Source organism: Halomonas sp. CKK8, assembly GCF_029625235.1.
GTDB lineage: Bacteria > Pseudomonadota > Gammaproteobacteria > Pseudomonadales > Halomonadaceae > Halomonas > Halomonas ventosae.
The window spans coordinates 3,833,394-3,948,736 of sequence record NZ_CP121193.1 but is presented as its reverse complement, the minus strand read 5'-3'; the positions used below and the strand labels follow the sequence as shown (position 1 = coordinate 3,948,736).

Annotated in this window: 92 protein-coding genes and 1 tRNA gene (2 of these 93 cut by a window edge); 62 read left to right on the top strand and 31 right to left on the bottom strand. The window is 68.5% G+C overall.

The features are described 5' to 3' along the window. The 3 genes from hexR to P8934_RS18570 form a co-directional block, all read left to right on the top strand. Positions 1-233, top strand: the 3' end of a protein-coding gene (gene hexR, locus P8934_RS18580; RefSeq protein ID WP_278032326.1) for a transcriptional regulator HexR. It extends 631 nt beyond the left edge of the window; 233 of the gene's 864 nt are visible here — the last part of the coding sequence; its start codon lies off the left edge, out of view; its stop codon occupies positions 231-233. Between the two features lie 154 nt (positions 234-387). After that, positions 388-2,595: a DNA helicase II gene (gene uvrD, locus P8934_RS18575; protein WP_278032325.1), complete on the top strand. Its 2,208-nt coding sequence runs from the start codon at positions 388-390 to the stop codon at positions 2,593-2,595. A 128-nt stretch (positions 2,596-2,723) separates the two neighbouring features. Further along, entirely contained in the window at positions 2,724-3,824 is a 1,101-nt protein-coding gene (locus P8934_RS18570; protein WP_278032324.1) for a TRAP transporter substrate-binding protein, read from the top strand. 87 nt (positions 3,825-3,911) lie between these two features. Here the strand turns inward: P8934_RS18570 and P8934_RS18565 are convergent, their stop codons facing one another. Further along, entirely contained in the window at positions 3,912-4,319 is a 408-nt protein-coding gene (locus P8934_RS18565) for an acyl-CoA thioesterase (protein ID WP_106229642.1), read from the bottom strand. A gap of 136 nt (positions 4,320-4,455) precedes the next feature. Between P8934_RS18565 and P8934_RS18560 the strand changes: the two genes are divergently transcribed. The 7 genes from P8934_RS18560 (at position 4,456) to P8934_RS18530 (ending at position 11,758) form a co-directional block, all read left to right on the top strand. After that, on the top strand, positions 4,456-5,400 hold the full coding sequence (locus P8934_RS18560; protein ID WP_278032323.1) for a phosphate ABC transporter substrate-binding protein: 945 nt from the start codon (positions 4,456-4,458) through the stop codon (positions 5,398-5,400). 68 nt (positions 5,401-5,468) lie between these two features. Next, positions 5,469-6,692: an ABC transporter permease subunit gene (locus tag P8934_RS18555; protein ID WP_278032322.1), complete on the top strand. Its 1,224-nt coding sequence runs from the start codon at positions 5,469-5,471 to the stop codon at positions 6,690-6,692. Further along, positions 6,689-8,236 carry a phosphate ABC transporter permease PstA gene (gene pstA / locus P8934_RS18550; protein ID WP_278032321.1) on the top strand — a complete coding sequence of 516 codons (1,548 nt, stop codon included), beginning with the start codon at positions 6,689-6,691 and terminating at the stop codon, positions 8,234-8,236. Before P8934_RS18555 ends, pstA begins: the two co-directional genes overlap by 4 nt. Before the next feature lie 32 nt (positions 8,237-8,268). Continuing rightward, positions 8,269-9,087: a phosphate ABC transporter ATP-binding protein PstB gene (gene pstB / locus P8934_RS18545; protein ID WP_278032320.1), complete on the top strand. Its 819-nt coding sequence runs from the start codon at positions 8,269-8,271 to the stop codon at positions 9,085-9,087. A gap of 24 nt (positions 9,088-9,111) precedes the next feature. After that, entirely contained in the window at positions 9,112-9,840 is a 729-nt protein-coding gene (phoU, locus tag P8934_RS18540) for a phosphate signaling complex protein PhoU (protein ID WP_250062413.1), read from the top strand. A gap of 198 nt (positions 9,841-10,038) precedes the next feature. Beyond that, positions 10,039-10,791 (top strand): sulfate transporter CysZ, encoded by a 753-nt coding sequence (cysZ, locus tag P8934_RS18535; RefSeq protein WP_278032319.1) that lies wholly within the window; start codon positions 10,039-10,041, stop codon positions 10,789-10,791. Between the two features lie 217 nt (positions 10,792-11,008). Further along, positions 11,009-11,758, top strand: a complete 750-nt coding sequence (locus tag P8934_RS18530) for an outer membrane beta-barrel protein (RefSeq protein WP_278032318.1) — start codon at positions 11,009-11,011, stop codon at positions 11,756-11,758. 77 nt (positions 11,759-11,835) lie between these two features. Here the strand turns inward: P8934_RS18530 and phoR are convergent, their stop codons facing one another. From phoR to P8934_RS18510, 4 genes are all read right to left on the bottom strand, one after another. Then, positions 11,836-13,149, bottom strand: a complete 1,314-nt coding sequence (gene phoR, locus P8934_RS18525; RefSeq protein ID WP_278032317.1) for a phosphate regulon sensor histidine kinase PhoR — start codon at positions 13,147-13,149, stop codon at positions 11,836-11,838. 1 nt (position 13,150) lies between these two features. Next, complete coding sequence (gene phoB, locus P8934_RS18520; RefSeq protein ID WP_133637175.1) at positions 13,151-13,840, bottom strand: phosphate regulon transcriptional regulator PhoB; 690 nt, start codon at positions 13,838-13,840, stop codon at positions 13,151-13,153. Between the two features lie 87 nt (positions 13,841-13,927). Beyond that, positions 13,928-14,824 carry a 4-hydroxybenzoate octaprenyltransferase gene (gene ubiA / locus P8934_RS18515; RefSeq protein WP_278032316.1) on the bottom strand — a complete coding sequence of 299 codons (897 nt, stop codon included), beginning with the start codon at positions 14,822-14,824 and terminating at the stop codon, positions 13,928-13,930. A 41-nt stretch (positions 14,825-14,865) separates the two neighbouring features. Further along, positions 14,866-15,342 (bottom strand): chorismate lyase, encoded by a 477-nt coding sequence (locus P8934_RS18510; protein ID WP_278034064.1) that lies wholly within the window; start codon positions 15,340-15,342, stop codon positions 14,866-14,868. Positions 15,343-15,479: 137 nt separating this feature from the next. Here P8934_RS18510 and P8934_RS18505 point away from each other — a divergent pair, with 137 nt between their 5' ends. The 3 genes from P8934_RS18505 to P8934_RS18495 all read left to right on the top strand — a co-directional run bounded on the left by P8934_RS18505 (position 15,480) and on the right by P8934_RS18495 (position 17,553). Then, positions 15,480-16,640: an FAD-dependent oxidoreductase gene (locus P8934_RS18505; protein WP_278032315.1), complete on the top strand. Its 1,161-nt coding sequence runs from the start codon at positions 15,480-15,482 to the stop codon at positions 16,638-16,640. A 221-nt stretch (positions 16,641-16,861) separates the two neighbouring features. Next, positions 16,862-17,137 (top strand): HU family DNA-binding protein, encoded by a 276-nt coding sequence (locus tag P8934_RS18500; protein ID WP_040183570.1) that lies wholly within the window; start codon positions 16,862-16,864, stop codon positions 17,135-17,137. Between the two features lie 59 nt (positions 17,138-17,196). After that, the gene (locus tag P8934_RS18495; protein WP_278032314.1) at positions 17,197-17,553 is read left to right on the top strand and encodes a hypothetical protein; all 357 of its coding nucleotides are present in this window, start codon (positions 17,197-17,199) and stop codon (positions 17,551-17,553) included. 96 nt (positions 17,554-17,649) lie between these two features. Here P8934_RS18495 and recG read toward each other — a convergent pair whose 3' ends face one another. Next, positions 17,650-19,743: an ATP-dependent DNA helicase RecG gene (recG, locus tag P8934_RS18490; RefSeq protein WP_278032313.1), complete on the bottom strand. Its 2,094-nt coding sequence runs from the start codon at positions 19,741-19,743 to the stop codon at positions 17,650-17,652. Further along, complete coding sequence (locus tag P8934_RS18485) at positions 19,740-20,660, bottom strand: hydrogen peroxide-inducible genes activator (RefSeq protein WP_278032312.1); 921 nt, start codon at positions 20,658-20,660, stop codon at positions 19,740-19,742. The genes recG and P8934_RS18485 overlap by 4 nt, the downstream gene beginning before the upstream one ends. Before the next feature lie 113 nt (positions 20,661-20,773). Here P8934_RS18485 and P8934_RS18480 point away from each other — a divergent pair, with 113 nt between their 5' ends. Further along, the gene (locus tag P8934_RS18480; RefSeq protein WP_278032311.1) at positions 20,774-21,646 is read left to right on the top strand and encodes an SDR family oxidoreductase; all 873 of its coding nucleotides are present in this window, start codon (positions 20,774-20,776) and stop codon (positions 21,644-21,646) included. 16 nt (positions 21,647-21,662) lie between these two features. Here P8934_RS18480 and thpR read toward each other — a convergent pair whose 3' ends face one another. The 6 genes from thpR to P8934_RS18450 all read right to left on the bottom strand — a co-directional run bounded on the left by thpR (position 21,663) and on the right by P8934_RS18450 (position 27,027). Continuing rightward, positions 21,663-22,178, bottom strand: coding sequence for an RNA 2',3'-cyclic phosphodiesterase (gene thpR, locus P8934_RS18475; RefSeq protein ID WP_278032310.1), 516 nt, complete (start codon positions 22,176-22,178; stop codon positions 21,663-21,665). 162 nt (positions 22,179-22,340) lie between these two features. After that, positions 22,341-22,730 (bottom strand): RidA family protein, encoded by a 390-nt coding sequence (locus P8934_RS18470; protein ID WP_133637183.1) that lies wholly within the window; start codon positions 22,728-22,730, stop codon positions 22,341-22,343. An 84-nt stretch (positions 22,731-22,814) separates the two neighbouring features. Continuing rightward, a complete protein-coding gene (locus tag P8934_RS18465) occupies positions 22,815-24,950 on the bottom strand; it encodes a RelA/SpoT family protein (RefSeq protein ID WP_278032309.1) in 2,136 nt (711 codons plus the stop codon). A 66-nt stretch (positions 24,951-25,016) separates the two neighbouring features. Continuing rightward, a complete protein-coding gene (rpoZ, locus tag P8934_RS18460) occupies positions 25,017-25,280 on the bottom strand; it encodes a DNA-directed RNA polymerase subunit omega (protein WP_278032308.1) in 264 nt (87 codons plus the stop codon). A 177-nt stretch (positions 25,281-25,457) separates the two neighbouring features. Then, the gene (gmk, locus tag P8934_RS18455; protein ID WP_278032307.1) at positions 25,458-26,072 is read right to left on the bottom strand and encodes a guanylate kinase; all 615 of its coding nucleotides are present in this window, start codon (positions 26,070-26,072) and stop codon (positions 25,458-25,460) included. A gap of 91 nt (positions 26,073-26,163) precedes the next feature. After that, positions 26,164-27,027 carry a YicC/YloC family endoribonuclease gene (locus P8934_RS18450; protein WP_278032306.1) on the bottom strand — a complete coding sequence of 288 codons (864 nt, stop codon included), beginning with the start codon at positions 27,025-27,027 and terminating at the stop codon, positions 26,164-26,166. 126 nt (positions 27,028-27,153) lie between these two features. Here P8934_RS18450 and rph point away from each other — a divergent pair, with 126 nt between their 5' ends. Further along, on the top strand, positions 27,154-27,891 hold the full coding sequence (gene rph / locus P8934_RS18445; protein ID WP_278032305.1) for a ribonuclease PH: 738 nt from the start codon (positions 27,154-27,156) through the stop codon (positions 27,889-27,891). Positions 27,892-28,007: 116 nt separating this feature from the next. Here rph and P8934_RS18440 read toward each other — a convergent pair whose 3' ends face one another. Further along, on the bottom strand, positions 28,008-28,775 hold the full coding sequence (locus P8934_RS18440; RefSeq protein WP_278032304.1) for an exodeoxyribonuclease III: 768 nt from the start codon (positions 28,773-28,775) through the stop codon (positions 28,008-28,010). Between the two features lie 140 nt (positions 28,776-28,915). On the opposite strand from P8934_RS18440, the gene pyrE reads away from it, so the two are divergent. The 3 genes from pyrE to rep all read left to right on the top strand — a co-directional run bounded on the left by pyrE (position 28,916) and on the right by rep (position 32,240). After that, complete coding sequence (gene pyrE / locus P8934_RS18435) at positions 28,916-29,572, top strand: orotate phosphoribosyltransferase (RefSeq protein WP_278034063.1); 657 nt, start codon at positions 28,916-28,918, stop codon at positions 29,570-29,572. 95 nt (positions 29,573-29,667) lie between these two features. Further along, a complete protein-coding gene (trmL, locus tag P8934_RS18430; protein ID WP_278032303.1) occupies positions 29,668-30,186 on the top strand; it encodes a tRNA (uridine(34)/cytosine(34)/5-carboxymethylaminomethyluridine(34)-2'-O)-methyltransferase TrmL in 519 nt (172 codons plus the stop codon). Further along, on the top strand, positions 30,186-32,240 hold the full coding sequence (gene rep, locus P8934_RS18425) for a DNA helicase Rep (RefSeq protein ID WP_278032302.1): 2,055 nt from the start codon (positions 30,186-30,188) through the stop codon (positions 32,238-32,240). Before trmL ends, rep begins: the two co-directional genes overlap by 1 nt. Positions 32,241-32,342: 102 nt before the next feature. On the opposite strand, the gene P8934_RS18420 is transcribed toward rep, so the two are convergent. Beyond that, positions 32,343-33,191, bottom strand: coding sequence for a c-type cytochrome (locus P8934_RS18420; RefSeq protein ID WP_278032301.1), 849 nt, complete (start codon positions 33,189-33,191; stop codon positions 32,343-32,345). A 222-nt stretch (positions 33,192-33,413) separates the two neighbouring features. Here P8934_RS18420 and P8934_RS18415 point away from each other — a divergent pair. The 5 genes from P8934_RS18415 to P8934_RS18395 all read left to right on the top strand — a co-directional run bounded on the left by P8934_RS18415 (position 33,414) and on the right by P8934_RS18395 (position 40,108). Continuing rightward, a tRNA-Arg gene (locus tag P8934_RS18415) sits at positions 33,414-33,490 on the top strand. 174 nt (positions 33,491-33,664) lie between these two features. Next, positions 33,665-37,342 carry an ATP-binding protein gene (locus P8934_RS18410; RefSeq protein WP_278032300.1) on the top strand — a complete coding sequence of 1,226 codons (3,678 nt, stop codon included), beginning with the start codon at positions 33,665-33,667 and terminating at the stop codon, positions 37,340-37,342. A gap of 11 nt (positions 37,343-37,353) precedes the next feature. Next, positions 37,354-37,980: a hypothetical protein gene (locus tag P8934_RS18405; RefSeq protein WP_347403464.1), complete on the top strand. Its 627-nt coding sequence runs from the start codon at positions 37,354-37,356 to the stop codon at positions 37,978-37,980. After that, positions 37,977-39,224: a hypothetical protein gene (locus P8934_RS18400; protein WP_278032298.1), complete on the top strand. Its 1,248-nt coding sequence runs from the start codon at positions 37,977-37,979 to the stop codon at positions 39,222-39,224. The genes P8934_RS18405 and P8934_RS18400 overlap by 4 nt, the downstream gene beginning before the upstream one ends. Beyond that, positions 39,221-40,108 carry a hypothetical protein gene (locus tag P8934_RS18395; protein ID WP_278032297.1) on the top strand — a complete coding sequence of 296 codons (888 nt, stop codon included), beginning with the start codon at positions 39,221-39,223 and terminating at the stop codon, positions 40,106-40,108. The genes P8934_RS18400 and P8934_RS18395 overlap by 4 nt, the downstream gene beginning before the upstream one ends. 146 nt (positions 40,109-40,254) lie before the next feature. Here P8934_RS18395 and P8934_RS18390 read toward each other — a convergent pair whose 3' ends face one another. From P8934_RS18390 to P8934_RS18360, 7 genes are all read right to left on the bottom strand, one after another. Beyond that, the gene (locus P8934_RS18390; protein ID WP_278032296.1) at positions 40,255-41,235 is read right to left on the bottom strand and encodes a D-glycerate dehydrogenase; all 981 of its coding nucleotides are present in this window, start codon (positions 41,233-41,235) and stop codon (positions 40,255-40,257) included. Positions 41,236-41,502: 267 nt separating this feature from the next. Further along, positions 41,503-42,852: an MFS transporter gene (locus tag P8934_RS18385; RefSeq protein ID WP_278032295.1), complete on the bottom strand. Its 1,350-nt coding sequence runs from the start codon at positions 42,850-42,852 to the stop codon at positions 41,503-41,505. Positions 42,853-43,040: 188 nt separating this feature from the next. After that, positions 43,041-43,436 carry a nitrite reductase small subunit NirD gene (gene nirD / locus P8934_RS18380; RefSeq protein WP_278032294.1) on the bottom strand — a complete coding sequence of 132 codons (396 nt, stop codon included), beginning with the start codon at positions 43,434-43,436 and terminating at the stop codon, positions 43,041-43,043. Between the two features lie 11 nt (positions 43,437-43,447). Beyond that, entirely contained in the window at positions 43,448-45,958 is a 2,511-nt protein-coding gene (gene nirB / locus P8934_RS18375; protein WP_278032293.1) for a nitrite reductase large subunit NirB, read from the bottom strand. Then, positions 45,955-47,289, bottom strand: coding sequence for an FAD-dependent oxidoreductase (locus P8934_RS18370; protein ID WP_278032292.1), 1,335 nt, complete (start codon positions 47,287-47,289; stop codon positions 45,955-45,957). Before P8934_RS18370 ends, nirB begins: the two co-directional genes overlap by 4 nt. Positions 47,290-47,523: 234 nt before the next feature. Further along, positions 47,524-48,567 (bottom strand): CmpA/NrtA family ABC transporter substrate-binding protein, encoded by a 1,044-nt coding sequence (locus P8934_RS18365; protein WP_278032291.1) that lies wholly within the window; start codon positions 48,565-48,567, stop codon positions 47,524-47,526. Next, positions 48,564-49,163, bottom strand: coding sequence for an ANTAR domain-containing protein (locus P8934_RS18360; RefSeq protein ID WP_278032290.1), 600 nt, complete (start codon positions 49,161-49,163; stop codon positions 48,564-48,566). Before P8934_RS18360 ends, P8934_RS18365 begins: the two co-directional genes overlap by 4 nt. Before the next feature lie 408 nt (positions 49,164-49,571). On the opposite strand from P8934_RS18360, the gene P8934_RS18355 reads away from it, so the two are divergent. The 3 genes from P8934_RS18355 (at position 49,572) to P8934_RS18345 (ending at position 54,561) form a co-directional block, all read left to right on the top strand. Continuing rightward, positions 49,572-52,301, top strand: a complete 2,730-nt coding sequence (locus P8934_RS18355; protein ID WP_278032289.1) for a nitrate reductase — start codon at positions 49,572-49,574, stop codon at positions 52,299-52,301. Continuing rightward, positions 52,258-53,202: a uroporphyrinogen-III C-methyltransferase gene (gene cobA, locus P8934_RS18350; protein ID WP_278032288.1), complete on the top strand. Its 945-nt coding sequence runs from the start codon at positions 52,258-52,260 to the stop codon at positions 53,200-53,202. The genes P8934_RS18355 and cobA overlap by 44 nt, the downstream gene beginning before the upstream one ends. Positions 53,203-53,535: 333 nt before the next feature. Beyond that, positions 53,536-54,561, top strand: a complete 1,026-nt coding sequence (locus P8934_RS18345) for a hypothetical protein (protein WP_278032287.1) — start codon at positions 53,536-53,538, stop codon at positions 54,559-54,561. Between the two features lie 6 nt (positions 54,562-54,567). Here the strand turns inward: P8934_RS18345 and P8934_RS18340 are convergent, their stop codons facing one another. After that, positions 54,568-56,601, bottom strand: a complete 2,034-nt coding sequence (locus tag P8934_RS18340) for a CocE/NonD family hydrolase (RefSeq protein ID WP_278032286.1) — start codon at positions 56,599-56,601, stop codon at positions 54,568-54,570. Between the two features lie 206 nt (positions 56,602-56,807). Here P8934_RS18340 and P8934_RS18335 point away from each other — a divergent pair, with 206 nt between their 5' ends. The 3 genes from P8934_RS18335 to P8934_RS18325 all read left to right on the top strand — a co-directional run bounded on the left by P8934_RS18335 (position 56,808) and on the right by P8934_RS18325 (position 60,810). Next, the gene (locus P8934_RS18335; RefSeq protein WP_278032285.1) at positions 56,808-58,814 is read left to right on the top strand and encodes a CocE/NonD family hydrolase; all 2,007 of its coding nucleotides are present in this window, start codon (positions 56,808-56,810) and stop codon (positions 58,812-58,814) included. Between the two features lie 168 nt (positions 58,815-58,982). Further along, a complete protein-coding gene (locus tag P8934_RS18330) occupies positions 58,983-59,405 on the top strand; it encodes a phasin family protein (protein WP_278032284.1) in 423 nt (140 codons plus the stop codon). 235 nt (positions 59,406-59,640) lie between these two features. Next, positions 59,641-60,810 (top strand): cation diffusion facilitator family transporter, encoded by a 1,170-nt coding sequence (locus P8934_RS18325; protein WP_278032283.1) that lies wholly within the window; start codon positions 59,641-59,643, stop codon positions 60,808-60,810. 28 nt (positions 60,811-60,838) lie between these two features. Here P8934_RS18325 and P8934_RS18320 read toward each other — a convergent pair whose 3' ends face one another. After that, positions 60,839-62,257: a sigma 54-interacting transcriptional regulator gene (locus P8934_RS18320; RefSeq protein ID WP_278032282.1), complete on the bottom strand. Its 1,419-nt coding sequence runs from the start codon at positions 62,255-62,257 to the stop codon at positions 60,839-60,841. Between the two features lie 196 nt (positions 62,258-62,453). Here P8934_RS18320 and speB point away from each other — a divergent pair, with 196 nt between their 5' ends. The 4 genes from speB to P8934_RS18300 all read left to right on the top strand — a co-directional run bounded on the left by speB (position 62,454) and on the right by P8934_RS18300 (position 67,987). Next, entirely contained in the window at positions 62,454-63,404 is a 951-nt protein-coding gene (gene speB / locus P8934_RS18315) for an agmatinase (protein WP_278032281.1), read from the top strand. Positions 63,405-63,469: 65 nt separating this feature from the next. Next, positions 63,470-64,855 carry a YjiH family protein gene (locus P8934_RS18310; protein ID WP_278032280.1) on the top strand — a complete coding sequence of 462 codons (1,386 nt, stop codon included), beginning with the start codon at positions 63,470-63,472 and terminating at the stop codon, positions 64,853-64,855. Positions 64,856-64,866: 11 nt separating this feature from the next. Beyond that, positions 64,867-66,486 carry a 5-guanidino-2-oxopentanoate decarboxylase gene (locus P8934_RS18305; protein ID WP_278032279.1) on the top strand — a complete coding sequence of 540 codons (1,620 nt, stop codon included), beginning with the start codon at positions 64,867-64,869 and terminating at the stop codon, positions 66,484-66,486. Between the two features lie 40 nt (positions 66,487-66,526). After that, on the top strand, positions 66,527-67,987 hold the full coding sequence (locus P8934_RS18300; protein WP_278032278.1) for an aldehyde dehydrogenase family protein: 1,461 nt from the start codon (positions 66,527-66,529) through the stop codon (positions 67,985-67,987). 199 nt (positions 67,988-68,186) lie between these two features. Here the strand turns inward: P8934_RS18300 and putA are convergent, their stop codons facing one another. Further along, positions 68,187-71,852, bottom strand: coding sequence for a bifunctional proline dehydrogenase/L-glutamate gamma-semialdehyde dehydrogenase PutA (putA, locus tag P8934_RS18295; protein ID WP_278032277.1), 3,666 nt, complete (start codon positions 71,850-71,852; stop codon positions 68,187-68,189). Between the two features lie 538 nt (positions 71,853-72,390). Between putA and P8934_RS18290 the strand changes: the two genes are divergently transcribed. From P8934_RS18290 to purU, 12 genes are all read left to right on the top strand, one after another. Further along, positions 72,391-73,302 (top strand): 3-keto-5-aminohexanoate cleavage protein, encoded by a 912-nt coding sequence (locus P8934_RS18290; RefSeq protein ID WP_278032276.1) that lies wholly within the window; start codon positions 72,391-72,393, stop codon positions 73,300-73,302. Next, complete coding sequence (locus P8934_RS18285) at positions 73,299-74,255, top strand: L-carnitine dehydrogenase (RefSeq protein ID WP_278032275.1); 957 nt, start codon at positions 73,299-73,301, stop codon at positions 74,253-74,255. The genes P8934_RS18290 and P8934_RS18285 overlap by 4 nt, the downstream gene beginning before the upstream one ends. Next, positions 74,255-74,710, top strand: a complete 456-nt coding sequence (locus P8934_RS18280) for a thioesterase family protein (RefSeq protein ID WP_278032274.1) — start codon at positions 74,255-74,257, stop codon at positions 74,708-74,710. The genes P8934_RS18285 and P8934_RS18280 overlap by 1 nt, the downstream gene beginning before the upstream one ends. 176 nt (positions 74,711-74,886) lie before the next feature. Then, positions 74,887-76,530: a BCCT family transporter gene (locus tag P8934_RS18275; protein WP_278032273.1), complete on the top strand. Its 1,644-nt coding sequence runs from the start codon at positions 74,887-74,889 to the stop codon at positions 76,528-76,530. After that, a complete protein-coding gene (locus P8934_RS18270; RefSeq protein WP_278032272.1) occupies positions 76,520-77,743 on the top strand; it encodes a TauD/TfdA family dioxygenase in 1,224 nt (407 codons plus the stop codon). Before P8934_RS18275 ends, P8934_RS18270 begins: the two co-directional genes overlap by 11 nt. 292 nt (positions 77,744-78,035) lie before the next feature. Continuing rightward, the gene (locus tag P8934_RS18265; protein ID WP_278032271.1) at positions 78,036-79,091 is read left to right on the top strand and encodes a GlxA family transcriptional regulator; all 1,056 of its coding nucleotides are present in this window, start codon (positions 78,036-78,038) and stop codon (positions 79,089-79,091) included. 285 nt (positions 79,092-79,376) lie between these two features. Then, complete coding sequence (glyA, locus tag P8934_RS18260) at positions 79,377-80,678, top strand: serine hydroxymethyltransferase (protein ID WP_278032270.1); 1,302 nt, start codon at positions 79,377-79,379, stop codon at positions 80,676-80,678. Between the two features lie 50 nt (positions 80,679-80,728). Next, the gene (locus P8934_RS18255; RefSeq protein WP_278032269.1) at positions 80,729-81,979 is read left to right on the top strand and encodes a sarcosine oxidase subunit beta family protein; all 1,251 of its coding nucleotides are present in this window, start codon (positions 80,729-80,731) and stop codon (positions 81,977-81,979) included. A 12-nt stretch (positions 81,980-81,991) separates the two neighbouring features. Continuing rightward, entirely contained in the window at positions 81,992-82,351 is a 360-nt protein-coding gene (locus P8934_RS18250; protein ID WP_278032268.1) for a sarcosine oxidase subunit delta, read from the top strand. Further along, a complete protein-coding gene (locus P8934_RS18245; RefSeq protein ID WP_278032267.1) occupies positions 82,348-85,410 on the top strand; it encodes a sarcosine oxidase subunit alpha family protein in 3,063 nt (1,020 codons plus the stop codon). The genes P8934_RS18250 and P8934_RS18245 overlap by 4 nt, the downstream gene beginning before the upstream one ends. Beyond that, entirely contained in the window at positions 85,403-86,053 is a 651-nt protein-coding gene (gene soxG / locus P8934_RS18240) for a sarcosine oxidase subunit gamma family protein (protein WP_278032266.1), read from the top strand. The genes P8934_RS18245 and soxG overlap by 8 nt, the downstream gene beginning before the upstream one ends. Before the next feature lie 47 nt (positions 86,054-86,100). Continuing rightward, complete coding sequence (gene purU / locus P8934_RS18235) at positions 86,101-86,967, top strand: formyltetrahydrofolate deformylase (RefSeq protein WP_278032265.1); 867 nt, start codon at positions 86,101-86,103, stop codon at positions 86,965-86,967. Positions 86,968-87,046: 79 nt separating this feature from the next. Here the strand turns inward: purU and P8934_RS18230 are convergent, their stop codons facing one another. The 4 genes from P8934_RS18230 to P8934_RS18215 all read right to left on the bottom strand — a co-directional run bounded on the left by P8934_RS18230 (position 87,047) and on the right by P8934_RS18215 (position 88,912). Further along, positions 87,047-87,487, bottom strand: coding sequence for a DUF411 domain-containing protein (locus tag P8934_RS18230; RefSeq protein ID WP_278032264.1), 441 nt, complete (start codon positions 87,485-87,487; stop codon positions 87,047-87,049). Further along, positions 87,484-87,636 (bottom strand): hypothetical protein, encoded by a 153-nt coding sequence (locus tag P8934_RS18225; protein ID WP_181243518.1) that lies wholly within the window; start codon positions 87,634-87,636, stop codon positions 87,484-87,486. The genes P8934_RS18230 and P8934_RS18225 overlap by 4 nt, the downstream gene beginning before the upstream one ends. An 80-nt stretch (positions 87,637-87,716) precedes the next feature. Next, positions 87,717-88,019: a hypothetical protein gene (locus tag P8934_RS18220; RefSeq protein WP_278032263.1), complete on the bottom strand. Its 303-nt coding sequence runs from the start codon at positions 88,017-88,019 to the stop codon at positions 87,717-87,719. Positions 88,020-88,138: 119 nt separating this feature from the next. After that, positions 88,139-88,912 (bottom strand): periplasmic heavy metal sensor, encoded by a 774-nt coding sequence (locus P8934_RS18215; protein ID WP_278032262.1) that lies wholly within the window; start codon positions 88,910-88,912, stop codon positions 88,139-88,141. A 209-nt stretch (positions 88,913-89,121) separates the two neighbouring features. Here P8934_RS18215 and P8934_RS18210 point away from each other — a divergent pair, with 209 nt between their 5' ends. From P8934_RS18210 to P8934_RS18155, 12 genes are all read left to right on the top strand, one after another. Next, on the top strand, positions 89,122-89,616 hold the full coding sequence (locus P8934_RS18210) for a plastocyanin/azurin family copper-binding protein (RefSeq protein ID WP_278032261.1): 495 nt from the start codon (positions 89,122-89,124) through the stop codon (positions 89,614-89,616). Positions 89,617-89,885: 269 nt separating this feature from the next. Continuing rightward, positions 89,886-90,602, top strand: a complete 717-nt coding sequence (locus tag P8934_RS18205) for a glutaredoxin (RefSeq protein WP_278032260.1) — start codon at positions 89,886-89,888, stop codon at positions 90,600-90,602. A gap of 16 nt (positions 90,603-90,618) precedes the next feature. Beyond that, positions 90,619-91,959 (top strand): APC family permease, encoded by a 1,341-nt coding sequence (locus tag P8934_RS18200; RefSeq protein WP_278032259.1) that lies wholly within the window; start codon positions 90,619-90,621, stop codon positions 91,957-91,959. Between the two features lie 104 nt (positions 91,960-92,063). Then, positions 92,064-94,379 (top strand): heavy metal translocating P-type ATPase, encoded by a 2,316-nt coding sequence (locus P8934_RS18195; RefSeq protein WP_278032258.1) that lies wholly within the window; start codon positions 92,064-92,066, stop codon positions 94,377-94,379. A 207-nt stretch (positions 94,380-94,586) separates the two neighbouring features. Then, the gene (locus P8934_RS18190; protein WP_278032257.1) at positions 94,587-97,271 is read left to right on the top strand and encodes an EAL domain-containing protein; all 2,685 of its coding nucleotides are present in this window, start codon (positions 94,587-94,589) and stop codon (positions 97,269-97,271) included. A gap of 299 nt (positions 97,272-97,570) precedes the next feature. Beyond that, positions 97,571-98,710, top strand: coding sequence for a GlxA family transcriptional regulator (locus tag P8934_RS18185; RefSeq protein ID WP_106229554.1), 1,140 nt, complete (start codon positions 97,571-97,573; stop codon positions 98,708-98,710). Between the two features lie 192 nt (positions 98,711-98,902). Then, positions 98,903-99,880: a dipeptidase gene (locus P8934_RS18180; protein WP_278032256.1), complete on the top strand. Its 978-nt coding sequence runs from the start codon at positions 98,903-98,905 to the stop codon at positions 99,878-99,880. An 86-nt stretch (positions 99,881-99,966) separates the two neighbouring features. Then, entirely contained in the window at positions 99,967-100,512 is a 546-nt protein-coding gene (locus tag P8934_RS18175) for a 4-vinyl reductase (RefSeq protein WP_278032255.1), read from the top strand. A gap of 12 nt (positions 100,513-100,524) precedes the next feature. Then, the gene (gene dgcA / locus P8934_RS18170) at positions 100,525-102,597 is read left to right on the top strand and encodes a dimethylglycine demethylation protein DgcA (protein WP_278032254.1); all 2,073 of its coding nucleotides are present in this window, start codon (positions 100,525-100,527) and stop codon (positions 102,595-102,597) included. 108 nt (positions 102,598-102,705) lie between these two features. After that, a complete protein-coding gene (locus P8934_RS18165) occupies positions 102,706-104,685 on the top strand; it encodes a (Fe-S)-binding protein (protein ID WP_278032253.1) in 1,980 nt (659 codons plus the stop codon). Next, entirely contained in the window at positions 104,685-105,968 is a 1,284-nt protein-coding gene (locus P8934_RS18160; protein ID WP_278032252.1) for an electron transfer flavoprotein subunit alpha/FixB family protein, read from the top strand. Before P8934_RS18165 ends, P8934_RS18160 begins: the two co-directional genes overlap by 1 nt. Beyond that, entirely contained in the window at positions 105,958-106,764 is an 807-nt protein-coding gene (locus P8934_RS18155) for an electron transfer flavoprotein subunit beta (protein WP_278032251.1), read from the top strand. The genes P8934_RS18160 and P8934_RS18155 overlap by 11 nt, the downstream gene beginning before the upstream one ends. Before the next feature lie 74 nt (positions 106,765-106,838). Here P8934_RS18155 and P8934_RS18150 read toward each other — a convergent pair whose 3' ends face one another. Continuing rightward, entirely contained in the window at positions 106,839-107,363 is a 525-nt protein-coding gene (locus P8934_RS18150; RefSeq protein ID WP_278032250.1) for an invasion associated locus B family protein, read from the bottom strand. Between the two features lie 316 nt (positions 107,364-107,679). Here P8934_RS18150 and fdhA point away from each other — a divergent pair, with 316 nt between their 5' ends. The 5 genes from fdhA to P8934_RS18125 all read left to right on the top strand — a co-directional run bounded on the left by fdhA (position 107,680) and on the right by P8934_RS18125 (position 114,364). Next, positions 107,680-108,873, top strand: a complete 1,194-nt coding sequence (gene fdhA / locus P8934_RS18145) for a formaldehyde dehydrogenase, glutathione-independent (protein WP_278032249.1) — start codon at positions 107,680-107,682, stop codon at positions 108,871-108,873. A gap of 83 nt (positions 108,874-108,956) precedes the next feature. After that, the gene (locus tag P8934_RS18140) at positions 108,957-109,355 is read left to right on the top strand and encodes a RidA family protein (protein WP_278032248.1); all 399 of its coding nucleotides are present in this window, start codon (positions 108,957-108,959) and stop codon (positions 109,353-109,355) included. A gap of 159 nt (positions 109,356-109,514) precedes the next feature. Then, a complete protein-coding gene (locus P8934_RS18135; RefSeq protein ID WP_278032247.1) occupies positions 109,515-111,233 on the top strand; it encodes an NADH-ubiquinone oxidoreductase-F iron-sulfur binding region domain-containing protein in 1,719 nt (572 codons plus the stop codon). 11 nt (positions 111,234-111,244) lie between these two features. Continuing rightward, entirely contained in the window at positions 111,245-114,094 is a 2,850-nt protein-coding gene (gene fdhF, locus P8934_RS18130; RefSeq protein WP_278032246.1) for a formate dehydrogenase subunit alpha, read from the top strand. Positions 114,095-114,112: 18 nt separating this feature from the next. Continuing rightward, complete coding sequence (locus P8934_RS18125) at positions 114,113-114,364, top strand: hypothetical protein (protein ID WP_278032245.1); 252 nt, start codon at positions 114,113-114,115, stop codon at positions 114,362-114,364. Between the two features lie 106 nt (positions 114,365-114,470). Here the strand turns inward: P8934_RS18125 and P8934_RS18120 are convergent, their stop codons facing one another. After that, positions 114,471-115,343, bottom strand: the 3' portion of a protein-coding gene (locus tag P8934_RS18120; RefSeq protein ID WP_278032244.1) for an aromatic ring-hydroxylating dioxygenase subunit alpha. It continues 414 nt past the right edge of the window; 873 of the gene's 1,287 nt are visible here — the last part of the coding sequence; its start codon lies off the right edge, out of view; it ends in the stop codon at positions 114,471-114,473.

Genomic DNA, 115,343 nt, shown 5'->3' with positions numbered 1-115,343 from the left:
GCCCCAGCGGCTCGCCGCTGGCCGAGGAGGTCACGCTGCCGCTCTACATCGATGTCCACGAGGACACCGAGATCTATACCCCGATGAGCTCGCGCATCGCCCACCTGGTGCTCATCGACGTGCTGGCGGTGGGCGTGGCCAAGACCCGTGGCCCGAAGCTCGCCGAGCAGCTCCGCGAAGTAAAGAAGAGCCTCAACCCGCTGCGCTTCCCTGAGCAGGAGGGCAAGCCCTAGGCCTGCGGCCAGCTACCAGCATCAAGGAGAAAGTGACAAGGAAACCCCTTGGCTGACCCTTGAGCTTCAGGGGTACCCTGCTCGGCGCGTCCGGCTCCGCCGGGCGCGATATGCTAAGCTATCGGCCCATTTTCCGAGCAGCGATGCCTTCCCCATGGACGACGTCACGGCGATTCTCGATCACATGAACCCGGCCCAGCGCGAGGCTGTCAGTGCGCCTCAGGGCAACATGCTGGTGCTGGCCGGGGCCGGGTCCGGCAAGACCCGGGTGCTGGTGCATCGCATCGCCTGGCTGATGCAGGCCGAGGGGCTCTCGCCCTACGCCGTGCTCGCCGTGACCTTCACCAACAAGGCGGCCCGCGAGATGCGCACCCGCCTGGAGGCGCTGCTGGGCATCTCCTTGCGCAATGTCTGGGTGGGCACCTTCCACTCCATCGCCCATCGCTTGCTGCGCACCCACTGGCAGGATGCCCGGCTGCCCCAGCACTTCCAGATCATCGACAGCGACGACCAGCTGCGGCTGGTCAAGCGGCTGCTCAAGGACCACCGCATCGATGACGAGCGCTTCCCGCCGCGCCAGGTGCAGTCGTTCATCTCCGGCTGCAAGGAGGAGGGGCTGCGCCCCCACCAGGTCGATGCCCATGGCGATGCCTACCTGGCCCAGATGGTCGAGCTCTACGAGCGCTACCAGCTGACCTGCGAGCGAGGTGGCCTGGTGGACTTCGGCGAGCTCCTGCTCCGCAGTCTCGAGCTGCTGCGGGACAACCCGGCGCTGCTGGCCCACTACCAGGCGCGCTTCGGCCATGTGCTGGTCGATGAGTTCCAGGACACCAATACCCTGCAGTACGCCTGGCTCAAGCTGCTCACCGGCATGAAGACCCCGATGACCGTGGTGGGCGACGACGACCAGTCGATCTACGGCTGGCGCGGGGCGCGCATCGAGAACATCCGGCGCTTCGAGCAGGAGTTCCCCGGCACGAAGACCGTACGACTGGAGCAGAACTACCGCTCTACCAGCGCCATCCTCGAGGCCGCCAATGCCCTGATCCGCCACAACAGCGAGCGCATGGGCAAGGAGCTGTGGACCGAGGGCGCCAGGGGCGAGCCGATCTCCGTCTACTCGGGCTTCAACGACCTGGATGAGGCGCGCTTCATCGTCGACACCATCCGCGAGAAGGTCGAGGAGGGCTTCAACCGGCGCGAGATCGCCATCCTCTACCGCTCCAACGCCCAGTCCCGGGTGCTGGAGGAGACCCTGATCCGCCAGGGCGTGCCCTACCGCATCTACGGCGGCCAGCGCTTCTACGAGCGCCTGGAGATCAAGAACGCCCTGGCCTACCTGCGGCTGCTGCTCAACCGCGATGACGATGCCTCCCTGGAGCGGGTGATCAACGTCCCGGCTCGGGGCATCGGCACCCGCACCGTGGAGGTGCTGCGCCACCGCGCCCGGCAGAGCGAGGTCTCGCTGTGGCAGGCGCTGCACGACAGCCTGCTGGATGCCTCGCTCAAGGGGCGGGCCGCCACGGCGGTGCGTGCCTTCGCCGACCTGATCGAACGCCTCGACAACGACACCGCCGGCCTGGCGCTCCACGAGATCATCGATCACGTGATCGAGCGCAGCGGCCTGATCGAGCACCATCGCAGCGAGAAGGGCGAGAAGGGGCAGGCCCGGGTCGAGAACCTGGAGGAACTGGTCACCGCCGCCAAGGCCTTCACCCAGGGCGAGAGCTTCGATCCCCCCGAGGCCGGCGAGGGTACCGCGGCCCTGGAGGCCTTCCTCTCCGAGGCCGCGCTGAACGCCGGCGACCACGAGGCCGACGAGTTCGAGGACTGCGTGCAGCTGATGACCCTGCACTCGGCCAAGGGCCTGGAGTTCCCGGTGGTGTTCATCGCCGGCGTCGAGGAGGGCCTGTTCCCGCACAAGATGTCCATGGAGGAGCCGGGGCGCCTGGAGGAGGAGCGGCGGCTCTGCTACGTGGGCCTGACCCGTGCCATGCGCAAGCTCTACCTGACCCACGCCGAGCTGCGCCGCCTGCACGGCAAGGAGACCTTCCAGCGCGCCTCGCGCTTCCTGCGCGAACTGCCCGAAGAGTATCTCGAGGAGGTGCGGCTGCGCGGCCAGATCTCCCGGCCCGTGACCGCCGGCCGCCCGGCCATGGGGCTCTCGCGGCAGACTTCGGTGGACGGGGGCGATGAGTTGCCGTCGCTCTCGCTGGGCCAGCGGGTCAGCCATCCAGTGTTCGGCGAGGGGGTGATCCTCAACGCCGAGGGGGAGGGCGAGCGTGCCCGGGTCCAGGTCAGCTTCGAGGGCGAGGGCGACAAGTGGCTGGTGCTGGGGTTCGCCAAGCTGACGCCGCTCTGATTTTCGTTGACGTTGACGTCAGGTGCGGGCACTTGCCGGGCAATTCGGCCTTGACGCATACTCGTGAGCGGACACGCCTTAGCCCGCATCCACTGCGGGAACAATAATCCTCCTGGAGTCACGCTCGCATGCAACGTCGCCTCTTCCTCAAGAACAGCCTCAAGACCATCGGCGCCGGTGCCGCCGCCGGCGCCGCCGCCCCCTTCATCTCCACGGCCAGCGCCCAGGAGACCATCACCTGGGACATGGTGACCTCCTGGCCCAAGAACTTCCCGGCGCTGGGCACCGGCGCCAACGATTTCGCCGCGCGCATCGAGCGCCTCTCCGGTGGCCGCATGAAGGTCCGCGTGCATGGCGCGGGCGAGCTGGTGCCGGCCATGGAGGTGTTCGACGCGGTGGGCGAGGGCACCGCCCAGATGGGCCACTCCGCCTCCTATTACTGGCGCGGCAAGACCCTGGCCTCCCAGTTCTTCACCGCCGTGCCCTTCGGCATGAACACCACCGAGACCAACGCCTGGCTCTACCATGGGGGCGGTCTTGAACTCTGGGACGAGATTTACGCCAAGCACAACCTCAAGCCCTTCCCGGTGGGCAATACCGGCACCCAGATGGCCGGCTGGTTCAAGAAGGAGATCAACTCGCTGGAGGACATGCAGGGGCTCAAGCTGCGCCTGCCGGGACTGGCCGGCGAGGCCATGAACGGCATCGGCGTGACCACCGTGAACACCCCGGGCTCCGAGATCTTCACCTCCCTGCAGACCGGCGTTCTGGATGCCGCCGACTGGGTCGGTCCCTACAATGACCTGGCCTTCGGCCTGCACCAGGTAGCCAAGTACTACTACACCTCGGCCTGGAACGAGCCCAGCGCCATCCTCGAGGGCACGGTCAACCTGGAAGCCTGGAACGCCTTGCCCGACGACCTCAAGGCGGTGGTCAGCGAGGCGGCCATGGCCTCCAACCTGGCGATGATCAGCGAGTTCGCGGTGCGCAACGCCGAGGCGCTCGATACCCTGGTCAGCGAGCATGGCGTGGAACTGCGCACCTTCCCGGAGGAGGTACTGGAAGCGCTCTACGCCTCCTCCCAGGAGGTGCTCCAGAAGCAGGTGGAAGCCGACGAGGAGTCGCGGAAGGTCTACGACTCCTACACCGCCTTCCAGCAGAAGGTGCAGCGCTTCACCGACGTGGGCGAGTTCGCCTACCTGAAGACCCGGGAGAAGGTCGGCGCCTGAGGCGCGGCCTCGCCCGCCATCCCGCCATGGGCGCCCCTGCGGGCGCCCATTCTCGCTACGGGGATGGTGATGGGGAGGGCGACGGCATCAGTCGCCCTGGCGCGCGGCCCGGATCCGCCCGTTGTCGTCCAGGGCGACCATCACGAAGCGGGCCTCGGTGACCTTGTGCAACTCGTCGGGGTCGCGTTCATGGGGGGCACGGATCCACACTTCCACGTCGATCTTGATCGAGCTGTGGCCGATCTCGCTGACCCGGGTGAAGATGTTGACCATCGAGCCCACCCGCACCGGGCAGAGGAAGTCCATGGCCTCGATGGCCACGGTGGCCGTGCGGCCCCGGGCCTCGCGGCCGGCGGCCACCTCGGCGGCCTGGTCCATCCGGGCGACCAGCCAGCCGCCGGGGATGTCGCCGTGAAGGTTGGTATCCTGGCGACTGGCCAGCTGCTTGAGGGTCAGTCGGCCCTGGGGGGCGGGAATATCGTCGATGTCTGTCATGGAAGCCTGAGCGACTCGGGTTGTTGTTGTGGGGCGTTCATCAGCTCGCCATGGTATACGGCGAGGCCATCGGTTCACCACCATTGCGACAAGATGCCCCGTTTCAGGCCCGGTTCACCCTATCGAGGAAGCTGAGATGTCTGCCGTGCTGCGTCGTTGCCTCGCCCCCTGGCTGCTGCTGGTCATGCTCGGCGCGCCCCAGGCCCAGGCCCAGCAGATCGCCGGGACCCTGGGCACCGTGGGCTCCGATACCATGGCGGGGCTGATGCTGCGCTGGGGCGAGGCGCTGACCCGCCAGCATCCCGGCATCCGCCTGCAACTTCAGGCCAGCGGGTCGGCCAGCGCGCCACCGGCCCTGGTGGCCGGCACCACCCGGCTGGGGCCCATGTCCCGCCCCATGAACGAGGCCGAACGTCGGGCCTTCATCGAGCGCCATGGCTATCCACCGCGGGAAGTGGCGGTGGCGCGGGATGCCCTGGTGGTCGTGGTCCATCGCCATAACCCCCTCGAGAGCCTGGGGGCGCGCGAGCTGGATGCCATCTTTTCCGACTCACGGCGCTGCGGGGCGCGCGAGGGGATCCAGCGTTGGCAACAGCTGGGGCTCGACGAGCCCGAGGGGCCCATCCGTCTGCATGGCCGCAATGCGGCCTCCGGCACCCAGGCGCTGTTCCGGCGTGTCGCGCTGTGCGGCGGCCACTTCCGCCCCGAGATCAACGAGCACCCGGGCTCCGCCGCGGTGGTGGCGGCGGTGGCGGGGGACCCGCGTGCCATCGGCTATGCCGGGCTCAACCACCTGACGCCGGGCGTGAAGGCCCTGGCACGCCGCGATGCCGAGGGGGCGCGCCACTTTCCCGACCCCGAGGCGGTACGGCGCGGCGACTATGCGCTGTCCCGCGACCTCTACCTCTATCTCAACCTGCCCCCCGGCGAGTCGCTGCCGGCCGCCGAGCGGGCCTTCCTCGACCTGGTGCTCTCGCCGGCCGGGCAGGCGATCGTCGAGGAACTGGGCTTCGTGGCCCTGCCCGAGGCGAGGCGCCTTCGCCAGCGACAGGGGCTGGTGCTGGACGAGGCCGGCCGCTGATGCTGTCATCTCCCTGTCATCACACTGTCGTACGATTCCGCTAGCCCCCGTTTCGCGCAGGCCCGGTCATGCCCGACTCCCATCACCCGTCTCCCGTTCGACGCCGCCTGCGTCAGGGGCGCGATCGCCTGGCCACCGTGCTGGTCACCGCGGGCGGCATCGGCGTGATCGCCGCGCTGCTGGCCATCGGTGTCTTCCTGGCGGTCGAGGTGGTGCCGCTGTTCTGGCCAACCGGCGCGACAGAGACGGTCAGCCAGCAGGCCCTCTGGCTGCCCCTGGAGGGAGCGGATGACCCGGCTCGCTATCGCTGGGACCCCACCGCCACCCTGGGGACGGACGAGGCGGCCCGGGTCAGCCTGGTGCCCCTGGCATGGGGCACCCTGGAGGCGGCGGCCTGGGCCCTGCTGATCGCCGTGCCCCTGGCCCTGGGCGCGGCCGCCCACTCGGCCCTGTTCATGGCGCCGCGCCTGCGCAGCCGCCTCAAGCCGACGCTGGAGCTCATGGAGGCGCTGCCCGGCGTGGTCATCGGCTTCGTCGCCGGCCTGGTGCTCGCCCCCTGGGTCGAGCGTCACCTGGCGGACGTGCTGGCCATGCTGGTGCTGCTGGTGCCCGGCCTGCTGCTGGCGGGGGGCCTCTGGTCGCGCCTGCCCCCGCGCCTGCAGCAGGCGATGCCGCTCGGCTGGGCGGGCCTGTGGCTGCTGCCCTGGCTGCTGCTGCTGCTGGCCGCCGCCCACGCGCTCTCTCCCTGGCTCGAGGCCTGGGCGTTCGGTGGTGACCTGCGCCACTGGCTGGAGGTGCGCCTGGGGCTCGATATCGCCGTGCGTAACGCCATGATCGTCGGCATGGCCATGGGCTTTGCGGTGATGCCCAGCGTCTACGCGCTGGCCGAGGACGCACTCTCGGGGGTGCCGCGCAGCCTCGCGGAGGGCGCCCAGGCGCTGGGGGCAACCCGCTGGCAGACCCTGTGGCGGGTGGTGCTGCCGGCGGCATCCCCCGGGATCTTCTCGGCGGTGATGATCGGTGCCGGGCGGGCCGTGGGCGAGACCATGATCGTGCTGATGGCCAGCGGCAATGCGGCCCTGATGACCTGGAACCCCCTGGACGGGCTGCGTTCCCTGGCAGCCACCATCGCCATCGAGCTGCCGGAGGCGGGGCCCGGGGGCCAGCACTATCGGCTGCTGCTGCTGGCGGCCCTGCTGCTGTTCGCCTTCACCTTCCTGGTCAATACCCTGGCCGAGCTGGTGCGCACCCGCCTGCGCCGGCGCTACCGGCGCCTGGGAGGCGGGGCGTGAGGCCAGTATCCGGCTCACGGGCGCGCCTGCCCCGGGGCGAGGGGCCCGGGGCCTGGCTGGCGGCGGGCAGCGTGGCGCTCTCGCTGCTGGCGCTGCTGGCGCTGCTGGCCTTGCTGGCGGTCCGCGGCCTGGGGCACTTCTGGCCCGCGCCCGTCGCCCTGGTGGTGCTCGAGGACGGCCGACAGCTCGCCGGCGAGCGGGTACGGGAGGTCCCGCTGCCGGAGGGGACGGGGCGTGAACGGCTCTACCGGACCGGCAACCGTGACCTGGATGGCGCCCGCTGGGCGTGGGTTCCGGTGTCGGCCATCACCGCGGTCAGCCATCCGCGCGACCTGGTGGTGCTGGAGCGCCGCCGCTGGGGAGAGGCAATCGGCCGGCTCACGGCGCTGGAGACTGTGACGGGAGAGCGCCTCGAGGGGGAGGCCGCCTGGGCGGCCCTCGAGGGGCGGCTGGTCGAGCTGGCAGCGCTGCGCCGGGCCCGCGATACCCTGCGTGACGAGGTCATCCTGCCGCGTGTCCGCGCCCTCGAGGCGGGGGGCGACGTGGCCCGCGAGCTGGCCATCGCCAAAGCCCGGCTGCGCGAGCTGCAGGCGGACATGGAAGGCGGCCGCCTGACCCTCGCGACCGCCGACGGCGGGCGGCTGACGGTGCCGCTGGAAGAGGTGCTGCGGGCGCGGCGCCCCAACGCCATGTCGCCGCCCGACAAGTTGGCCGCCTGGGGCGAGGGCGTCTGGCGCTTCCTCTCGGAGGGCCCGCGGGCGGCCAATACCGCCGGCGGTGTCTGGCCGGCGATCTTCGGCACCGTGCTGATGGTGATGCTGATGTCGGTCCTGGTGACGCCCTTCGGGGTCCTGGCGGCCATCTACCTCAACGAGGTGGCCCACCAGGGCCGGCTGACGCGGCTGGTGCGGATCGCCGTGCGCAACCTCGCCGGGGTGCCGTCCATCGTCTATGGCGTCTTCGGCCTGGGCGTGTTCGTCTACGGCATCGGCGGCACCCTGGACGAGTGGTTCTTCGACGCGACCCTGCCCTCGCCGACCTTCGGTACCGGCGGGCTGCTGTGGGCCTCGCTGACCCTGGCCCTGCTGACCCTGCCGGTGGTGATCGTGGCCACCGAGGAGGGGCTGGCGCGGATCCCCGACCAGCAGCGCGAGGGCGCCCTGGCGCTGGGGGCCACCCGGCTGGAGATGCTCACCCGGGTGGTGCTGCCCATGGCCACGCCGGCCATGCTCACGGGGGTGATCCTGGCCGTGGCCCGCGCCGCCGGCGAGGTGGCGCCGCTGATGCTGGTGGGCGTGGCCAAGCTGGCGCCGCAGGTGCCGGTGGACGGCGACTTCCCCTTCCTGCATCTTGACAGGAAGTTCATGCACCTCGGCTACCACATCTTCGATGCGGCCTTCCACGGCGGCGATGTCCAGGCGGCGATGCCGCTGGTCTATGCCACGGCGCTGCTGCTGGTGCTGGTGATCCTGGTGCTTAACCTGACTGCAATATTTCTGCGTCATCATCTCAGTACGCGTCACGGGGCGCTCACCCGTCGATGAGCCCAGAACCGTCTCGCCACCCGGGAGCCTCGATGCCATTCGCCCAGGACCTGCGCCCGCCGCCCGACCCGGCGGCGGTCATCGACTTTTCCCCCGAGGTCAGCAGCCTGGCCATTCGGGGGCTGAGTCTCGCCTACGGGGACAAGCCGGCGTTGCGGGATCTCACCCTGAGAATTCCCCGGCACCGCGTTACGGCCTTCATCGGGCCCTCCGGCTGCGGCAAGTCGACCCTGCTGCGGGTGCTCAACCGTCTCCACGACCTCAACGACGAGGTGGAGCGCACCGGCGAGGTGTATCTCGAGGGCGAGGAGATCCATGGGCCCGGAGTGGCAGTGGCGGAACTGCGTCGGCGGGTGGGGATGGTCTTCCAGGCGCCCAATCCCTTCCCCATGTCGATCCACGACAACGTGGCCTTCGGCCTGCGCCTGCAGGGGGGGCTGAGCAAGCGCAAGCGCGATGACATCATCGAGTGGGCGCTGCGCTCGGCGGCGCTGTGGGACGAGGTGAAGGACCGGCTGCGCGCCTCGGCCTGGTCGCTCTCCGGGGGCCAGCAGCAGCGCCTGGTGATCGCCCGCACCCTGGCGGTGGGGCCCGAGGTGCTGCTGCTCGACGAGCCGGCCTCGGCGCTCGATCCCATCTCCACGCTGAAGATCGAGGAGCTGATCCGCAACCTGAAGTCACACCTGACCCTGGTGCTGGTCACCCACAACATGCAGCAGGCGGCCCGGGTCTCCGACTACACCGCCTTCCTGCAGGACGGCAAACTGGTGGAGTATGGTCCCACCGATACCCTGTTCACCAACCCGCGCCTGCGGCGTACCGAGAACTACATCACCGGGCGCATGGCCTGACGGCCGGCCCCAAGGAGAGGTCCCATGGACATTACCAGCGATATCCACAGCCAGCATATCTCCCGGCAGTTCAACCAGGAGCTCGAGGAGCTCAAGACCCACCTGATGGCGATGGGCGGGCTGGTCGAAAAGCAGGTCCAGGATGCCGTGGCGGCCCTGCTCGAGAGCGACTCCGAACTGGGTCAGCGCGTGGTCGACAACGACCGCGCGGTCAACGACATGCAGATCAAGATCGACGAGGAGAGCACCCAGGTGCTGGCAAGGCGCCAGCCCACCGCCTCCGACCTGCGCCTGGTTCTGGCGGTGATCCGTGCCGCCTCCGACCTGGAGCGGATCGGCGACGAGGCGAGCAAGATCGCCCGCAACGCCATCGAGCTGATCGACGCCAACAACGGCAACCGCGGCTTCGTCGAGGTTCGGGTGATCAGCGAGCACGTGCGGCGCATGGTGCGCGATGCCCTCACCTCCTTCGCCCGCCTCGACACCGAGCTGGCGCTCAAGCTGGTGCACGAGGACGAGGAGGTGGACAACGAGTACCGCAGCGCCATGCGCTCGCTGATGACCTTCATGATGGAGGACGCGCGCTCGATCTCCCCCATCCTCAGCCTGATGTGGATCCTGCGCGCGCTGGAGCGCATCGGCGACCATGCCAACAACCTGGCCGAGTACGTGGTCTACCTGGTCAAGGGGCTCGATATCCGCCACACCGACCCGGACGACCTCGACGAGCAGGCGATCACTCGCAAGGGTTGACCGCGAACGCCGCTTGGCCGTCAATATCGCAGGCCGCCGCCCCTAGGTAAGGGGCGCCGGGGACAGCTCGAAGAGGAGGTCCTACGCCAGGGATGGCGTCGGTAGCGCCCAGGGAAGGGTTTACAGCGCCTCCTCGCAGAGCTGTCACCGGATCAGCCCCGAACGATGCCTTTTACTGCGATATCAAGAGACGTTGAGATGCTCGATGCCCTGACGGCGCTGACCCGCGGGACCCGCCTGGTCTACACCCGCGGCCTGCGGCGCTACGTGTTCCTGCCGATAGTCGTCAACCTGCTGGTCTACACGGCCATGCTCTGGTACGTGCTTGGCCACTTCGGCGGCTGGCTGGAAGGCTGGATGGCCATGGTCCCGGGCTGGCTGGAGTGGCTCTCCTGGCTGATCTGGCCGCTGTTCGTGGTCAGCCTGGTGCTGATCGTCTTCTTCACCTTCACCCTGGTGACCCACCTGATCGCCGCGCCCTTCTACGGCTTCCTGGCCGCCCGGGTGGAGGTGGAGGCGACCGGGCGGCCCCCGCTGGACGACCGTGGCCTGGCGAAGACGGCGGTTGACGCCATGGGGCGCGAGCTGGTCAAGCTGGGCTACATCCTGCCGCGCATGGCGGCGCTCTTCGTGCTGAGCTGGATCCCGGTGCTCAACCTGGTCGCGCCCTTGCTGTGGGCGGCCTTCTCGGCCTGGATCATGGCGATCACCTACCTGGACTACCCGATGGACAACAACAAGGTCAGCTTCGCCGACATGCGGCGCCGGCTGAAGGCGCGCTGGTGGCCCACCCTCACCTATGGCGGCTGGGTAACCCTGATCACCTGGATCCCCCTGGCCAACCTCTTCCTGCTGCCCGGGGCCGTGGCCGCGGCGGTGCTGATGTGGGAGCGCCACTACCGCGGCATCGAAGCCGGCGCGGCGCCTGGCGGGCCGCCTCAGGCGCGCTGACACGCTCCTTTATCCTCGCCGTTCCAATGGCTCGCGCTTTCTGGCGGAAGCGCGAGCTTGTCGGCATGGCTGAACGGGTAGGGGCGCTTGTTAGCTGGCGTGTAGGAAATCGCTTACATCTATGTAGCATATATTCTTATTTACTTAAATATAATGTTTAAGTATGCTTCGCTTCGCCACAATAGGCATATAATTAGCAAGTAAAGGGAACTGAAGAATGAAGGCGATCTACACCATCCCTGCGGCCATGCTGCTGGCGGGCTCTTCCACTGCTGTGCTGGCGGCTCCGCAATTCTATCTGGGTGCCCAAGCAGGCTATCAGGATACGGCCGTGGAAGTGTCCGGGTCCGACACGTATTCAGACGATGTCGAAACTAACTCCTTTAGTTTCAAGCAAGACTCCTATGATGCCAGCGGTATAGCAGGAAGCGCGCTGGCGGGTGTGAAGTTCGATGTTGGCTCCAATGCGTTCGTTTCTCTGGAAGCCAATATCGGTACCAGCAATGCCGAGGCCGAGTTCTCCGACTCCTCCTCCTATAGCTATGACGAAGGCGAATTTTCCGGCAGTGGCTCGCGCTCGTCCTTTCAAAGGTTTGAGTCCGGCAAGACGTACGGTATCGCCGCTCTGGCCGGTCTGGAAGTGACCCCTAGCACCAGCGTGTATGCGCGTCTGGGCTACCAGCGCACCGAGTTCGAGTATTCTCGGGGCTGGAGCAGTAGCTCCGAGTACAGTGATCCTTGGGGCAGTGGCAGCAGTAGCGATGGCGACTCCTATTCCGAGGACGAGAGCTTCGGCGGCATCCGCTACGGCGTCGGCATGGAAACGGCAATCGGTGAGCGGGTTGCCGTGAGGCTCGATTGGTCACAGACCGATTACTCCAGTGAAGATTTCGATGTCTATGATCAAACCATCGAAATCGATCCCACCGAGAGCCTCTTCCAGGCTGGCGTGGTCTACAAGTTCTAAGGCTGCCTGCTGTATCGATCGTTGACTTTCCCGGCGATGGCTCCATCGCCGGGATTTTCGATTCTGGAGGGGACTTTTCAGGCGCGCTGAGCCTTCTCCATCGTGTCGCGGAGTCGTTCGGCGGGGAAGAGGCAGCGGAAGGTGGCGCCGCGGCCGGGGCGAGAGACGATCTCCAGCCGGGCGTCGTGGCGCAGCAGCACGTGCTTGACGATGGCGAGCCCCAGCCCGGTGCCGCCGGTGGCGGTGCTGCGCCCCTTGTCGACCCGGTAGAAGCGCTCTGTCAGCCGCGGGATATGCACTGGGTCGATGCCCTCGCCGTCATCCTCCACCTCCAGGCAGGCGCCCTCGCCATGGGGGCGCCAGCGCAGCACGATATGGCGCCCCTCCCCGGCATAGCGCACGGCATTGAAGGCCAGGTTGGAGAGCGCACTGCGGATCTCCTGCTCGCTGCCGACCAGCGCGCGGGATTCCTCGACCTCCACCTCGATCGACTGGCGACCGGCGGAGAGCGCCGTGGCGTCGCTCTGCACGGCCTCGAGCAGCGCGCCCATCGCCAAGGGGGCGTCATCGCGCCCGCCCTGGTCGATCTCCAGCCGTGACAGCAGCAGGAGGTCGTTGACCAGGTTCTGCATGCGGTCGGTCTGGGCCTTCATCTGCGACAGGCCGCGGCCCAGTCGCGGCGGCAGCTGGCCGACCATGTCGCCATAGGTCTCCAGGTAGCCGGCCAGCACGGTCAGCGGGGTGCGCAGCTCATGGGAGACGTTGGCCACGAAGTCCCGGCGCATCTGCTCCAGACGGTGCAGCCGGGTGATGTCCCGGGCCATCACCAGGCGCTCGTCGTCGCCGTAGAGGGTGATCTGGAACTGCAGGATCAGCCTCTCGTCGATGGGCGAGGGCAGGGTCAGCGGCTCGCGATAGTCGCGGCCGTGGAAGTAGTCGACGAAGCGCGGGTCACGCAGCAGGTTGGTGATGTGCTGGCCGCGGTCGAGCTGGGGCTTGAGGCCGAGCATGCGTTCGGCGGCGCTGTTCCACCACTCCAGGTCGCCATGGCGGTCGAGCATCACCACGCTGTCGCGCATCGCCTCGGAGGACTCCTGGATGCGCTGCAGCGTGGCCCGCAGCCGCTGCTGGGTGAGGCGCTGGCTCTTCTGGTAGCGGTAGAGGCGGTCGAACAGCTCGCCCCACAGGCCGCTGGCGGCGGGGGGCTCCTCCTGGGGGCGCAGGGTGAGCCACTGGTAGAGGGCGTGCAGCTGGCGCAGGTGGAAGGTCAGGCAGATCAGCAGGCCGACGGCGATGCCGGCCACCATGGCGGAGAAGGGCCAGCCGACCAGGGCCCCGACGGCGACCAGGGTCGCCAGGCGCCAGAACTCGCGTCGCCAGAGCCGCCCCACGTCAGCCCTTGGCGGAGAACCGGTAGCCGGTGCCACGCACGGTCTGGATCAGCTGGTGATGGGGCTCGCCCAGCGCCTTGCGCAGGCGGCGGATATGCACGTCCACGGTACGCTCCTCGACATAGACATTGCCGCCCCACACCTGATCGAGCAGCTGCCCGCGGGTGTAGGCGCGTTCCTGGTGGGTCATGAAGAACTGCAGCAGGCGGTACTCGGTGGGCCCCATCTCCAGCGAGCGGCCATCGACGCTGACCCGGTGGCTGACTGGGTCGAGCAGCAGCCCGGCGACCTCCACCGGGTCCTCGATGCCCCGCGGCGTGGCACGGCGCAGCACCGCCTTGAGGCGCGCCACCAGCTCGCGCGGCGAGAAGGGCTTGGTGATGTAGTCGTCGGCGCCGGCCTCGAGCCCCTGGATCTTGTTGTCCTCCTCGCCCTTGGCGGTGAGCATGATGATCGGCAGCTCGGCGGTGGCCTCCTCGCGCTTCAGGCGACGCGCCAGCTCGATGCCGCTGGTGCCGGGCATCATCCAGTCGAGCAGCACCAGGTCGGGCTGGTGGTCGACCACCATGGCGTGGGCATCCTGGGCATTGTCCGCCTCGAGGACGCGATAGTCGGCCATCTCCAGCGCCACCGCGATCATCTCGCGGATCGGCGCCTCATCATCGACGATCAGTACGGTCTTGGCGGTCATCCCGGAGCCTCGTGGTCAATGACAGATCGATGACGATGACAGCACGTCATGATGACAATAGCGTGACAGCCCCGGCCTGTCGCCCGCTCAGCCGCCGTTCACCGTGGGCCACAGGGAGAGCGCGATGCCGGCGAAGACCAGCAGGCCCGACCAGTGGTTGTTGAGAAAGGCCTGGAAGCAACGGTCCCGGTCCCGCCCGCGGATCAGCAACTGCTGGTGCAAGAAGGTCGCCGCCATGGCGGCAAGCCCCAGCCAGAAGAAGCCCCCCAGCGCCAGCAGCCCGCCGGCCCAGGCCAGCAGCCCCAGGGTCAGGCCCTGCAGCAGGCCGATCATCAGCCGGTCGGCGCGGCCGAACAGCACCGCGGTGGACTTGATGCCGATCTTCAGGTCGTCGTCGCGGTCGACCATGGCGTACTCGGTGTCGTAGGCCACCGTCCAGGCCACATTGGCGGCGAAGAGCAGCCAGGCGACCGGCGGCAGCGAGCCCAGCACGGCACCGAAGGCCATGGGGATCGCCCAGGAGAAGGCCGCGCCAAGGAAGGCCTGGGGCAGGTGGGTGTAGCGCTTCATGAAGGGGTAGATGAAAGCCAGGATCACCCCCACCACCGAGAGCATCACCGTGAAGAGGTTGGTGAACCAGACCAGCACGAAGGCGGCCATCACCAGCATCAGGAACAGCGCCTGGGCCTCCCCCTCGCTGATCCGACCGGTGGCCAGGGGGCGGTTCCTGGTGCGCTTGACGTGGCCATCGAAGTGGCGGTCAGCATAGTCGTTGACCACGCAGCCGGCGGCACGCATCAGGTAGACCCCGGCCACGAAGATCAGCAGCACCTTGCGGCCGGGGATACCCTCGGCGGCGATCCACAGGGCCCAGAGAGTGGGCCACATCAGCAGCCAGGTGCCGATGGGGCGGTCGAGGCGTGTCAGGTGCAGGAAGTCGGGCACCCGGGCCAGGCCCCTGGGGTGCATCAGGGATCGATCCATCTCTACCTCGTACCTCGTGAAGTCGTCGGTTGGCCCAGAGCCTAGCGCGAAGGCAGCCCGAGGTCATCCGCCATGCGCTCGAGGAAGAACTCCTGAACCAGCACGGCGAAGCGTCGATGGCGAAACAGCGAGCGGCGCGCCCAGGGACCCGAGGCGGCGTGGAAGGGGGCCGGGTCGGCACTGACCTCGAGGGGGCCGCGCTCCAGGTCCGGCTGGCGGAACAGCCAGCTGCCGAGCGAGCTCTCGCCCAGGCGGTCGAGCCGCTGGCCGTGCAGCCCGGAGAGCGGCACCACCGAGCGCGCCACCACCCAGGGGCGCTCGTCGAGGCATAGTGCCACCTCGCGCAGCCAGGCATGGCGGGCCGGGGGCAGGCCCAGGGCCAGCGCCTCGTCGCGACGCGGCCGGCCGAGGCGCTGGTCCAGCAGCCGGACCCGGAAGGCCCGCTGGCCGCCGGCGCTGACCAGCCGGGCGGTAAGCGAGTCGCGGGAGGCCACCCACTGCCACCAGGCAGGGCTCATGGCAGGCCGCGCCGCCGCCAGGGGGCGCCAGCGGGGATCGCTTCCCGGGCCGTTGCTCACCGTCTCTCTCCGCGTCGATTTCGAGGGCGGCTAGTGTACCATGCTGCCCCATCACCCTTACCCGATCGATGAGGCCTATGAGCGCTCCCCTTACCATCATCGGTTCCGGCATGGCGGGTTTGGGCCTGCTGCGCCAGCTGCGCGCGCAGGACCCGGCGCGGCCGATGACGCTGATCACTGCCGACAGCGGCGATGACTATTCCAAGCCACTGCTCTCCACCGGGTTCGCCAAGCGCCTGCCGCCGCAGCGCCTGGCGGCCCGCTCGGCCCTGGCGGTCGCCGACGAGCTTGGCGCCGTGGTGCGCACCCACACCCGGGTGGAGGCCATCGACCCGGTGGCGCGCACCCTGACCATTGGCAGCGAGACCCTGGCCTGGAGTGAGCTGGTGCTGGCCACCGGCGCCGCGCCGGTGCGCCCCTTCCGGGTGCCCGACGCCGTGGCCGATCGGGTCTTCAGCGTCAATGACCTGGATGACTACCGCGCCTTCCACGCGGCCCTGGAGGCGCTGGGCCGGCCGGCACGCGTGGCGATCATCGGCGTTGGCCTGGTGGGCTGCGAGTTCGCTAACGACCTCGCCGCCGGCGGCCACGCCGTGGAGCTGGTCGCCCCGGAGCCGGCCCCCCTGCCGCGCCTGGTGCCGGAGCCCCTGGGACGCGCCCTGGGCGAGGCCTTCCAGGAGGCCGGCATGGTGCTGCACAGCGGTCGCCAGCTGGTGGCCCTGGGGGCCGACGGCGCCTCCGTCGGCCTGGAACTGGACGACAGCGCCTCGCTGTCGGCCGACCTGGTGCTGGTGGCCACGGGGCTGCGGCCGCGTACCGCCCTGGCCGAGTCGGCCGGGCTCGAGGTCAGCGAGGCGGGCATCCACACCGACCGTCACCTCGCCACCTCGATGCCCGGCATCCATGCCCTGGGCGATGCGGCCTGCGTGGATGGCGTCAATGCCATGTACGTGCAGCCGCTGCTGGCCAGCGCCAGGGCCCTGGCCCACACCCTGACCGGCACCCCCACCGCGGTGACCTATGGCCCCTGGCCGGTGCTGGTCAAGACCCCCCTGCTGCCGGTGGTGGCCCTTCCGCCGTCCCGAACCCCGTCCCGCTGGCGCCTCGAGGGCGAGGGCGGTGACCTGACGGCCCTGGCCGAGGATGAGGACGGACGTTTGATCGGATTTGCGTTGACAGGACGCTGCGTCCGTCGGAAAGTCGAACTGGCGCGAGCCGCACCGCCGTTGCTAGGCTAGTCTCGTCAACGACGGGGCCTGCCACGGACAGCGAGCCGGCAGGCGGCGGCGTTGAGGACCGGTATCATCCGCATGTCGTTTCCCGAGATCTCCCCGTCTGCGGCACGAGGCCCCGGGATCGAGTGAGCCGGCATGCGCGTGATGCAGTGCCCGGTCATCTGCCATAACAACACCGCCGGTGGTGATCGCCGGCATCATGATGCCAATACCAGGAGGGCTGTATGCGCAAGCCAGAACTCGCCGCGGCGATTGCCGAGCGTGCCGATCTTTCTAAGGACAAGGCGAGCCAGGTGCTCAACGTGATCCTCGACGAGATCACCGGTAGCGTTTCTCAGGGTCAGGACGTCACCCTGATCGGTTTCGGTACCTTCAGTGTGCGCGAGCGCGCCGCCCGCACCGGCAAGAACCCCCAGACCGGCCAGCCGCTGACCATTCCGGCCAGCAAGACCGTCGCCTTCAAACCGGGCAAGGGTCTCAAGGACGCCGTGGCGAAGTAAGGCATTGCGGCCCGTCCCTTGCGGGTCGCTCATTCGACATTCCCGGTGGCGGAGCCGATATGAAGCTGCGATTGATGCTGTGGCTGCTCGGGTTGATGCTCAAGCGAGCCCTGCGCCGCAAGGCGCGGTTCCGCGAACTGCTCGCCGAGATGCGTGGCCTCGACTGGGGCATTGCCACCGAGGACCTCTCCATCGCCCGCCACTACCGCATGTCGCCCCGCGGCATCCGCGCGGGCAGAGGCCTGCCGGTGGATCTCGACCTGGAACTGCGTTTCGAGGACGAGGCCACGGCCATCAGGGTCCTCAGGAAGCCGACGCAGCAGGCCTTCCTCGATGGCATGATGGCCGGCAGCGTGCGCCTGGTCGGCGACTCCGGCGACCTGCAGAAGCTGCAGCGGCTCCTCAAGCACCTGTAAGCACAGAGCGCCAAGGAAACCCCTGACCGTTTACTCCCTACCCTCCCTACCCTGATCCTCTGTTTGGCAGCTTGGCAGCTTGGCAGCTTGGGGCCGTCACACCTGCCCGTAGCGACCCGCTTCCTCTCCCAGCCAGCGCCGGATCAGCGGACGGCTGGCCTCGGGATGCGCATCGAGCAGCGCCGCGGCCAGGGGAGCCACACGGTCCAGCAGGTCGGCGTCGCGCTCCAGGTCGGCAACCTTCATCTGCGCTAGCCCCGTCTGGCGGGTCCCCAGCACCTCGCCGGGGCCACGGATCTCGAGGTCCTTCTCGGCGATGCGGAAACCGTCGGTGGTCTCGCGCATTACCGCCAGGCGCTCCCGGGAGTGGGCCGACAGCGGCGGGTGATAGAGCAGCACGCAGAAGCTCTCGACGGCACCGCGTCCCACCCGCCCGCGTAGCTGGTGGAGCTGAGAGAGCCCCAGGCGCTCGGGGTTCTCGATGATCATCAGGCTGGCATTGGGCACGTCGACCCCCACCTCGATCACCGTGGTGGCCACCAGCAGGTCCAGCTCGCCGGCCTTGAAGGCCTCCATCACCGCGGCCTTCTCGCTGGCCTTCATGCGCCCGTGGACCAGGCCGATGGCCAGTTCCGGCAGGGTCTCGACGAGCTCGTCGCGGGTCGCCTCGGCGGCCTGGCACTGCAGCGCCTCGGACTCCTCGATCAGGGTGCAGACCCAGTAGGCCTGGCGCCCCTCGGCGCAGGCGTGGCGGATGCGCGCCATCACCTCGGGGCGCCGCTCGTCGGGCATCACCACCGTCTTCACCGGGGTCCGGCCCGGGGGCAGCTCGTCGATCACCGAGACGTCCAGGTCGGCATAGGCGCTCATCGCCAGGGTGCGCGGGATCGGGGTGGCGGTCATCACCAGCTGGTGAGGGGTCAGTCCCCCGGCCTCGCCCTTCTCGCGCAGCGCCAGGCGCTGGTGGACGCCGAAGCGGTGCTGCTCGTCGATGATGGCAAGCCCCAGGCGCTGGAAGTGCACGTCGCCCTGGAAGAGCGCGTGGGTCCCCACCACCATGCGCGCCCGGCCGTCCTGGATGGCCGCCTTGGTGTCGAGGCGCGCCTTGCCCTTGAGCTTGCCGGAGAGCCAGGCGACCTCGATGCCGAGCGGCTCGAACCAGGCGCTGAAGGTGCGGTAGTGCTGCTCGGCCAGTATCTCGGTGGGGGCCATCATCGCTGCCTGGCAGTCGGCGGCGATGGCCGAGAGCGCCGCCATGGCGGCGACCACCGTCTTGCCCGAGCCCACGTCGCCCTGCACCAGGCGCAGCATGGGCACCTGGCGCGCCAGGTCGGCGGCGATCTCGTCGAGCACCCGGCGCTGGGCGCCGGTCAGCGCGAAGGGCAGCTGTGTCAGGAAGCGGGCCTGCAGGCTGCGTCCTCCGGGCAGCGCCGGGGCCCCGTCCTCCTGGATGCGCTGGCGCACCTCCTGCAGGCTGAGCCGGTGGGCGAGCAGCTCCTCCAGGGCCAGGCGACGCCGCGCCGGGTGGCGGCCGGCCGCCAGCTGCTCCGCGTCGGCCTCCGGGTGCGGACGATGCAGGGTGTCCAGGCAGTGGTAAAGCTCGGGCAGGCCGAAGCGCTGGCGCAGGGGGGCGGGAATGCCGTCGGGGAGGGCGTCCGGGGCGGTATCCAGCCGCGCCAGGGCCTGGTCGATCAGTGCCCGCAGGCGGGTCTGGTGGAGGCCCTCGGTGGCCGGGTAGATGGGCGTCAGGTGGTCCTCCACCGGGGCCTCGCCGCCGGCCAGCAGGCGGTACTCCGGGTGGTAGAGTTCCAGGCCGGTGGCGCCGGCACGGGCCTCGCCGAAGGCGCGCACCCGTGCCCCGGGCTGGAACTGCTGCTGCTGCGCCGGGGAGAAGTGGAAGAAGCGCAGACTGAGGATCCCGGAGCCGTCGCGCAGGCGCACCAGCAGGCTGCGCCGCCGGCCGCGCACCACCTCGCCGGCCACCACCTCGCCCTCCACCACGGCCTCGTGGCCCGCGCGCAGGGTGGCGATGGGGGTGATGCGGGTGCGGTCCTGGTAGCGCAGCGGCAGGTGGAACAGCAGGTCGCTGACGCGTTCGATCCCCAGCCGGGCCAGCTTGAGGGAGAGCGCCTCGCCGACGCCCTTGAGGTCCGTGACGGGCGCGTCCAGGGTCGTCGTGTCGTCGCTCATGCCGGCTCGAGCTCTGCCTGGCGGCAGTGCGCGATGGCCTCGGTCACGGCATCGATGGCCCGGGGCCGCGGGAAGCTGGCGCGCCAGGCGATGGCCACGGTCCGCGAGGGTGCCGGGGCGGTGAAGGGGCGACTTATCAGCATGCCGCTCTCGTAGTGGCCGGTGCCGATGGCCGAGTGGGGCAGCACGGTGATGCCGAGCTTGGAGGCCACCATGTGGCGGATGGTCTCCAGCGAGCCGCCCTCGGCAGTGAGGGTGTTAGAGGGGCTCGCGAGCTGGTGGCTGATCGCCGGGCAGGCCTCGAGGATCTGGTCCCGGAAGCAGTGGCCCTCGCCGAGCAGCAGCAGGCGCTCCTCCAGCAGGTCTTCCTTGTCGATGCTCTCCCGGGAGGCCCAGCGATGGTCGGCCGGCAGCAGTACCTCGAAGGCCTCCTCGTAGAGCGGCTTGGTGACCACGTCGGTCTCGGTGAAGGGCAGCGCGATGATGATGGCATCCAGTTCGCCGCTGCGCAGCTTGCGGCGCAGGTTGCCGGTGAAGCCCTCCTCGATGTAGAGCGGCATCTGCGGCGCACGCCGGGAGAGCTCCGGGATCAGGTGAGGGAAGAGGTAGGGGCCGATCGTGTAGATGGCGCCGATGCGCAGGGGGCTCGCCAGCTGGTCGCGGCCGGCCGTGGCCAATTCCTTGATGACGCTGCTCTGTTCCAGCACGCGCTGGGCCTGCTCGACGATCTTCTCGCCCAGCGGGGTGACCTGCACGGTGGATTTCGAGCGTTCGAACAGCGCCACGCCCAGCTCCTCCTCGAGCTTCTTGACGGCCACCGAGAGTGTCGGCTGGGAGACGAAGCAGCGCTCCGCCGCGCGTCCGAAATGGCGCTCCTGGGCCAGTGTCACGATGTAGCGGAGTTCTGTTAGAGTCATTGTGGTGCCGGCAGGCATCCTCTTCGAAGCGGGTGACGGTCCCAATGATCTCGCCCGATGCACAGGGACACAATAATGCCAATAGGGACTTTTTATCAGGGGGCGAGGGAAAGGTGAAGACGACGACACTGATTCTGGGCTGCGGCGACATCGGCATGGCACTGGGGCGCGAGCTCCGCGAGGCGGGGCACCGGGTGATCGGGGCGCGCCGTAACCCGCGCGCGCTGGAAGGCAGCGGGCTGGAGGCCGTGGCGGTCGACCTGAACGACCCGACCACTCTGGCCGGGCTGCCCGACGCCGAGACGCTGGTCTATGTGGTCAGCGCCGACCGCTTCGAGGAGGCGGCCTATCGCGCCGCCTACCTCGATGGCCTCAACGCGGTGCTGGCCGAGTTCGCCGGCCGCGACACGGCGCCCGGGCGGGTGCTCTTCGTCTCCTCGACCAGCGTCTACGCCCAGCGCGATGGCGAGGTGGTCGACGAGACCAGCCCCGCCGACCCCTCGGGCTTCTCGGGCCTGCTGATGCGCGAGGCCGAGCAGGCACTGATCGACCATGAGCTCCCGGGCACCGTGGTGCGCTTCTCGGGCATCTACGGCCCGGGTCGTGACCGCCTGATCCGCCAGGTCGGCGAGGGTCGCATCGCCCCGGCGAGCCCCGTCATGTACTCCAACCGCATCCACCGCGACGACTGCGCCGGGGTGCTGGCCCACCTGATCAGCCGGCACCTGGCGGGCGATCCCCTCGAGGCGCTCTACCTCGCCAGCGACTGCGAGCCGGCGCCCCTGCACGAGGTGATGGCCTGGCTGGCGAAGCAGTTGAAGGTCGAGGCCACCGAGACCATCCAGTCGCCGCTGCGCCGCCGTGCCAGCAAGCGCTGCGACAATACCCGGCTGCTCGAGAGCGGCTATCGCTTCCGCTATCCCAGTTTCCGCGAGGGCTATGCCCAGGTGCTGAAGGCGGGCGGCTTCCTGCCCGAGAAGGCGTGAGGGAAGGGCGGCCCGCTCAGGCCGTCGGCGAACGGGCCAGGGTCTCGTAACGGGCCCCGTCGTTCTCGGTGAAGGAGCGCACCAGCGAGAGTCGCCGCCAGGGCCAGGCCAGGTCGATCGCGGGCAGGCCCCGGGTCTCCAGCCGGCGGGCGCGGCGCAGCAGGGTGACATGGGGCACGAAGTGTCCCGGCCTGTGGTCGAAGCCGAACGCTGCCAGCCCGTTCCACAGCGAGCCATGGAGCCGCACCAGCGCCGGGTCAGGCGTCTGGCCGCCGACCCAGACGATGCCCGGGCGACGGAAGGCGCCCCAGGCATCGAGCCGCCACTCCCCCGCCGGGATCGACCGCTCGCCGACCCAGGTCGCGAGCGCCGCTGCCCGCTCCTTGGCCACCTCGCCGAGGAAGGCCAGCGTCAGGTGCAGGCTGTCGTCGGGCATGCGGCGCCCGCCACAGCGGGCCCGGGCGAGCTCAGCCAGCTCGCCGAGCCGCTGGCGTAGCTCGTCGGGAGGCTCCAGCGCCAGAAATAAACGCAAAAAGCTTGTCCTGAAATTTAGAAAAGGATGGAGTCGCGTCACGAGCGAAGAGAGGCTGGTCGCCGCCGGAGCGCAGCTCCCGGAGTGTAGCTTGCTACATGAGGAGAGCGAGCACCGCCGGCGGCCAGGATCTCGAGCGCAGTAGCGAATCCACCTTTTCTTCTAGTCGCCGATGACCATGATCCCCTCGGCCTCGAACTGCGCCCCCTTGGGCAGCGCCTTGACGCCGATGGCGGCGCGGGCCGGATAGGGCTTCTCGAAGAACTCCTCCATCACCTGGTTGACCACGGCGAAGTGCTCCAGGTCGACCAGGTAGAGGTTGAGCTTGACCACGTCCTGCAGGGTGCCGGCGGCCTCCTCGCAGACGGCCTTGAGGTTGGTGAAGACCTGGCGCGCCTGGGCCTCGAAGTCGTCGGAGACCAGCGCCATGGTGGCCGGGTCCAGCGGGATCTGCCCGGAAAGGTAGACGGTGTTGCCGGCCTTGATGGCCTGGGAGTAGGGGCCGATGGCGGCGGGGGCCTGGTCGGTGTTGATCACGGCCTTGTTGCTCATGGTGGTGCTCCTTTCAGTCCAGCGTCGTGAAACGGGAAAAGCCGCCCGCCCGCCGCCCCATGCGGCCGGCGGAACGGAAGGGGTTCAGTTGCCGAGGCGGGTGATGCGGCCTACGTGGGCGAGGTTGCGCAGGCGCTTGATGATGCGCGCCAGGTGCACGCGGTTGCGCACCGAGAGGATGAGGTTGACGATCGACAGCCGTGCATCGCGCTCCTCGATGCCGATGCGCTCGATGTTGGCGCCGGCGTCAGTGACCAGTGCGGCGAGCTCCGCCACCAGGCCGCGGCGGCTCTCCACCTCCAGGCGCAGGGCGGCCGGGAAGTCCTCGTCGATGTCGTCGGACCACTCCAGCGCGAACAGCTTGTCCGGGTCGTTCCTGAGCTCGGCCAGGTTGCGGCACTCGGCGCGGTGGACCACGATGCCCTTGCCCGCGGAGAGGTGGCCGATCACCGGGTCGCCGGGCAGCGGACGGCAGCAGCGGGCGAACTTGATGACCATGCCCTCCGCGCCGCTGATCACAACCGGGCCCTGGGCATGCGCCGGTTGCGCCGTGGGCTCGCCCGTCTCGCCCTGCTGCAGTTCGACCAGCCGGCGGGCCACCACATGGGCGACCCGGGTGCCCAGCCCGATGGATTCCAGCAGGCTATCCTGGCCCTTCAGCGAATGCTCCTTGAGCAGCCTGTCGACCAGTCCCTCGGGCAGCTCCTCCAGGCTGGTCTCGAACGTCGCCAGGGCCTTGTTCAGCAGGCGTCGGCCGAGCTGTACCGCCTCGGTGTGCTGCTGGTGCTTCAGCGCGTGGCGGATCGCCGAGCGCGCCTTGGCGGTGACCACGAAGTTGAGCCAGGCCAGGTTGGGGCGCGCCCCGGGGGCGGTGATGATCTCCAGGGTCTGGCCGCTCTCCAGGCGGGTGGAAAGCGGAGCCAGGTGGCGGTCGATGCGACAGGCGATACAGCCGTTGCCGATATCGGTATGCACGCTGTAGGCGAAGTCGATCACCGTGGCGCCCTGGGGCAGCTCCATGATGTCGCCCTTGGGCGTGAACACGTAGATGTCATCGGGGAAGAGGTCGTTCTTGACGTGCTCGATGAACTCCAGCGAATCCCCGGCGTGGCGCTGCATCTCAAGCAGGCCCTTGACCCAGGCCCGCGCCCGGGCATGGCTGCCCTGGGCGATGGGGTGCTCGGTCTGGCCGGCCTTGTAGAGCCAGTGAGCGGCGATGCCGTTGTTGGCCAGGGCCTCCATCTCGCGGGTGCGGATCTGCACCTCGATGGGCATGCCGCCGCGGCCGAACAGGGTGGTGTGCAGGCTCTGGTAGCCGTTGGCCTTGGGGATGGCGATGTAGTCCTTGAAGCGCCCCGGCACCGGCTTGTAGAGGTTGTGCACCACGCCGAGGATGCGATAGCAGCTGTCGACGTCCTCGGTGATGATGCGAAAGCCGAAGACGTCCATGATCTCGGCGAACGACTTCCGCTGGTCGCGCATCTTGCGGTAGATCGACAGCAGGTGCTTCTGGCGGCCGATCACCGTGCCCGGCAGGCCCTCGTCGTCGAGGCTCTGCTGCAGGCTGGTCTGGAGCTGGCGGATCGTCGAGCGGCGATGGCCCCGGGCGCTGGAGACGGCGCGCTTGATGCGCTCGGCGCGCATCGGGTAGAGGGCCTGGAAGGAGAGGTCCTCGAGCTCGACGCGGATGGTGTTGATGCCCAGGCGGCTGGCGATGCGGGCGTAGATCTCCAGGGTCTCGCGGGCGATGCGGCGCTTCTTCTCGGGACGCAGGGCGCCCAGGGTGCGCATGTTGTGCAGGCGGTCGGCGAGCTTGACGATGATCACCCGGATGTCGCGCGACATCGCCAGCACCATCTTCTGGAAGTTCTCGGCCTGGGCGACCGCCTTGTCCTCGAAGGTGATCTGGGTCAGCTTGGAGACGCCGTCGACCAGCTCGGCGACGGGCTTGCCGAACTGCTCGCCCAGGGCCTTCTTGGCGACCCCGGTATCCTCGATGACATCGTGCAGCATGGCGGCCATCAGGCTCTGATGGTCCATGTGCATGTTGGCCAGGATGTTGGCCACCGCCAGGGGGTGCGTGACGTAGGGTTCGCCGGAGCGCCGTCGCTGGCCGTCGTGGGCCTGCTCGGCATAGTAGAAGGCGCGCCTGACCTGCCGGATCTCGTCCTGGGGGAGGTAGCCGCCGAGTCGGTCGGCCAGGTCATCGATGGTGAACATGTGGCGCGCCCTGACTGCTGCGTGATGGCCCTGTGGGAAAGCGCTCCTGCGCCGGGAGGGGCAGGATCACTCCTCGACGTGGGTGCCCGGCTCGAACTCGGGGCGGACGCGCACCGGTGCGGCCTCGACGGGTTCGTCGAGCACGCTGGCGTCGACCAGCCCCTCGGCGATCTCGCGCAGGGCCATGACGGTGGGCTTGTCGTTCTCCCAGGGCAGGAGGGCGTCGCGGGAGCCGCGCGCCAGCTGGCGGGCACGGTGAGTGGAGATCATCACCAGCTTGAAGCGGTTTTCGACGTTTTCCAGACAATCTTCGACGGTGACACGTGCCATGGATGCCTTCCTGAATAGTGCTGACGGGCAAAACCCCGGTCGACGTGGGGACGCCCCGGGAATTCCACCGATGGGTAGACCGGATAGATTACTCGACCCCCGGCTGCCCTGACAAGCGCCGCGGCGGGGGCGGGACAGGCGCCGAGGCCGGCGTCACGACAAGCGCTGCTGCTGAATTTAAGACAAGAGCGCGGCGAGCAACGGGGCATGGTGCTCGCTCACCTTCTCGCGCGTCAGGCGACGGGCTATGACCAGCGACTGCAGCTCGCGCAGGGCGGTGGTGAAGTCGTCGTTGATCACCAGGTAGTCGTACTCGTCGTGATGGGTCATCTCCTCCACCGCATCGCGCATGCGTCGGGCGATCACCGCGTGCTCGTCGGTGCCGCGGCTGGCCAGCCGGCGCTCCAGCTCCTCCCGGGAGGGGGGCAGGATGAACACCGAGACGGCATCGGGCAGCTGCTGGCGAACCTGGCGGGCGCCCTGCCAGTCGATCTCCAGGATCACGTCCTGGCCGGCGGCGAGCATCGCCTCCACGGTGCGGCGCGAGGTGCCGTAGTAGTTGTCGAAGACCCGGGCGTACTCGAAGAAGTCGCCGTGCTCGATCATGGTCTCGAAGGCCGGCACGTCCACGAAGTGGTAGTTGACGCCGTCCACCTCGCCCTCGCGGCGCTCGCGGGTGGTATGGGAAACCGAGACCTGGATGCCGTCGAGGCTTTCGATCAACTCGCGTACCAGGCTGGTCTTGCCGGCGCCGGAGGGAGCGGAAACGATGAAGAGCGTACCTTGGGCCATGATCAGGGGTCCCCGACGTTACAACGGATGGTGAGCGGCTGCGCAAAGGGCGGAGTATCGCACAGAATGGCGACCGGCCTGTAGCCGGGGCCTACTCGATGTTCTGGATCTGCTCGCGCATCTGCTCGATCAGTACCTTGAGCTCCACCGCGCAACGGGTGGTGGCCGCCACCACCGACTTGGACGACAGGGTGTTGGCCTCGCGGTTGAGCTCCTGCATCAGGAAGTCCAGGCGGCGGCCGATGGGACCCTTCTGCTTGAGCTGGCGCTCCACCTCGGCGACATGGGTGGCCAGGCGGTCGAGCTCCTCGTCGACGTCGGCCTTCTGGGCGAGCAGCACCAGCTCGGCCTCGAGCCGCTGGGGGTCCAGCTCGGCGCGCATCGCCTCAAGCCGCTCCAGCAGCTGGGCCCGCTGGCGCTCGAGGATCTGCGGCATCAGCCGGCGAACCTCGGCCACCTGGGCATTCACCGCGGTGATCCGCTCGCGGATCAGCGCGGCGAGCTTCTCGCCCTCCCGGGCGCGGCCGGCGACCAGGTCGTCCAGGGCGGCCTGAAAGAGCGCCAGCGCCTCCTGCTTGACGGCCTCCATGTCGGGGCCGCGGCTGTCCAGCACGCCGGGGTGGCCGAGCAGGCTCAGCGCATCGGGCATGGCGGTCCCGGGAACGCTTTCGCGGACCTCCTCCAGGGCCGTGGCCAGCGCCGCCAGGCGCCGTCGGTCGACGGTCGGGGCGGCCTCGTCGCCGGCCGGGTCGAAGCGCAGGGTGCATTCGACCTTGCCCCGGGCCAGGCGTGCGCGCAGCGCCTCGCGGAACATCGGCTCCAGGTCGCGCAGCGCCTCCGGCAGGCGGAAGTGGGGCTCCAGATAGCGCTGGTTCACCGAGCGCAGCTCGAGCTGCAGGGTGCCCGCCGCGGTGTCGCGGTCCTGGCGTGAAAAGGCGGTCATGCTGTGGGCCATGGTGCCTCCCGGTGCGCCGTGATCTCTCTGGGCGGGCAGTGTAACCGATTCCCCGCCCAGACCGTGTAGAATGGCCGCCATTCCACGGGTGTCTTCCCGTCATCATCACGATTCAAGAGAGGTGCCATGTCCTCGGAGATCCGGCGTCCCAGCGGACGCGCCCCCGACCAGTCCCGCGAGATCCGTCTCACCCGCGACTATACCCGCCACGCCGAGGGCTCGGTGCTGGTGGAATTCGGCGACACCAGGGTGCTGTGCAACGCCAGCGTCGAGGTCGGCGTGCCGCGCTGGCTGCGCGGCAAGAAGCAGGGCTGGGTGACCGCCGAGTACGGCATGCTGCCCCGGGCCACCCATACCCGCGGCAGCCGCGAGGCGACCCGCGGCAAGCAGGGCGGGCGTACCCTGGAGATCCAGCGGCTGATCGGTCGCTCGCTGAGGGCGGCGGTGAACCTCAAGAAGCTCGGCGAGTTCACCATCACCGTGGACTGCGACGTCATCCAGGCCGATGGCGGCACCCGCACCGCCTCCATCACCGGTGGCTGCGTGGCGCTGATCGATGCCATCCGCCACTTGCAGCGCGAGAAGCTGATCAAGGGCGACCCCTTCCACCAGCTGGTGAGCTCGGTGTCGGTGGGGCTGTTCAAGGGGCAGCCGGTGGTCGATCTGGACTACCCCGAAGACTCCGGTGCCGATACCGACATGAACGTGGTGATGGCCGAGGGGGGCGGACTGATCGAGGTGCAGGGCACCGCCGAGGCCGGCACCTTCAGTCGTGCCCAGCTCGACGCCATGCTCGACCTGGCCGAGAAGGCCGGCAACGAGCTGTTTGAGCACCAGCGCGCGGCCCTGGGCATCCGCGGCTGAGCCCGGGCGGTTGGCCGAGGCGCTGTCGAGCCCTCGCCCCGTGAAAATGCATCGCGCCGGCCCGAGGGCCGGCGCGATGCATTCCGGAGACCGGAACGGCGACAAAGGGAGCGGACTCAGAGCGTCAGGTCATACTCGACGATCAGCGGGGCGAACTCCGAGAAGGTGGCATCGTAGTCGATCCAGGCGTCCACCACGTGGCGACGGAACTCGGGGCCCACCACCTGGTAGTCGATGCGCCAGCCCTCCTGGCGGGAGCGCGGCACCTCCTGGTCGAGCTTCGGCCACCAGGTGTACTCGCCGGCGTCGCGGTTGATCTCGCGGAAGCAGTCGATGAAGCCGGTGGGGCCGAACACCTGGTCCATCCAGGCGCGCTCCTCGGGCTTGAAGCCGGGCGTGGTCTGGTTGTCGGCCCAGTTCTCCAGGTCGATGGTCTTGTGGGCGATGTGCCAGGTGCCGCAGATGATGTACTCGCGCCGCTTGCGGGCCATTTTCGACAGGTACTCCTGATACTGGGTCATGAAGGCCTGCTTGGCGGCAACGTCGCTGCCGTCGGGCATCAGGAAGCTGGCGATGCTGAAGCGGTCGTAGTCGGCCTGCAGGAAGCGCGCCTCATGGTCGCACTGGGGAAAGCCCAGGCCGTACATGATCGCCTTGGGGATCTTGCGGCAGTAGAGGCCGACCCCCGAGAAGCCGTCCTGTTCGGCATCGAGAAAGTAGCCCTCGTAGCCTTCCGGATAGAGGATGCTGTCGTCCAGCTCGAAGCTCTTGGCCTTGAGGTTCTGCACGCAGACGACATCGGCGTCCTGGCCGGCCAGCCAGTCGAGAAAGCCTCGACCGACGGCCTCGCGGATGCCGTTGACATTGATGGTGGCGATTTTCATACATGGTCCCTTTTGCGTCGCGCGTGTATGATACCCGACGTTTCGACGTTTGGGTAAATGGCCCCGGTCGATAGACGTGATACAGGCCCTTGAGCGTGGAGAGAGGAGGCCCCGTGGCGGACCAGCCCGGCGCGCAGCGCATGCAAGACTACCAGCGGGAGTTCATCGAGTTCGCCATCGAGCAGGGCGTGTTGAGCTTCGGCGAGTTCACCCTGAAATCCGGTCGGGTCAGCCCCTACTTCTTCAATGCCGGCCTGTTCCGGACCGGTGGCGCCCTGGCGCGGCTGGGGCGCTTCTATGCGCGGGCCATCCAGGCCAGCGGCCTCGAGATCGACGTGCTGTTCGGCCCGGCCTACAAGGGCATCCCGCTGGCGGCCACCACCGCCGTGGCGCTGGCCGACCACCATGACCGCGACCTGCCCTATGCCTTCAACCGCAAGGAGGCCAAGGATCACGGCGAGGGCGGCAATATCGTCGGGGCCGCCCTCGAGGGACGGGTGCTGATCATCGACGACGTGATCACCGCCGGCACCGCCATCCGTGAGGTGATGGGCCTGATCGAGGGCGCCGGTGCCCGGGCGGCCGGGGTGCTGATCGCCCTGGACCGCCAGGAGCGCGGCCGGGGCGAGACCAGTGCCATCCAGGAGGTCGAGGCCGCCTATGACATGCCGGTGGTCAGCATCGTGACCCTGGACCTGGTGCTCGAGTACCTCGAAGCGCACGCCGGCGAGGCGATGCAGCCCCATGCCGAGGCGATCCGCGCCTATCGCGCTCGCTATGGCGTGAGAGGCGACTGAGCGTCACGCGGCGTGCGGTAGGCGCTTGGCGATCGTCCCTCGGGCCCCGCACGGGGCCCGAGTGCGTTGCGCGCCCTTCATATCAGGAGTCGTTGATGCTCGACGTGGTGCTCTACCAGCCCGAGATTCCCCCCAACACCGGCAACCTGATCCGCCTCTGCGCGAACACCGGGTTCCGGCTGCACCTGATCGAGCCCCTGGGCTTCGTGCTGGACGACAAGCGGCTGCGCCGTGCGGGGCTCGACTACCACGAGTGGGCGCGGGTCAGGACCCATGCCGACTGGGCGGCCTTCCTGGCAGCGGTGGCCCCGGAGCGGGTCTTCGCCGTCTCGACCCGCGGGCGCACCGGCTACCATGAACCGGCCTATCGCGAGGGGGATGCCCTGGTGTTCGGCCCCGAGACTCGCGGCCTGCCCCAGGCGCTGCTCGATGCCCTGCCTGAGGCCCGGCGCCTGCGCATTCCCATGCTGGCAGAGAGTCGCAGCCTGAACCTCTCCAACGCCTGTGCGGTGGTGGTCTTCGAGGCCTGGCGCCAGCTGGAATTCGTGGGGTCCGGCCTTCCGGGGACCGGCTTGCCGGAGCGCGACGACCCCGAGCCTGCGAGGAATCGCTGATGTCACCCACCATCGCCAGCCGGCTCGCCGGCCTCAATCCCCGCCAGCAGGAGGCCGTGCGCTACATCGACGGCCCCTGCCTGGTGCTGGCCGGGGCGGGCTCCGGCAAGACCAGCGTGATCACCACCAAGATCGCCTACCTGGTGCAGGAGTGCGGCATGAGCGCCCGGCGCATCGCCGCGGTGACCTTCACCAACAAGGCCGCCCGGGAGATGAAGGAGCGCGTGGGCAGCATGCTCAAGGGCAAGGAGGGGCACGGGCTTACCGTCTCCACCTTCCATACCCTGGGGCTCAACATCATCCGCAGTGAGCTCAAGGCGCTGGGCTACCGGCCGGGCTTCTCGCTCTTCGACCCGGAGGATGCCAAGGCGCTGCTGCGTGACCTGATGAACAAGGATGCCCAGGTCGACGCCGACCAGATCAACGCCGTGCAGCACCAGATTTCCCAGTGGAAGAATGACCTGGTGCTGCCCGGCCAGGCCCTCTCGCATGCCGCGGACGACGACGAGCAGTACGCTGCGCGGGTCTATGAGGCCTATGTGCGCCACCTCAAGGCCTACAACGCCGTGGACTTCGACGACCTGATCCTGCTGCCGGTGGTGCTGCTGCGTGACGATCCCGAGGCACTGGCCCGCTGGCGGCGCAAGATCCACTACATGCTGGTGGACGAGTACCAGGACACCAACATCAGCCAGTACCTGCTGGTGCGGCTGCTGATGGGCGAACGCTCGACCTTCACCGTGGTGGGCGATGACGACCAGTCGATCTATGCCTGGCGCGGGGCGCGCCCCGAGAACCTGGTCACCCTGGGCGAGGACTTCCCGCGTCTCAAGGTGATCAAGCTGGAGCAGAACTACCGCTCCACCGGCACCATCCTGCGCGCCGCCAATACGTTGATTGCCAACAACCCCCACGTCTACGACAAGACCCTGTGGTCGGAGATGGGCGAGGGCGCGGCGATCCGCGTGGTGGTCAACCGCCACGAGGAGGCCGAGGCCGAGCGCGTGGCCAGCGAGATCCTCACCCGGCGCATCAAGGAGTCCGCCGAGTGGCGCGACTTCGCGGTGCTCTACCGCGGCAACTTCCAGGCCCGGCTGCTGGAGCTCAAGCTGCAGCACTACCAGATCCCCTACAAGCTCTCCGGTGGCACCTCCTTCTTCTCGCGCAACGAGATCAAGGACGCCATGGCCTACCTGCGGCTGCTGATCAACCCGGCCGACGACAACGCCTTCCTGCGCATCGTCAACGTGCCGCGTCGAGAGATTGGCCCCAGCACCCTGGAGAAGCTGGCCAACTACGCCACCGAGCGCGGCATCTCGCTGTTCGCCGCCTGCCACGAGCTGGGCCTGGAGCAGCAGCTGCCGGTCAAGGCTGTCGAGAGGTTGGGGAGGTTTACCCACTTCATCGACGGCGTCCGGCGGCGCATGGACCAGGGCGATGCCATCGACGCCATCCGCGGCATGCTGCACGAGATGGACTACGAGGCCTGGCTCTACCAGAACGCCAGCGCCCCGACCATCGCCGAGCGGCGCATGGCCAACGTCTGGGTGCTGGTCGACCAGCTCGAGAAGTCCATGAACCGTGACCCCGAGGACACGGCGAGCACGGAGACTGAGACCGATGACGTGGAGGCGGCGATCTCGCGGCTGGTGCTGCGCGACATCCTCGAGCAGCAGGCCGAGGAGGACGACTCCGACCGGGTGCAGCTGTTGACCATGCACGCCTCCAAGGGCCTGGAGTTCCCCCATGTCTACCTGATGGGCCTGGAGGAGGAGCTGCTGCCCCACCGCAACGCCATCGAGGCGGGCACCGTGGAGGAGGAGCGTCGCTTGGCCTACGTGGGCATCACCCGAGCGCGCCGTACCCTGACCCTGACGCTGGCCCGCCAGCGCAAGGCCTACTGCGAGCTGATGGACTGCACACCCAGCCGCTTCCTCGACGAGTTGCCGGAAGGCGACCTGGAGTGGGAGGGTCGCGCCGACCGCGAGGACCCGGAGAAGAAGCAGGCACGCGGGCAGGACGCCATCGCCGGGCTGCGCTCTCTATTGGGCTGAGGGAGTGCCGCGCGAAGGTGGTAGCCTCGATCAATCCATGAGGGACTAAACGCAAGCGGGGCGCCTCAAGGGCGCCCCGCACGCTTTCCCGTGGCCGGGAGCTCACTGCACCGGCTCGACCAGGTAGTCGGTGGCGGCCTTCACCTCGTCATCGGAGAGGCTCGGGTTGCCGCCCTTGGCCGGCATGGCGTTGAAGCCGTTGATGGAGTGGTCATAGAGGGTCTCCATGCCCTGCTCCAGGCGCGCACTCCACTGCTCGGCGTTGCCGCGCACCGGGGCGCCGGCGGCGCCGGTCTCGTGGCAGGCCATGCACACGCTGTTGTAGATCGCCTCGCCATCGATGCCGGCATGGGCCGGTTCGTCACCGGAGGCGGCGGCTTCCCCGTCGGCGGCCGCTTGCGCTTCGCCGGAGGCGGCGTCTTCCGCCTCAGAGGCCGCTTGTTCTTCACCGGAGGCTGCCGCTTCCTCGTCGCCGCTGGCACCGGTGTCGCCACCCAACTCCGGCACGTCCATCACCGGCTCGACCAGGTAGGCGGTCGCCGCTTCCATCTCCTCATCGGAGAGGTTGGGGTTGCCACCGCGGGCCGGCATGGCGTTGAAGCCATTGATGGAGTGGCTCAGCAGGGTCTCGAAGCCCTTGCCGGTGCGTTCGCTCCAGGCGGCCTCGTCGCCGCGCACCGGGGCACCGGCGGCGCCGGTCTCGTGGCAGGCCATGCAGACATTGTTGTAGATGCCTTCGCCGTCCACGCTGCCGCCATCACTCGAGGTATCACCGCCTCCGCTGCTGGCTGCCATGGCGGTACCGCAATCCTCGCCCTGCAGGCAGAGTTCCCCGACCGGCTTCAGGCGTTCGGCGATGGCCTCGCGCTCCGCGTCGTCCTGTGCAACGGCGATACCTGCGGTCAGGCCCAGGGTGGCCAGACACCCCATGATCAGCTTGCTGGATTTCACTCTCACCACCTCTCGACGGTCCTGTCATCGGAATCACGCTCGGCATCACGTCAGCCGGTGGACACCATGGCGCGCATAAGTGCTCGCCAGTATACCGGCATCACCTACGCCTGGAAAATGTCGCGGCTCAACCCATGGCCGGGGGAGCACGGGATGGCCGCTGGACAGCGGCGGGGCTGGCGGGTACGATGTCGACCGCTTGGCACCCACCGCCAGGCATGTGCGCCCGTAGCTCAGTTGGATAGAGTATCGGCCTCCGAAGCCGAGGGTCGCAGGTTCGAATCCTGCCGGGCGCGCCACGAATTCAAGGGCCTGCGACACTGTCGCAGGCCCTTTTTCGTTCGCCTGTGCATCTGGCGCCCTGTCCGGAAACCGCTACCCTACATAGTCGCTTTTGAACCCACCGGCCGGCTCGGGCACCATCTCGGTTTCGCCTACGGGCAGCATGGATCGCCTACGACCAAGGACGCGATATGGCTCACCTGCAACGCATCGTGATGATCCACGGCCACCTCGAGGGAGTGGTGGAGCTCAGTGTGGACGGCCACACCAACATCTGCGGCACCAACGCCTCGGGCAAGACCACCCTGCAGCGCCTGGTGCCGGTGTTCTACGGCGAGCAGCCCAACAAGGTGGTGCCGAAGACCCGGCTCAAGTTCGACGCCTTCTACCTTCCGCACCGCAACAGCTATCTCGTCTACGAGTATCGCCGTGAGGAGGGTGATCTCTGTCAGGCGGTGCTGACACGCAAGAGCGATGGCGGCGTCGAGTATCGCTTCGTCGGGGCCCCCTATCGCCCCGAGGACTACCTGGTGGAGAGCGAGGGCGGCGTTACCGGCCTGGATTACGCCCAGTGGGCCAACGGCCTGCGCCGCCAGGGCATCCCTCCATCGGCCAAGCTGGGCGCCACCTCGGAATACCGCTCGGTGATCCAGAACGACTTCACCCAGACCGGGACCCAGCCCAGGGGCAACAGCAAGGAGGGGTTGCGGCTTCGCCAGCTTGCCGCCCGCTTCAGCCTGGTGCGCCCGGGGCAACGCATCCGGCATATGGAGAAACTGGTCTCCGCGGTGCATGCCAAGGAGGGCAAGATGGACACCCTCAAGACCATGCTGGCGGCGATCTTCGAGGAGGACGGTGTCGAGCTGCCGGTGACCCGCATCCGCAACACCAAGGCACGCGAGTGGATCGACCGCATGCGTCAGTCGATGCGCCTCGAGCCCCTTCAGCGCTCGCTGTCTGCCCTGGAGAGCCTCGATCGCGAGATCGCCGATGTCGAGACCTCGCTGTGGCAGCTGCGGCCCCAGCTCGAGGCCGACCGCCACCGCGCCGATCGCGAGAGCGCAGACCTCGAGGCGCAGATCCAGCGCCATCAGCGGGCCTTCCAGGTCCGGGAGGCGGCCTATCAGGAGACTCGCGATGCGCTGAATGATCGCTTGAGCTCGCTCGACAGCGAGCTGAGCAAGGCGCGCGCCGACCTCGACGACCTGCAGCGCCAGTTCGAGGCCTTCGAACAGGCCGACATGCCGGGCCTCGAACAGGACCTCAAGGCGCTCCCCCAGTGGCGCGACCAGCAGCAACAGCTGCGCGACCACCTGGAACTGATGCAGCAGGCGGTCAAGGAGAGCAAGGCCAGGCTGGAGGCGCGCCTGGTGGAGCTGGGCGACCTCCTCGAGCAGCGCCGCGACGAGCTCCAGGCGCTGATCGATGCGCTGGGCGAGGAGAAGGAGGCCTGTCGCGACCAGCAGCGCGATGCCGAGAACCGCCTGGATGCGGACTACCAGGCTCGCCGCCAGGCCCTGGAGGAGGACTTCCGCACTCGCCTGGACCAGATCACCGAGCGGCTCTCCGAGCTCAAGGCGCAGCTTACCCATAGCGCCCAGATCCCGGAGGAGGCGCGCGAGGCGGAGCAGGCCCAGGCCCGGGTCGACCAGGCCCAGAGCGAACAGGGTGCGGCTGCCACCGCGATGGAGAGCGTGCGAGCCGAACTGGATGAGCGCAAGCAGGAACGCGAGGCCGCCGAGCGCGAGCTGGAACGAGCCCGAGCGCAGCGCTCCCGCGCCGAGGCGCACCGCGACGCCCTGCTGGTTCAGCGTGACCCCGCCCAGGGCAGCCTGCGCCACTTCCTGCGTCACCACCGCCCGGGCTGGGAGCAGGGCCTGGGCAAGGTGATCGCGCCCGAGCTCCTCGAGCGCCGCGACCTGGCGCCCCAGCTCAACGAGGAGGCCAGCGACGACCTCTTCGGGTTGGCGCTGGATCTGGCCGCCATCGCGCTGCCCGACCATGCCCAGGACGAGGCCAGCCTGCTGGCCGAGATCGAGGCCGCCGAGGCAGCGCTGGGCGAGGCCCAGGAAGCCGAGAAGGGCGCCGAGAAGGCACTCCGCGCCTGCCACCAACGGGTGCAGGAGGCCGATGCGCGCCTCGACCGCGCCCGGGGCACGCGTCGCCGCGCCGCCGAGGAGGTTGATTACGCCCTGCAGGCGCGCAGCCAGTGCCAGCAGCGCCATGCCGCCGCGCAGCAGGCGCGCCAGGCCGCCTGTCGCGAGGCGCTCGAGGAGCAGGAGGCCGTGCAGCAGGCGCTGCGCGACGAGCAGCGTCAGGCCCTGGAGGCCCTGGCCGACGGCCACCGTGCCCAGCGCCTGGAGCTGACCGCCGACTTCCAGGGGCGGCTGGCCGGCTTCGATCAGCAGATCGCCCAGCACCGCCGCCAGCTGGACGATCACCGGGAGGAGAATCGCCGCCAGCGTGATGAGCTGCAGGCCGCCTTCGACCGCGAGCTGACCGAGCAGGGTGTCGACCCGGTCACCGTCCGCGAGACCCGCTCACGCCTGGAGGCACTGGCCACACGCATTCGCCGGACCACCGAGCGCGAGGATGAACTGAGGGAATATCGCCACTTCATGCGCGTGGCGTGGGGCGAACGCAAGCCGCGCCTGGTGGAGAGGGAGGCCGAGCTCTCCCGCGAGCGCCAGCAGGCCGAGCGCGAACGCGAACAGCAGCGGGCCGACTTTCGCACCGCCCGCAGCGAGCACCAGGCGGCGGTGAGTGCGCTGAAGGCCCGCCGCGACGCGGCCAGGGCGCTGGTCGAGACCCTCGCCCCGCTGCTCGACAAGCTCGAGGCCCTGAGCCTCGATCCCGCCCCGGAACCCATCGGCGAGGCCCCGGGCGATGCCGATGAGCGCATCGAGCGCGTTCGCCAGGGCCTTGCCGACCACGCCCGGCGGCTGGACGAGCTGCGCCGTGGCTGCGAGAAGATCGAGTCCGAGTTGATCAAGGGCGCCAGCGCCGACTTCCAGGAGATGCTCGAGGCCGAGCGCGCCAAGCTCGAGGGCGAGAGCCCGCGCCGGCTGCTGCCGGTGATCGCCGGCATGCTCCAGCTGCTCGAGGGGCAACAGCAGCAGCTGCTGCAGGAGGGGCGCAACCTCGGCGATGACCTCGACAAGTTCTTCACCGTGTTCCGCGACCTCAATCGGCGCATCAATGCCCAGAGCCGGCGGCTCTCCGACGAGGTGGCCGACGACCTCAGGCTCGAGGGCATCGGCAGGGCCGAGGTCAAGATCCAGTCGACCATCGACGAGCTCGGGTTCTGGGAGCCGCTCAAGCGCTTCGCCCAGCGCTACCACGAATGGCGTGACTCGGGCCAGCCACTGCCCGGCGACGACTACCTCGATGCCCTGGCCGACGTGGTGGAGCTGTTGCGCAGCGACCAGCAGTACAGCTTCGAGAGCCTGCTGCGCCTGGAGCTGCACCTCAGCGAGGGCGGCACGGACCTGGTCATCAGGAACGATCGCCAGTTGCTGGAGTCCTCCAGCCATGGCATGGCCTACCTGATCCTGTGCAAGTTCCTGCTCGCCTTCACCCGGCTGCTGCGCGGCGAGGCCCGGGTGGCCATCCACTGGCCCATCGACGAGATCGGCACCCTGGCCTACCACAACGTCGAGAAGCTGTTCGACGCCTGCGACAACAACCGCATCCATATCGTCGGCGCCTTTCCCAACCCGGAGTCGGATGTGCTGCTGCTGTTCCACAACCGTTACCTGATTGACCGCGATGAGGCGGCACCCGGCACGCGACGCCTCAAGCGCATCGAACCGCGCCTGAGCCGCCTGGCCCAGCGGCTGCAGGCCCGTGCCGAGGAGGCCGCCCCATGACCGAGCGCTCGATGCTTGAACATGGCCCCCTGCTCGAACGCCTGCTGACCGGCGAGTTCATCTGCGCGGTGAGCGACGAGAGCGCCTTCCGTCGCCTGCAGGACGACGAGGTTCGCGAGCAGCTCGATACCTACCTGCGCCCGCTCAACCGCCGCCTGGCCACCAACGACGAGGGCAGCGTCTACTTCCTGGCCTGGCGAGCGCTCGACGAGGGCGCTCGCGAGCAGCTCTCGCGCCAGCTGGCGGACACCGTCAACAGCCTGCTGCCGATGCTGGAGTGGCTGCAGCTGGTGCAGGAGACGCTGGGCCGCGACGGCCTGGCCGCCCCCGGTGACGTGCTCAAGCCCGCCGACTTCAGCTCGCGCTGCGAGGACAACCAGGGGCTGCGTGAGCGCCTCGAGCGACTGGCCACCGACCCCTTCTTCGGCTCCCAGAGCGACCAGCTCGACGCCCAGCTCAAGCAGGTCTTCAAGCGCCTGAAGGAGCACGGCTACCTGCTCCAGCCCCACGCCGATCGCCAGTACTTCGTGGTCACCGCCAAGATCGACTACCTGGTCGACCTGGTGCGTTTCATCCGCGACGAGGAGAACCTGCCCGTGGACGACCAGGCCCCGGCCAGCCAGGAGAGCCTGCTGTGAGCGACCGCGACCCCCACGCCCTGGAGAGCCGCCTGATCGGCACCGGCGTCGAGCGGCTGGCGCTGCTCGGCAAGCATGCCGAGGCGCTGATGGCCGGCTACGCCCGGGACGAGGTGCCCCTGGAGGGGCTCAGCACCACGGCACTCAACCGACTGCTGGCGGCGCGCATCCTGTGGCGGCCGGACGAGCAGGGCGGGGTGAAGCTCGCCCCCAAGGTGCGCGAGCTGATCGCCGAGATGCTCGCCGACGAGGCCCGGCGCCACGTCAATGCCGACGTGGCCGAGACCCTGGAGCTGATGCGTACCCTGGTGCAGAGCTACCGCGAGGCCCGCGACGCCGGCGAGTACTGGCGTCAGGAGCAGCAGCTGCTGCGCCTGCGCCAGGAGGTGGATGACCTCAACGGCCGCTTCGCCGATGCCATCGACAGCCTGTGGCGGCGCCTCAACAGCGACTTCGGCTTCGTCAGTCGCCTGGGCGACAAGATTCGCGAGAACGCGCGCGCCCAGAAGCAGATCGTGCGCCTGCTCGACGGCCTGGAGCTGATCGACTTCCACGAGCTGATCGAGCTGGTGGGCAGCGATGGTGCCCTGCGCAAGCTGCTGGTCAGCGGCCTGCAGCAGCAGCTCACCCAGCACTACACCAGCCTGCGCGAGGTGCAGCGGCGCATGGTCGAGCTGATGGCCCGCTTCCGCCAGCAGCAGTCGCGAAGCCGCCTGGTGGCCGGCATGGCCGGTTTCCTGCGTGAACATCCGGGCTTCGTGCCCGGCAACTACGCCCGGCGCAGCGAGGTGCCGGCGCTGGTCAACCGCGCCGCCCCGCTGGTCCCCGCCGGCGCCGCGGCCCTGGATCACCACCCCGATACTCGGGCACTTACCGAGCTGCTGCACCGGCTGCCGCGGCCTGTTCATCGCCCGGAACCGGTGACCGCCGGCGCCGCCGCGGCTCCCCAGGAAGACACCCTCGTCGCCGCTCGTCAGCAGGCGCTCAAGGAGGACGTGGAACGCTTCTATCTCGCGGTGGTGGACCGCGGCGGTGAGGGGCTCAGCGCCCTGGCGTACCTGCATGAGGGCGAGCTGGCGTGGGGCGAGGAGATCTGGCTTTTCCAGGTGATTGCCGAGTTCCAGGGCCTGCCCAGGGGCGAGCAGCGCGCCTTCCGCCTTCGCCAGCAGGAGAGCCAGGCCAGCCCCTTCAACCACCTGCGGCTGATCCATGACGTCAGCCTCGAGCTGAGGGTGGGGGCATGAAGCTGTCATCGCGTGCGCGCCACCTGCTTCGCGATGCTGACCATGCGCTGCGTAACTCTTCCAGAGTGGAGAAGCGCCGCAGCAAGGTGGCGAACGAGGTCGTGGCCTGGTGCCAGGCGCACGATATCGAGCTCGGCCCGCGCCTCTCCCACGCCCGCTTGCAGCTCGACCCTGAGCTGCTCGCCCGGATCGACGAGACCCTGGCCGCCCTGGGCGAACCCGCCATCGCCGCCGAGCTCAGCGGCCTGACCACCGCCGAACAGGCCCACCTGGGTAACCGGGAGGAGAAGGGCGTCCGCGAGAAACCTCGCGATCGACGCGTGCTGGCCAGCTTTCCCGCTGCGGCGGAGCGGCGGCCGGGCCTGGCCGGACGCCCCCGGGATTTCCTCGACCTCGACTGGCGCGACCTCGACCTCGACGCCTTCGACGTGCTGGTTCAGGTCGAGAACCTCGACGGCTTCTATGCCTTCGCGCCGCCCCCTGCGGCGCTGGCCAACGGGGCCTGCCCGCTGGTGCTCTACCGCGGCGACAGGCACTACGGCGGCGCCTTCGCCAGGGTGGCCGAGGCCTGGGCAGAGCGTGCCAGGCCCCACCTCTATCTCGGCGACTTCGACGCCAAGGGGGTGAGCATCGCCCTCGCCAGCCGCGCCACCCATCTGTTGCTGCCGCCGTTCGAGGATCTGGTCGAGCGCGCCAATGCTGCGCACCTGCCCCCGGAACAGCAGCGCTACCAGCCGGCCCTGCGCGACCACGCCGCCTGCCTGCCCATTGGCCACCCGCTGGCCGAGTACCTCGTCATCCTGCTTCGCGAGCAGCGCGGCCTGCGTCAGCAGTGGTTTGGTGATTCACTGCAGGGGGTGCCGTTGGGTGAATCTGGACTTTAAGGGAAAGGCATCCGCTCTCTTCGTTTCAGACCTACCACATGGATATCTCGGAATTAGGCCTTTTGCCTGGGTGTAGGGTCCCGGGTAATTGATCATCCGGGACAGGCCAGCTAGTGGTGTTCCTTTTCTATCCCGTTTCGGTGGGGTCATGCGGGTCTCCAGGCGCTTTCATTGACCAGGTTGATCGGTCGCTCGCCCTTGAGCGCCAGGATCAGGTTGTCCACGGCGCGCTGGGCCATGGCGGTACGCGTCTCGTGGGTCGCCGAGCCGATGTGCGGCAGGGCCACCACGTTGCTCATGTGCGGCAGCGGCGACTCCGGCGACAGCGGCTCCTGCTCGAAGACGTCCAGGCCGGCGGCGCGAATGCGCCCCATCTCCAGCGCCTCGATGAGCGCCGCCTCATTGACGACCTTGCCGCGCGCGATGTTGACGAAGATCGCCGACGGCTTCATCAGGGCAAACTCTCGCTCGCCGATCAGGTGCTCGGTCTCGGCGGTGAAGGGCACGGTGACGCACACGAAGTCAGACGCTTCGAGCAGCTCGTCGAGTTCGCGGCGCTCGGCCCCCAGCTCCGCTTCCAGCTCGGGCTTGGGTGAGGCGTTCGAGTAGAGGATGCGCATGCCGAAGCCCAGGGCGCCGCGCCGGGCCACGGCGGCGCCGATGCGCCCGAAGCCGATCAGCCCCAGGGTCTTGCCGTGCACGTCGCTGCCGAAGTGCTCGGGCCCGACCCCGGCTGTCCAGTCGCCGCGCTTGACCAGGTCGGCCAGCTCCACGGCGCGCCGGGCGGCGGCCATGATCAGCAGGAAGCCGGTGTCGGCGGTGGTCTCGGTGAGCACGTCGGGGGTGTTGCACAGCAGGATGCCGCGACGGGTCAGCGCCTCGACCGGGTAGTTGTCGTAGCCCACCGAGATGGTGGCGATGGACTCGAGCTTTGGCGCGGCGTCGAGCAGCTCGGGGGTGATGGCCAGGCTGGCGCCGATGAGGCCGTGCGCCTCGGGTAGCGCGGCCCGGAAGGCCGGGTCGTCGGCGGACGCCAGGTCCGGAAAGGCCTGGACCTCGAAGTCCTGGCCAAGCTGGGCCAGCTGGTCATCATTCAGGCGGCCATAGGCCAGGATGCGCTTCTTCATGGGTCAGGCTCCTTGTCTTGAGAGCGGACAGCTTGGCTTCCAAGGTGGCGAGGTGCTTGCGATTCGGCAACCCCTCCATCGCCCACCACCTGCAGCGCGAGCGAGCCGGTCGGGTTGCCGCGGTGGACCGCCTCCCGGGGCGAGCGGCCATCGAGCCGGGCGCTGTCCACTCGCCTGCCGTATAGACGACGGCGGTTTCAATAACCAGGCGCAACACCACCGCCCGGCGGGGCGGTGGCTTGTACAAGACAGGCAGACACGGAAGGGTCAGCGCAGCGACAGGGCGGCACCTCCCTGACTGGCCTCCGCCTCGCGGTAGGCGGTGGCCTCCCGGGCCTCGACCTCCGGCGTAAAGCGTACCAGCAGGGTACAGAGGGCGGCGATGATCACGGCCACGCCCAGGTAGAAGAGCCCCTGCTGGTAGCTGAGCGACTCGGAGCGGAACAGGAAGCCGGCGGCGACTGCGCCGGCATTGCCGCCGGCACCAACGATCCCGGCCACGGCGCCCAGTGCCCGCTTGTTGATGAAGGGCACCACACCGAAGGTGGCCCCCTCCGCCATCTGCACGAAGAGACTGAAGACCAGCATGATGCCGATGGCGAGTGCCAGCACATGCATCTGCGAGAAGAACATCAGGGCGATGCCCTCGCAGAGCATGGCGATGAACAGCCAGCGCACACGCCCCTTCAGGCCAGCCTGCCGGGCGAAGAGGTCCGAGAAGATGCCGCCCAGGGTGCGGGCGAAGAGGTTCATCAGGCCGAAGAGGCCGGCGATCATGCCGGCGGTGGCCAGGGTCAGGTCGAAGTTGTCGAAGAAATAGATGGCGGCGATGTTGTGGATGGTCAGCTCGACACCGAAGCAGGCGGCATAGACCACGAACAGGGCCCAGACCCGGATGTCCCTGGCGGCGGCCAGGAAGGTCTGGCCGGCACTGCTCTCGCCGCTGGCCGCCGGCAGCTCGCCGCGAGCACGCAGCGCATCGAAGTTGCCGTCGGGGGCATCCTGGGTGAAGCGATAGTAGGCGATGCCGGTGAGGAACAGCACCACGCCCGGGACCACCATGGCCAGCCGCCAGCCGAAGGCCTCGTTGACGCCCAGCATCAGCAGGCCCGAGAAGATGAGCGGCATGAGGATCTGGGTGGTCCCGCCGCCGAGGTTGCCCCAGCCGGCCGAGGTGGCGTTGGCGGTGCCCACCACGTTGGGCGCGAACATGATCGAGGTGTGGTACTGGGTGATCACGAAGGAGGCACCGATGGCGCCGATCGCCAGGCGGGCGAGCAGGAAGGTCTCGAAGCTGTTGGCGAAACCGATGGCCATCACCGGCAGGGAGCCGAGACAGAGCAGCCAGGTATAGGCCTTGCGCGGCCCGATACGGTCGCAGAGCACGCCGATCAGCAGCCGAACGACCACGGTGATCGCCACCGAAGCGATGATGGTGTTGCCGATCTGGGTCTTGGTCAGGCCGAGGTCGTCGCGCACCACCGCCATGAGCGGGGCAATGCCGAACCAGCCGAAGAAGCAGAGGTGGAAGGCGAACCACGAGAAGTGGAAGGCTCGCATCTGCGGCGTCTTGAGGGTGAACAGGCGAATCCTGTTGGCCTTGTTGCGGATCTCCATGGGAGTACCTCGTCGAGTGATGATCGAACACGCGATGTTGGGCCTTCACCGTTGAAGGTCGGGTCTGACGCACTCGTACTCCGGGGAGCCTGGTCCACGCCTGCCTTGCCGTTGATGAGTAACGCTCGGTATCTGTCTGGGAAGTGGGTTGTTGATCAGTGCCTTGATGGGGCGGCCATGCCCTGCCTTCATGCCCTGATCCAGACCTCATCGCCCTTGAAGCTGACCGGCCAGGTGCGTAGCCGAACGCCTTCGTCCTCCAGGCACTGGCCGTCGGCGAGGCGGAAGTGCTGCTTGTACAGCGGCGAGGCCACGACCGGCTCGCCCTGGAGATCGCCGACGATGCCGCGGGCGATGACGTTGGCGCCGGAGAAGGGGTCGCGGTGGTCGAGGGCATGGAGCTCCTGGTCGAGGCCGAACCGCGGCGTGTTCGGGCCACCGGGAACGTAGAAGAGGGCGACCTGGACCGGCCCCTCATCGGTATCGAGCCAGGCGGCGACGCCGGAGAAGGGCACCAGATCGGTGCGGTTGCAGAGGGCTTTCCAGGTCTGGGTCATGGTCTTGGCTGCGGTTGCGGTGGTCATGATGATATTCCTTATGCCGGGCGGAGCTGGCCGCGCTCTTCGGTCACGATGATGTCCGGGTCCGGGCGGCTGTCGTTGACGAAGCTGCGGAAGCGCTTGAGCTTCTCCGGGTCGTCGATGGCATTGGCCCACTCGCACTGGTAGGTGTCGACGACGCGCTGCATCTGGCGCTCCAGCGCCTCGCCTATCCCCAGGCGGTCGTCGATGACCACCTCCTTGAGGTAGTCCAGGCCGCCCTCGAGGTTCTCGCGCCACACCGAGGTGCGCTGCAGGCGGTCGGCGGTGCGCACGTAGAACATCAGGAAGCGGTCGATGAGCTGGACCAGCCGCTCGTCGTCGAGGTCGGTGGCGAAGAGCTCGGCATGGCGCGGGCGCATGCCACCATTGCCGCAGACATAGAGGTTCCAGCCGTGCTCGGTGGCGATGACGCCGATGTCCTTGCCCTGGGCTTCGGCACACTCCCGGGTGCAGCCGGAGACGCCGAACTTGAGCTTGTGGGGCGAGCGTAGGCCCTTGTAGCGGTGCTCCAGCCGGATCGCCATGCCCACGCTGTCCTGCACGCCATAGCGACACCAGGTGCTGCCCACGCAGGACTTCACCGTGCGCAGCGACTTGGCGTAGGCGTGGCCGGTCTCGAAGCCGGCGTCGAGCAGCTCGCTCCAGATGTCCGGGAGATCCTCCAGGCGGGCGCCGAACAGGTCGATGCGCTGTCCCCCGGTGACCTTGGTATAGAGGCCGTACTTCTGCGCCACCTGGCCCAGCACCACCAGCTTTTCCGGGGTGATCTCGCCGCCGGGCACCCTGGGCACCACCGAGTAGGTGCCGTTCTTCTGCATGTTGGCCATGAAGGTGTCGTTGGTGTCCTGCAGCGGGATATGGGCGGCATCGGTGATCGGCTCGTTGAAGCAGGAGGCGAGTATCGAGGCCACCGCCGGCTTGCAGATGTCGCAGCCGAGCCGGTGGGTCTCCGGGTTGCCGTGCACCTCCATCAGCTCGCTGAAGGTCTTGATGCCCTCGACACGCACGATGTCGTAGAGCGCCTGGCGGGTATGGGCGAAGTGCTCGCAGATCGAGCGGTCGACCTCCACGCCGCGACTCTCCAGTTCGTGCTCCACGACGCTCTTGAGCAGGGCCGTGCAGCCGCCGCAGCCGGTGCTGGCCTTCGTCTCGCCCTTGATTGCGGCGAGGTCCCCGGCCCCGCCATCGATGCTGGCGCAGATATTGCCCTTGGTGACGTTGTGGCAGGAACAGATGGTGGCCGTCTCGGGCAGGGCGTCCGGTCCCAGCGTCGGGGCGCCTTCGCTGCTGGGCAGGATCAGCGAGGCCGGGTCCTCGGGAAGGTCGAGGCCGTTGCTGTAGTACTGCAGCAGGGTGTCATACACGCTGTTGTCGCCGACCAGCATGGCGCCCACTAGGCGCCTGCCGTCGCTGGAAACCACCAGCTTGCGGTACTGCTGCTTGAGCTGGTCGAGGTAGCGGAATACCCGGGCGCCGGGCGTCCGGTCGCCATGGGCATCGCCGATGGCCCCCACGTCGACTCCCAGCAGCTTGAGCTTGGTGCTCATGTCGGCGCCGCGGAAGCTCTCTCCCTCGCCGCCGAGCAGGGTGTCGGCGGCTACCTTGGCCATCCGGTAGCCGGGGGCGACCAGGCCGAAGATGCTGTTGTTCCAGAGCGCCACCTCGCCGATGGCCAGTATCGCCGGGTCGCTGGTCAGGCAGCGGTCGTCGATCACCACGCCGCCGCGCTCGCCCATCTCCAGGGCGCTGTCCCGGGCGAGTTCGTCACGCGGGCGGATGCCGGCGGAGAAGACGATCAGGTCGGCCTCCAGCACCTTGTCGTCCTGGAAGACCATGCGATGGCTGGCATCCACGCCATCCTCGATATGCTGGGTGGCCCGGTCGGTATGGACCTGCACGCCGAGTGCCTCGATCTTCTCGCGCAATAGCTCGCCCCCTTCGCCGTCGACCTGCATGGGCATCAGGCGGGGCGCGAACTCCACCACGGCGGTCTCCAGGGTCAGGCCGCGCAGGGCATTGGCTGCCTCCAGGCCGAGCAGGCCGCCACCCACCACCACGCCGGTAGAGGCGGACTCGGCGGCAGCGCGGATGGCATCCAGGTCGTCCAGGGTGCGATAGACCAGGCAGCCAGGACGGTCGCTGCCGGGTATCGGCGGCACGAAGGGATAGGAGCCGGTGGCCAGCACCAGGCGATCGTAGGGGGTGCGGCCCTTCGTGGTCACCACTTCCCCGGCGTCGCGGTCGATGGCGGTCACGGCCTCCGAGAGGCGCAGTTCGATGCCGTTGGCGGCGTACCAGTCGACGTCGGAGAGGGCCAGGGCATCGGCATCGCGGCCGGTGAAGTACTCGGAGAGGTGCACCCGGTCGTAGGCTCGGTGACGCTCCTCGCCGAAGACGGTGATGGCGTAGCGCGTCGTGGCACCCCGCTCGATGAGCTGCTCGACCAGGTGGTGGCCGACCATGCCGTTACCGATGATGATCAGGTGTTGCTTGGGCGTGTTCATGCGGCCTCCTTGACGGGGCGGTCCGGATTGTCGGAGTTGGTGTCGGAGTGATGGGCATCGAGCAGGGCATCGGCATCGGCCGCGCCGAGCAGCAGGGCCTGGCGGCAGGTGCCGAGATCGCTGCCCGCCTGGGCCTGGTCGAACAGCCAGGGGCCCATGGCGGTGTCCCCATAGAGGATGGCGCCCTCGAGTCGGCCGTCACGCAGCAGCAGTCGGCGGTAGTCGCCCTGCTCGGGGTCGTGGTAGGCGAGCACGTCGTGGCCGGTGTCAGGATCAATGGGGCCGAAGGCAAACAGCGAGATGCCGCCGATCTTGAGCTTGGTGGCGCAGGGCCTCTCCTCGTAGCGGACCCCCTCGGCGGGATCGGCCGTCAGCTGCTCGGCGAGCACCTCGACCTGGCGCCAGATCGGCTCCACCAGCCCGTAGGTGGTGCCCTCGAACTGGCAGCACTCGCCCAGGGCGTGGATCGCCGGGTCGGAGGTGGTCAGGGTGTCGTCGACGACGATGGCCCGGTCGACGTCGAGTCCGGCGCGCTGGCCCAGTTCGGCGCTGGGGGTGATGCCGGCGGCGACCACCACGCAGTCGGCCACCAGGCGCTGGCCGTCGACGAGGCGCACTCCGCTTACCCTGCCGTGGTGGTCGCCCTCGATCGCGGCCAGCTGAGCGCCGGTGTGGATGGCCAGGCCGCGGCGACCGAGCTCGGCCTCCAGCAGGCCGGCGGCGGTGGCATCGAGCTGGCGATTCATGAGGCGCGCAGAGCGCTGCAGTACGCTTACCGCCAGGCCGCGTGAGCCCTGGCGGGGAGAGCCCTCTCCGCGCTTGCGCAGGCCCTCCGCAGCCTCCAGGCCGAGCAGCCCCCCGCCGATCACCACGACCCGGCCGCCATGCTCGGCGACGCCTGCCAGAGTCTCGGCGTCGTCGAGGTCACGGAAGCCGTGGACGCCCGACAGCTCGATGCCGGGCACCGCCGGCATGGCCGGGCGCGAGCCGGTGGCCAGCACCAGGCGGTGATAATCGAGGGCACGACCGGCATCGGTGGTCAGCCGGCGTGCCACGCGATCGATCCACGTGACCCGCTCGCCGAGTAGCAGCTCGACGCCCTGCTCGGTGTACCACTCGGCCTCGCGCAGGGTGAGCGCCTGGCGCTCCATCTCGCCGGCCAGCCAGGGCGAGAGCAGGATGCGGTTGTAGGCGGGGGTGGCCTCGTCGCCGATCACGGTGATCCGCGCCGGTCGGCCCGGTCGCTTGAGCAGGGCCTCGACCAGCCGGTGGCCGGCCATGCCGTTGCCGATGATCACCAGGTGTTCGGTCTCGTGCGGGGCTGGGTGCATGATCAGGCACCTCCGAGGTGACAAAAAAGAAGACGCCTCGGTGCTGCCCCGGCATCGGGGAGCACTGAGACGTCTTCGTCAGGAGGGGCGATCACCGTTGATCGCCGTTGTTACTCATCAACTAACAAGAACCCGGCCAGAAGGCCGGGTTCGTGATATTACTTCAAGTATTTCAACAAGGTGGAGGTCTCTGCGTGAGGGGCAATATCACCGTGCGCGGACCCTGGCTGCCCTTCACTGGTGCAGGGCAGCATCGAAATGCACGGGGGCGTGGCACTCGTGCAGGGTGCGGATATCGAGCGAGCGGCCCTTGTCGAGCAGCTGGCGTTGCAACGCCTCGGCGATCCGACCCATGGCCTCGACGTCGGGCCGCAGCAGGTCGCCACCGTAGAGGCGCTGGCATATGGGGGCCTGCCCCGCGGGCAGGCTATCGAGGTGGCTGACCGAGCGATCCAGGTAGGGCGGCAGCGCCAGCCAGTCACGGGCCTGGCGACGGTGTTCCGGCGTCTCGGCGAGCCACTCGCTGGCGCTTTTCAGCGCGCGCAGCAGCGCCCCGAGCGTGGCCGGGTAGCGTCGTGCCCAGGAGCGGGTCACGCCCAGCACCTTCTCGGGGTGGTCGGGCCACAGCTGGGCGCCGCTGGCCACCAGTCGGCCGACCCCCTCATGCTCGGCGAGGCTGCCCCAGGGTTCGCCGACGCAGAAGCCGTCGATCTGCCCCTCGCGCAGGGCGGCGACCATGCGCGGCGGCGGCAGGGCGATCAGGTCGACGTCGCGTCCGGCGGCGAGCCCGCCCAGGGCCAGCCATTCGCGCAGCAGGAAATGCTGGCAGGAGAAGGGGTAGACCATGGCCAGGCGGGGCCGCGCTGCGTCCGGATGGCGGGCCCGCCACTCGCCCAGGGCGCGGGCGCTTTCGGCCGGATCGTCGCCCAGCGCCGCTCCGCTCTGCTCGCACAGCCGCGAGGAGAGCACGAGGGCGTTGCCGTTATGGCTGAGGGTGGCGGGTGCCAGGGTGTCACAGGGGGCACGCTCCATGCCCAGGCTCATGGCGAGCGGCAAGGGCGCGAGCATGTGAGCACCGTCGAGCAGGCCGGCCGCGACCTTGTCGCGCAGCGTCGACCAGGCGTTCTCCCGTGACAGCGTGACCTCCAGGCCCTGCTCGGCAAAGAAGCCCTGCTCCCGGGCCACGATCAGCAGCACCGCATCGACCAGCGGGATGAAGCCGAGCGTCAGGTGCGCGAGTTCCGGTGTCGCGGCAGACGACATGGTGGTGTCCCTCATGGCAATGACCCCTTGTCCAGGTGCTCGAGGATATCGATGACGCTCTCGGCCACCTTGGCGATGCGCTGGCCGCGGTCCATGGCGATCTTGCGCAGCATGCGGTAGGCCTGCTCCTCGTCGCAGTCCTGGTGCTTCATCAAGAGCCCCTTGGCGCGCTCGATGCGCTTGCGGTCGGTGAGCTGGTTGCGGACCTTGTCGAGCTCCTGGCGCATCGATTGAAAGGCGTCGAAGCGGGCGATGGCGACCTCGATGATCGCCTTGACCCGGCCGGGGACCAGGCCGTCGACCACGTAGGCGCTGACGCCGGACGTGAGCGCCGCCTGCATGGTGTCGGGGTCGTGCTGGTCGGCGAAGAACACCACCGGACGGGGGTTCTCGCGGTTGAGCAGCGCCATGCTGTCGAGGGTGTCGCGGTCGGGCGATTCCATGTCGATGATCACCACGTCGGGTTGGTGGCGGGCGACCATCTCGTTGAGGCTGGCCGGGCCTTGTAGCCGACAGGCCACTTCGTGACCCTCCTGGGCCAGGGCCTCCTCGACCATGGCGGCGCGCACGAGTTCGTCGTCGACCAGCAGGATCTTCAGGGGTGGGGGCATGGTGACATCGCTCGTCGTTTGGCGTCTGGCCCAGCTGTAAGCAAGATGCATTCCAGGTTCGCCTTTTGCCGGTAGTGAGCGGCCTTGGCGGTGCGGCGACACCACCGGGTCGCCTCATGCTGCACTGCAGTGGTGCGGGCGCTTGCCTGGATGCGTCGCGACTGGTGCAGGCGGGCCGCTCATGACGCGCCGCGAGCGTCCCGTCGGGCAGGGCAACCGGTCAGGATGGCGAGGGTTTTCGTCGCCTGGCACATGGCTTGCTTGAGATAGAGCCAACAACCCGGGGTGCCCAGGCGGTCATCCCCGCGGCAGACGGCAACGACGCCCACCTGCGCCTTCCCTTCCGGGACGACGCGGTGGGCGTCGTCGTTTGCCCGCTCATTTCCGGCTAGCCTCGAGGAGGTCGACATGCAACAGGCCCGAACCACCTGCCCCTACTGTGGCGTCGGCTGTGGCGTTCTGGCCCAGCTGGACGACGAGCAGATGATCCACGTGGAGGGAGACGGCCAGCACCCGGCTAACTACGGTCGCCTGTGCGTCAAGGGCTCGGCGCTGCACGAGACGCTGGGGGAGCACGGCCGCTTGACCCGGCCTCGTGTCGACGGCACCGAGGTCGACTGGACCACCGCGCTGGACAGCGTGGCCACTCGCCTGGCGGCCATCCGCGAGTCGCGGGGGGCGGCGGCGATCGGCGCCTATCTCTCCGGGCAGCTGCTCACCGAGGACTACTACGTCGCCAACAAGCTGTTCAAGGGCTTCGTCGGCACGCCGCATCTCGACACCAACTCGCGGCTGTGCATGGCCTCGGCGGTGGCCGCCCACAAGCGCGCTTTCGGCGCCGACGCCGTGCCGTGCTGCTACGAGGACCTGGAAGAGGCCGAACTGGTGGTGCTGGTGGGTTCCAACCTGGCCTGGAACCACCCGGTGCTCTACCAGCGCCTCAAGGCCGCCAAGACCCGCAACCCGCTGCTGCGCGTGGTGGTGATCGACCCCCGCGTCACCGACAGCTGCGAGATCGCCGACCTCTACCTGGGCCTGGCACCGGGGAGCGATGGCCGGCTGTTCACCGGTCTGCTGGCCCGCATGGCCGACACCGGCAGGCTCGACCGGGTCTACATTGACCGCCACACCGCCGGCCTCGAGGAGGCGCTGGCCGCGGCTCGGGAGGAGGACGCCAGTGTGGAGGCAATCGCCGCCGACTGTGATCTCGACCCGGAGCGGCTGGAGACCTTCTACTACTGGTTCACTACCCAGTTGCATGTGGTGACGCTCTTCTCCCAGGGCATCAACCAGTCCTCCAGCGGCACCGACAAGGGCAACGCCATCATCAACTGCCACCTGGCGGGCGGCAAGATCGGGCTGCCAGGCGCCGGGCCCTTCTCGATCACCGGCCAACCCAACGCCATGGGGGGCCGCGAGGTGGGCGGGCTGGCCAACCAGCTCGCCGCCCACATGGACTACGACACGCCGGGTGCCATCGACCGTGTCACGCGCTTCTGGACCACGCCGGGCCTGGTGCCGACCCTCCCCCAAGGGCCCGGCCACAAGGCGCTGGCCCTCTTCGAGGCCATCGAGCGTGGCGAGGTGCAGGCGGTGTGGATCATGGGCACCAACCCGGCGGTGAGCCTGCCCGATGCCAACCGCGTGCGCCGCGCCCTCGAGCGCTGCCCGCTGGTGATCGTCTCCGACTGCGCGGCCGCCACGGACCTGCTGCCCTACGCCGATATCGTCCTGCCGGCCTCCGGCTGGTCCGAGAAGGATGGCACCGTGACCAACTCCGAGCGTTGCATCTCGCGCCAGCGCGGCCTCCTGCCGCCGCCGGGAGAGGCACGCCACGACTGGTGGATCATGGTCGAGGTGGCCAGGCGCCTGGGGTTCGGCGAGGCCTTCGCCTACGCCCATCCCGCCGAGATCTTCGACGAGCACGCGGAGCTCTCCGGCTTTGAAAACGAGGGGAGCCGGCTGTTCGACATCTCCGCCCTGGCCGGCCTCGACCGTGCCGCCTATGACGCCCTCCCCCCAATCCAGTGGCCGGTGACGGCCGACACCCCCCATGGCACCGCCCGGCTGTTCGAGTCGGGCCGGTTTGCCACCCCGGATGGGCGAGCCCGGCTGGTGCCGGTGCGGCCCCGCGGCCCCGCGCAGTCACTCGACCCGTCCCGTCCGCTACGCCTCAATACCGGCCGGGTGCGCGACCAGTGGCATACCATGACGCGCACCGGTCGGGCCCCACGGCTGATGAACCACCGCGCCGAGCCCTACATCGAGGTGCACCCGGACGATGCTGCCTCACACGGCATCGAGGACCAGCAGCTGGCGAGGCTCGTTGGCGCCGGCGGCGACTACGTCGGCCGGGCACGTCTCTCCCGGGCTCAGCGCCACGGCGAGCTCTTCGTGCCCATTCACTGGACCGACCAGTTCAGCGGCCGGGCGCGCATGGGCGCCCTGCTCGAGGGGCACGTCGACCCGCTGTCGGGCCAGCCGGAATCCAAGCACGGCGCCGTGTCCCTCGCGCCCCTGGCCTGTGCCTGGGAAGCGACCCTGGTGATTGCCGATGACCTGGCCGTCGAGCCGACCTGGTGCGGCGAGGTCGGCTACTGGGCGCGCATTCCCCTGGCCCGGGCGCAGCGCTGGCAACTGGCCGGCGGCGAGGTACTCGACTGGCTGGCCTGGGCCGCCCGGCGTCTGGGGGTGGCGGCGTCACTGTGGTGTGACGACCCGGCCCAGGGCCGCCTGCGGGCGGCGGGCCTCCAGGAGGGGCGTCTGCGCTGGTGGCTGATGGTGGGGCCGCCGGCCGAGCTGCCCGGTCTGGCCTGGCTCGATGCGCGCTTCAGCGAGGCGGCGAGCGGCGAGGCGCTGTCCACGGGGCAGAGGCGTCGGCTGCTGGCCGGGTGCGATGACGGGGCCGGTGACAGCGGTCCGTTGGTCTGCAGCTGTCATCAGGTAGGAGAGGGGGCCATCGTCGCCGCCATCCGCGAGGGGGATGCCAGCGTCGAGGCGCTGGGTGCGCGTCTCGCCTGCGGCACCCAGTGCGGCAGCTGCATTCCCGAACTCAAGTCCCTGATCGAAGACCGTGCCGAAGAGGAGGGGAGCCATGCGCGCGCCAAGCCGCAACCCGACGCCATCGATGTCGCTTGAGTCGGCAACCAGGGCGTGCATGCCGCTGGCGCGTCTCGCCCAGGGGACAGGCCGCTGGCTCGCCGAGCGGTTCGGCAGTGCCGCGCGTCCCGCGGACGACCCGCGGGAAGGGGATTGCCCTAGCGGAACCGTCTATCTGGTGGGCGCCGGCAGCGGGGCGGCCGACCTGTTGACGCTGCGTGCCGCCCGGCTGCTTCAGCAGGCCGATGCCGTGGTCTACGACCGCCTGGTCGGGGATGAGGTGCTGGCGCTGATTCCCGCTGGGCGGGAGCGCCATGACGTGGGCAAGGCCCGTGGCCACCACAGCGTCCCCCAGGCCGAGATCGGTGACTTGATGGTCAGGCTGGCACGTCAGGGCAAGTCGGTGGTGCGCCTCAAGGGTGGGGATCCCGGCGTGTTCGGGCGCATGGGGGAGGAGCTGGGTGCCCTGGGTGAGGCCGGCGTCCCGGCCGAGATCGTGCCCGGCATCACCGCCGCCTCGGCGGCCTGTGCCGCCATGGGCATCCCCCTCACCGATCGCGCCCATGCCCAGCAGTTGCGATTCGTCACGGCCCAGCGCTGCCGGGAGGACGGCGAGCCCGACTGGGCCTCGCTGGCCTGCCGGGACGAGACCCTGGTGTTCTACATGGGGCTCGGCAAGGTGTCGGCGATCTGTGAGGGGCTGCGTGGGGCGGGGCTCCCCGACGACTGGCCGGTGATGCTGGTGGCCAATGCCAGCCTGGCCGACCAGCACTTTCTGATCGGGGGGCTTGCCGACATGCCGGCCAGGCTGGCCGCCGAACCGCTCCCCTCGCCCTGCCTGATCGTGGTGGGCAGCGTGGTGCGCATGGCAGCCTCCACGCCGGCAGGCCATGCCGTGCAGCGTGACAGGTCGTCAAGGCATGAAACCGTAGGTTCTTGATGCAGGGAAGTAGGGGGGATCGAGGTCAGTCGAAAGTCACCCCCCGTCGTGCAGTAACCTCGATCAGCGGCACTTCTCCGTCACCCCCTCGACTGCTTGGATTGAATGCTTCGATATATCGATGACATCTCCTGGGCCTGCTGGGGGAGTCAGTGCAAGCCCTGGAAGTATCTTCTGGAGCCCGGGGCTCTTCAGGCCTCGGAGCGGGTGCGATCATCGACTGACACGGGGGCTATACTGTGTTGACCCGTCGCGTGCCGGGGCATGGTGTCCAGGCTCGGGTGAGCGTTGGGCGCCTGGTTGGGAGGCATCACCCGGGACGTCGGAGGTGACATGTCGGATATTCAGGTGGCCGTGCTGTTGGGGGATCCCCGTCTTCCTTATGCCTATGCCATAGGTGGCGGTTTCGGCGAGGAGGAACTGGCCGCGGTCGAGCATCTACGCGATGCCCTCGCGCGGCTCCGGGGGTATCGTTTTACCTTTCTCGACGATCATGGGGCCTGGATCGACGATCTGCGGGCCAATCCCCCTGACCTGGCACTGAACCTCTGCGATACGGGCTTCCGCAACGACTGGGAGCTGGAGCGCGATGTGCCGGCGCTACTGGAGGTCCTGGGGATTCCCTATACCGGCGCCGACCCCATGGGCATCAGTCTCACCACCGACAAGGCCCTGGTGCGCGCCCTGGCGGCGGGGCAGGGCATTCCCGTTCCCAACGAGACCTACGTGGACCTGAGCGCGGCCCCGCTGGTCTTGCCGGCCATCTATCCTTGCCTGATAAAGCCCAACGGTAGCGGTGGCAGCTTCGGCATCACTCGAGACTGCGTGGTGCGGGATGTCGGGGAAGCAGAGGCTTACCTGCGCTGGCTGGCCCAGCAACCCGGCGTCGCCGATGCGCTGATCCAGGACTTCCTCACCGGCCCGGAGTATACCCTGGGGCTGGTCGGCAACAGCGCGAGCGGCTTCACGGTGCTGCCGCCGCTGGAGATTGACTACTCGGCGCTGGATCCCGCATTGCCCCCCATCCTGACCTACGGCTCCAAGGCCGATCCCGACTCGCCGTACTGGGAGAAGCTCCGTTTCCGGCGGGCCGAGCTCGATGACGTCACCTGGAGCCAGCTGGTCGACCATTCGGTCAAGCTGTTCCGCCGCCTGGGGCTGCGCGACTATGCACGCATCGACTTTCGCAAGGGCGAGGATGGCCAGCCGCGACTGCTCGACGTCAACACCAACCCGACCTGGTACTGGGACGGCAAGCTGGCGCTGATGGCCGGGTGGGCGGGCTATCCCTATCATGAGCTGCTGCGGCTGATCCTCGAAGCCGCGATCAGCCGTTATGGCCTGCGCGTTCCTGCCTGAGTCCCGTCACAGCAACCGGCGCACGATCTCCTCGTCCCAGTCCCGGCGCGCGAAGAGCGCGTCGCCCTCGTAGGCCTTCAGCATGCCGCGGATCCGGAAGCTCCGTGAGGTGGCGGTCAGGCTGGTGCGGCATTCCAGACGGGTGGACCAGTTGCCTCGCTGGTGGGTGGTGGTCTGCTCGACCGTCACTTCGGCCGTTTCGGGGTCGTAGTCGTGGATACGGTAGGTCTTGGCGAGGGTATAGCCGACCGTCAGGTCGATGTCTTCGATCCGAGCCAGCGCGGCATCGCCGAAGTCGCCGCCGGTGGTGGTGATCCGGTAGGTCGACATGCCGGTGGTCAGGTCGCGTTCCACCCGGCGCTGGAAGGGGGCCACCTTAAGGGTCGTCATCTCCGGCATGGGGCCGCGTTCCGGTGGCTCGAAGGGCCGCAGCTCGGCGTCCTCGGGGCGGGGCGGTCGTTCCGGCAGAGTCAGCTGGCTGATCCCGGTATGCAGCGTCAGGTTGACCGGTGCCGGTGCCGGCCAGATCACCGGCCAGTAGCTGGTGGAGACGGCCAGCCGGACGGTGTGGCCGGGTGCGAAGGCATAGGCGACATCGTTGAGCTGCACGGTCACCCGGTAGCGCCGGCCCGGTTCCAGCGGGGCAGGGTGTTCGCGGCTGTCGCGCTGGGTGAGGTTGAGCAGGCCGTAGCTGACCCGCGCCGAGGCGCCGTCCGGGGCGACGTCGTTGAGGCGCACGATGACGTAGGCCACCGGCCGGTCCACCGAGAGCTCGAGCGAGACGACGGGGGCACCGAGGATCTCGAGGCGCCGATCGAGGGGATCCGAGTCGAAGACCAGGGACTTGCCGTCGTCTTCCCGCTGGTCGATGGGCGCCTCGCCCTCGGAGCCGAACCCGTACCAGTCGCCGGCGCCCAGGCCGGTCGTCTGCGGCGAGGCGATGCGCATGCGGTCCTCGCCATCGGCCTTCTCGCCCAGCGACAGCACGTTCAGGTGGAGCGTCTTCGGCTGGATTCGCGACGAGGGCCAGCTCGTTTCCGCTACCCAGCGGCCCGGACGCTCGGCATACATCGGGGCGGGTGGCACATACTCCTCCATCCAGACCCGCAGCAGGGGTTCGTCCATGATCCCGGTGTCGAGGCCCTTCAGCCAGTGGTCCCACCAGCGCAGGGCCTCCTGGAAGAAGCCGATCGCCGGGCCGGGCAGGGCGGCGTGGGGGAAGGCATGGGACCAGGGGCCGATCAGGCCCTTGCACGGCGCCTTCAGCCCGGCCAGCAGACGGGGAATGGCGTTGACGTAGCCATCGGCCCAGCCCCCCACCGCGTACACCGGGCAGGTCACCGCGTCGAAGTCCTCGCAGACCGAGCCGTGCCGCCAATAGGCGTCCCGGTGGGGATGGCGCATCCACACCAGCGGGTAGAAAGGGGCCTGCTCGATGCGATGTTTCCACTGGGTGCGCCATTGTGCCCCGACGATGTCGGGATCCGGCGGGGTCGTGGCGCAGGACAGCAGCACGGACCCCCAGCCGAGGTTCTCGTTGAGCAGGCAGCCGCCTTGGTAGTGGACATCGTCGGTGTAGCGGTCGTCGGTGGAACACATGGTGATGATGGCCTTGAGCGGGGCCGGCCGCAGGGCCGCCACCTGCAGCGCGTTGAAGCCGCCCCAGGAGATGCCCATCATCCCGATCTCGCCGCTACACCAGGGCTGGGCGACCAGCCAGTCGATGGCCTCCACGGCATCGTCGAGCTCCTGCTGGAGATACTCGTCATGGAGTATGCCATCGGAGTCGCCGCTGCCGCGCAGGTCGAGACGCACGCAGGCATAGCCATGCCCGGCGAAATAGCGGTGCAACGGCTCGTCGCGCAGGCGGGTGAAGTCACGCTTGCGGTAGGGCATGTACTCCAGGATGGCCGGCACCGGCTCGGATTCCGCGTCGGTGGGACGCCAGATCCGGGCCGCCAGTCGCGCCCCGTCTTTCATCGGGATCCAGACGTTCTCGATGACGCGAACCTCACGGGGAAAATCCTCGACGATCTTCATGACGCTACCCTCCGGGCCGCACCGGCAACGGCGGTGCTTGCTGAAGCATATACGACGACGGCAAACCCGGCGTCCGCTCGTGTTGCGCCGCCGACCGGATCAGGGACGCGACGCGCCTCATGGCGGTGAGGTATATGCTGAAGCATGTCGGTGGGGGCCAGGCCGGTGTCGGGGTCGCGATGCCGGATGTCGGGGGAGGAGCGGGGATGGCGGATGCACAGCAGGACGACGTGACGGTCATCGAGAATGCCTGGGTCCCCATGCCGGATGGCGCCAGGTTGGCGGCCAAGCTCTGGCTGCCGGCGGGTGCCGAGTCGGTCGGCGTGCCCGCGGTCCTCGAGTACATTCCCTACCGCAAGCGGGACTTCCGGGCGACCCGGGACAGCCAGATCCACGGCCACTTCGCCCGGCACGGCTATGCCGCGGTCCGGGTGGACCTGCGCGGCAGCGGCGACTCCGACGGCGTGCTCCATGACGAATACCTGTCCCAGGAGCTGGAGGACGGCGTCGAGGTGATCCGCTGGATCGCCGCCCAGCCCTGGTGCAACGGACGGGTGGGGATGATCGGTATCTCCTGGGGCGGCTTCAATGGCCTGCAGATCGCCGCCCTGCAACCCCCCGAACTGCAGGCCGTGATCACCGTCTGCTCCTCGGACGATCGCTACACCGACGATGTCCATTACATGGGCGGCTGCCTGCTTACCGATAACCTCTCCTGGGCCTCGGTGATGCTCTCCTACAACGCCTGCCCCCCGGACCCGACCATCGTCGGTGAGCGCTGGCGCGAGCTGTGGCAGCGGCGGCTGGAGCACAGCGGGCTCTGGTTGAAGACCTGGCTGGACCACCAGCGGCGGGATGCCTACTGGCGCCACGCTTCGGTCTGCGAGGACTTCGCGGCGATCCGCTGTCCGGTGTTTGCGGTCAGCGGCTGGGCCGATGGCTACTGCAACACGGTGTTCCGGCTGATCCACCACCTGAAGGTGCCACGCAAGGGGCTGGTCGGGCCCTGGAACCACAAGTATCCCCACCTGGGTGGTCCGGGACCCTCCATCGACTTCCTCGGCGAGTGCCTGCGCTGGTGGGATCGCTGGCTCAAGGATCACGACAACGGCGTGGATCGGGAGCCCCTGCTGCGCGCCTGGATGCAGGACAGCGTCTCGCCGATCAGTGACGACCGTCCCGGGCGCTGGGTCGCCGAGACCCAGTGGCCCAGCCGCCGCCTGCGGCCACGGGTCTATGCGCTATCCCGGGAAGGCCTGGTCGCCGGGGAGCCCGCGGAGGGCGCTCCCTTGTCGATCCGCAGCCCGCTGAGCGTGGGGCTCTTCGCCGGCAAGTGGTGCAGCTATGCGGAGAGCACCGACCTCCCGACCGACCAGCGGCTGGAGGATGGCGGCTCGCTGTGCTTCGATACGCCGCCGCTGGCCCGGGATGTCGAGATCCTCGGCGAGCCCTTCGTCGAGCTCGAGCTCTCGGCAGACCGGCCCCAGGCGATGGTCGCCGTGCGGCTCTCCGACATCGGTCCCGACGGCACCGTCACCCTGGTGAGCTACGGGCTCTGCAACCTCAGTCATCGCCATGGCCACGACCGACCCGAGCCGCTGACGCCAGGCGAGACCTACCGGGTCAGGGTCCGCCTCAATCACGTCGCCCAGTGCTTTCCCGCGGGCAACCGCATCCGCGTGGCGCTCTCCTCCTCGTACTGGCCGCTGGCCTGGCCGTCGCCGTCTCCGGCGACGTTGACGCTCCATCCGCGAGGCTGTCGCTTGGCCCTGCCTCAGCGTCCCCGACGGGGCGCGGACAGGACCCTGCCCGGTCTCGGTGAGCCCCGCATGGCGCCAGGCCCGACCACCACTCTGCTTGTTCCGGCCCATCGGGAATGGACGGTGCTCTTCAACCTGGCCACCAACGAGGCCACGCTCGGGATCATCGACAACGATGGCAGCTGGCGGCTCGACGACCTGGGCCTGACGCTCGGCTATGACGTCACCGAACGCTACTCCCAGGCCAACGACGACTACGCCACGGTGAGCGGGGAGGTCATCAATCGGCGCAGGTTCGAGCGCGGCGATTGGCGGGTGGATATCGTCACACGCACGGTGATGACCAGCACGGCCAGCCACTTCCACCTCAATGCTACCCTGGATGCCTACGAAGGCGACGAGCGGGTCTTCTCCCGGACCTGGAACGAGGTCATCCCCCGTGACCATCTGTGAGTCTCGCCGGTCGAAACGCCCATGGCCGGGCGCTGGATTCCTGGCGGACCCAGGGCGGCAGTCCTGTCCCCGGGCTATGTTGCACTGCACAATAATCCCTGCTATTGTGCAGTGCAGCAGAGCGGGATCTCCCGTTCCATCGCATTCAGAGCCCAGGAGGTTCTTATCATGACCAACGCATTCGCATTCGATACCAAGCAGTTCGACACCGCCCAGTTCGAGTCCATGTTCGTCGCCCCGGCGCGTGCCTTCGCCGCCCTGTCCGTCGATCTCACCGAGAAGCTGGTCAATGCCCAGCTCGAGGCCACCAAGGCCTATGCCGACATCAACCTGGCGCAGCTGCGCAGCCTGGTAGAGGTCAAGGATGCCGAGGGTCTTAAGGGCTACCTGGAAGGCCAGCAGAAGGTCGCCACGGAGCTGACCGAACGCCTGAAGGGCGATGCCGAGAAGGTCGTGGCCCTGCAGCAGGAGTTCGTCGAGGAGAGCCAGAAGCTGACCGAGGGCAGCGTCAAGCAGGCCCAGGAAAGCGCCAAGGAGGCCACCGAGACCGCCACCAAGGCCGTCAAGGAAGCCGCTCCCAAGGCCAAGTAAGCCGTGGGCCCGCGACGCGGGCCGCGCTGACGCCAGAGCACAGGCCGCCGATCCATGATCGGCGGCCTGTTTTCGATCGGGGGGCAGGACAGCGCGACTCACCCCGGAGAGGGGGATGCACCCGAAAGGGGGGATGTCAGGCACGCCCGCGCCTTGTGCCAATCTGGACCTTTTCGGTACCATTTTGTCGACGCACCATGGCGGCTTGCACGGCGGAGCATCCCAGGGAACGATCATGCAGACCAACCTCGAGAAGCATCAGGCGACCCGACGCGTCACCTTCCTCTCCGCGGCGATCAACACCCTGCTCGGCGTGGCCAAGATCCTGGTCGGCTGGGTCGTCGGCTCCGCCGCCCTGGTCGCCGACGGTATCCACTCCTTCTCCGACCTGGTGACCGACGGCTTCGTGCTCGCCGCGTCCCACTATGGCCACCAGGGGCCGGACCACGACCACCACTACGGCCATGGCCGCATCGAGACCCTGGCCACCCTGTTCCTGGGCAGCGTACTGATCTTCGTGGCCGGCGCGATCGCCTGGTCGAGCCTCGAGCGCCTCGTCTCCTCTGCCGTGATCCCGCCGCCCGGCTATTGGGCAATCCTGTTGACTGCCCTGGCGCTGCTGTCCAAGGAGTGGCTCTTCCACCTGACACGCCGGGTGGCACGCCGCATCGGCTCGAAGATGCTCGAGGCCAACGCCTGGCACCACCGCAGCGACGTGCTCTCCACCGGCGTGGTGATGGTCGCCCTGGTCGGCAGCCAGTTCGGCGCCACCTGGATCGATACCGTGGCGGCGGTGATCGTTGGCCTGATGGTCGGCAAGGTGGGCTGGGACCTGCTGTGGGAGTCGGGCCGGGAGCTGGTGGATACCGCCCTGCCGGTGGCCACCCAGGAGGAGATGCGCCAGGTGGCGAAAAGCGTCTCCGGCGTCGAGGGTATCCACGACTTGCGCACCCGCCAGTCGGCCGGACATACCATGCTCGACCTTCACGTGGTGGTGTCGCCGCGGATCAGCGTCTCGGAGGGCCACGAGATCGGCAACGAAGTGAGCCGCCGCCTGCGCAATGCCTTCCCCGCCCTCACCGACCTCACCTTCCATATCGACCCCGAGGACGACGCCGGCGAGGGCGACCCCAGCCGCTTCCCGGGGTTGCCGCTGCGCCCCGACGTGGAGGCCGCCCTGGCCGAGCGCTGGGGAGAACTGGACGTCTGGGCGGCGATCCGCGAGATGGAGCTGCACTACCTGGAGGGGGCAGTCACGGTGGTGGTCTGCCTGGACGAGCAATCGCCCTTCGAGAGTGACGCCGTGACCCGACGCCTGGAGGACCGTGCCCGGGACATCGACTGGCTCTCCCACGTCGAAGTTCGCCGCCTGGCGGACGCGCTGCACCTGCCGGCGACCGGCTGACACCGCCGGCATCTCCCCGTCATCATGATCATCGCCGGATGCGCAGGCCATGCTGCTTGAGCTTCCTGACGACGCTCGGCTGGCTGACGCCGAGCCGATCGGCGATGGCGTAGGTCGAGGAAAGAGACTCGCAGAGCTCGGCGAGGATGGTGTGCTCGGTACGGCTCAGGGCATCCTTGAGGCCTTCCTCCTCGCCGAGAGGCGGACAGGAGATGGGGCCCTGGTCAGCGGCGTCGGCGTGCCGGGGCGCGGCGGCAGGATGGCTCGGGCTCGGCGTGTCGGCATGGATCACATCATCGCTGGATAGCCAGGCCCGCTCCAGCCAGTTCTCCAGCTCCCGCACGTTGCCGGGCCACTCCTGGCGCATCAACGACTGCCAGCTGCTCCGAGCGAGGAGCTTCTCCTGGCCATAGCGTCGATTGAGCCGCTTCAGCTGGCGCTCTACCAGGCCGGGTATATCCTCGCGGCGCTCACGAAGCGGCGGCAGGGTGACCGGGATGACGTTCAGCCGATAGTAGAGGTCCAGGCGGAAGGCCCCTTCCTCCACCCGTTGGCCGAGGTCCTGGTTGGTGGCGACCACCAGGCGGAAGTCGACGCGACGGGACTGGTTGTCGCCCAGGCGAGAGATGCGCCCATCCTGGATGGCCTTCAGCAGCTTCGTCTGCACCCCCAGCGGCAGCTCGCCGATCTCGTCGAGAAAGAGCGTGCCGCCCGCGGCCTGCTCGATCAACCCGATGCGTCCGCCAGGCGCGGCACCGCTGAAGGCCCCGGCGCGATAGCCGAACATCTCCGCCTCGAACAGGCTTTCGGGGATGGCGGCACAGTTGACGTCCACGAAGGGGCCATCGCGGCGCGAGCTCCAGCGGTGCAGCTGGCGGGCGAAGGCCGTCTTGCCGACGCCGGACTCGCCGAGCATCATCACGGTCGCGTCGGTGGGGGCCACCCGGCGTAGCAGCAGGGCCACCTCCCGCATCAGCGGACTCTTCACCTCCAGCTCGCCGAGTTCGCTCTCCAGTGCCGCATCCTCCTGCTCGAGTGCCTGGCTGCGCTTCAGGTGGTCGCTGAAGCGCTGCTGCAGCAGGGTGTATTCCTGCTGCAGCAGCTGAAGGTCGGTGAGGTCCATGGAACGGCTGACCACGGCGACCAGCTTTCCCGCTTCGAAGACCGGATGGGCCTGGGCAATCACCCGGCGGCCCGTGCCGGTGCGCTGTGCGATCTGAGCGGGCTGGCCGGTGCGCATCACTTCCAGGCTGATCGACGGGTTCAGCACCCCATCGGCTTCGAGGCGCTGCACGGTGCTGGCACGGAGCTCTTCGCAGGAGATGCCGTAGACCGCGGCGGCACTGGGGCTTACATAGCGAACCTTGCCGTCGGCATCGACCACGAAGAAGTGGTCATGGGCGGTGTCGACGATGGTCCTGAGGATGAGGCTATCGATGGTGCTCATGTGACCGCCTTTGATTCATTGATGCATCAATGATTCATTATTGCATCGCTGACGGGCCGATAGTGATCCAGTTCTGGATCATTGTCCCGCAACAGGTCCGGCATGGCCCCGATAACGGGTTGGCATGGTTTCTGCAAATCAGTATGCAGAGCGCTTGGCGCTTTCAGCACTGACCAGGAAACCAGAGGACGTTCCCATGAGTGACTTCAACCAGCCCCTGGGTGGCAACGAGATGCCGCGATTCGGTGGGCCCGCCACCATGATGCGCCTGCCGACCCAGGAGCGCGCCGAGGGCCTGGATGCCGCCTTCATCGGCGTGCCCATGGACATCGGCACCTCCAATCGCCCCGGGACCCGCCTGGGGCCTCGCCAGATCCGTGACGAGTCGCGGATGCTGCGTCCCTACAACATGGCGACCCGCGCCGCGCCCTTCGACAGCCTGCAGGTCGCGGATATCGGCGATGTGCCGATCAATACCTTCAACCTGCCCAAGAATCTGGACATCATCTCCGGCTTCTATGACCGGGTGCTGGCCCATGACTGTGTGCCCCTCACGCTGGGCGGTGATCACACCCTGACCTGGCCGGTACTGCGCGCCATCGCCAGGAAGCACGGCCCGGTCGGCCTGATCCACGTCGATGCCCATGCCGATGTCAACGAGCAGATGTTCGGCGAGGAGGTGGCCCATGGCTGTCCGTTCCGCCGCGCCCAGGAGGAGGGGCTGCTCGACGCCAACCGCGTGGTGCAGATCGGCCTGCGCGGTACCGGCTATGCCGCGGAGGACTTCGACTGGTGCCGCGAGCAGGGCTTTCGCGTCGTTCAGGCCGAGGAGTGCTGGTACAGGTCGCTCGCGCCGCTGATGGCCGAAGTGCGAGAGCAGATGGGCGACGGGCCGGTCTATATCTCCTTCGATATCGATGCCCTCGACCCCTCCGTCGCGCCGGGCACCGGCACCGTGGAGATGGGTGGTCTCACCGCTCAGCAAGGACTGGAGATCGTGCGCGGTGCAGCGGGGCTCAACGTGGTGGGCGGCGACCTGGTCGAGGTGGCGCCCCCCTATGACCCGAGCGGCAATACCGCCCTGATGGGCGCCACTCTGCTCTACGAGATGCTCTGCGTGCTGCCGGGCGTGAAGCGTCGCGATTGAAGCCTCCGGCCTACCAATAGGCCTGCCATAGATTCATACAATGACAATTCCAGCCGAGGTACTCCATGTCATCCTCTCTCGATAGTTCCGACAACATCGCGCTCGAGGGCGCGCCGCTCTCGCGCCACGGCCTGATCAAGTTCCTGGTGCCGTCACTGATCGGCGTGCTGCTGTTCCTGGTGCCCTTCTCGGTAGGCGATACCATCAATATCGGCATGGGGTTCGCCGCCGATGGGCTCAAGGCCCTGCTGGGTGAGGCGCTGCCCGCCATCGCCACCCTGGTACTCTGTCTGTCGTTCGTGCTGACCCTCTACGTGAAGGCCGCCAGGCCTTCCTGGGCGCAGGGCAGTGCGCTGGGGGAGCTGTTCGACGTGGCCCCGCTGTGGACGGTGATGCGCGGGCTCGGGGCACTGTTCGCGCTGATGACCTACTTCCAGGTCGGGCCGGCGTTCGTCACCGCCTCCTTCACCGGTGGCGTGATGCTCAATGACCTGGCGCCGGTCCTGCTGACCTTCTTCTTCTTTGCCGCCATCCTGCTGCCGTTCCTGGTCGACTTCGGCTTCATGGAGTTCATCGGCAGCCTGCTGCGTACCCCCTTCCGCTGGATCTTCGGCCTGCCCGGCCGCAGCGCCATCGATGCCACCGCCTCCTGGATGGGCTCCGGCACCGTCGGTGTCCTGATCACCACCCAGCAGTACGAGAAGGGCTTCTACAACTGCCGCGAGGCGGCGGCCATCGCCACCAACTTCTCCATCGTCTCCATCGCCTTCGCCATCCTGGTGACCAGCTTCATCGGCATCAATCACCTCTTCGTGCCCTTCTACCTGACGGTGGTGGTGGCCGGGCTGGTGGCCGCGGTGATCGTGCCGCGTCTGCCGCCGCTCTCGCGCAAGCCCAACAGCTACTACGAGCCGGTGGGCTGCCAGCTTCAGGAGGAGCGCACCGGTGATCAGGGGCTGCTGCGCTATAGCCTTGGCATGGCCGTCGCCCGCGCAGAGCAGGCACCGGGGCCGCGTCAGCTGGTGCGCATCGCGCTGTTCAACGTCGCGGATATCTTCTTCGGCCTGCTGCCGCTGGTGATTGCCATTGGTACCGTGGCGCTGATCCTGGCCGAGTTCACGCCGCTGTTCACCTGGCTGTCGATGCCCATGGTGCCGGTTCTCGAGTGGATGGGTCTGCCGGAGGCCGAGGCGGCGGCGCCTGCCACCCTGGTGGGCTTCGCCGACATGTTCCTGCCGGCGGTGCTGGGCAGCAACATCGAGAGCGAGCTGACACGGTTCGTGATCGCTTGCCTGTCGCTGACCCAGCTGGTCTACATGTCCGAGATCGGCGCGCTGCTGCTGAAATCGAAGATTCCCCTCAAGCTGTGGGAGCTGGTGGCCATCTTCCTGATCCGGACCGCCATCACCCTGCCGATCATCGTCGTCATGGCCCACTGGCTGGTGGGATGAGGGAGCTCCAGATGACCTGTGCAGAACTGCTCATTCGCCTGCTGCGCGACACCTACGGCGTGGATACCGTGTTCGGTATCCCCGGCGTCCATACCGTCGAGCTGTATCGTGGACTGGACGGCGGTGAGCCAGCCGGTGGCATCCGGCATGTCACCCCGCGTCACGAACAGGGCGCGGGCTTCATGGCCGACGGCTATGCTCGGGCCACCGGCCGGCCGGGAGTCTGCTTCATCATCACCGGCCCCGGCATGACCAACATCGCCACGGCCATGGGCCAGGCGCTGGCCGACTCCGTCCCGATGCTGGTGATCTCCAGCGTCAGCCGCCGCGATACGCTGGGGCGCGGTCAGGGCCGCCTGCACGAGCTGCCCAGCCAGCAGCAGCTGATGGCGGGGCTCTCCCGCTTCAGCCACACCCTGCTTGACCCTGACGGTTTGCCCGAGGCCCTGGCCAGGGCGTTTGCGGTGTTCGAAGGGGGCCGGCCGGGGCCGGTGCATATCGAGATTCCCATCGACCTCTTCGAGGCCCCGGTAGCGGAACCGGCCAGCTGGCGCCGCACGGCTCTGACCAGTGCGGCGCCGGATCCCGATGCCCTGGAGACGGCCGGTGACTGGCTGGCACAGGCGAGGCGCCCCCTGGTGCTGCTGGGGGGCGGCTGCGTCAGGGCGCCGGAGGCGGCAAGGACGCTGGTGGCCGCCCTGGATGCCCCGACGGTCACCACGATCAATGCCAAGGGGCTGCTCGGCATCGACCACCCCCTGGACCTGGGCGCCAATGCCTCCCTGCCCGCCGTGCGTGAGCTGGCAAGAGACGCCGACGTGGTGCTGGCGGTCGGCACCGAGCTGGGCGAGACCGATTACGACGTCGTCTTCGATGACGGATTCTCCCTCTCGGGACGGCTGATTCGCGTGGACATCGACCCCGAGCAGCTGGCCAGAAACCAGTCGGCTGACCTGGCACTGGTGGCGGATGCCGGGGCGACCCTCAAGGCGCTGGCCGCGCGCTTCGCCGAATCTCCCCTGCAGCGCGGCGGCGTGGACCGGGCCCGGTCGACTCGGGAGGCGCTGGGGTTGTCGCAGGACCCCGCCTTCGCGCCCTATGTGCCACTGTTCGACACCCTCCGTGAGACCCTGCCGGAGGCCATCCTGGTCGGTGACTCCTGTGCCACCACCTATGCCGCCAACCACCTGGTGGCCCAGCCGGCGCCGCGGCGCTTCTTCAACGCCTCGACCGGCTACGGGACGCTCGGCTACGGCCTGCCCGCCGCCATGGGCGCCAGTCTTGGACAGCCCGGGTTGCCGGTCGTGGCGCTGGTGGGTGACGGCGGCATCATGTTCACGCTGACCGAGCTGGCCTGTGCGGTGGAGGAGGGCCTGCCGGTGGTGATCCTGCTGTGGCACAACCAGGGCTATGAAGAGATCCGCCGCTACATGGATGGCGCGGATGTCCCGCGACTGGGCGTGGATATCCAGGCGCCGGATTTCCAGATGCTGGCCGCCGGATTCGGCTGCGTTGCCCGTCGCGTTGGTGATCCCGAGGCCCTGGCCACGGCGATCCGCGGACGCCCCCGGCAGGGGCCGTTGCTGATCGAGATCGACGCGGCGGCCTGGAATGCCGCGGTGCAGGAATAGCATCTCACCGAACCGGAACCCCACTGTGAGAGAGGCCCCCATGCAACAGCTGACACGCCAGTACATCGACAATCGCTGGGTCGAGAGTGCCGGCCAGCGCCGCCTGCCCGTCACCGACCCTTACCGCCAGGAGACCATCGCCGAGGTCACCGCCGGCGATGCCACGGATGTGGACGCCGCCGTGGCCGCCGCCCGCCGCGCCCTGACGGCCTGGCAGGCGCTGGGCGGTGAGCGCCGAGGTGCCTATCTGTCGACCTTCGCCGACGCCCTTGAGGCACGTCGGGATGCGCTGATGCGCCTTTCCTCCCGCAATAACGGCAAGGCCCTGGCCGAGGCGGGTATCGACCTGGATGATGCCATCGCCTGTTACCGCTACTACGCTGGTCAGGCTGCCGAACTGGAGGCGCGCCAGGGGCGCATCGTCGAGCACGGCCTTGACGGCATCCGGGCCCAGACCTACGAAGACCCCGTTGGCGTGGTGGGGTTGATCACCCCCTGGAACTTTCCGCTGGTAACCAGCGCCTGGAAGATTGCCCCGGCCCTCGCGGCCGGCTGCACCGTGGTGTTCAAGCCCTCCGAGGTCACCCCGCTGCCCGAACAGGCGGTGGCCGAGGTCGCCGAGGCGGTCGGCCTGCCTGCCGGCGTGCTTAACCTGGTGCACGGCGACGGCGAAGGCATCGGGGCGCCGCTCACCGCCCATCCCGGCGTCGACAAGTTCTCCTTCACCGGCAGCAACGCGGTGGGAGAGAAGGTGATGCGGGCGGCGGCCGAGGGCGTCCGTAACGTCTCGCTGGAACTGGGCGGCAAGTCCCCGATCCTGGTGCTGGAGGATGCCGAGGTCGAGCAGGCCGCCGATTGGGTGATGGCGGGCATCTACTTCAACTCCGGCCAGGTCTGCTCCGCCACCTCGCGGCTGATCGTCCATGCTGCCCTCGCCGAGCCGCTCTATGCGGCGCTGGCCAAGCGCCTCGATGCCATTCGCCTGGGAGACCCCCTGGCCAGCGACACCGACATGGGCCCCATGTCCAGCGCCCGCCAGCGCGAAGCGGTCGAGCGTTACCTGGCGGTGGCGCGGGAGGAGGGACTTGTGGCGGTGCGCGATGGCCGGCATCGCCAGCTGCCCGAGCGCGGCGAGTTCGTCGCCCCGACGCTCTATCGCGATGTGCCGGTCGAGAGCCGCCTGTGGCAGGAGGAGATCTTCGGACCGGTGCTCTGCGGGCGAAGCGTCTCCAGCGATGACGAGGCCATCGCGCTCGCCAATGCCAGTCCCTTCGGCCTGGCCGCCACGGTGGTCGCCGGTGATGTCGAACGGGCCCGGCGGGCAGGGCAGCAGCTTCGCGCGGGCAGCATCTGGGTCAACAGCGAGCAGGTGGTGATGCCGGAAGCCAGCTGGGGCGGCTTCGGCATCAGCGGCATCGGCCGTGAGCTGGGCCCCTGGGGACTGGCGGAGTACCTGCAGGTGAAGCACCTCATCGGGCCCGAGGCAGGCGGGCACGTTTGACCAGCGTCCCTGACGCTCAGGTCATCGATCCTTGATTGGTGGCCTGTTCTCGATGTGTGGCAGGCATGGCGCGCAGCGCCTGACTGCTGCACCAAGAAGCGCCGGGGCTCAAGGCCCCGGCGTAGCGGTTGGGAAGGCTCTCCCCGGGTGAAGCTGCCGCGCCTGCCTCGGCGGGATGCCGCTGGCAGACGCGTCGAGCCTATTCGGCCGTCGCCAGCAGGCTGGCGTTGCCGCCTGCTGCGGTGGTGTCGATGCACAGGTGACGCTCCACCACGTAGCGCTCCGGCGCGATGGTCTGGGTCTCGAGCGAGACGATGGCGCCGTCGCGCTCGGCGAGCGCAATGCGCAGCTCGCGGGTCCAGTCGCTGTCGCCAGCTGCGGCCACGGTCTCGATCCCCCTGATCGTGGTCAGCGTCTCGGCCGCGACGCTGCCGTCGAGCGCGGCGACGGGCGCCCCGGCATCGATCAGCGGCTGCACGGCCTGCGCCGCGCCGGGGGCAACGACGACGGCCGGCGAGCCCGCGCCCAGCGCCTGCACTGCCTGGGCGACGGCGATGTCCAGCGTCGGCCCGAGGCACAGGGCCGGGCCCTTCGGATACATCGCCAGGCGGTTGCTTTCGCCCGTCGGCCCCGGCAGCGTCTGGGGCGTCATGTCCAGCGCCGCGGTTTCGGCGAGCGCCTTGCGGACCACGCCACCCTTGCCGGAGAGCGCCTTGCGCAGCACCTCGACCCGATCGCGCCGCGCTGCCCAGTTGCGTGAATCCAGCCCGTCGAGGGCCGACTGCAGATCCCCGACGGTCACGGCATTCCCTTTCGGCGCCTCAAGGCGCTCGATGGCGGCGGTACGGCGGAAGCGGTTGACGTAGAGCGGGCCGCCGGCCTTGGGGCCGGTACCCGAGAGGCCCTCGCCGCCGAAGGGCTGGGAGCCGACGATGGCGCCGATCTGGTTGCGGTTGACGTAGATGTTGCCGACATGGATCCGCTCGACGATCTGCTGCACGCGATCGTCGATGCGGGTGTGCAGGCCGAAGGTCAGGCCATAGCCCCGGTCATTGATGTCATCGACCACCTTGTCGATGTCGCGCGCCTTGAAGGTGGCCACGTGCAGCACCGGGCCGAAGATCTCGCGCTCGAGGTCCTCGATGCCGCCGACCTCGACCACGGCCGGGGTGACGAAGGTGCCGGTGTCCGGCGCGGACAGCTTTTTCAGCACCTTGCCGGCCTTTTCCTGCGCCGCGACATAGGCACTGATATCGGCCTGGGCCTCGGCGTCGATCACCGGCGAGACGTCGGTGTCGGTGTTCCAGGGGTCGCCGATGGTCAGCGCGTCCATGGCACCATCGAGCATCGTCAGCAGCCGATCCCGCGCCTCCTCCTGTACGTAGAGCATCCTCAGCGCCGAGCAGCGCTGGCCGGCCGACTGGAAGGAGGAGATCAGGATGTCGCGCACCGCCTGCTCGGTCAGCGCCGTGGAGTCCACGATCATGGCGTTGAGCCCGCCGGTCTCGGCGATCAGCACGGCGTCCGGCCCGGCATTCTTCGCCAGGGCCTTGTGGATGATCTGTGCCACCGGCGTCGAGCCGGTGAAGCAGACGCCGGCGATCCGCGGATCGCTGGTCAGCGGCCCGCCCACCGTGGGCCCGTCGCCGGGCAGCAGCTGCAGCGCCGCCTCGGGCAGGCCGGCCTCGCGCATCAGCTCGACGGCCCGCGCGGCGATCATGGGTGTCTGCTCGGCGGGCTTGGCGAGCACCGCATTGCCGGCCGCCAGCGCCGCGGCGAGCTGGCCGGTGAAGATGGCCAGCGGGAAGTTCCACGGGCTGATGCAGACGAAGATGCCTCGAGCGCTACCCGGCTCTTCGGCGTCCAGCCGCTCGCTCTCGTTGGCGTAATAGCGCAGGAAGTCCACCGCCTCGCGCACCTCGGCGATGCCATCGAACATCATCTTGCCGGCCTCGCGGGTACAGATCACGGTCAGCTCGGCGATGTGCGCCTCGTAGAGGTCGGCGGTGCGGCGCAGCACCTCGGCCCGCTCGGCCACCGGTCGCGCCGACCACTCGCGGAAGCCCGCCTCGGCGGCGTCCAGTGCGGTCGCCACCTCTTCCGGGGTCGCCTCATGCACCTGGCCGACCACCCGCGAGGTGTCGGCGGGCGACACGACATCGTTGGCCGGCCCCTGGGGTGCCGGGCTTCCCGCCAGCATGGGCCCGGCGGTCCAGGTGGTGTCGGCGAATTTCTCGCGAGCCGCCAGCAGCGGCAGGATCGAGGCGGGTTCGTTGATCCGGTAGCCGCGGGAGTTCTTGCGCTCGGGGGCGAACAGCTCGCCGGGCTGGCGGATCATGGGGCTGGCGATGGCGTCGCCGAGCTGCTGCATCCCGGCCACCGGATCCTTCGAGACCTCGCTGGGGGGAATCGAATCATCCACCACCTGGTTGACGAAGGAGGAGTTCGCCCCGTTCTCCAGCAGGCGGCGGACCAGGTAGGCCAGCAGGTCACGGTGCGCACCGACCGGGGCATAGATGCGGCAGTGCGTGTTCTCCGACTGCTTGACGATATGGTGCAGCGACTCGCCCATGCCGTGCAGGCGCTGGAACTCGTAGCTGTCCTTGTCGTCGCCGCCCATGGCGACGATGGCGGCGCAGGTATGGGCGTTGTGGGTGGCAAACTGCGGGTAGATGCGGTCGCGCCGGTCGAGCAGCAGCTGGGCGCAGGCCATGTAGCTGACATCGGTGTTGACCTTGCGGGTGAAGACCGGGAAGGTCTCGACGCCCATCTCCTGGGCCAGCTTGATCTCGGTGTCCCAGTAGGCGCCCTTGACCAGTCGCACCATGATCTTGCGGTCGAGGCGCTCGGCCAGGTCGTAGAGCGCCTCGATCACCGGCCCGGCACGGCGCCCGTAGGCCTGCACCACGATCCCGAAGCCGTCCCACCCGTCGAGGCTGGGGTCGGCCATCAGTGCCTCGATCACGTCCAGCGACAGGTCCAGCCGGTCCTGCTCCTCGGCGTCGATATTGAAGCCGATATTGGCCTTGGCCGCCTGCCGTACCAGTTCCTGGGCGCGCGGTACCAGGGTTTCCATCACCGTATCGCGGTGGGTGGTTTCGTAGCGCGGATGCAGCGCCGAGAGCTTCACCGAGATGCCGGGGCTGCCGCGCACGTCACCCTTGGCCTGTTTGGCGATGGCGGTGATCGCCTTGGCGTAAGCCTCATGATAGCGCTGCGCATCATCATCGGTGCGCGCCGCCTCGCCCAGCATGTCGTAGGAGTAGGTGTAGCCCTGCTTCTCGAGCTCGCGGGCATTCTTCATGCCCTCCTCGATAGTCTGGCCGAGCACGAACTGGCGGCCGAGGATGCGCATCGACTGGCCGACCGCCTTGCGCACCACCGGCTCGCCCATCCGGCGAACCAGGCCGCGCAGCGCCCGCGCCGGGCCCTTGGGATCGTCATCCAGCACCTTGCCGGTCAGCATCAGTGCCCAGGTCGAGGCGTTGACCATCGACGACGACGACTTGCCCAGGTGCGAGCCCCAGTCGGAGGGCTCGATCTTGTCGTGGATCAGATCGTCGATGGTCTCTGCGTCGGGCACGCGCAGCAGCGCTTCCGCCAGGCACATCAGGCCGACGCCCTCGGCAGTGGAGAGACCGTATTCGGCGAGGAACGCCTCCATCATCGAGGGCGACCTTTCCTTGCGTACGCGCGCTACATAGTTGGCACCTACATCAGCCACCCTGCGGCGCTCCTCCTCCGACAGCTTGATCTGTCCGACCAGCTCATGCAGCACCGCTGCCTCGTCGGCCGAATAGTGTTCGCGGATCCGTCCTCGCAGCTCGCTGACGGCCCCATGCGGATGAAGGTTGGCTTTGTTCATGGTCGATCTCCCTGGATGGCCGACACGCAGCGTCGATGCGCCGCTTGGATGTTGTCGTTCTTGTCGAAAGGTGATGTTGCAGCTTAGGCGTTTCGGCACGGGTTGCGCCAACCTGCTCGACGACGGAGATGGCCTGATGGGCAGGCGAGAAGCAGGCCGCCTCGCCGTTAATGATGCCAGCCTTCCTGCCTGGAAAGGGCGCTGCTTGGGCGCTGGTGCTTGGCGCCTTGAGCGTTGAAAGCGCGTCACCCGACAGGCCTCGAGAATCCAGCGCGAGGGCCCACCACCGGGTCGCCGGCGGGCTCAGTCATGATCGCCAGACACCAGGCGCCGTGACTTACCCGGTTTATCTCTCTTTCCTGATCTCACCCGTTGGCCACATGCCGTGGCGTCGGCGCGTCCTGCTGCTCGCCTTTGGCGTCAGGAACTCGACGTGAATGTCGTTTGATGTGGTTTTTTCGTCGTTACTGGTCAAAACACTAGGCCGGGATGCCCCCACACTGTAGGCACATCCTCGTTGAGCCACAGGAGGCCGAACGTGAACCGCAATGTCATCCTGACCTGCGCCGTCACCGGCGCCGGCGACACCACCGCCAAGAACCCCAACGTGCCCGTGACCCCGAAGCAGATCGCCGACGACTGCATCTCGGCCGCCCGCGCGGGTGCCAGCGTGGCCCATATCCACGTGCGCGACCCCGAGACCGGCGGCATCAGCCACTCCGTCGACCACTTCCGTGAGGTGATGCAGCGGGTGCGCGAGGCCGACGTCGACATCGTCATGAACATCACCGCCGGCGGCGGCGGCGACTGGATCCCCGCCGTCGAGGATCCTACCCGCGGCGGCCCGGGCACCGACATCCAGACCCCGGCCGAGCGCCATGCGCCGGTGGGCGCGCTGCTCCCGGAGCTCTGCACCCTGGACTGCGGCAGCCTCAACTTCGGCGACATGGTCTACGTGAACCCGGCCGACTGGCTGCGCGAGCACGCTCGCCTGGTGCAGGCCGCCGGCGTGAAGCCCGAGCTCGAATGCTTCGACCTGGGCCACGTCTGGTTCGCCCGTCAGCTGCAGAAGGAGGGCCTGATCGACGGCGACCCTCTCTACCAGCTCTGCCTGGGCATCCCCTGGGGCGCCGAGGCGGACCCCGAGACCATGCTGGCGATGCGCAACAAGCTGCCGGAGAACGCCAACTGGGCCGCCTTCGGCATCGGCCGCCAGCAGATGCCCATGGTCGCCCAGGCGATGCTGCTCGGCGGCCATGCCCGGGTCGGCCTGGAGGACAACCTCTACCTCGAGAAGGGCGTGCTCGCTACCAACGGCGGCCTGGTCGAGAAGGCCGGTACCCTCATCGAGAACCTCGGCGGGCGTATCATGACCCCCGCCGAGACCCGCGCCCACCTGGGGCTGCGCGACCCCAAGACCGGCCAGATCGTCACCGGGGGTGAGGCATGAGCCAGCGACTCGCCGTGATCGGCACCGGGGTGATCGGCAACGGCTGGATCGCCCGCGCCCTGTCCCGCGGCTGGGACGTGGTGGCCTTCGACCCCGATCCCGAGGCCCCGGTGCGCACCCGTGCCTTCGTCGCGGGCGCCTGGGCCTCGCTCGAACGGCTGGGGCTCGCCGAGGGCGCCAGCCTCGAGCGGCTGCGCTTCGCGGACAGCCTCGAGGAGGCCGTGGCGGGCGCCGACCTCATCCAGGAGAACGTGCCGGAGCGCCTGGCGCTCAAGCAGGAGATCCTCGCCGCCATCGACGCTGCCGCGGAAGACCAGGTGGTGATCGGTTCGTCGACGTCCGGCTTCAAGCCCAGCGACCTGCAGCGGGACTGCACCCGGGCGCCCGGCCGGGTGATCGTCGCCCACCCCTTCAACCCGGTCTATCTGCTGCCGCTGGTGGAGCTGGTCGGCGGGGCGGCCACCGAGCCCGAGCAGGTCGAGCGCGCCCGGGCCCTCTACCAGGCGCTGGCGATGCGTCCGCTGGTGGTGCGCCGCGAGATCGAGGGGCATATCGCCGACCGCCTGATGGAGGCGCTGTGGCGCGAGGCGCTACACCTGGTCAATGACGGCGTGGCCACCACCGAGGAGATCGATGCCGCGGTGGTTTACGGCTGCGGCCTGCGCTGGTCGCTGATGGGTACCTTCCTCACCTTCCACCTGGCCGGCGGCGAGCAGGGCATGCGCCATATGCTCGAACAGTTCGGCCCGGCGCTGAAGCTGCCCTGGACCAAGCTGGAAGCCCCCGAGCTCACCGATGAGCTGATCGACAGGGTCGTCGAGGGCTGCGAGCACCAGGCAGCCGGCCGCCCGGTCGCCGAGCTCGACCGCCGCCGCGACGACTTCCTGGTGGAGCTGCTCGACCTGGTGCAGAAGTACTGGCCCGAGGCAGAGGGCCTGGAGGGGCGCATCTGATGGCACTGCTCGAGACCCGCGTCGCTCCCGAGTGGGTCGACTACAACGGCCACATGAACGACGCCGAATACGCCCGGGTCTTCTCCCTGGCGGTGGAGGCGCTGATGGACCATATCGGCCTGGATGCCACCGGCCGCCAGCGGCACGGCTATACGATCTACACCCTGGAGACCCACCTCTGCTACCGGCGCGAGGCCCATGAGGGGCAGCCGCTCAGGGTCGCCCTGACCCTGCTGGATCGCGATGCCAAGCGGCTGCATGTCTTCTTCGAACTGCTCGACGAGGCGGGCAACCTGCTGGCTACCAGCGAGCAGATGCTGATGGGCATCGACAGCGAGGCCGGGCGTCCCGCGCCCTTTCCCGCGCCCGTCGAGAGCGCCATCGGCGCGCTGCCCCATGTTGCGCGAGAGGCCTGGCCGGAACTGGCCGGGCGCACCATCGGCATACGCCGTTAGACCCCGCGTCCAGAACCAACAGCGATCGGCCGCCCACTCCAGGGGCGGCCCGACGGGATTGCCGGCCCGTGGTCCGGCCAAGGAGGATATGGCTTATCGCTACGTCGACTCCCCCCACTCGCCCCTCGTCCTTGTCGCAGGGCGCCAATCCGCACGCCGAGTCGACCACCGACTACATGGTGACCGAGCTCGCCCAGGGCGGCGTCTTCCAGGGCATGCACAAGGGCATGACCCTCACCGCAGGCGCCCTGGTGCTGGCCTTCGTGCTCTTCACCGGGCTCGGCTCCGAAACCGCCGGCAGCGTCTTCGGCGCCGCTCGCGCCTGGATCGAGAGCACCTTCAGCGGCTACTACCTTGTCACGGTGATGCTGCTGCTGGCCGTGTGTGCCTTCATCGTGCTCAGTCGCTTCGGCAGCGTTCGCCTGGGTACCGACGATAGCCGCCCCGAGTTCAGCAACTTCGCCTGGTTCTCGATGCTGTTCTCCGCCGGCATCGGGATCGGCATCCTGTTCTTCGGCGTCGCCGAGCCGGTCTTCTACCTCGACGACACCGGCGCCTTCGGTTATCCCAACAACCCCCACGCCGACATGGCAGGCGCCACCAGCATCGGCCATGAGCGCGCCATCGATGCCCTGCGCGTCACGGTCTTCCACTGGGGCCTGCATGGCTGGGCGATCTACGTCATCGTCGGCATGTCGCTGGCCTACTTCGCCTACCGCAAGGGACTGCCCCTCGCTCTCAGGTCGGCCCTGTATCCCTTTATCGGTGAGCGCATCTTCGGCCCGCTGGGCCACCTCTTCGATATCCTTGGCGTGCTGGGCTGCGTCTTCGGGGTCGCCACGTCCCTGGGCCTCGGCGTCAGCCAGATGGCCGTGGGCCTGGAGCGCCTGGTGGGTATCGGCGCCGGCCTGGATACCCAGCTGATCCTGATTGCCCTGATCTCGATGGTCTCGATCCTTTCGGCGGTCACCGGGGTCCGGCGCGGTATCAAGGTGATCTCCGAGCTCAATATCTGGATCTCTGTGCTCGTGGTCGGGGTCTTCCTGATCGGTGGCCCCACCCTGTGGCTGACCACCGCCTTCGGCGAGACCCTGCTCGACTACGCCGTCACCTTCATCCCCATGGGCCTGTGGTTTGCCGACGAGCCCGCGACCGTGGAGTGGCAGCAGGGCTGGACCATCTTCTACTGGGGCTGGTGGCTGGCCTGGGCCCCCTTCGTGGGGCTGTTCATCGCACGTATCTCCAAGGGCCGCACCCTGCGCGAGTTCGTCCTCGGCGTGCTGCTGGTCCCGACCCTGATCATCTTCGTGTGGCTGATCATCTTCGGCGGCAACGCCATGTATCAGGAGCTCAACGCGGCGGGTGGCGCGGGCAGCGCCGGTATCATCGAGCTGGTCAACGCCTGGAAGCTGCCGGCGGCGCTGTTTGCCACCGCCGACGGCATCGTCGGCACCGGAACCTTCGGCTGGCTGCTCTCGGCCATGATGGTGTTCCTGCTGATGAGCTGGTTCGTCACCTCGTCCGACTCGGGGACCCTGGTGCTGACCACCATCCTGTCACTGGGCGACGAGGAGCCGCCGCGCCGCTTTCGGGTCCTCTGGGGCGTGGTCATCGGCCTGGTGGCCGCGGTGCTGCTGCTTGCCGGTGGCCTCACCGCACTGCAGACCGCCTTGATCGCCGCCGCCCTGCCGTTGAGCGGTGTCATCCTGGTCATGACCGCTGGCGTGCTGCTCTCGCTGTTCCGCGAGCCCCTCGATGCACGGCGGCCGGCCTCTGCGAAACTTACGTCAACACACCCAGGAGGCTCACGTGACCGCTGACCTTCCCCCGACACCCGACTATGACGCCTGGCCCATCGAGGCCGACCTCGAGGCCGTCTCCTTCACGCCGCGCCTGGTGACGGTGCGCTGGAGTGACGGCCGCGAGAGCCGCTATCACGGCGTCTGGCTGCGCGAGAACGCCGCCGATGACTCCACCGTCAACCCGGCCACCCGCGAGCGCATCCTGGATCTCTCCACGCTGCCCGCCTGGCCGGAGGTCGCCGGTGCCGAGGTCGATGCCGCCGGCGCGCTCTGCGTGGACTTCGCCCCCGAGGATCGCCGCCTGCGCTTCCATCCCGGCTGGCTGCGCGCCCACGACTACGATAACGCGGGCGATCCCGAGGCGCCGCTGGTACCGGTGACGACCTGGGAGGGCGGCCCCGGGGAAGGCCCGGACAGCCTCGATGCCTCCGGCCTGCTCGACACCGAGGCGGGGGGCGAGGCCGAGGAGGCGATCCTCGCGCCGGCACTTGCGAGCGTGCTGGGCAAGGGGATGGTGCGGCTGCGCGGCCTTCCCACCGAGCCTGGCTCGCTGGAAGCCATCGCCCGGCGCATCGGCCCGGTGCGGCCCACCAACTTCGGGCTGCTGTTCGACGTCAAGGCCAAGCCGGACCCGGACTCCAACGCCTACACCGCCATTGCCCTGCCGCCCCATGTCGACCTGCCGACCCGGGAATACCAGCCGGGGCTGCAGATGCTGCACTGCCTGGAGAACAGCGTGGAAGGCGGCGAGGCGGTGATGCTCGACGGCTTCGCCGTGGCCGAGACGCTGCGCGAGCGCGACCCCGAGGCCTTCGCCACCCTGACCCGGGTGCGCTGGTGCTTCGCCAACACGGCGAAGACCACCGACTACGTCTGGTATTCGCCGATGATCTGCCTCGACGAGCGCGGCGAGCTGCTCGAAGTGCGCATCGCCGACTTCCTGCGCGGTCCCCTGCAGGCCCCGTTCGAGGAGGTGGAGCCGGCCTATGAGGCGCTGATGACACTGCAGCGCCTGCTGCATGAGCCCGAGTTTGCCATCCGCTTCACCTATGCCCCTGGGGACCTGGTGATCTTCGATAACCGTCGCCTGCTGCATGCCCGCGATGCCTTCGAGGGCGCCAGCGGCCACCGCTGGCTGCAGGGCTGCTATATGGAGCGCGACGAGATCCGCTCGCGCTACCGCATGGTGCTGCGCGCGCGGCGCCAGCGGCGGGTCGCCGCCTGGGCCTGAGGCCTCGCGACCGGTGGCGTTTGCGTTTGGCTCTCGCCAGGCTCATGGGTCGTGGCCTGGCTTACGCGAGTATTTTGGGGTGTCATTGATGACGTGCAGGCAATCCCCTCGTGAGACTGCCAGCTGAAAATGTCGCTTCCCCGCCCGTAAGTCGGCGGGGGTGACCACCTTGATTTTCGAGGTGACGATTGGCGAAGGATGGCGTGGCTGATTCTGCTGTATGTGGTGTTGGCGCGGAGGGCAGGATACGCTGACTTCCTGGATTGAGTCCGTGACCGGAGATTGTCTTGCCATGACGCCAGGCACCACGACGGGCCTCCTTCGCCAGGGAGAGCCACTATCGGTCGGCTTCGTCCTGCTGCACCGCTTCACCCTGCTGCCCTTCGCCGCCTTCGTCGACTGCCTGCGGCTGGCCGCCGACGAGGGAGATCGCAGCCGCCAGCTGCGCTGCCACTGGACCTTCATGACCAGTGCCGGGCAGGAGGCCCTCTCCAGCTGCGGTGCCGCCATCTCGCCCTGCCTGTCGTTCCGTGATCCCGCCGAGTTCGACTACATCGTGGTGATCGGTGGCGTGCAGGCGCAGAAGGAGCGACAGGATTCCAACGCCCTGGCCTACCTGCGCCAGGCGGCCGAGGCGGGCGTGCCACTGGTGGGCCTGTGCACCGGCGTCTTCGCCCTGATCCAGGCAGGGTTGATGAAGGGGCGGCGCTGCTGCGTCAGCTGGTACCACCACCGCGACATGATACAGCGTTTTCCCGCCATCGAGCCGGTGGCCGATCGCCTGTTCATCGACGACGGGGACCGTCTCACCTGCGCCGGTGGCGCGGCGGCGGCGGACCTGGCCGCCTATCTGGTCGAGCGCCACCTGGGCAAGGCGTGGGCCATGAAGAGCCTGAACATCATGCTGCTCGACGAGGCTCGCGCCGGCACGCATCAGCAGCCGCAGCCGGTGGTGTTCGGCAAGATCGAGGATCGCCTGGTGCGCCGTGCCATCGCCGTGCTCGAGCAGCACCTGGGCGAGGCCATCTCCATGGATGCGCTGGCCGAGCGGGTGGGCACCTCCCGACGGCATCTGGAACGCCGCTTCCGCGAGATCCTGGGGGTCGGGCCGCAGAAGTTCGCCCGCGACCTGCGCCTGCGCTATGGCCTCTGGCTGCTGCACTACACGGGCAAGAGCATCACCGAGATCGGCGAGCGCTGCGGTTTCGCCGACACGGCCCACTTCTCGCGCCAGTTCCGCAGCGCCTTCGACATGACCCCGTCGGAGATGCGCAAGCGTGCCGGCGACCCCGGCAGCGACCGGGTCGACCCCTTCTTCCTGCATATCGAGGGCCGGCCTTCGCTCTGAGCCCTCGGCTAGAGCCCAGGGCTCGCGTGTCCTCGCGCTTGCCGTCAGCACGCAGCAGCCCGGCGCTTTCCCGCTTGCCGAGCGGCAAGCAGTGTTCCTGGCGTTCAGGAATCCTGTCGCATCTGTTCAATCCCTTCCCCTCGCCGTCGTCTTTAATCGATGCGTACGCCGGACGCGCTGCGTGGCGGTTATCCATGCATAAGGATTTCAAATTTTTCCCGCTGGCAGCTTGCCGATAGATTCGAGTAACACCCTGCCCGCTACCGATAACAACAGGAGCCAGTCATGAACCAGGTAGGTCTCGCCGCCTTCGATTCCCAGATCGCCGCCGCCATCGCCGACGAGGTGGCCCGCCAGGAGGCCCACGTCGAGCTGATCGCCTCGGAGAACTACGCCAGCCGCGCCGTGATGGAGGCCCAGGGCACCCAGCTGACCAACAAGTACGCCGAGGGCTACCCGGGCAAGCGCTACTATGGCGGCTGCGAGCATGTCGACGTGGTCGAGCAGCTGGCCATCGATCGCGCCTGCGACCTGTTCGGCACCGACTACGCCAACGTCCAGCCGCACTCCGGCGCCCAGGCCAATGCCGCGGCCTTCATGGCCCTGGTCAAGCCCGGCGACACCGTGCTGGGCATGAGCCTGGCCCACGGCGGCCACCTGACCCACGGCGCGGCGCCCAACTTCTCCGGCAAGCACTACCACGCCGTGCAGTACGGCCTGAACCCGGAGACCGGCGAGATCGACTACGAGGAGGTCGAGCGCCTGGCGCGCAGCCACAAGCCGAAGATGATCATCGCCGGCTTCTCGGCCTATGCCCGTGTCGTCGACTGGCGGCGTTTCCGCGCAATCGCCGACGAGGTGGGCGCCTGGCTGATGGTCGACATGGCCCATGTGGCGGGCCTGGTCGCCGCCGGCCACTATCCGAGCCCGATTCCCCACGCCCACGTGGTCACCACCACCACCCACAAGACCCTGCGCGGCCCGCGTGGCGGCCTGATCCTCTCCGCCGCCGGCGACGCGGATCTCTACAAGAAGCTCAACGGCGCGGTCTTCCCGGGCCAGCAGGGCGGCCCGCTGATGCACGTCATCGCCGCCAAGGCGGTGGCCTTCAAGGAGGCCATGAGCCAGGAGTTCGTGCAGTACCAGCGGCGGGTGGTCGACAACGCCCGCGCCATGGCCGGGGTCTTCCTCGAGCGCGGCTATGACGTCGTCTCCGGCGGCACCGACGACCACCTCTTCCTGGTCTCGCTGATCAAGCAGGGCGTCACCGGCAAGGACGCCGACGCGGCCCTCGGCCGTGCCCATATCACCGTCAACAAGAACGCCGTGCCCAATGACCCCCAGAGCCCCTTCGTCACCTCCGGCCTGCGCATCGGCACCCCGGCGGTGACCTCCCGCGGGTTCGACGAGGCAGAGTGCGGCGAGTTGGCGGGCTGGATCTGCGACATCCTCGACGTCCTGGCCGAGCGCCGCAGCACGGGGGCGGTCGAGGACGAGGTGCGTGAGAAGGTCGCCACCCTATGCGAGCGCCATCCGGTCTACGGCGACGCCGCTGCGGCCGCGGTACGCGAAGCCGCTACCGCCTGAACCCGAACAGGATCGGCCCCGCCGCGCGGGGCTGGCCGAGGAGGAAGAAGATGCAACGCTATTCAGGCTTCGGGCTGGCCAAGCACGCGCTCAGCCACCACGAGAACTGGGAGCGCCAGTGGCGCAGCCCCACGCCCAAGAAGCAGTACGACGTGATCATCGTCGGCGGCGGTGGCCATGGCCTGGCCACCGCCTACTACCTGGCCAAGGAGCACGGCATCACCAACGTGGCCGTGGTGGAGAAGGGCTGGCTGGGCGGCGGCAACACCGCCCGTAATACGACGATCGTGCGTTCCAACTATCTGTGGGACGAGGCGGCGGCGCTCTACGAGCACTCCATGAAGCTGTGGGAGGGGCTCTCCCAGGACCTCAACTACAACGTCATGTTCTCCCAGCGTGGCGTGATGAACCTGGCCCACACCCTGCAGGACATGCGTGACGTCCAGCGCCGGGTCAACGCCAACCGCCTCAACGGCATCGACAGCGTGGTGCTCACCCCCGAGGAGATCCAGGAGATCGTGCCGATCATGGACTGCTCGAAGAACGCCCGCTACCCGATCCTCGGCGCCTCCTGGCAGCCGCGGGCCGGCGTGGCGCGCCATGACGCCGTGGCCTGGGGGTTCGCTCGGGCCGCCGATGCCCTGGGCGTGGACATCCTGCAGAACACCGAGGTCACCGGCTTCAAGATCCGCGACGGCCGGGTCTACGGGGTGCACACCAACCGCGGCGACATCGAGGCCAGGACCGTGGGCTGCGTGGCGGCCGGCAACTCCGGGGTGCTGGCGAAGATGGCCGGCTTCCGGCTGCCGCTGGAGTCCCACCCGCTGCAGGCGCTGGTCTCCGAGCCGCTCAAGCCGGTGCTCGATACCGTGGTGATGTCCAACCACGTGCACGGCTACATCAGCCAGACCGACAAGGGCGACCTGGTGATCGGTGCCGGCATCGACGGCTACAACGGCTACGGCCAGCGCGGCAGCTACCCCACCGTGGAGCATACCCTGCAGGCCATCGTCGAGATGTTCCCGATCTTCTCGCGGGTGCGCATGAACCGGCAGTGGGGCGGCATCGTCGACACCTGCCCGGACGCCTGCCCGATCCTCTCCGCCACGCCGGTGAAGGGGCTGTTCTTCAACTGCGGCTGGGGCACCGGTGGCTTCAAGGCCACGCCGGGCTCGGGCCACGTCTTCGCCTGGACCCTGGCCAAGAACCAGGCCCACCCGATCGCGGCCCCGTTCTCCATCGACCGTTTCCACACCGGGGCTCTCGTCGACGAGCACGGCGCGGCCGGCGTTGCTCACTAAGGAGGCATACCCATGTTTCTTATCTACTGCCCCTACTGCGAAGAGCACCGCGAGGAAGAGGAGTTCCATGCCAAGGGCCAGGCGCATATCGCCCGTCCCGCGGACCCCGAGGCCTGCTCCGACGAGCAGTGGGGCGACTACCTCTTCTTCCGCGACAACCCGCGCGGCATCCACCACGAGCTGTGGGTGCACGCCGTGGGCTGCCGCAAGTTCTTCAACATCACCCGCAACACCGTGAGCTACGAGATCCTCGAGACCTACCGGATGGGTGAGCAGCCGCGCTTCACCGCCGAGTATCCCGAGGGCAAGCCCGCCGAGGCGGCAGCCGCCCGGGCGGAAGAGGTCGAGCGCCAGGAAGGAGTCAAGGCATGAGCCAGCCGCTGAATCAGCCGAATCGTCTTCGCGAGGGCGGACGTATCGACCGCGCGCGTACCCTGAGCTTCACCTTCAACGGCAAGCGCTACCAGGGGCATGCCGGCGACACCCTGGCTTCGGCGCTGTTGGCCAACGGGGTGGACATCGTCAACCGCAGCTTCAAGTACTCGCGGCCGCGGGGCATCGTCGCCGCCGGCGCCGAGGAGCCCAATGCGCTGGTCCAGCTGGGCAGCAGCGAGGCGGCCCAGGTGCCCAACGTGCGCGCCACCCAGCAGGCGCTCTTCGATGGCCTCACGGCTCAGAGCACCAACGGCTGGCCCAACGTCCAGCGCGATGTCATGAGCCTGGTGGGCAAGCTGGGCGGGCGCTTCATGCCGCCGGGCTTCTACTACAAGACCTTCATGGCCCCGGCCTCCATGTGGATGACCTACGAGAAATATATCCGCAAGGGCGCGGGCCTGGGCCGCAGCCCCATGGAACGCGACCCCGACAGCTACGACCACCTCAACCAGCACTGCGACCTGCTGGTGATCGGCGCCGGCCCCGCGGGCCTGGCCGCGGCGCTGACCGCGGCGCGCGGCGGGGCCCGGGTGATCCTCTGCGACGAGCAGGAGGAGATGGGCGGCTCGCTGCTCGACAGCCGCGAGCTGCTCGACCATCAGCCCGCTGGCCGCTGGGCCGAGCAGGTGGTCGCCGAGCTGGCCGGGCTCGACAACGTCACCCTGCTGCCCCGCACCACCGCCAACGGCTACCACGACCACCACTTCGTGACCCTGCACGAGCGGCGTACCGAGCACCTCGGCGAATGCGCGCCGACGGTCGATGGCTATCGCCCCGCGCGGTCGCGCATGCATCGCGTGCGCGCCGGCCAGGTGCTGCTGGCTACCGGGGCCCACGAGCGGCCGCTGGTCTATGCGGGCAACGACGTGCCGGGCAACCTGGTCGCCGGGGCCGTCTCCACCTATATCCGCCGCTACGGGGTGGTGCCGGGCGAGAAGCTGGTGCTCTGCGTCAGCAACGACCACGCCTACCGTGCCGCCCTGGACTGGGATGAGGCCGGCCGCGAGGTGGTGGCCATCGTCGACGCCCGTCCGGCCCCGGACGGTGAGCTGGTAGAACAGGCCCGTGCCCGCGGCATCCGCATCATCGAAGGCGCGGCCGTGGTCGAGGCCAAGGGCAGCACCCGCGTCAGCGGCGCCCGCGTCGCCACCATCGACGCCGAGGCCTTCAAGGTCACCGGCCAGGCCGAGACCCTGGCGTGCGACACCATCGCCACTTCCGGCGGCTACAGCCCGGTAATCCACCTGGCTTCCCACACCGGCGCCCGGCCGACCTGGAACGACGAGATCCTCGGTTTCGTGCCGAGCCTGGTGAAGGGCGTGCATGCCGCCGGCAGCGCCCGTGGCTTCCACGACCTGGCCGAGGGGCTGGCCGATGGCAGCGCCGCGGCCGCCCGGGCACTGGCCGCACTCGGCCAGTCCGCCGCTGCCATCACGCTGCCCCAGGTCGATGCCCGCCGCGACGGCAAGGCCTGCGCGCTCTACCAGGTGCCCCACGAGAAGCCGACCCTGCGTGCGCCCAAGCAGTTCGTCGACCTGCAGAACGACGTCACCGCGGCGGCCATCGAGCTGGCCACCCGCGAGGGCTTCGAGTCCATCGAACACGTCAAGCGTTACACCGCCATGGGCTTCGGCACCGACCAGGGCAAGCTCGGCAACATCAACGGCATGGCCATCGCCGCGCGCTGCCTGGGCAAGTCGATCCCCGAGGTGGGCACCACGGTGTTCCGCCCCAACTACACCCCGGTGACCTTCGGTGCCATCGTCGGCCGTCACTGCCGCGAGCTGTTCGACCCCGAGCGCTATACCGCGCTGCACCAGTGGCACGTGGCGAATGGCGCCGAGTTCGAGGAGGTGGGCCAGTGGAAGCGCCCCTGGTACTTTCCACAAGTACGCCCCGACGCCGCCAACGGCGAACGCGAAACGATGGAAGAAGCGGTGGCCCGCGAGTGCCTGGCGGTGCGCGAGAAGGTCGGCATCCTCGACGCCTCGACGCTGGGCAAGATCGACATCCAGGGCCCGGATGCCCGCGAGTTCCTGGGGCGCATCTACACCAACAAGTGGGCCAAGCTGGCGCCCGGCCGCGCCCGCTACGGGCTGATGTGCAAGGACGACGGCATGCTGATGGACGACGGTACCACCAGCTGCCTGGCCGAGAACCACTTCCTGATGACCACCACCACCGGCGGCGCCGCCGGCGTGATGGAGTGGCTGGAGCTGTGGCACCAGACCGAATGGCCGGAGCTGGACGTCACTTTCACCTCGGTGACCGACCACTGGGCGACCATGACGGTGACCGGCCCCGAGGCGCGCAAGCTGCTGGCCGAGATCACCGACATCGACCTCGACCGCGACAGCTTCAAGTTCATGGACTGGCGCGAGGGCAAGGTGGCGGACGTGCCGGCGCGGGTCTTCCGCATCTCCTTCACCGGCGAGCTCGCCTACGAGATCAACGTGCAGGCCAATTACGCCATGCACGTCTGGAAGACGCTCTTCGAGCACGGCGAAAAGTATGGCCTGACGCCCTACGGCACGGAGACGATGCATGTGCTGAGAGCGGAAAAGGGCTTCATCATCGCCGGCCAGGATACCGACGGCTCGGTGACCCCGGAGGATCTCGGCATGCAGTGGGCCGTCGGCTACGACAAGCCCAACTCCTGGGTGGGCAAGCGCGCCCTGTCGCGCTCCGACACCCGGCGAGCCGACCGCAAGCAGCTGGTGGGCCTCAGGCCCAAGGATCCCAAGGTGGTGCTGGAGGAGGGGGCCCAGATCGTCTTCGATCCGGACCACGCCATCCCCATGCCCATGGTGGGCCACGTGACCTCCAGCTACTACAGCCCGACCCTGGGCAGCGGTTTCGCCCTCGCCGTGGTCAAGGGCGGCCAGTCGCGCATGGGCGAGACCGTCTACCTGCCCATGGCCGACGGCAAGACACACGCCGCGGAAATCGTCGGCACGATCTTTGTTGATCCCAAGGGAGAGCGCCAGAATGTCTGATCACACCGTGACTTGGGCCAACGTCTTTGATGCCCGCCCCGAGACTGAGGTCCCGGCCGAGTCCCCGCTGGCCTGGTCCTACCATCGCAGCGGCCGCCCGGCGGTCAGCGAGAAGAGCCGTGTGGTGCTGCGCGAGCGCGCCATGGCGGGCCATCTGATCCTGCGCGGCGGCGCCATCGTCCTCGACGAGGCGGTGCGCGGGGTGCTGGGGGTCGGCCTGCCGGGCCGCCCCAACACCCTGACCCTGGACGAGAGTGGCGAGCGCTCGATCCAGTGGCTCTCCCCCGACGAGTGGCTGGTGATCGTGCCCGGCGGCGAGGAGTTCGCCCTGGAGAAGCGGTTGCGCGAGGCCCTGGGCGATGCCCACTACGCCATCGTCAACGCCAGCGGTGGCCAGACCCTGATCGAGCTGACGGGCGACAAGGCCCGGGAGCTGCTGATGAAGTCGACGCCCTACGACGTCCACCCCGAGGCCTTCCCGGTCGGCAAGGGGGTGACCACGGTGTTTGCCAAGGCCAACCTGATCCTGCGCCGCCCGACGGAGGCCCGCTGGGAACTGGTGCTGCGCCGCAGCTTCGCCGACTACCTCTATCGCTGGATCCTGGACGCCGGCGCCGAGTACGCTATCGGCGTCGAGGAGTGATCGCCACGGGGCCGGCATCTGCCGGCCCCGCTTCGGGAGAAGATGAGATGCAGGACAACAACAATCGCTGGATCCTGGCGGCCCAGTGCCCGAGCCGGCTGGGCACCGTGGACGTGGTCACCCGCTTCCTCAAGGAGCGTCGCTGCTACATCACCGAACAGCACTCCTTCGATGACCGGCTCAGCGGGCGCTTCTTCATACGCACCGAATTCAGGCCGGAAGCCGACGGGTTCGATGCCGAGGCCTTCGAGGCCGAGTTCGCCGCGCGCGCCGCCGAGTTCGAGATGACCTTCGAGCTCACTCCCCCCGGGCGGCGCCTGCCGGTGGTGATCATGGTCTCCAAGGCCGACCACTGCCTCAACGATCTGCTCTATCGCTACCGCATCGGCCAGCTGCCCATCGATATCCGCGCCATCGTCTCCAACCATCCGGACCTGGAGAACCTGGCCGCGTGGCACGGGATTGCCTACCACCACTTCCCGATCACGGCCGAGACCAAGCCCGAGCAGGAGGCGCAGGTCTGGTCGGTGATCGAGGAGACCGGCGCCGAGCTGGTGATCCTGGCGCGCTACATGCAGGTGCTCTCGAGCGACATGTGCGAGAAGCTCAGCGGGCGAGCGATCAACATCCACCACTCGCTGCTGCCGGGCTTCAAGGGCGCACGGCCGTACCACCAGGCCTACGAGAAGGGCGTCAAGCTGGTCGGCGCCACGGCCCACTACATCAATGACGACCTGGACGAGGGACCGATCATCACCCAGGGCGTGGAGCCGGTGAGTCATGCCGACTACCCGGAGGACCTGGTGGCCAAGGGACGCGATGTCGAGTGTCTCACCCTTGCCCGAGCGGTGGCCCTGCATGTGGAACGCCGCGTCTTCCTGCACGCCAGGCGAACGGTGGTGTTTGACCGCTAGTTGTTCTCTCTCGACAGGTAGTCACGAATCGCCCCGGCACTGGCCGGGGCGATTCGTGATGGTGGATCGGAATGGGCCCTCAGAGCGTCATGAAGGCCGCCTCCTGTCGGTCGGTGAACTGGTAGACCTCGTAGGGCGCCTGCTGGGGGCCGGGCATGCCGGGGGTGCCGATGGGCATGCCGGCCAGGCCGATGCCATCGATGGCCGGCTGCTCCTCGAACAGCTTCTCCACCGCCGCCAGCGGCACATGACCCTCGATCACGTACTCGCCCATCTTGACGGTGTGGCAGGAGCCGAGTCCGTAGGGCAGGCCCGCAGCCTCCTTGATCTGGCCGAGATCCTGGTCATCGATGACGGTGACCGCGATGCCCATCTCCTCGAGATGCCTGGCATAGCCATCGCAGCAGCCGCACTGCGGGTTCTTGTAGAGCGTGGCCTCGGCCGGCAGGGCGGCCTGGGCGGTGGTGGCGCCGGCCAGCAGGGCGGCGGAGAGGAACAGGGTGGGGGCGAAGCGGCTCATGAGCGGTCCTCCTGGGAACGACGGGACGTGAAGACATATTTGGCCAGGGCGGCGATGCCGAGGCCCAGCAGCAGCATGAAGGCCAGCGGCATCAGCCAGCCGAGCCAGCCCATCGAGCCCATGAGGGCGAAGCAGTCGGTGCTCATCATGTCGAGACTCCTGACGAAAGTGCACAGGTAAATCCGGTGGCAGGCGTACGGCCAGCGTCACCGAGGCGATAGAGGCACGGTCAGGGTCTGGGAGGTTCGCGCGGGGGCGGGGCGATGAATTCGACCGTGGCCGGTCCGTCGGTGTCGGCCAGGGTATCGGGGGTGGCAGGCATGACGAGGGGCGTTGCTGCCAGGGCCGCACAGCCAGCGCATTCGGCGTCGGCGTGGTCGAACATCTCGACCTCAGCCGTGCTGCAATCAGTGGCGCAGCTGTCCATGGCCGCCTGGGCGGTCAGGCCGGACACCGACAGCAGCACCACGAGCAGCAACGCCAGCAGGCGTCCTCCTCGTGTGCGGTGCAGCGGTCTGGCCTGTTCGGTCATGGTGATTCCCTCGTCATCCTTGCGTCATTCTGTACCAGTCATTCGGTTGACCACCTTGACCCAGCGCAATATGGAGCGAGATGGCTGAGCGATACCCGCCAGGCGGCGGGCATCGGGTATCACTGCGGGCTGTTGCCGGAGGAAGGGTCCTGCTTCAGCTGCTCGCGCTGCTTATCGCTCAGCAGGTCCTGCATCCGATTACGCATGCGCACCTTGTCCGCCATCATCTCGCCCTGGAGGGTGGCCATCTGACCATGGAGTGCCTGGACTTCCTCCGGATCAGGACGCTCCGCCTGCATCAGCAGCAGCATATCGTCACGCAGGTTCATCATCTCGCCCATGCGTTCGAGCTGGGCGGAACGGTGCTCCCTGCGCATCTCGCGAAGGGCGCTCGACTGCTCCTCGTCGAGCATTCCGCCCATGCCGCCCATGGCACCCAGGTTCGCCATCATCGGGCAGGGCATCATGCCCCCCTGGCCGCCCATCATCATGCCGGGGCCCATGCCGCCTTGGTCGCCCATCATCATGCCGGGGCCCATGCCGCCTTGGCCGCCCATCATCATGCCGGGGCCCATGCCGCCCTGGCCGCCCATCATCATGCCGGGGCCCATGCCGCCCTGGCCGCCCATCATCATGCCGGGGCCCATGCCGCCCTGGCCGCCCATCATCATGCCGGGGCCCATGCCGCTCTGGCCGCCCATCATCATGCCGGGGCCCATGCCCCCTGGGCCGCCCATCATCATGCCGGGCCCCATGCCCCCCTGGCCGCCCATCATCATGCCGCCAGGCCCTTGGGTGCCCTGCTGCATGCCGTGAGCAGACGCGGCGCCGCTGGCGGCGATGCCCAGGCCAGCGGCCAGCGCAATGGCGATTACCTGCTTGTACTTGACCATGGTGTTTCCCCTCATCTTGCGTATGGCAAAGAGATCGTCTTCCGGGATCGAGGAAGGCGGGGCGAGTGTCGAGCATCAGCCTACAACCTGTGGGTGGCCTCGAGGTCAAGGGGTTGGATGGAACGAAATCCCTTGAACATGTTCACCCGGGTGTCAGGTTGTCGAGGCACAACCGAATCTCCCCTGATACGACAAGAGAGGTCCCCCTCATGCGCAAGACGCTACTGGCCCTGGTCCTGGGGCTCGCGACCACGACGTCACATGCCGCCGGCCAGCACGATACGTCCCACGCAGCGGCAAGCGAGGCCGATATCGACCGCACCATCCGCGTCGAGGCGGGCGACATGTGGTTCGATCCCGACACACTCGAGGTGGCGCCGGGCGAGGTGATTCGCTTCGAGGTCACCAATAGCGGCAATCTCGAGCACGAGTTCGTGATCGGCGATGCCAAGGCCCAGGAGGCGCATCGCGAGATGATGCAGGAGATGGCCGGGAACCCTGGCGACGGACATGGGGGACATGGCGGCCACGACATGGCCGAGGGAGCGCATGGCGGCGAGATGCCTGCCGTGACCATCCCGCCCGGTGAAACCACCGAGCTCGTCTGGACCGCTCCCGACGACGTGGCGCACCTCGAATACGCCTGCAACATTCCTGGTCACTACGAGGCAGGCATGTCGGGAAGTATCGACTTCCAGGGGTGAGCCACCGCCATGAAGCGGTTGCCGCTCGAGGATGAGGACGTGTTCAGGCTCTCTCATCTCGATTGGCGCGGCGCGTGTGTCCTTGACCCTTGGGTGACACAAGGGTTCTAGGCTGAAAGCAAGACGAGGGCATGTCCCCATTCGCCAGTGAGCGCGGGGCCCGGCCCCGGCATGCCCCGATATCTCTTGGTACCGCAAGGAGGTTGATACCCATGAGCACTGTCACTTCGTCGTCTTCCACACAGCACGAGACGGCTCGTGTTTACCGCATGAAGACGGAGGAGCACCTCTGCCCGTTCGGCCTGAAGACCGTGGACCTGCTCAAGCGCAAGGGCTACGAGGTAGAGGATCACACCCTCACCTCGCGCGAGGCCATCGAGGCGTTTCAGGAGCGGGCCGGGGTCGACACCACCCCTCAGGTCTATATCGGCGAAGAGCGCGTGGGGGGCTATGAGGAGGTGCGGGCCTACCTGGGATTGAGCGTGCCCGGCGAGAAGGAGACGACCTATCAGCCGGTCATCGCCATCTTCGCGACCTCCCTGCTGATCGGTCTGGCAGTAAGTTGGGCGGCCAATGGCACGCTCGTGTCGTTGCGCATGCCGGAGTATGCGGTTGCCACCGCCATGACCCTGCTGGGGCTCCAGAAGCTGCAGGATGTCGAGAGCTTCAGCACCATGTTTCTCAACTATGACCTGCTCGCCCAGCGCCAGGTCCTCTACGGTTACGTCTACCCCTATGCCGAGACCCTGGCCGGCGTCCTGATGCTGGCAGGCGCCCTGACATGGCTATCCGCCCCCCTGGCCCTGTTCATCGGCACGGTGGGCGCCGTCTCGGTCTTCAAGGCCGTCTATATCGACAAGCGCGAGCTGAAGTGTGCCTGTGTCGGGGGCAACAGCAATGTCCCCCTGGGGTTCGTGTCCCTGACCGAGAACCTGATCATGGTGGCCATGGGGATCTGGATGCCCCTGAAACAGCTCATCCTGTAATGACAAGGAGACATGGATGACCGACTCCACGGATCGAACCCCCGAGTACGAGCAAGGAAGCCTCTCGCTAGCCGGTGCGATTGCCCTGGGCACAGGAGTGATGATCGGGGCAGGCATCTTCGCCCTCACGGGCCAGATGGCCGAGATGACGGGGCGCCTGTTCCCGCTGGCCTTCCTGTCGGCCGCGCTGATCGTCTCCTTCAGCGCCTATTCCTACGTCAAGATGTCACGTGCCTATCCGTCGGCAGGGGGCATCGGCATGTATCTGCAGAAAGCCTATGGTCCGACGCTACCTACCGCTTTCCATGCGTTGCTGATGTATTTCTCCATGGTGATCGCCCAGAGCTTCCTGGCGAGAACCTTCGGCTCCTACACGCTCGAACTTGTCGATGTGGAGAACAGGTCGCTGCTTGTCCCCTCCTTGGGCGTTGCCCTGCTGCTGTCTGCGTTCCTGATCAACCTCACTGCCAACAAGTGGATCCAGGGCGTTGCGTCGGTATTGGGCGTCATCAAGATCGGCGGCATCATCGTGTTCGGGGTGGTCGGCGTCCTGGTCGCCGACGCCGTGGAGATGGAGGTCTCGGCTTCGGCGCCCGACGCCTCACTGACGGGGTTCCTGGGCGCCACGGCGCTGGGGATCCTGGCCTTCAAGGGCTTCACGACCATCACCAACAGCGGCTCGGAGATCCAGGATCCCCACCGCAACCTGGCCCGGGCGATCATGATCTCGATCGCCCTCTGTGTGGTGATCTATGCGCTGGTAGGCTTCGCCGTCGCCAGTAACCTGTCGTTGGGCGAGATCATCGAGACGCAGGATTACTCGTTGGCAGCTGCCGCCCGGCCCGCGCTGGGGGAGGCCGCCGTCTGGTTCACCGTCATCCTGGCCATGCTGGCCACGGCAGGCGGTATCATCGCCAGCGTGTTCGCGGTGTCGCGCATGCTGGCGATGCTGACCGAGATGAAGCTGGTGCCCCATCGCCATTTCCACATGCCGGGCAGCATCCAGAAGCATACCCTGGTCTACACCATCGTCCTCGGCCTGCTGTTGACGGCGTTCTTCGATCTCAGCCGTATCGCGGCGCTTGGCATCATCTTTTATCTGATCATGGATATGGCGATTCACTGGGGGGTATATCGTCATCTGCGCCACGATGTCGGTGCCAATGTTGCCGTTCTGGTCGTCGCCCTATTGCTGGACGCGGTCGTCCTGGCGGGGTTCGTATGGGTGAAGGCAACCACCGACCCGCTGGTGCTCGTCGTTGCCGTCGTCGGGATGGCGCTCATCCTGCTCGGCGAATGGTTGTTCCTGTCATCGCGCAAGTCGCCAGAGGATAACGGCCATTCACATTCCCACTGACCTTCCCGGGAGCTGGCAGATGGACATCAAGACCGTCGGTATATCGATCCACCGGGCCCGCCAGGCCCACCGGCACCTGACTCGGCAGACGGGGAGGATGAACGATGTCCGATAGCCGTTCTCGCTCTACGGTCAAGGATCCGGTCTGCGGCATGGAGGTCGATCCCCATGCGACCCAGCACCGCGCCACCCACGCCGACACGACCTGGTACTTCTGCTCCGCGACGTGCCGGAAGAAGTTCGAGGCGGATCCCGAGGCCTTCCTGGACGATAAGCCACCGGCCGAGTCTGCGCCCCCCGGCACGATGTATACCTGCCCGATGCACCCCGAGATCCGCCAGGAGGGGCCGGGGGACTGCCCCATCTGCGGCATGGCGCTGGAGCCCGAGACGGTCTCCGCCGATACCGGGCCCTCCGAGGAGCTGAAGGACATGACGCGGCGCTTCTGGATCGGGCTGGCCCTGGCACTGCCGGTGCTGGTGCTGGAGATGGGGGGGCATATCTTCCGACTCGATCACCTGATCGCCCCCCAGGTCTCGAACTGGATCCAGCTGCTGCTCGCCACGCCGGTGGTGGTCTGGGCGGGCAGGCCCTTCTTCGTGCGCGGCTGGCGCTCCATCGTGCAACGCAGCCTCAACATGTTCACCCTGATCGCCATCGGCACCGGGGCGGCGCTGGTCTACAGCCTGCTGGCGACGATCGTGCCGGGCATCTTCCCCGAGACCTTCCGCCAGAGCGACGGCTCGGTGGCGGTCTACTTCGAGGCGGCGGCGGTGATCGTGGTGCTGGTGCTGCTCGGGCAGGTGCTGGAACTGCGTGCCCGGGAGAAGACCTCCGGGGCGATCCGCGCGCTGCTCGACCTGGCCCCGGCCACTGCGCGGCGCCTCGACGATGACGGCCAGGAGGAGGAGGTCTCCCTCGACCGGGTGCAGGTCGGCGACCGCTTGCGCGTGCGCCCCGGCGACAAGGTGCCGCTGGATGGCGAAGTGCTGGAGGGGCGCTCCAACATCGACGAGTCGATGGTCACCGGCGAGCCGCTGGCGGTGCGCAAGGAGGCCGGCGATAACGTGATCGGTGGCAGCATCAACGGCCAGGGCTCGTTCATCATGCGCGCCGACAAGGTGGGGCGCGACACCATGCTGTCGCAGATCGTGCAGATGGTGGCCAGCGCGCAGCGCAGCCGGGCGCCCATCCAGGGGCTGGCCGACAAGGTGGCCGGCGTCTTCGTGCCGGCGGTGATCCTGGTGGCCGTGGTGGCCTTCATCGCCTGGTCGCTGTGGGGGCCGGCGCCGCCCATGGCCTTCGGCCTGATCGCCGCCGTCAGCGTGCTGATCATCGCCTGTCCCTGTGCCCTGGGGCTGGCCACCCCCATGTCGATCATGGTGGGCGTGGGTCGTGGGGCCCAGGCTGGCGTGCTGATCCGCGACGCCGAGGCGCTGGAGCGCCTCGAGAAGGTCGATACCGTGGTCGTCGACAAGACCGGCACCCTGACTGAGGGCAAGCCTCAGTTGACCGAACTGCGGCCGGCCGAGGGCTTCGACGAAACAGAGCTGTTGCGGCTTGCCGCGGGGCTGGAGCGCGGCAGCGAACACCCCCTCGCCCAGGCGATCGTCGATAAGGCCAGGGAAGATGGCGTGACGCTCTCGGAGGCCACGGAGTTCGACGCCCCCAATGGCAAGGGGGTGACGGGGCGGGTCGACGGCCATCGTGTCACGCTCGGCAATCGCCTGCTGATGGAGAGCGAGAAGGTGGCCCTGGCCGAACTGGAGGAAGAGGCCGAGCGGTTGCGCGGCGATGGCGCCACCGTGATCTTCGCCGCGGTGGACGGGCGCCTTGCAGGCCTGCTGGCCATCGCCGACCCCGTCAAGGAGACCACCGAGGCGGCCATCCAGGCCCTGCAGGCGGACGGCATCCGGGTCGTCATGCTCACCGGCGACAACCGTACCTCCGCCGAGGCAGTGGCGCGCCGCCTGGGCATCGACGAGGTGGAGGCCGAGGTGCTCCCCGAGGACAAGGGGCGCGTGGTCCAGCGGCTGCGTGACGAGGGGCGCGTGGTGGTGATGGCCGGCGACGGCGTCAACGATGCCCCCGCCCTGGCGACTGCCGACGTCGGCATCGCCATGGGCACCGGCACCGACGTGGCCATCGAGAGCGCCGGCGTGACTCTGCTGCGCGGCGACCTGACCGGCATCGTCGAGGCGCACCGGCTGTCGCGGGCCACCATGCGCAACATCCGCCAGAACCTCTTCTTCGCCTTCGTCTACAACGCCGCGGGGGTGCCGATCGCCGCCGGCGTGCTCTACCCCTTCACCGGCCTGCTGCTGTCGCCGATCATCGCCGCCGCAGCGATGTCGCTCTCCTCGGTCAGCGTGATCGCCAATGCCCTTCGGCTGCGAGTGGTGGCCCTGAAAACGGACTGACGCCTCGAGGATGTCCGACGCCGGGGCCCCGGGTAGCAGGATACTCCCCCAGGGTTCCCTGCCACGCTGGGCCTCGGTCACGGCCGAGGCATGGGGGCGTGTTTTACCCAGCCCCCCATTCCTGTCATCTTGTGAGCCGAATTCCGCCAGGGGACCGGCATCACGGGCCGGGCAGCGATGCGGAGATGGCCAGGAGGGAGCGCGGCAATGCAGTCACGGATGGGGGCTGAAGAGGCCTTTCGCCAGCTGGCGGAGGGCCTCGGCAGGAGCGGGGCACCCGACTTCTACGACACCCTGGTGGCGCGGCTCGCGGCCATCCTGGAGGTCGACCACGTGCTGGTGGCCGGGGTCACCGGGGATGCCATGGTCCACACCCTGGCGGTCTGGTCACAGGGCCGGCCGCGACCAAACATCGCCTATCCGCTGGCGGGCACCCCCTGCGAGCGCGTGGTCGGCGAGGAGGCCTGCCTCTTCGCAAGTGACGTCCAGACCCGCTTTCCCGACGACGGGCTGCTGTGTCAGCTGGGCGCGGTCAGCTATCTCGGCCTGCCGCTCCTGGCCGCGGACGGGGCGACGCTGGGCCTGCTCGCGGTGCTCAAGAACACCCCCATGCAGGCCAATGGCCTGGAGAAGGAGGTGCTGCGCATCGCCGCGGTCCAGGCTGGCGCCGAGCTGGACCGCAGCCGGGCCGAGCGGGCGGTGAAGGAGAGCGAGCGTCGCCTCGACACCCTGCTCAACCACCTGCCCGGCATGGCATATCGCTGCCTCAATGATCGCGACTGGACCATGAGGGTCGTCAGCCAGGGGGCGCACGCGCTGACCGGGTACCGGGCCGAGGAGCTGCAGGACAACCGGGTTGCCAGCTATGCCGCGCTGATTCATCCCGCCGACCGTGAGCGGGTGTTCGAGGAGGTCCAGGCCGCCGTTTCACGCAGAGAGCCCTTTCGCGTGATCTATCGGCTGCACCATGCCGGGGACGGCACCCGCTGGATGTGGGAGCAAGGCCAGGGGGTCTTCGATGCCGCCGGTGAACTCCTCCATCTGGAAGGCTTCATCACCGACATCACCGAGCAGCATGAGGCGCAGCGCGTCCAGGAGGCGGTGATGCAGGTGGCCTCGACGGTCACCACCCGCATCGGTGACGACTACTTCCATCAGCTGGTCAGCACCCTGGTCGAGATCCTCGAGGCGGATGCCGGCTTCATCGCCCTGCTCGACGCCTGCGGGCCGGATGTCGATCCCCCGGGCGGTCGCGCGTCCGCGACCCTGAGCATGGTCAGCGTGGTCTCCGACGGGCAGCGGCTTGACAACTACGCCTACGCGCTGGCGGGCACCCCCTGCGAGCAGGTCCTCGACGAGCGGGAGGTCATGGTCGAGGGCGACAGCACCGCGCTTCTGCCGGGAGGAGCCGGCGTGGCCAGGGCCTGGATCGGCCGTCGCCTGGACAACGCCAGTGGCCAGCCGATCGGGGTCGTCATGGTGCTCTATCGCCGTCCGCTGGAGGCCAACGCCTTCGCCACCTCGGTGCTGCGCATCCTCTCCACCGGGGCCGCGGCGGAGCTGGAGCGGCGACGTGACCATCGTCGCATGCACCAGCTGGCCTATACCGACAGCACCACGGGCCTGCCCAACCGGGTACGCTTCATGGAAGAGCTCATGCGCCTCAGGCAGGAGGCCGAGAAGGGACAGCACCCGCTCCTGCTGCTGCTGCTCGACATCCGCCGCTTCAAGGAGATCAACGACCTCCACGGCCACCAGATCGGTGACCAGCTGCTGTCGACCACGGCCGGGCGTCTGGCGCGTGCCCTGGAGCCGGCCGAGGTACTGGCGCGGCTCTCCGGCGACGAGTTCGCGGTGCTGGTGCCCAGGGCACAGGCCACTGCCCTCGAGCAGAGCGTGCGGCGGCTGCGGGCCGCCGTGAGCAAACCCATCGAGCTCGGGCATCGCAGCTTCGTGCTCGAGCTCAGCATCGGGTCGGCACAATACCCGCGGGACGCCGTCACCCCCGTCGAGCTGTTCAAGTCCGCCAGCATCGCGCTCTATCACGCCAAGCAGCAGGATGGCGGGACCTGCCCCTTCGACGAATCGATGACCAGGGCCCTCCAGCGCCGCCAGCAGATGACGGAGCGGCTGAGTGCGGCCATCAGTGGCCAGCGGCTCGAGCTCCATTTCCAGCCCCAGGTCGACCTCCGCACCGGCGAGCTGGTGGGCGCCGAGGCACTGTGCCGTTGGCACGATGCGGTCTGGGGCTGGGTCAGCCCGGGGGAGTTCATCCCCCTGGCGGAGGAGCGTGGTCTGATCCGCCCGCTGGGTGACTGGGTGCTGCAGGCGGCCTCCCGGCAGCTGGCCGCCTGGCGGCGCGAAGGCATGGCCCTGCCCGGCCGGCTTTCCCTCAATGTCTCGGCCCAGCAGTTCGCGGATCCCCAGCTGGCCGAGCATATCGCGACCCTGACCCGGGGCGTGCCGGCCTCGGCCATCGGCCTGGAGCTCACCGAGAGCGACTTCATGCGCGACCCCGAGCAGGCCGTCGGCATCACCCATGCGCTGCGCCAGGCCGGCTATGCCCTGGCCATCGACGACTTCGGCACCGGCTACTCGTCGCTCTCGTACCTGCGCCGCTTCTCGGCCGATGCGCTGAAGATCGACATCTCCTTCGTTCGGGACATGCTCGAGAGCCGCCATGACCGGGCCATCATCCAGACCATCATCGCCATGGCCCGGACCCTGGGGATGAAGACGGTCGCCGAGGGCGTCGAGACCCCGCAACAGGCCGAGGCCCTGGCTGACATGGGCTGCGAGCAGGCCCAGGGCTACCATTACGGCCGGCCACTCCCGGCCGCCGACTTTGCCGCTGCCTGGGCCCGGGCCATGCGCCGCCAGGCACCGGGCTAGCGGCAGTGGCCGATAGAATCCTTATGACCATGGCATCATCACCAGGATTGAAGGGCGGGTGACGACGGCCTGAGCGCTCAGCCTTGCCCGTGAGCGACATCCTGCCACCCTGAAAACGACACCATAGTCGTTAGCAACTAGCGACTCAGCGGCTGATAGGCAATTGTGACATGCCAGATCACGACGCCTTGCGGTACCTTGCGGGACGGACTTGCCTGATCGCGACAGCCAGACACCGGCGGGCGTCCGGATACGGATATAACTACAACCCGTGTATGACCCCGTACAGGAGTCTCGCCATGACGACCCCCTCCCAGGCCCCACAGAAGCCAGCTGCTCCCCAGGCCATCGGCTTCCTGCTGCTGGAAAACTTCACCCTCTTCTCGCTGGCCTCGGCCATCGAGCCGTTGCGCATGGCCAACCAGCTGGCCGGACGGGAGCTCTATCGCTGGTTCACCCTGAGCCTCGATGGCGAGCCGATCTCCGCCAGCGATGGCCTCAAGGTCACCCCGGATGCGGCGATCACGGTGCCGCTGGCACTGGACATGGTGGTGGTCTGCGGCGGGGTGGGGCCGGCGCGCGCGGTGCAGCGCGAGCATGTCATCTGGCTGCAGGGGCAGGCACGCCTCTCCCGTCGGCTGGGGGGGATCTGCACCGGCAGCTGGGCGCTGGCCAAGGCGGGACTGCTGGATGGCTACGAGACCAGTGTCCACTGGGAGTGCCTGGCCGCCATGCAGGAGTCCTTTCCCCGCGCCCTGCTCACGACCCGGCTGTTCTCCATCGACCGCGAGAGGGCCACCGCCTCGGGGGGCACCGCCCCCCTGGACATGATGCTCACCCTGATCGGGCGGGATCATGGCCGCGAACTCGCGGCAGGGATCTCCGAGATGTTCATCTGTGACCGCGTGCGTGGGGAGCAGGATCAGCAGCGCGTGCCGCTCAAGCATATCCTGGGCACCACCCAGCCCAAGCTGCTGGAGATCGTGGCGCTGATGGAGGCCAACCTCGAGGAGCCCATCGGGCTCGAGGAACTCGCGGCCTATGTGGACGTGTCGCGTCGCCAGCTCGAGCGGCTCTTCCAGAAATACCTGCTCTGCTCGCCGTCGCGCTACTACCTGAAACTCCGGCTGACCCGCGCCCGACAGCTGCTCAAGCAGACCTCGATCTCGATCATCGAGGTGGCGTCCGCCTGCGGCTTCGTGTCCACGCCTCACTTCTCCAAGTGCTACCGGGAGTTCTTCGGCCAGCCGCCCCGCGACGAACGACTGGGCGCAAGCCCGGTCCGGCTGCCGGTGCCACCCCCCTGCGAGCAGGTGGGGGCCAACCTGGAGCTGCTGGCCTTCGAGGCCTGTCCGACCGAGCCGGTCTCCTCGGCCATCATGGCCCTCGACCAGGCCCGCGGCGAGCCGACCTACGCCAGCGTCCTGCTGCGCTCCTGACCACTGCCTTACCGCCCTCCTGCCGAACCGATCACCCTGCCAGCCCGTCGCGGGCCGGCAGGGTGTCGTCGTGCGTCGCAGGCGCGACAGTCATGACGTTTTTGGAATTCTCGCCGTCGTTTCCAGGCGCCGAGTCGCTATGGGCCGGCGCTATGCTGCCGTCGAGTCGAACACATCCCCGGAGTGGCACACATGACCCCAAGAGAGCTGCACGACGACGCCATCGTCATCGATGGCCTGATCATCGCCAAGTGGAACCGCGAGCTGTTCGAGGACATGCGGCGCGGCGGGCTGACGGCAGCCAACTGCACGGTTTCCGTCTGGGAGGGCTTCCAGGCCACCGTCGACAACATCGTCCGGTCCAATGCGCTGATGGCCGAGTGCCGCGACCTGGTCCGCCCCGTGCGCACCACCGCCGACATCACCCGCGCCAAGGAAGAGGGCAAGACCGGGATCCTCTACGGCTTCCAGAACGCCCATGCCTTCGAGGACCAGATCGGCTACGTGGAGGTCTTCAAGCAGCTGGGCGTGGGCATCGTGCAGATGTGCTACAACACCCAGAACCTGGTTGGCACCGGCTGCTACGAGCGTGACGGTGGCCTCTCCGGCTTCGGCCGCGAGATCGTCGCCGAGATGAATCGCGTCGGCATCATGTGCGACCTCTCCCACGTCGGCGAGACCACTTCCCGGGAGGTCATCGAGGCCTCCGAGAAGCCGGTCTGCTATTCCCACTGCCTGCCCTCCGGCCTCAAGGAGCACCCGCGCAACAAGTCCGACGCCGAGCTGAAGTTCATCGCCGACCGCGGCGGCTTCGTCGGCGTGACCATGTTCACCCCCTTCCTGCGTGCCGGCGTCGACGCCAGCGTCGACGACTATGTCGAGGCCATCGAGTACGTGATGAACATCGTCGGCGAGGATGCCATCGGCATCGGCACCGACTTCACCCAGGGCCATGGCCAGGACTTCTTCGAGTGGCTGACCCATGACAAGGGCTACGCCCGTCGCCTGACCCGCTTCGGCGAGATCATCAATCCCGAGGGCATCCGCACCATCGGCGAGTTTCCCAACCTCACCGAGGCGCTGCTTCGCCGCGGCTTCAGCGAACCCCAGGTGCGCAAGATCATGGGCGAGAACTGGGTACGGGTACTGAAGGACGTCTGGGGCGCCTGAGTGCCGGGCAACACCTCTGCGTGATAGGGGCCCCGAAAAGCCCCTGCCAACTGACTGACTAGAACAACGATTCGAGGAATACGACCGTGACTCAGATGGCCCCCGAGCTGCCCATCGAGGTGGACGCCGAGACCGGCGTCTGGACCACCGACGCCCTGCCGATGCTCTACGTGCCGCGGCACTTCTTCATCAACAACCATCTGGCCGTGGAAGAGGCCCTGGGCGCCGAGCAGTACGCCGAGATCCTCTACCACGCCGGCTACAAGAGCGCCTGGCACTGGTGCGAGAAGGAGGCCGAATGTCATGGCCTCGAGGGCGTGGACGTCTTCGAGCACTACATGACGCGCCTCTCCCAGCGCGGCTGGGGGCGCTTCATCGTCGAGGCCATCGATCTCGACGCCGGCACCTGCCGGGTGCGCCTCGAGCACAGCGCCTTCGTCTATCAGCTGGGCAAGGTGGGGCGCAAGGTGGAGTACATGTTCACCGGCTGGTTCGCCGGGGCCATGGACCAGATCCTCGCCGCGCGCGGCAGCAAGCTTCGCACCGTCGCCGAGCAGGTCCAGAGTGCGGCCGAGGAAGGCTGCGACGTGGGCCGCTTCGTCACCCGTCCGCTTGATACCCTCCGGGGCTGAGGAGTCACCACCATGGCATTCGACGCACTCTTCCAGCCGATCGAGATCGGCAAGCTCACCATCCGCAACCGGGTGGTCAGCACCGCCCACGCCGAGGTCTACGCCACCGACGGCGGCATGACCACCGAGCGCTACATCAGGTACTACGAGGAGAAGGCCAAGGGCGGTTGCGGTCTCGCCATCTGCGGCGGCTCATCGGTGGTCTCCATCGACAGCCCCCAGGCCTGGTGGAGCTCGGTGAACCTGGCCACCGACCGCATCATTCCGCACTTCCAGAACCTGGCGGATGCCGTCCACCGGCACGGCGGCAAGATCATGATCCAGATCACCCACATGGGGCGCCGCTCCCGGTGGGACGGGTTCAACTGGACGACCCTGCTGTCGCCCTCCGGCATCCGCGAGCCGGTGCACCGCTCCACCTGCAAGGCCATCGAGGAGGAGGAGATCTGGCGCATCATCGGCGACTTCGCCCAGGCCGCGCGCCGGGCCAAGGAGGGGGGCCTCGACGGCGTCGAGCTCTCCGCCGTGCACCAGCACCTGATCGACCAGTTCTGGAGCCCGCGGGTCAACAAGCGCGAGGACCAGTGGGGCGGCAGCTTCGAGAACCGCATGCGCTTCGGCATGGAGGTGCTCAAGGCGGTGCGCGCCGAGGTGGGCGACGACTTCGCGGTGGGCATGCGCATCTGTGGCGACGAGTTCCACCCGGACGGCCTCTCCCACGACGACATGAAGCAGATCGCCGCCTACTACGATGCCACCGGCCAGGTCGACTTCTTCGGCGTGGTGGGCTCCGGCTGCGACACCCACAACTCGCTCGCCAACGTCATTCCCAACATGTCCTACCCGCCGGAGCCCTTCCTGCACCTGGCGGCGGGCATCAAGGAAGTGGTCGGCGTACCGGTGATCCACGCCCAGAACATCAAGGATCCCAACCAGGCCCAGCGCATCCTCGAGGGCGGCTACGTGGACCTGGTGGGCATGACCCGGGCGCATATTGCCGACCCCCATATCATCGCCAAGATCAAGATGGGGCAGATCGACCAGATCAAGCAGTGCGTGGGCGCCAACTACTGCATCGACCGCCAGTACCAGGGCCTGGACGTGCTGTGTATCCAGAACGCCGCCACCTCACGGGAGTACCTGGGTCTGCCGCATATCATCGAGAAGAGCGAGGGGCCCAGGCGCCGCGTCGTGGTGGTGGGCGGTGGCCCGGGCGGCATGGAGGCGGCCCGCGTCGCCGCCGAGCGTGGCCATGACGTCACCCTCTTCGAAGCCGCGGAGGCCCTCGGCGGGCAGATCACCATCGCCGCCAGGGCCCCGCAGCGTGACCAGATCGCCGGCATCACCCGCTGGTACCAGCTGGAGCTGGCGCGCCTCAATGTCGACCTGCGCCTGGGCACCCGGGCCGACGAGGCAACCCTGCTCGACCTGCGCCCGGATATCGTGGTGCTGGCCACCGGCGGCCAGCCCTTCCTCCGCCAGGTGCCCGAGTGGGGCTACGCGGAGAATCCCGATGAGAGCCTGGTGGTCAGCACCTGGGACATCCTTTCGGGCAAGGTCGCGCCGGGCAGGAACGTGCTGATCTTTGATGCCATCTGCGAGTTCTCCGGCGTCTCGGCGGCGGACTACCTGGCCGACAAGGGCGCCAAGGTGGAGATCGTCACCGACGACATCAAGCCGGGCGCGGCGGTGGGCGGCACCACCTTCCCCACCTACTACCGCAGCCTCTACGAGAAGGAGGTGGTCATGACCTCCGACCTCGCGCTGCACAAGGTCTATCGCGAGGGGGATTCCCTGGTGGCGGTGCTCGAGAACGAGTACACCGGCGCCCTGGAGGAGCGGGTGGTCGACCAGGTGGTGGTGGAGAACGGCGTGCGTCCCGACGAGGCCCTCTACTACGCCCTCAAGGCGCAGTCCCGCAACAGGGGCCAGCTGGACCTGGAGGCACTCTACGCCATCCAGCCCCAGCCCTGCCTGAGCCAGGAGGGTGACGGCTTCCTGCTGTTCCGCCTGGGCGACTGTACGGCGCCGCGCAATACCCATGCGGCGATCTATGACGCCCTGCGGATCTGCAAGGACTTCTGACCCCTAACCCTAAGCCCAAGGCTCGAAGCTGGAAGTCGAAGATGCGTTTTTCGCCCTTCCTTTCAGCTTCCGGCTTCCCGCTTCCAGCTTGTCGATGAGGTGAGCGAGATGCTCGAGACCCTGCTACCGATACTGATCTTCGCCGCCCTGGTCGTGGCGGTGGCCGGTGCCCGGCGGCGTGTTCGCCTGTGGCGCCAGGGGCGGCCTTCCGACGTGCCGCTATTCAAGGGCCTGGCGGCCCTGCCGCGTCGCTACCTGGTGGACCTGCACCATGTGGTGGGGCGCGACAAGGTGATGTCCAACACCCACGTGGCCACCGCCGGTGGCTTCGTGGCCGCCGCCGTGCTGATGATCCTGGTGCATGGCCTGGGCCTGGGCGCTTCAGAAGGGCCGGGGGGCGTGCTGGGCTGGCTGCTGCTGGCGGCCAGCGCCGCCATGTTCGCGGGCAGCCTGTTCGTGGCCCGGCGCCGGCGCAACCCGCCCGCCCGGCTCTCCAGGGGACCCTGGATGCGCCTGCCGAAGAGCTTGATGGCCTTCTCGCTCGGCGTCTTTCTGGTCACCCTGCCCACGGTGGGCATTCTGCCCGCCGACGTCGGCAGTTGGCTACTGGCCCTAGCGCTGACTGCCATGGTGGTCTGGGGCCTGGCCGAGATGGTCGTCGGCATGACCTGGGGCGGGCCCATGAAGCACGCCTTCGCCGGTGCCCTGCACCTGGCCTTCCATCGCCGCGCCGAGCGCTTCGGTGAGGGCAACCGCTCCACCGGGCTCAAGGCGCTGGATCTGGAGGATCACGACGCCAAGCTGGGCGTCGAGACGCCCGCCGACTTCACCTGGAACCAGCTGCTTGGCTTCGATGCCTGCGTGCAGTGCGGACGCTGCGAGGCGGTCTGCCCGGCCTTCGCCGCCGGCCAGCCGCTCAATCCCAAGAAGCTGATCCAGGACATGGTGGTGGGCATGGCCGGGGGCAGTGATGCCAATTACGCCGGCAGCCCCTATCCTGGGAAACCCGTTGGTGAGCATCAGGGTAGCCCCCATGGCCCCATCGTGGCGCAGAAGGGCCAGGCGCTGGTGGATGCCGAGACCCTGTGGTCCTGCACCACCTGCCGGGCCTGCGTGGAGGAGTGCCCGATGATGATCGAGCACGTCGACGCCATCGTCGACATGCGCCGCTTCCTGACCCTGGAGCGCGGCGAGACGCCCAACAAGGCCCCCGAGGTCCTCGATAACCTCATCGCCACCGACAATCCCGGCGGCTTCGACCCCGGCGCACGCATGCACTGGGCCGCCGACCTCGAGCTGCCGCTGATGGCGGACCTGCAGCAGGTCGACGTGCTGCTGTGGCTGGGTGATGGCGCCTATGACATGCGCAACCAGCGCACCCTTCGTGCGCTGGTCAAGGTGCTGCGCGCGGCAGAGGTGGATTTCGCGGTACTCGGCAACGAGGAGCGCGACAGCGGTGACGTGGCCAGGCGCCTGGGCGACGAGGCGACCTTCCAGAGCCTGGCCAGGCGCAATATCGCCACCCTGGCCAAGTATCGCTTCCAGCATATCGTCACCTGTGACCCCCACAGCTTCCATGTGCTGGGCAACGAGTATGGCGAGCTCGGCGGCCACTACCGCGTCTATCACCACAGCACCTACATCGCCGAGCTTCATGAGGCCGGGCGCCTGGCCTTCCGGCCCTGGAAGGGCGGCAGCGTGACCTATCACGACCCCTGTTATCTGGGCCGCTACAACGGCGAATTCGAGGCGCCGCGCAATGTCCTACGCGCCTTGGGCATCCAGGTTGCCGAGATGGAGCGCTCCGGCTTTCGCTCGCGCTGCTGCGGCGGCGGCGGTGGCGCCCCGATCACCGATATTCCCGGCAAGCGGCGCATCCCCGACATGCGCATGAACGATGTCGAGGCGACCGGCGCCTCGCTGGTGGCGGTGGGCTGTCCGCAGTGCACCGCCATGCTGGAAGGCGTCGTCGATGCCGGTGCCGAGGTGCGCGATATCGCCGAGCTGGTGGCCGATGCCCTGGTGGCACGTCCTGCCGCCAAGGTGACACCGTCATCCCGCCAACCCGTGCTGGAGGAGGAGGTCTGATGACCGAGATTCGTCGTCGCGACCCACGCCGCGAGTGGGTCGCTCGCAACCGCCTGCACCCCGAGCACGCCAGTGTGCTGGCCGCCCTTGGCGACATCGGGGGCGGCGGGGCCGCCAGCGAGTGGCTGGGCCCCCAGGGGGTGGTGCGCAGGAACCCCCACGCCATCGGCTTTATCGGCCCCAATGGCGTCAAGCGTATCGATCGCAGCGGCGCCCAGCAGGGCGGCGAGGCCCCGGGAGGCACCCGCCAGGCGGTCAAGGATGATCGCCGCCGTGTCGAGATTCCGGAGCCCGCCTTCCTCGTCGCCGTGGTGCCGGACATGGCCGGTGGGCGCCTCTCCGGCCATGACAAGGACCTGCTGGGCCTGGCGCGGCGCCTCGCCGATGCCGACATCGACCGCCCCGGCGCCGTCGTCGTGATCCTCTTCGGCGAACACCGGGAAGAGGCGCTCGGCGAGGCAGGCATCGACCGGGTCCTGCACCTGGAGGACGATGCCTATGCCGGCTTCGCCCCCCAGGCGCGGCTGGCGGCGCTCTCCGCCGTGGAGCGCGAGCTGGCGCCGCGCCACTGGCTGCTGCCCGACTCCCCCCTGGGGGGGGCCGACCTGGGGCGGCGCCTGGCGGCCCGGCTGGGGGAGCGGCCGGCGACCGGTGTCTGGCAACTGGAGGCCGACGCCGGGAGTCCGCTGGGATGGCGCTGTACCGCCCGGGGCGCGGCGGAGAGCCTGGATATCCTGCGCCCCCTGCCGCGCGTCGCCCTGGCGCTGGCCGAGTGCGCCGAGCCGGTGGACGAGACTCGTCATGCGGCCGAGCCGCTGGCGCTCGGCAGCGAGCTGCCCGCGATCCTGTCGCGCGTCGAGGACCTGGGGCAGGTGGCGGTGGACCCTGCCGGCGTGGCCCTGGCCGAGGCGGAGTTCATCCTGTCGGGAGGCAATGGCGTCAACGACTGGGACGGCTTCCACCACGCCGCCAGGGTGCTGGGGGCGACGGAGGGGGCCTCCCGGGTGGCGGTGGACGACGGCCACATGGCCCGCGACCGCCAGGTCGGCGCCACCGGCACCTGGGTCACGGCGCGGGTCTATCTGGCCGTGGGCATTTCGGGGGCCATCCAGCACCTGCAGGGCATCCAGGGCTGCGACAAGGTCGTGGCCATCAACATGGATCCCGGCTGCGACATGATCAAGCGCGCCGACCTGGCGGTGATCGGCGATTCGGCCCCGGTGCTCGAGGCGCTGGTGGCCCTGGTGGAGCAGTCCAGAGAGGAGAAGCGTGATGCAGCCTGAGAAGGGTATGGCACCGAACCTGGCGGTCACCGTGCTGGTCTCCGTCGGTCGCCACCCGCTCACCGGCCGTCGCCGGCGGGCCGACCGGGACGCTCGCGGCGTGGAACTGGCGCGCTCGACCCCGGGGGCCGAGGTCAGCCTGCTGCATGCCGGCGTCCTCGACGAGGCCAGCGAGGCGGCCCTGCGCGACTACCTGGGCATGGGCTTCGAGGCGCTGACGCTGATCGAGCAGGCGCCGGGTGCCGACGTGCTGCCGGCCCTGGCCGAGCGCCTCGAGGCGGCCCCACCGCAGCTGGTGATTGCCGGGGAGCGGGCCGAGCAGGGCGAGGGCTCCGGCCTGCTGCCCTACCTGCTGGCCGAGCGGCTCGGCTGGCCCCTGGTCAATGGTCTGGCGGCGGTGGAAGGGGTCGAGGACGGCATCGCCACCCTGTTGCAGGCGCTGCCCCGCGGTCAGCGGCGTCGCCTCAGGGTCCGCCTGCCGGCCATCCTTACCGTGGACGCCGCGGCCCCGGCAGCCCGCCAGAGTGCCTTTGGACCGGCGCGGCGTGGGCGGCTGGAGGTCGCCGAGGCCCCGGTGATCGAGGACCCTGCGCTGGCCGAGTGGCAGATGGTCCCGGCCCGCAAGCGGCCCAAACGCCTGAAGATCGTCAAGGCCGCCTCGGCGCGGGACCGCTTCAAGGCCGCGGCGGCCAAGGCCGAAGGCGGGGGGGGACAGGTGCTTGCCGACGCCACGCCGGAGCAGGGCGCCGAGGCGATCCTCAAGCTGCTGCGCGAGGAGGGCGTCCTGACCCGCTGATCACGCGGCCAGCCAGACGACGACAGCCCCGGCCAGGTGCCGGGGCTGTCGTGCTTGCGGGGCAGGCGTGACCGTCAGGGCGCGATGCGCTGGCTGGCGTCGGTGAAGCCCATCAGGGAGATGTCCAGGTCCATGCGGTTGCCGCGCGGCCCGATCAGGCTGAGGGTCGCGCTGCTGCCGCCGCGAAGCGCCTGGACCATCGAGGGCTCGAGGGGCAGGTCGGCGCGGCAGCTCTGCTCCAGGCAGACCTGGTAGGGGAACTGGGCCGGCTCGCCGCCGCCCACGCTCAGCTGCAGGCCCGGGGCGAGGCGCACGCCCAGCGGCAGCAGGAAGGTCATCGCCGGGCGTCCCTCGAGTTCCGGGGGGTAGCCCACGATCACCCGCATCAGGGGGTCATTGCTGTCCGGATTGGTGACCAGCTGGCTCATGGTGCAGGCCCCCTGGCTGCGCTCGGGCGGGCAGATCACCTCCCAGTCCCGGAACTGCTCGGTCTCGACCTCGGCTCCCGGCGATGCCTGCTGGGCAACGGCCTGGGAGGCCAGGGCCAGCAGCGACAGCAGGGCGGACAGGCACAGGCGTCTTGCGAGACGGTTCGACATCGGAAGTTCCTCCTTGGTCTCAGGGGCCGTGACGGGACATAGAGCACAACCATGCCTGTTCGTCGGCGCGAGGTCGACCCCCTCCGCCCGCCGCCCGATGGCCGGGGCCGAGCATGCCGGGAGCGGAAGGAGCGGGCGATGTCCTGAATGCGACCCTCGGCGGCCTGTCGGCCCCAGGGGGCGAGGCGATGTCTCGAGGAGGCATGCGGGTGCCTCTCTGGGGCAAGTGGGCTGCCCGGGAGCGCCTAGGCTGGAGCAGCGGAAGCCTCCGCCACGCTACAACGCCGTCCGTTACAACAATATCGAGGAGCCAGCCATGAGTGCAGCCAACCGCGGAGTCGTCTACAAGGGCCCGGGTAACGTCGCCGTCGAATCCATCGCCTATCCGGAACTCGCCCTCGGCAATCGCAAGTGCGACCACGGCGTGATCCTGAAGGTCGTCACCACCAACATCTGCGGCAGCGACCAGCACATGGTGCGCGGGCGCACCACCGCGCCGTCCGGCCTGGTGCTGGGCCACGAGATCACCGGCCTGGTCATCGAAGCCGGCCGCGACGTCGAGTTCATCAAGCCGGGTGACCTGGTGTCCGTGCCGTTCAATATCGCCTGCGGGCGCTGCCGCAACTGCAAGGAGGGCCGGACGGGGATCTGCCTCAACGTCAATCCGGCGCGCCCGGGGGCGGCCTACGGCTACGTCGACATGGGCGGCTGGGTCGGCGGCCAGACCGAGTACGTCATGGTGCCCTATGCGGACTTCAACCTGCTGAAGTTCCCGGATGCCGACCAGGCCATGGAGAAGATCCGTGACCTGACCCTGCTCTCCGACATCTTCCCCACCGGTTTCCATGGCTGTGTGACCGCGGGCGTCGGGCCGGGCAGCACGGTCTACATTGCCGGTGCCGGCCCGGTGGGCCTGGCGGCGGCGGTCTCCGCCCAGCTGCTGGGGGCTGCCTGCGTGATCGTGGGTGACATGATCGAGGAGCGCCTGGCCCAGGCCCGCAGCTTCGGTTGCGAGACCCTCGACCTGACCCAGGAGGGCGACATGGCCGACCGGATCGAGACGATCCTCGGCGAGCGCGAGGTCGATGCCTTCGTCGACTGTGTCGGCTTCGAGGCCCACGCCTGTGGCTGCAACCATGGCAGGGAGGCCCCCGCAACCGTGCTCAACTCCGCCATGTCGCTGACCCGGGCCGGCGGCCAGATCGGCATCCCCGGCCTCTACGTGACCGAGGACCCCGGCGCGGCCGACGACGCCGCCAAGCAGGGAGCATTGAGCATGCGCTTCGGCCTGGGCTGGGCCAAGTCGCATAGCTTCCATACCGGCCAGTGCCCGGTGATGAAGTACCACCGGCCGCTGATGCAGGCGATCCTCTTCGGCAAGGTGAATATTGCCGATGCGGTCAATGTCCAGATGATCACCCTGGACCAGGCACCCAGGGGCTACGCTGATTTCGACGGCGGTGCCGCGAAGAAATTCGTCATCGACCCCCATGGCAGCGTGGCTGCTTGAGGCGCCACCCGAGCTGGCCGAGGGTTAGCGCCAAAGGGCGGCGCGGCCAGCCAGTTCGGGTATCGACCTCACGGGACGCTTCCATGATCCAACCCGTCGCCACCGACCTCTGTGCCGCCAAGGCCCCGCTGGAGTGGGCCGTCATCGGCAATGGCATCCTCTTCACCGCCCAGATCCCCATCGGCGCCGATGGGGCCGTCGTCGACGGCGGGATCGAGGCCCAGCCCCGCCAGACCCTGGACAACCTGCGCCACACCCTGGCCTGTGCCGGGGGTGGCATGGCCAGCCTGACCCAGGTGCTGATCTACGTGACCCGTCGCGAGGACCTGGCCACGGTCAATCGCCTCTATGCCGAGTACGTCAGCGCGCCCTATCCCAATCGCGCGGCGATCATCGTCTCGGGTTTCTCCCGGGAGGAGATGCTCGTCGAGATGGTGGCCTATGCTGTCATTGAGGAGACAGCCGACGGCGAGACGTGCTGAGAGCGACATCCTCGTATCCATTCGCTCACCGGCGCGGCGCCCGGCCATTGTCCTGATCTCGGGCGGGTGACACCATGCCGATGATGGCCGTCGTCGCCCGCCAATGGGCAGCAAGCTGTCGATATCGCGCCACCTCACAAGCATTACAACGAGCCCGCCATGACCGTCGAGACCGTCACCCCCAAGCGCCGCTTTCGCGGCAGGCCCCGTGGCCGTGACCTGCCCCCCGTCGCCCTTGCCTCGCTGCGCCAGTTGCTTGGCGACGAGCGCAGCGATCCGGGGCTGCGGCGCCGCGACCTGCTGATCGAGCACCTGCACGCCATCCAGGATGCCCAGGGCCATCTCTCGCTGGTGGCGCTGCGGGCACTGGCCGCCTACATGAACCTGCCCATGGCGGCGGTCTACGAGACGGCGACCTTCTACGCCCACTTCGACGTGGTGCACGACGACCAGGCGCCGCCGCCGGAGGTGACGGTGCGGGTCTGCGATTCGCTCTCCTGCCAGCTGGCCGGCGCGGCGACGCTCAAGGCGCAACTGGAGGCCGGCGTCGACCCGCAGGCGGTGCGGGTGGTGCGGGCGCCCTGCATGGGCCGCTGTGAGACGGCGCCGGTGGTGGAAGTGGGGCACCACCATGTGCTGTTCGCCACCGCCGAGGGCGTGGAAGCGGTGGTGGATACCGGCCACTTCCATCCCGAGGCAATCGTCTGGCAGCGCCTGGCGGACTATCGCGCCGCGGGCGGCTACCGACTGCTCGCCGACTGCCGCGAGGGACGCGTCACGGTCGAGGCGCTGATGGAGACGCTCGAGCGGGCCAACCTGCGCGGGCTGGGCGGCGCCGGCTTCCCCACCTTCAAGAAGTGGCGCTCCGTGCGCCAGGAGCCGGGGCCGCGCTACTGCGCGATCAACGCCGACGAGGGCGAGCCCGGCACCTTCAAGGACCGCTACTACCTGGAGCGCTCGCCGCACCGCTTCCTCGAGGGGGCCCTGGTCAGCGCCTGGGCGGTGGAGGCCTGCGCGCTCTATATCTACCTGCGTGACGAGTACCCCGGCCTGCACCGGGTGCTGCACGCGGCCATCGCCGAGCTCGAGGCCGCGGGGTTGGTCGAGTCGGGCTATATCGTGCTGCGTCGGGGGGCCGGGGCCTACATCTGTGGCGAGGAGTCGGCGATGATCGAGTCGCTGGAGGGCAAGCCCGGCAAGCCGCGTCATCGCCCGCCCCTCGTCGCCCAGAAGGGGCTCTTCGGCCAGCCGACCCTGGTCAACAACGTCGAGACCGTCTACTGGATCCCGCTGATCCACGAGAAGGGCGCCGACTGGTTCGCCGGGCACGGCCGCCACGGTCGCCAGGGGCTGAGGAGCTTCTCGCTTTCCGGGCGGGTGCGGCGCCCCGGGGTCCACCTGGCCCCCGCCGGCATCACCCTGAACGAGCTGGTCGAGGAGTATGGTGGTGGCATGGCCGAGGGACATCGCCTGGCCGGCTACCTGCCGGGGGGCGCCTCCGGGGGGATACTGCCGGCGAGCAAGGCCGATATTCCGCTGGACTTCGACACCCTGCAGGAGGCGGGCTGCTTCATCGGCTCGGCGGCGATCATCGTGCTCTCCGACCAGGACGATCTCAGGGCGGTGGCCACCAACCTGCTGGCCTTCTTCGCCGACGAGTCCTGCGGCCAGTGCACGCCGTGCCGGGTCGGCACCGAGAAGATGCTGACCCTGCTCGAGCGCGACGAATGGCGCGTCGAGGAGCTCGAACGCCTGTCGCAGGTGATGATGGACGCCTCCATCTGTGGCCTGGGCCAGGCGGCGCCCAATCCGGTGCTGGGGCTGCTGCGGGACTTCCGCGGCGAGCTCGCCGGCCAGAACGTGATCGTGAAAGGGTAGGGAGACTGACGATGGCACAAGAGACCTTTACCCTGACCCTGGATGGCGCCGAGGTCAGCGCCTTTCCCGGCGAGACCCTCTGGCAGGTGGCCAGGCGCGCCGGCGAGACCATCCCGCACCTCTGCTTCAAGGACGCCCCCGGCTACCGCAGCGACGGCAACTGCCGCGCCTGCATGGTGGAGATCGAGGGCGAGCGCGTGCTGGCGGCGAGCTGCCTGCGCGAGGCGACCCCCGGCATGGTGGTGAAGAGCGCCACGTCCGAGCGCGCACGGGTCTCCCGCGAGGGCGTGATGGAGCTGCTGGTTGCCGACCAGCCCGAGCGCGACGAGGGCCCCGACCGCTCGAGCCACTTCTGGGCCATGGCCGAGGCGCTTGCCATCGACGCCAGCGCGGTGCGCGAGCGGCTACCGGCGCGCGCCGAGCGCGCCGCCCCCACGGTCCACCATGTCGCCGAACGCTCCGCCGCGCTCCCCCATGCTCACGGCCATGACGCCACCCATTCGGCGATGAACGTCAACCTCGATGCCTGCATCGAGTGCAACCTCTGCGTGCGGGCCTGCCGCGAGGTGCAGGGCAACGACGTCATCGGCCTGGCCCATCGCGGCGCCGCCGCCAAGGTCGTCTTCGACTTCGACGACCCGATGGGCGAGAGCACCTGCGTGGCCTGCGGCGAGTGCGTCCAGGCCTGTCCCACCGGGGCGCTGATGCCGGCGACCCTGGTCGACGCCGCGGGGCGCGGCGACTCGCAGGCGGCCGATCGCACCGTGGATTCGGTCTGTCCCTACTGCGGGGTGGGCTGCCAGCTCACCTACCATATCAAGGACGAGAAGATCCTCTTCGTCGAGGGCCGCGACGGGCCCTCCAACCAGAACCGGCTGTGCGTCAAGGGGCGCTTCGGCTTCGACTACCCCAACCACCCCACGCGAATCACCCGGCCGCTGATCCGCCGGCCGGGCGTGCCCAAGGGGCTCGACCCCGACTTCGACCCCCTCGACCCGCTGACCCATTTCCGCGAGGCGAGCTGGGAGGAGGCGCTGGACGTCGCCGCCAATGGGCTCGGCGCGCTCAAGGCGGCCCATGGTCCCGACGCCCTGGCCGGCTTCGGCAGCGCCAAGTGCTCCAACGAGGAGGCCTGGCTGTTCCAGAAGCTGGTGCGTACCGGCTTCGGCAGCAACCATGTCGACCACTGCACCCGGCTCTGTCACGCCAGCTCGGTGGCGGCGCTGATGGAGTGCATCGGCTCGGGGGCGGTGACCGCCTCCTTCATGCAGGCCCTCGAGGCCGAGGTGGTGATCCTCACCGGCTGCAACCCGGCGATCAACCACCCGGTGGCGGCCACCTACTTCAAGCAGGCGGCCAGAAACGGCACCAAGCTGATCATCCTCGACCCCCGCGGCCAGGCGCTGGACGCCTATGCCCATCGCAGCGTGCGCTTCACCCCCGGCGGCGACGTCTCGCTCTACAACGCCATGCTCAACGTCATCGTCAGCGAGGGGCTCTTTGACCAGGCCTACATCGACGCCCACACCGAGGGCTTCGAGGCGCTCAAGGCCCATGTGCGCGACCTGACCCCCGAGGCCATGTCGCCGGCCTGTGGCGTCGCCCCCGAGCAGATCCGCGAGCTCGCAAGGCTCTATGCGACCGCCGACAAGGCGATGATCTTCTGGGGCATGGGCATCTCCCAGCATGTCCACGGCACCGACAACGCCCGCTGCCTGATCTCGCTGGCGCTGGCCTGCGGCCAGACCGGCCGCCCCGGTACCGGCCTGCACCCGCTGCGCGGCCAGAACAACGTCCAGGGTGCGTCCGACGCCGGCATGATTCCCATGGTGCTGCCCGACTACCAGCCGGTGAGCGACGCCCAGGTGCGCGCCGCCTTCGAGGAGCTGTGGAACACCCCACTCGACGCGACGCCGGGGCTCACCGTGGTGGAGATCATGGATGCCATCGCCGCCGGTACCATCAAGGGGATGTACATCCTCGGCGAGAACCCGGCGATGTCCGACCCGGACCTCGACCATGCCCGGGCGGCCCTGGCCAGGCTCGAGCACCTGGTGGTGCAGGATCTCTTCGTCACCGAGACCGCCCAGTTCGCCGACGTCATCCTGCCGGCCTCAGCCTGGCCGGAGAAGGACGGCAGCGTCACCAACACCAACCGCCAGGTGCAGCTGGGCCGCGCCGCCGTGCCGCTGCCCGGTGAGGCCAAGCCGGACTGGTGGATCATCCAGCAGATCGCCAACCGCCTGGGTCTGGGCTGGGACTATACGCACCCGCGTGAGGTGTTCGCCGAGATGAAGCAGGGCATGGCCTCCCTCGACCACATCTCCTGGGAGCGCCTCGAGCGCGAGAGCTCGGTGACCTATCCCTGTCCCGCCGATGACGCCCCCGGGGCAGACGTGGTGTTCAGTGATGCCTTCCCCACCGAGAGCGGGCGAGCGACCTTCACCCCGACCCGCCCGCTGCCGCCGGACGAGCCCATCGACGGCGACTACCCCACGGTGCTGATCACCGGGCGCCAGCTGGAGCACTGGCATACCGGCTCCATGACCCGTCGCAGCCGGGTGCTCGACGACCTCGAGCCCGAGGCGGTGGCGAGTCTCGCGCCCGCCGAGCTGGTGCGCCTGCGCATGACGCCGGGCGAGCCGATCACCATCACCACCCGGCGGGGCGCCATCACCCTGAAGACGCGGGTCGACCCGCTGATGGCCGAGGGGATGGTGTTCGTGCCCTTCTGCTACGTGGAGGCGGCGGCCAACATCCTGACCAACCCGGCGCTCGACCCCTACGGCAAGATCCCCGAGTTCAAGTATGCGGCCTGTCGCCTGGGCCGTGCCGAGGCGGCACTGGCGGAGAACGACTGAGACGGAGGAGGGCGGCCCATGATGATCGTCGAGCTGATCGATGGTGATGATTTCCGTGAGCGCCTGGTGGCGCTGGGCATCCGTATCCCGGAGGGCGCCTGCCCCGAGAGCAGCGCCCGGCTGGCCCGGCGCTGCGCCCTCGAGGGGGGTGTGCCGGGGCTTGCCGAGTCGGTTGCCGAGCTGGTCGGCGAGCTCGAGGGCAAGCGCGAGATCCTGCTGCCCTCGGTCCGCCGGGCGCTGGAGACCCATCTCCTGCCGCTGATTCGCTGACCCGACGGCGCCTGTCAGCCCCTGACCTGGGCGCATGGCCGCCAACGACACGGCCCCCGGTGGTGAATCACCGGGGGCCGTTTTTTCCTGGCAGGTGGGGGAGGCGTCAGCCCTCCACCACCCTCAGGTGCGGGGCGGTATGGCCGAGGTTCTCCAGCAGGCTCTCGCTGTACCAGTCGATGAAGTCGATCACCCCGAACTCGTAGGTCTCCGAGTAGGGCCCTGGCTCGTAGCCCCGGGAGTTGATCCCGCGCTGGTTCTCCTCCGCCAGGCGGCGGTCCTGCTCGTTGGTGGCGTCCCACACGCGGCGCAGCTGGGTCGGGTCGTAATCGACGCCCTCCACGGCGTCCTTGTGGACCAGCCACTTGGTGGTCACCACCGTCTGTTGGGGCCCCAGCGGCATCACCCGGAACACCACGGCATGGTCGCCCATGAAGTGGTTCCAGGAGTTGGGCAGGTGCAGGATACGCAGCGAGCCCATGTCAGGGCTCTCGAGCCGGCCCATCAGCTTGCGGCATCCCGGCTTGCCATCGAGGGTCATCGAGACCGTGCCCTCCAGCAGCGGGGTGCGGGTCAGGCGGTTGCGCTTGCCCAGGCGGCTGAGCCGCCAGGGTACGCCCATCGCATCCCACTGCTGTTGCTTGCGCTCCACCAGCGCCCTGTAGGACGGCGTGGCGCGCGGGTCGTCGCTGTCGTCGAACTCCTGCAGCGAGTTGAGCAGCTCAGGATGGGCGCCGTTGCAGTGGTAGCACTCGCGGTTGTTCTCGATCACCAGCTTCCAGTTGGCCTGCTCGACGATGCTGGACTCCACCGCCACCTTGACGTTCTCCATGTCGTAGGGGGCGAGGTAGTGCTCCAGTCTCTCGAGGAAGTCGTCGATGGCCGGCGGCTCCTCGGCCAGGCTGACGAAGAGGTAGCCGCCGGCGCTGCGCACCTTGACGGGCTTGAGCCCGTATGCGGCGAGGTCGAAGCCCGAGCC

Excerpts from the sequence above, each read along its gene's own strand:
- fdhA (WP_278032249.1), top strand. The coding sequence starts at position 107,680 with ATGAGTGCAGCCAACCGCGGAGTCGTCTACAAGGGCCCGGGTAACGTC.
- P8934_RS18495 (WP_278032314.1), top strand. The coding sequence starts at position 17,197 with ATGAAGCTGCGATTGATGCTGTGGCTGCTCGGGTTGATGCTCAAGCGA.
- P8934_RS18300 (WP_278032278.1), top strand. The coding sequence starts at position 66,527 with ATGCAACAGCTGACACGCCAGTACATCGACAATCGCTGGGTCGAGAGT.
- P8934_RS18465 (WP_278032309.1), bottom strand. The coding sequence starts at position 24,950 with ATGTTCACCATCGATGACCTGGCCGACCGACTCGGCGGCTACCTCCCC.
- P8934_RS18250 (WP_278032268.1), top strand. The coding sequence starts at position 81,992 with ATGTTTCTTATCTACTGCCCCTACTGCGAAGAGCACCGCGAGGAAGAG.
- P8934_RS18230 (WP_278032264.1), bottom strand. The coding sequence starts at position 87,487 with ATGAGCCGCTTCGCCCCCACCCTGTTCCTCTCCGCCGCCCTGCTGGCC.
- P8934_RS18280 (WP_278032274.1), top strand. The coding sequence starts at position 74,255 with ATGGCACTGCTCGAGACCCGCGTCGCTCCCGAGTGGGTCGACTACAAC.
- P8934_RS18180 (WP_278032256.1), top strand. The coding sequence starts at position 98,903 with ATGACCCCAAGAGAGCTGCACGACGACGCCATCGTCATCGATGGCCTG.
- P8934_RS18325 (WP_278032283.1), top strand. The coding sequence starts at position 59,641 with ATGCAGACCAACCTCGAGAAGCATCAGGCGACCCGACGCGTCACCTTC.
- P8934_RS18340 (WP_278032286.1), bottom strand. The coding sequence starts at position 56,601 with ATGAAGATCGTCGAGGATTTTCCCCGTGAGGTTCGCGTCATCGAGAAC.
- gmk (WP_278032307.1), bottom strand. The coding sequence starts at position 26,072 with ATGGCCCAAGGTACGCTCTTCATCGTTTCCGCTCCCTCCGGCGCCGGC.
- purU (WP_278032265.1), top strand. The coding sequence starts at position 86,101 with ATGCAGGACAACAACAATCGCTGGATCCTGGCGGCCCAGTGCCCGAGC.
- P8934_RS18275 (WP_278032273.1), top strand. The coding sequence starts at position 74,887 with ATGGTGACCGAGCTCGCCCAGGGCGGCGTCTTCCAGGGCATGCACAAG.
- P8934_RS18245 (WP_278032267.1), top strand. The coding sequence starts at position 82,348 with ATGAGCCAGCCGCTGAATCAGCCGAATCGTCTTCGCGAGGGCGGACGT.
- pstB (WP_278032320.1), top strand. The coding sequence starts at position 8,269 with ATGCCATTCGCCCAGGACCTGCGCCCGCCGCCCGACCCGGCGGCGGTC.
- cysZ (WP_278032319.1), top strand. The coding sequence starts at position 10,039 with ATGCTCGATGCCCTGACGGCGCTGACCCGCGGGACCCGCCTGGTCTAC.
- P8934_RS18195 (WP_278032258.1), top strand. The coding sequence starts at position 92,064 with ATGTCCGATAGCCGTTCTCGCTCTACGGTCAAGGATCCGGTCTGCGGC.
- P8934_RS18165 (WP_278032253.1), top strand. The coding sequence starts at position 102,706 with ATGCTCGAGACCCTGCTACCGATACTGATCTTCGCCGCCCTGGTCGTG.
- P8934_RS18330 (WP_278032284.1), top strand. The coding sequence starts at position 58,983 with ATGACCAACGCATTCGCATTCGATACCAAGCAGTTCGACACCGCCCAG.
- P8934_RS18360 (WP_278032290.1), bottom strand. The coding sequence starts at position 49,163 with ATGCCCCCACCCCTGAAGATCCTGCTGGTCGACGACGAACTCGTGCGC.
- speB (WP_278032281.1), top strand. The coding sequence starts at position 62,454 with ATGAGTGACTTCAACCAGCCCCTGGGTGGCAACGAGATGCCGCGATTC.
- P8934_RS18190 (WP_278032257.1), top strand. The coding sequence starts at position 94,587 with ATGCAGTCACGGATGGGGGCTGAAGAGGCCTTTCGCCAGCTGGCGGAG.
- P8934_RS18185 (WP_106229554.1), top strand. The coding sequence starts at position 97,571 with ATGACGACCCCCTCCCAGGCCCCACAGAAGCCAGCTGCTCCCCAGGCC.
- P8934_RS18200 (WP_278032259.1), top strand. The coding sequence starts at position 90,619 with ATGACCGACTCCACGGATCGAACCCCCGAGTACGAGCAAGGAAGCCTC.
- P8934_RS18205 (WP_278032260.1), top strand. The coding sequence starts at position 89,886 with ATGAAGACGGAGGAGCACCTCTGCCCGTTCGGCCTGAAGACCGTGGAC.
- P8934_RS18555 (WP_278032322.1), top strand. The coding sequence starts at position 5,469 with ATGCCCGACTCCCATCACCCGTCTCCCGTTCGACGCCGCCTGCGTCAG.
- P8934_RS18440 (WP_278032304.1), bottom strand. The coding sequence starts at position 28,775 with ATGAAAATCGCCACCATCAATGTCAACGGCATCCGCGAGGCCGTCGGT.
- recG (WP_278032313.1), bottom strand. The coding sequence starts at position 19,743 with ATGAGCGACGACACGACGACCCTGGACGCGCCCGTCACGGACCTCAAG.
- P8934_RS18385 (WP_278032295.1), bottom strand. The coding sequence starts at position 42,852 with ATGGAGATCCGCAACAAGGCCAACAGGATTCGCCTGTTCACCCTCAAG.
- P8934_RS18305 (WP_278032279.1), top strand. The coding sequence starts at position 64,867 with ATGACCTGTGCAGAACTGCTCATTCGCCTGCTGCGCGACACCTACGGC.
- P8934_RS18560 (WP_278032323.1), top strand. The coding sequence starts at position 4,456 with ATGTCTGCCGTGCTGCGTCGTTGCCTCGCCCCCTGGCTGCTGCTGGTC.
- nirD (WP_278032294.1), bottom strand. The coding sequence starts at position 43,436 with ATGACCACCGCAACCGCAGCCAAGACCATGACCCAGACCTGGAAAGCC.
- rep (WP_278032302.1), top strand. The coding sequence starts at position 30,186 with ATGTCACCCACCATCGCCAGCCGGCTCGCCGGCCTCAATCCCCGCCAG.
- dgcA (WP_278032254.1), top strand. The coding sequence starts at position 100,525 with ATGGCATTCGACGCACTCTTCCAGCCGATCGAGATCGGCAAGCTCACC.
- P8934_RS18365 (WP_278032291.1), bottom strand. The coding sequence starts at position 48,567 with ATGAGGGACACCACCATGTCGTCTGCCGCGACACCGGAACTCGCGCAC.
- P8934_RS18220 (WP_278032263.1), bottom strand. The coding sequence starts at position 88,019 with ATGACCGAACAGGCCAGACCGCTGCACCGCACACGAGGAGGACGCCTG.
- uvrD (WP_278032325.1), top strand. The coding sequence starts at position 388 with ATGGACGACGTCACGGCGATTCTCGATCACATGAACCCGGCCCAGCGC.
- P8934_RS18570 (WP_278032324.1), top strand. The coding sequence starts at position 2,724 with ATGCAACGTCGCCTCTTCCTCAAGAACAGCCTCAAGACCATCGGCGCC.
- P8934_RS18320 (WP_278032282.1), bottom strand. The coding sequence starts at position 62,257 with ATGAGCACCATCGATAGCCTCATCCTCAGGACCATCGTCGACACCGCC.
- P8934_RS18510 (WP_278034064.1), bottom strand. The coding sequence starts at position 15,342 with ATGAGCCCTGCCTGGTGGCAGTGGGTGGCCTCCCGCGACTCGCTTACC.
- soxG (WP_278032266.1), top strand. The coding sequence starts at position 85,403 with ATGTCTGATCACACCGTGACTTGGGCCAACGTCTTTGATGCCCGCCCC.
- P8934_RS18405 (WP_347403464.1), top strand. The coding sequence starts at position 37,354 with ATGCTTGAACATGGCCCCCTGCTCGAACGCCTGCTGACCGGCGAGTTC.
- P8934_RS18500 (WP_040183570.1), top strand. The coding sequence starts at position 16,862 with ATGCGCAAGCCAGAACTCGCCGCGGCGATTGCCGAGCGTGCCGATCTT.
- P8934_RS18370 (WP_278032292.1), bottom strand. The coding sequence starts at position 47,289 with ATGCACCCAGCCCCGCACGAGACCGAACACCTGGTGATCATCGGCAAC.
- phoB (WP_133637175.1), bottom strand. The coding sequence starts at position 13,840 with ATGACCGCCAAGACCGTACTGATCGTCGATGATGAGGCGCCGATCCGC.
- P8934_RS18140 (WP_278032248.1), top strand. The coding sequence starts at position 108,957 with ATGATCCAACCCGTCGCCACCGACCTCTGTGCCGCCAAGGCCCCGCTG.
- rph (WP_278032305.1), top strand. The coding sequence starts at position 27,154 with ATGTCCTCGGAGATCCGGCGTCCCAGCGGACGCGCCCCCGACCAGTCC.
- P8934_RS18255 (WP_278032269.1), top strand. The coding sequence starts at position 80,729 with ATGCAACGCTATTCAGGCTTCGGGCTGGCCAAGCACGCGCTCAGCCAC.
- P8934_RS18160 (WP_278032252.1), top strand. The coding sequence starts at position 104,685 with ATGACCGAGATTCGTCGTCGCGACCCACGCCGCGAGTGGGTCGCTCGC.
- P8934_RS18135 (WP_278032247.1), top strand. The coding sequence starts at position 109,515 with ATGACCGTCGAGACCGTCACCCCCAAGCGCCGCTTTCGCGGCAGGCCC.
- P8934_RS18390 (WP_278032296.1), bottom strand. The coding sequence starts at position 41,235 with ATGAAGAAGCGCATCCTGGCCTATGGCCGCCTGAATGATGACCAGCTG.
- P8934_RS18345 (WP_278032287.1), top strand. The coding sequence starts at position 53,536 with ATGTCGGATATTCAGGTGGCCGTGCTGTTGGGGGATCCCCGTCTTCCT.
- glyA (WP_278032270.1), top strand. The coding sequence starts at position 79,377 with ATGAACCAGGTAGGTCTCGCCGCCTTCGATTCCCAGATCGCCGCCGCC.
- P8934_RS18530 (WP_278032318.1), top strand. The coding sequence starts at position 11,009 with ATGAAGGCGATCTACACCATCCCTGCGGCCATGCTGCTGGCGGGCTCT.
- ubiA (WP_278032316.1), bottom strand. The coding sequence starts at position 14,824 with ATGGATCGATCCCTGATGCACCCCAGGGGCCTGGCCCGGGTGCCCGAC.
- P8934_RS18150 (WP_278032250.1), bottom strand. The coding sequence starts at position 107,363 with ATGTCGAACCGTCTCGCAAGACGCCTGTGCCTGTCCGCCCTGCTGTCG.
- P8934_RS18395 (WP_278032297.1), top strand. The coding sequence starts at position 39,221 with ATGAAGCTGTCATCGCGTGCGCGCCACCTGCTTCGCGATGCTGACCAT.
- P8934_RS18470 (WP_133637183.1), bottom strand. The coding sequence starts at position 22,730 with ATGAGCAACAAGGCCGTGATCAACACCGACCAGGCCCCCGCCGCCATC.
- cobA (WP_278032288.1), top strand. The coding sequence starts at position 52,258 with ATGCGCGCGCCAAGCCGCAACCCGACGCCATCGATGTCGCTTGAGTCG.
- nirB (WP_278032293.1), bottom strand. The coding sequence starts at position 45,958 with ATGAACACGCCCAAGCAACACCTGATCATCATCGGTAACGGCATGGTC.
- P8934_RS18410 (WP_278032300.1), top strand. The coding sequence starts at position 33,665 with ATGGCTCACCTGCAACGCATCGTGATGATCCACGGCCACCTCGAGGGA.
- P8934_RS18565 (WP_106229642.1), bottom strand. The coding sequence starts at position 4,319 with ATGACAGACATCGACGATATTCCCGCCCCCCAGGGCCGACTGACCCTC.
- P8934_RS18210 (WP_278032261.1), top strand. The coding sequence starts at position 89,122 with ATGCGCAAGACGCTACTGGCCCTGGTCCTGGGGCTCGCGACCACGACG.
- trmL (WP_278032303.1), top strand. The coding sequence starts at position 29,668 with ATGCTCGACGTGGTGCTCTACCAGCCCGAGATTCCCCCCAACACCGGC.
- P8934_RS18355 (WP_278032289.1), top strand. The coding sequence starts at position 49,572 with ATGCAACAGGCCCGAACCACCTGCCCCTACTGTGGCGTCGGCTGTGGC.
- P8934_RS18125 (WP_278032245.1), top strand. The coding sequence starts at position 114,113 with ATGATGATCGTCGAGCTGATCGATGGTGATGATTTCCGTGAGCGCCTG.
- fdhF (WP_278032246.1), top strand. The coding sequence starts at position 111,245 with ATGGCACAAGAGACCTTTACCCTGACCCTGGATGGCGCCGAGGTCAGC.
- P8934_RS18310 (WP_278032280.1), top strand. The coding sequence starts at position 63,470 with ATGTCATCCTCTCTCGATAGTTCCGACAACATCGCGCTCGAGGGCGCG.
- P8934_RS18505 (WP_278032315.1), top strand. The coding sequence starts at position 15,480 with ATGAGCGCTCCCCTTACCATCATCGGTTCCGGCATGGCGGGTTTGGGC.
- putA (WP_278032277.1), bottom strand. The coding sequence starts at position 71,852 with ATGAACAAAGCCAACCTTCATCCGCATGGGGCCGTCAGCGAGCTGCGA.
- P8934_RS18450 (WP_278032306.1), bottom strand. The coding sequence starts at position 27,027 with ATGGCCCACAGCATGACCGCCTTTTCACGCCAGGACCGCGACACCGCG.
- pyrE (WP_278034063.1), top strand. The coding sequence starts at position 28,916 with ATGCAAGACTACCAGCGGGAGTTCATCGAGTTCGCCATCGAGCAGGGC.
- P8934_RS18215 (WP_278032262.1), bottom strand. The coding sequence starts at position 88,912 with ATGGTCAAGTACAAGCAGGTAATCGCCATTGCGCTGGCCGCTGGCCTG.
- P8934_RS18285 (WP_278032275.1), top strand. The coding sequence starts at position 73,299 with ATGAGCCAGCGACTCGCCGTGATCGGCACCGGGGTGATCGGCAACGGC.
- P8934_RS18155 (WP_278032251.1), top strand. The coding sequence starts at position 105,958 with ATGCAGCCTGAGAAGGGTATGGCACCGAACCTGGCGGTCACCGTGCTG.
- P8934_RS18335 (WP_278032285.1), top strand. The coding sequence starts at position 56,808 with ATGGCGGATGCACAGCAGGACGACGTGACGGTCATCGAGAATGCCTGG.
- rpoZ (WP_278032308.1), bottom strand. The coding sequence starts at position 25,280 with ATGGCACGTGTCACCGTCGAAGATTGTCTGGAAAACGTCGAAAACCGC.
- P8934_RS18265 (WP_278032271.1), top strand. The coding sequence starts at position 78,036 with ATGACGCCAGGCACCACGACGGGCCTCCTTCGCCAGGGAGAGCCACTA.
- P8934_RS18485 (WP_278032312.1), bottom strand. The coding sequence starts at position 20,660 with ATGACTCTAACAGAACTCCGCTACATCGTGACACTGGCCCAGGAGCGC.
- P8934_RS18225 (WP_181243518.1), bottom strand. The coding sequence starts at position 87,636 with ATGATGAGCACCGACTGCTTCGCCCTCATGGGCTCGATGGGCTGGCTC.
- phoU (WP_250062413.1), top strand. The coding sequence starts at position 9,112 with ATGGACATTACCAGCGATATCCACAGCCAGCATATCTCCCGGCAGTTC.